This is a genomic window from Gemmobacter lutimaris, from assembly GCF_003570715.1.
GTDB classification, from domain to species: Bacteria; Pseudomonadota; Alphaproteobacteria; order Rhodobacterales; family Rhodobacteraceae; genus Gemmobacter; species Gemmobacter lutimaris.
Genome location: NZ_QXXQ01000004.1, coordinates 1 through 112,984, shown reverse-complemented (window position 1 = coordinate 112,984; position 112,984 = coordinate 1). Strand labels below are relative to the sequence as shown.

Genomic DNA, 112,984 nt, shown 5'->3' with positions numbered 1-112,984 from the left:
CAGCGGTCATGCTTGGCGATGGGCGACATCAGCATTGCCTCCACCTCGCCGCGCAGGGCAGACTGGTAATCGGGATAGCCCTTGTAGCCCAGCTTCTGGCAGAGCCGCACCACCGTGGGCGTGGAGACCTCTGCCGCCTTGGCCAGCGCGGTGATCGAGCCCAGCGCGGCGACCGGGTAGTTCTTCAGCACATGGGTGGCAAGCTGGCGTTCCGCGCGGGTCAGATCGGGCAGCGCCGCGCGCATCCGGTCCTCAATGGTGATCTGTTCGTCCATCGCGGCCCTCCGGCTGCCGGTTCGGGGCCATTCTGCACCCGTTTGGAAAAATTTGTAACAGAAATTACGCAGAAGAAAAATTCTTGACAGAACCGGGTCGGCGGTGAACCCTGAAGACAACAACAGGGATGACTCGCAGCAATGACTGCACAGCCAGACATGCAGGCCGGGGCCGTGGCTCCGGCGATTTTCGCCCCCGTGATCACCGGGCGGGCCGAGGCAGGCAGCGACCTGATCCTCGTCTGTGAACATGCCGCCAATACCTTTCCGGCGCCGTGGGGCGATCTGGGGCTGACGGCAGAACAGCGGCAGGCGCACATCGCCTGGGACCCCGGCGCGCTGGGGCTGATGCAGGCACTGGCGGCGCGGCTTGACGCAACAAGCGTTGCCGCCACGGTCAGCCGCCTGATCTATGATTGCAACCGCGCGCCTGACATGCCGGGCGCAATGCCCACGAAATCCGAGGTGCACGAGGTTCCGGGCAATGCGGCGATCACGCCGACCCAGCGCGCGGCGCGCGCGGCGGCGATCTATGTACCGTTTCACGACGCGCTGCACGGGCTGATTGCCGAACGCATCGCGCTTGGCCGCCGCCCCGTCCTTGTCACCATCCACAGCTTCACCCCGGTTTACTTCGGACAGAAGCGCGCGGTGGAATTCGGTGTGATCCATGATGCCGACGACCGGCTGGCCCGCGCCATCCTCGCCGGGGCCGAGGCGACATCGGGTCTGACTTGCGGGCTGAACGCGCCCTATTCGGCCGCCGATGACGTGACCCATACGCTGCGCCTGCATGCCACGCCCTACGGCCTTGCCAATGCCATGCTGGAAATCCGCAACGACCTGATCGCCTCGCCCGAGGCGGAACAGGCGATGGCCGACCGGCTGGCTCCGGTGATCGCCGCTGCCCTGACCGACATCAAGAAGGAGGGTTGAGCCTTGCCGCGCTGGACCGTCGCTTTCGTGCATGGCATCGAGAAGCTGAACCACGGCATCGGCCGCTTCGCCATGTATCTGCTGTTCGCGCTGATGGCGGTTCTGGCATGGTCGGCCATTTCCAAGGCCGCGTTCACGCCCTCGATGTGGACGCTGGAAATGGCGCAGTTCATCATGGTCGCTTATTATATTCTGGGCGGTCCCTATTCGATGCAGATGGGTAGCCATGTGCGCATGGATCTGGCCTATTCGCGCTGGAACGACCGCACCCGCGCCGCTGTCGATGCCTTCACCGTGCTGGCCCTGCTGTTCTATCTGGGCGTCATGGTCTGGGGCGCATGGGAAAGCCTTGCCTATTCGCTGACCCTGAAATGGCCTGACGGCGCGCTTCTGCCGCAGATCGGTCGGCTGGAGCGGTCGCCGACCGCATGGCGCCCTTATCTCTGGCCAATCAAGATCACCATGTTTCTGGGCTTCATCCTGATGTTCCTGCAATCGCTCGTCTTCCTCATCCGCGACATCGCCACCCTGCGCGGGGAGGAAATCTGATGCCGCAGGAGATGATTGCCCTTCTGATGTTCTCGACCATGCTGCTGTTGATGATGACCGGGCAGCGGGTCTTCGGCATCATCGGCTTCGTCGCCGTGGTGGCCTCGCTGGCGCTTTGGGGCACCGGCGGGCAGCAGATGGGTTTTTCGGCCGCCATGAAGCTGATGAAATGGTATCCGATGCTGACGCTGCCGATGTTCGTCTTCATGGGCTATGTCATGAGCGAGACGCGGCTGGCCGAAGATCTTTACAAGATGTTCCATGTCTGGTTCGGGCCGGTGCCGGGCGGGCTTGCCATCGGGACGATCCTGCTGATGGTGCTGATTTCCGCGATGAACGGGCTTTCGGTGGCGGGCATGGCCATCGGATCGACCATCGCCCTGCCCGAGCTTTTGCGGCGCGGATATGACAAGCGCATGGTCACCGGCGTCATTCAGGCGGGGTCGAGCCTTGGCATCCTGATCCCGCCCTCTGTCGTGCTGGTGCTTTACGCCATGATCGCCCGCGCGCCGGTCAGCCAGCTCTGGCTTGCCGGGATCGTGCCGGGGCTGCTGATGGCGGCGCTGTTCATCCTTTACATCACCCTGCGCTGCCGCCTGTCACCGCGCCTTGGCCCGGCACTGGACCCCGAGGAACGCGCCACCATAACCATGGCGGAAAAGATGCGCCTTCTGGGGGCGGGGCTGCTGCCGCTGATCATCTTCGCCGCGATGATGGTGCCTTTCGTGAAGGGCTATACTTCGCTGGTGGAAAGCTCGGTCATCGGGGTGGCGACCACCACACTGGCCGCTGTGATCAAGCGCCGCTTCACCCGTCAGGTGTTCGAAGTCGCCACCCGCAACACCTTGGGCATTTCCTGCATGTTCATGTGGATCATCCTCGCGGCGCTTTCGTTCGGTGCCGTGTTCGATGGCCTTGGCGCGGTGAATGCGATCGAAGGGTTCTTCGTGGACCGCCTGCACATGGGGCCCTGGACCATCCTCATCCTGATGCAGCTTTCGTTCCTCTTGATGGGGATGTTCCTCGACGATACCGCCATGCTGGTGATCGTGGCGCCGCTTTATGTGCCGCTGGTGGCGCAACTGGATCTGGGCCTGCCACCCGATCAGGTGCTGATCTGGTATGGTGTGCTTTACACCATCACCTGCCAGATCGCCTATCTGACGCCGCCTTTCGGCTATAACCTGTTCCTGATGCGCGCCTTCGCCCCGCGGGAAATCACCATGCTGGACATCTATCGCTCGGTCACGCCCTTCGTGGTGATGATGGCCATTGCACTGGCGCTGGTGATGATCTTCCCGCAGATCGCGCTGTGGCTGCCGCAGACAATCTATGCCCGATAACAACCCGGCGAGGGGCGGCCCAACCGCCCCCGCATCCTGACAATCCCAACGGAGGTTCACGATGACGACGAGACGGAAGTTCCTGACCACCGGCGCGCTTGGCGGCGCGGCGGCCCTTGCGGCGCCCAGCGTGGCCCGCGCGCAAGCGCCGATCAAATGGCGCATGCAGACCTATGCCGGTGCCGCCCTGGGCGAGCATGTGGTGAAACCCGCCGTGGACGCGTTCAACGAAATCGCGCAAGGCCAGATGGAGATCGAGCTTTACTATTCCGACCAGCTTGTCCCCACGGCCGAGCTGTTTCAGGCCATGCAGTCGGGCACCATCGACTGCGTGCAGTCGGATGACGATTCCATGGCCTCGCCGACCGAGGTCACGGTGTTTGGCGGCTATTTCCCGCTGGCGCTGCGCTACAGTCTCGATGTGCCGGCGCTGTTCAACAAATACGGCCTGAAGCAGATCTGGGACGAGGAATATGCCGCCGTCGGGGTCAAGCATATCTCGGCCGGGTCGTGGGACCCGTGCAACTTCTCGACCAAGAAGCCGATCAACAGCCTCGAAGACCTGAAGGGCCTGCGCATCTTCACCTTCCCGACCGCCGGGCGTTTCCTTGCGCAATTCGGCGTCGTGCCGGTCACCCTGCCGTGGGAAGACGTGGAAGTCGCGCTGCAAACCGGCGAACTGGACGGTCTGGCATGGTCTGGCATCACCGAAGTTTACACGGTGGGCTGGGCCAATGTGACCGACTACTTCCTGACCAACAACATCTCGGGCGCGTGGATCGGGCATTTCTTCGCCAATATGGACCGCTGGAATGCCGTGCCGCCGCATCTGCAAAAGCTGCTGGAAACCTGTTTCGAGCAGTCGCACTATTATCGCCAGCACTGGTATTGGGCGGGCGAAGCCGATCTGCGGATCAATGGGGGCAAGCTGAAGCTGACCACCATCCCCGATGCGGAATGGCAGACCGTGCAGGATGCCGCCGTGAAATTCTGGGACGAGATCGCAGCGGAAAGCGAAACCAAGGCCAAGGTCGTCGAGATCATCAAGAAATACAACGAGACCATGGTTCAGGCAGGCCCGCCCTACCGCTACTGATACCTGGCCAGGGGCGCCATTGCGCGCCCCTAACCGCCGATATATGATCAAATTCCGGTCCCCCTGCGCGATCCGGTGGAGGAGAGAGATGGCCTTGGCCCTGCGCCCCTGTTGCTGGCCCAGAAAGCCCGAGTTCGGCGGCGGAGCTTTCCGTACCCGCCTGAACCCCCTCCCCCTTTCCTGAGATACGAGGCCAGACATGCCCGCCAACCTTACTTTCGACGCCCTGAAAGCTGCCGTCGCCGCCGGCGAGATCGACACCGTTGCCACCTGCATCGTGGACATGCAGGGCCGCCTGATGGGCAAGCGCTTTGTCGCGCAGCATTTCATCGACGGCGCTTATGACGAGACGCATTGCTGCAACTATCTGCTCGCTACGGATATGGAGATGTATACCGTGCCGGGCTATCGCAGCACCTCCTGGGCGGCGGGCTATGGTGATTACGTCATGAAGCCCGATCTGGCGACGCTGCGCCGCCTGCCATGGGCGCCGGGCACTGCCATGGTGATGTGCGATGTTCTGGACCACCACACCCACCAGCCGGTGCCACATTCCCCCCGCGCCATCCTGAAACGGCAGGTGGAACGCGCCAAGGCCATGGGCTTTGACGCAATGATGGCGACGGAGCTTGAGTTCTTCCTGTTCGACGAGGCATTTTCCGATCTGTTCGACAGGGGCTTCCCGCTGCCCACGCCGAAGGCCCGCCACAATGTCGATTACTCGATCTGGGGCACCTCGGCAGACGAACCGATCATGCGCGACATCCGCAACGGGCTGTGGAATGCGGGCATCCCGATCGAATGTTCCAAGGGCGAGGCCGATGCCGGGCAGGAGGAGGTCAATGCGAAATATTCCGACGCGCTCGATACCTCGGACATGCACGCCATCATCAAACTGGGCGTCAAGCAGATCGCGCTGCAACATGGCGCCAGTGTCACCTTCATGGCCAAATATGACCACCGCAAGGCGGGGTCGAGCAGCCATATCCACCAGTCGCTGTGGCAGGACGGCAAGCCCGCCTTCCGCGACGAGGCCGATGCGCATGGCATGAGCGCGCTGATGAAGCAGTATATGGCCGGGCAACTGGCCCATGCGGCAGAACTGACCTATTTCCTTGCGCCCTATGTCAACAGCTACAAACGCTTTGTCGTCGGCATGTTCGCCCCGACCAAAGCGGTCTGGAGCCGCGACAACCGCACCGCCGGATTCCGCGTCTGCGGCGAGAATACCAAGGCCGTGCGGGTGGAATGTCGCATCGGCGGCGCCGATCTGAACCCCTATCTTGCCTGTGCCGCCCTGCTGGCGGCGGGCCTTGCGGGGATCGAGGGCAAGATGGAACTGGAACCTGAAATGACGGGCGACATGTATGCCGCCGACAACGTGCGCGAGATCCCGAACACGCTGGGCGCGGCGGCGGCAGCGCTGCGTGGGTCGGCCATGCTGCGCGCGGCCTTTGGCGACGAGGTGATCGACCACTATGTCCATGCCGCCGAATGGGAATTGCACGAACAGAACCGCGTGGTGACCGACTGGGAACGCCAGCGCGGCTTTGACCGGGCGTAAGAGACAACCGGCGCCTGCGGGCGCGCTTGAAGGACGACGAGGATGAAACCGATTCAACTGATCTCGCCCGTGGACGGCTCAGTCTGGCTGGAACGCCAGCCACTGTCGCGGGACGATGCCTTTGCCGCCGCCGCGCGGGCCAAGGCCGCGCAAAAGGGCTGGGCCGCGCGCCCGCTGGAGGACCGCATCGCGCTGGTCAAGGCCGGTGTCGACAAGCTGATGGAAAAGAAGGACGTTCTGGTCGAGGAACTGGCCTGGCAGATGGGCCGCCCGACCCGGTTCGGCGGTGAATGGGGCGGCGTGATCGACCGCACCAACTACATGGCCGAGATTGCGGCCAAGACCCTTGCGCCCGTGGTGGTCGAGGACAGCGACCGCTTCACCCGCTACCTCGCGCGCGAGGCGGTGGGCGTGGTCTTCATCATCGCGCCGTGGAACTACCCCTACCTCACCACCATCAACACCCTCGCCCCGGCGCTGATCGCCGGCAATACCGTGGTGCTGAAACACGCGAGCCAGACCCTGAAGGTTGGCGAGCGTCTGGCCGAGGCGTTCCATGCCGCAGGCGTGCCGGAAGATGTGTTTCAGAATGTCGTGCTGGACCACGCCACGACCGAGGCACTGATCGGCGCACGGGCCTTCAACTTCATCAACTTCACCGGCTCGGTCGGTGGTGGCGCTGCCATCGAGAAGGCGGCGGCGGGCACCTTCACCGCGACCGGGCTGGAACTGGGCGGCAAAGACCCCGGCTATGTCCGCGCCGACGCCGATCTGGATGCTGCAGTGGACAGCCTGATGGACGGCGCGATGTATAACGCCGGGCAATGCTGCTGCGGGATCGAGCGCATCTATGTCCACGAAAGCCTGTATGACGCCTTCGTGGAAAAGGCGGTGAAATGGGTCGACGGGCTGAAGCTTGGCAATCCGTTCGATGCTGCCAGCACGCTGGGCCCGATGGCGAACAAGCGCTTCGCCGCCACGGTGCGCGCACAGGTGGCCGAGGCCATCGCGGCAGGGGCCAAGCCCCTGATCGACCCGGCCGCCTTCCCCGCCGATGACGGCGGCGCCTATCTCGCGCCGCAGATCCTCGTGAACGTCGATCATTCCATGCGGGTGATGATGGAAGAAAGCTTCGGCCCCGTGGTCGGCATCATGCCGGTGAAGGACGATGCCGAGGCCATCAAACTGATGAACGATTCCCCCTATGGCCTGACCGCCTCGATCTGGACCGCCGATGCGGAAGCCGCCGCCGAGATCGGCGCGCAGATCGAAACCGGCACCATCTTCATGAACCGCTGCGACTTCCTTGACCCGGCGCTGTGCTGGACCGGCTGCAAGGATACCGGGCGCGGCGGCTCGCTGTCTTTCCTTGGCTTCTATTCGGTCACGCGGCCGAAATCCTACCATCTGAAAAAGGTGACGAAATGACCCATAATGTTCCGAACCGGAACTGGTCTTACCCGACGGCCATGAAATTCGGCGTGGGCCGGATTTCAGAACTGGCCGATCATTGCAAGGCAGCGGGCATCACCCGCCCCCTGCTGGTGACCGACCGCGCGCTGGCCAGCCTGCCGATCACCGCCGAAGCGCTTGGCATTCTCAAGGCCGCCGGTCTGGGCGAGGCTCTGTTTTCGGACGTGGACCCGAACCCGAACGAAATCAACATGGCCGCCGGGATCAAGACCTATCTCGCAGGCAACCATGACGGCGTGATCTGCTTCGGCGGCGGCTCGGCGCTGGATCTGGGCAAGATGATCGCCCTGATGGCGCATCAGGACGCGGGTCTGAGCGTCTGGGATCTGGAGGATATCGACGACTGGTATACCCGCGCCGATGCCGACAAGATCGCCCCGATCATCGCGGTGCCCACCACCGCCGGCACCGGGTCCGAGGTCGGGCGCGCGGGCGTGCTGACCAATTCGCAGACCCACAAGAAGAAGATCATCTTCCATCCGAAGCTGATGCCAGCGGTCACGATCTGCGACCCGGCCCTGACCGTGGGCATGCCGAAGTTCATCACCGCAGGCACCGGCATGGATGCGCTGGCGCATTGCCTTGAGGCCTATTGCAGCCCGTTCTACCACCCGATGTCACAGGGCATCGCGCTGGAAGGCATGCGGCTGGTGTTTGAAAACCTCGTCGAAGTCTATCAAAACCCCGGCAATCTGGACGCCCGCGCGCACATGATGAGCGCGGCGGCCATGGGCGCCGTGGCCTTCCAGAAGGGGCTTGGCGCCATCCATTCGCTGTCGCATCCGGTGGGCGCGGTCTACAACACCCATCACGGCACCACCAATGCCGTCGTCATGCCGATGGTGCTGGATTTCAACCGCAGCGCCATTGAGGACCGGATCGGGAAAGCCGCCGCCTATCTGGGGATCGCGGGCGGCTTCGATGGCTTCCGCGCCGCCGTGATGGACCTGCGCACCAAGCTCAACATCCCGGCCAACCTGACCGCAATGGGGGTCGAGGCCGCGCGTCTGGACGAGCTGACCGAAATGGCGCTGGAAGACCCGTCCTGCGGCGGCAATCCGATTGAGATGACGCGCGAGAATACCCGTGCGCTTTACGCCGCCTGCATGTAAGGGAAGCACCGGGTGACGCTTACGTCACCCGGCCATTCCGGGGCGAAGATGACCGAACATCACACGACCGACATCGCCGTTCTGGGGGCGGGCGCCATTGGCATGGCCGTGGCGCTGCAACTGGTGCAGGAGGGGCGCGAGGTCGTCATCGTCGATCCCGGTGCGCCGGGAATGGGCGCGTCTTACGGCAATGCGGGCACCATCGCCGATTACGCGGTGCAGCCTGTCGGCACACCCGATGTGCTGAAGAACCTGCCCGCGCTGCTGTTTGACCGCAATTCGCCACTGGCGATCCGCCATGCCGCACTGCCGACTCTGGCACCGTGGCTTTTGCGTTTTGCCCGGCAGAGCCTGCCCGGCGCAGCCGCGCGCAATGCGAAGGCAATTGCCGCGCTGGTGGGGTCCGCCAATACGCGCTGGCGCGATTTCGCGGCCGAGATTGGCGGCAGCGCGCTGTTGCAGCATCGTGGCTGCCTTTACCTATACGAAACCGCCGCTGCCTTCCGCGCCGCAGGTCGCGACATGACCGCCCGCCGCGCGCTGGGGATCGAGGTGGAACTGCTGCGCCCCGAGGCGTTCAGCACCATGGAGCCGGGTCTGCCGGTGGTGGAGGGGGGAGCCGCCTATTTCCCGCAGGCCACCTTCCTGTCGGACCCCGGCGAAATGATGCGGCGGCTGGCGGCTCGTCTGACCGCGCTGGGGGTGCCGCATCTGTGCCACCGGGCGGAAAACCTCTCGCGGCAATTTGACGGGGTTCTGGTGCAGGGGCCGGGCCTGCGGCTTCATGCGCGGCAGGTGGTCATCGCCGCCGGAGCCCATAGCCGGACGCTGGCCGCGCAGGCAGGCGACCGGGTGCCGCTGGATACCGAACGTGGCTATCACGTCGAATGGGACATGGAACGCCCGCGCCTGACCCGCCCCACCTGCCCCACCACGCGCGGCTTCTACCTGTGCCCGATGACGGGTCGGTTGCGGGTGGCGGGCACGGTGGAGCTTGGCGGGCTGACCGCACCGCCTTCGCCCCATCGCATCGCCCGGCTGGTGGAAGGGGCCCGCGCTATTTTCCCCGATCTGGGCGCGCCCAGCCGGGACTGGATGGGTTTCCGTCCTTCGATGCCGGACAGCCTGCCGGTGATTTCCCCCTCGCGCGCAGGCAATGACGTGATCCATGCCTATGGTCACGGCCATATCGGCTTGACTTTGGCCCCGATCACGGCACGGATCGTGGCTGATATTGCAGCGGGACGGCAGACGGATCTGGATGTAGCGTCCTATGCGGTGACGCGGTTCTGAGACGGCGGCCCCGGGGCGCTGCCCCGGACTCCGGAGTATTTGTGACAAGAAGCAGGGACAAGGCATGGCGGGCAAGGTTTTCATCACCGGATCTGCGGGGTTCATCGGCTATCATCTGTGTCAACAGCTGCTGGATGCGGGCTGGCAAGTGCTGGGCCTGGACGGGATGAGCGACTACTATGATGTGGCTCTGAAGGAACGGCGCCATGCCATGCTGCGACAGAAGCAGGGTTTTCGTGCGGTCGAGGGGCTGCTGGAAACGCCGGGGCTGGTGCGCGGGCTGGTCGAGGAGTTTCGCCCCGATGTGATCGTGCATCTCGCGGCGCAGGCTGGGGTGCGTTACTCGATCGAGGCGCCGCGATCCTATGTTGACGCCAATCTGATTGGCACGTTCGAGGTGCTGGAGGCGGCGCGGGCCTGCCCGCCGCAGCATCTGTTGCTGGCCTCGACCTCTTCGGTTTTCGGGGCGAATACCGAGATGCCCTATGCCGAGGTGCACAAGGCCGACCATCAGATGAGCTTCTACGCCGCAACGAAGAAGGCGACCGAGGCAATGGCGCACAGCTATGCCCATCTTTACGGACTGCCGACCACGATGTTCCGCTTCTTCACGGTTTACGGGCCTTGGGGCCGGCCCGACATGGCGCTGTTCAAATTCGTGAAGGCGATCCTCGCGGGCGAGGCCATTGACATCTACAACCACGGCGACATGCGCCGCGACTTCACTTATATCGACGATCTGGTGATGGGGATCGAACGCCTGATCGCGGCGGTGCCGGGGGCAGAATCGGTAGGCGATTTCGACAGCCTGTCGCCGGTGGCACCCTGGCGGGTGGTGAATATCGGCAATGGTGCGCCCGTGCAGTTGATGGATTTCGTGGCCGCCATCGAGGCGGCGACCGGGATAGAGGCGAAAAAGAACCTGATGCCGATGCAGCCCGGCGACGTGCCCGCGACCTGGGCCGATGCAAGGCTGATCGAGGCGCTGACCGGGCCGCTGCCGCGCACCGGGATCCGCGAGGGCGTGCAGCGCTTTGTCGAATGGTACCGCGGCTATTACGCCGTCTGATCGGCAATCCGCCTCAAAAGGTGATCACGAGCCGCGGTGAGATGGGCGGCCAGCAGGGCAGCGGCGCTGGCCGCCTGCCGTGCCCTCCACGCGCTGAAGATCTGGTGATGGTCGTCCAGCCAGCGCGAGGTATGATCGGCAAGCTCTTGATATTGAATGATATGCAGGGTTGTCGCATCGCGCAATTCATTGACCAGCGCAACTTGGCGGGGCCGGTTGGCTGGGGCGTAAAGCGCCATGTGGTAGGCACGATCCCCCGCTTCCCATCCCGGCCGCCCGGCTTCGAGGTCTGACCGGGCGAGCACATGCGCCGCCTCATCACGCTGCGCCGGTGTCGCCTGACGGGCAGCGCGATGAATCAGGTCACATTCCAGCAGGATGCGCAGATCATAGACCTCGGCCAATTCCTGCGGCCCGAGGCGGATCACCCGCGCGCCCTTGCCCGGCACCACGGTCACCAGCCGCTCGGCGGCGAGAGCCTGCAAGGCATCACGCACCGGGATGCGGCTGACCCCGAAGCGGGTGGCAAGTTCGGTCTGCATCAGCAGGCTGCCCGGCGGGAGCCGTCCGGCAAGGATGTCGCGGCGCAAGGTTTCGGTCAGGGTCATGGCTGTTCTTTCGTAATGTATACATGTATACACGATTCGATCAGGGAAGGAAGCGACCATGACGCATGACTATACCAGCCGCATCGTCTGGACCGGCAACCGTGGCGCGGGAACGGTCAGCTATCGCGGCTATGACCGGACATGGGATATTGCGGTGCCGGGCAAGCCGCTGGTGCATTGCTCCAACGACCCGCTGCTGGGGGGCGACCGGGGCAAGATGAACCCCGAGGATCTGCTGCTGTCCGCGCTGAGCGCCTGTCATATGCTATGGTATCTGCATTATGCGGCGGAAGCCGGGGTGGTGGTAACCGGCTATGAGGACACCCCTGTCGGGCATGGCGAGGTTGGCGCGGGCGGTGCGGGGAGGTTCGTTGCGGCCACGCTGCGCCCCCGTATCCAGGTGGCGGCCGGAACCGATCTGGCCTTGGCCGAGGCCTTGCACCATCGTATCCCCGAAGTCTGTTTCGTTGCCCGGTCGGTGAATTTTCCTGTGCATCATGCACCGGAATTCGCGGTAGAAACCTGACCCAACTACGACATTTCCTGTCGCAGACAAGGAAGGCTCCAGTCAACCGAACCGTTAATCTGCTTTGAAACGGCAGGATGACGGTGCGATGAACGACAGCGATTTTATCATCGTGGGGGCTGGATCGGCCGGTTGTGCTTTGGCCTATCGCTTGACGGAATCCGGCAAATTCCGTGTCACACTGATTGAGGCAGGTGGCAGCGACGCGCGGTTTTATGTCCAGCTTCCTTTGGGTTATGGAAAGCTCTTCTATGACCCTGCGGTCAACTGGCTTTACAAAACCGAACCTGATCCCGGCTTGGCGGGCCAGCGCGATCACTGGCCGCGGGGGCGGCTGCTGGGGGGGTCGTCCTCGATCAATGCGATGGTCTGGATCCGGGGGCATCACGCGGATTACGAAGAATGGGGCCAAGCCGCGCCGGGCTGGGGCTGGTCGGAGGCCCTGCCCGCCTATCGCGCCATCGAGGATAACGAGGCCGGGGCGGATGTGTTTCGCGGACGCGGTGGCCCGCTGTTCATCTCGGCCAACCGGACAGGCTTGCATCCGCTCGTGCACAACTATCTGGAAGCCTGCGCCGAGGCAGGGCTGCCCACCACCCCCGATTTCAACGGCCTGTCACAGGAAGGTGCCGGGGTCTATCAGATGACGATCAAGGGGGCGCGGCGCAATTCGGCGGCGCGGGCCTTCCTGCGCCCGGCCATGAAGCGGCCGAACCTGCGGGTCATCACAAAGGCGCAGGTGACGCGGGTGCTGTTCGAGGGCCGCCGCGCGGTGGGGGTGGAATACCGGCAGGGCAATGCCACCCACAGCCTGCGCACGAAGGGCGAGGTCATCCTGTCAGGCGGTGCCGTGAACTCACCGCAGCTTCTGCAACTGTCGGGCATCGGGCCGGGCGCGCTGTTGCAGGGGCTGGGCATCCCGGTCCTGCATGACAATCCGAATGTCGGCGCGCATCTGAGCGACCATCAGGGTATCAACTACACCTTCCGCATGAAGGTGCCGACCTATAACGATGAGCTGCGCCCGTGGTGGGGAAAGTTGCGGGCGGGGATGCAGTATTTCCTTGGGGGCGGCGGGCCGCTGGCGAAATCCATCAACCATGCGGGTGGGTTCTTCCGCACCAGCGCCGCAGAGCCGCGCCCCAACATGCAGCTTTACATGCAGGCGTTTTCCACGCTGCTGCCAAGGGACGGCGAGCGCCCGATCCTGACGCCCGATCCCTTCCCCGGCCTGTCACTGGGCCTGTCGAACTGCCGTCCGACCTCGCGCGGGCATATCCGGCTGAAATCGCCCGATCCGCTGGCACACCCCGAGATCGTCGCCAATGCCTTCAGCACCGATCACGATGTGGCGGAGATGCTGCTGGCGGTGAAATATCTGCGGCATCTGGCGGCACAGCCCGCCATGGCGGCAGTCATTGCCGAGGAACTGCGCCCTGGGCCGGAGGTCAGCACCGATGCGGCGCTGATCGAGGATTTCCGCAAACGCTCGGGGACCGTATATCACCCCTCCTGCACCTGCCGGATGGGCAGCGATGCAGCGACCAGCGTTCTGGACCCGCTGCTTCGGGTGCGGGGGGTAGAGGCGCTGCGGGTGATCGACGCCTCCAGCTTCCCGAACCTGATCGCAGGCAATACCAACGCGCCCGCCATCCTCATGGGCTGGCTGGGCGCGCAAAAGATCATGACGAGCGTTTGAAGGTTGCCCAGGTCGGGCGCGGCATTTCAAACGTGTCCTGGCTGCGGATATAGGTCGCGCCGAAGCCGCGGCCGACGAGGTTCAGGCCCGGCGTATCGACATGGCCCCGCGCGGCATCCTTCACGAAGGCGTCGGCGATATGGATGGCCAGCACACGGCCGACGACCAGTGCCTGATGCGGGCCGGTCACCACGGTCGAATGGTTGACGCATTCAAAGCTGACCGGGCTTTCGGCAATGCGCGGCGGCTTCACATGGGCCGAGACCGCCGGGGTGAGGCCCGCCAGTTCCAGCTCGTCCACCCCCGGCGGGGCATCAACGGCGGTCACATTCATCTGCGGCGCCAGCGCCTCGGGCACGAGGTTCACCACAAACTCCCCGGTGTCGAGGATATTGCGCGCGCTGTCCTTGAAGCCGCGCTGCGCATCGCCAAGGATCCCCAGCGCCACCACCGGCGGCTCGGTCCCCATGACGTTGAAAAAGCTGTAGGGCGCGGCGTTGATCCGGCCTTCGCGGTCCAATGTCGTAACCCAGCCGATAGGCCGGGGCACCACCGTCGCCGCCATCAGCTTGTAGGCGATGGCGGTGTCGATCTTGTCGAGGTCAAAGCGCATTCATTCCACCTTTGTCACGGCGCGTTTCGGGCGGGTATCCACCTCCAGCCGGAACACATCGGGACGGGCGTAATGGCCGGTCACGTCGAAGTCAAACTTGGCGCGCATCACTTCGGCGGTGTCGAGATTGGCGTAAAGGATGGTCTCGCCGTTGAAATCCGGCCCGGCCAGCACCTGCCCCAGCGGCCCGACGATGGCCGATCCGCCGCGCATCATCACCGTATTGGGGTCGTCGCCCAGCGCGCTTTCGTGATCCGGCCCGAAGGCGGCGCGGGTGATGTGCTGACAGGCGGTCAGCACGAAGCAGCGCCCCTCCATGGCGATGTGGCGCATGGTCGGCAGCCAGGTATCGCGGTCGTCGGCGGTGGGGGCGCAGTAAAGCGTGACGCCCTGGTCATACATATGCATCCTGAGGGCGGGCATGTAGTTTTCCCAGCAGATCACCGCACCGATGGTGCCGAAATCGGTCTTGAAGGCGGGCATGGTGGAGCCATCGCCGAAGCCCCAGACCAGCCGCTCGGCGGCGGTGGGCATCAGCTTGCGGTGCTTGCCGACAATGCCTTTGGCGCCGTCGAGGTAAACGGCGGTGCAGTAAAGCGTGGCGCCATCGCGTTCGATCACGCCGACCACGACGAAGGCGCCCGTTTCGGCACAGGCTTCGGCCAGCAGCGCCAGTTCCGGCCCGTCAAGGTCGATGGCCGCCGCATGGTAGCGGGCGAAGGCCGCGCGCCCCTCGGGTTTGCGCATCCCGATCGGGGCGCCGAAGCTGGCGCCCTTGGGGTAGCCGCCCAGATAGGCTTCGGGAAAGACGATCAGGCGGGCCCCATGACCTGCGGCCTCACGGATGGCGGCAGCGGCCTTTTCCGCGGCGTTCAGCGCCGACAGCGGATCGGAGGCAAGTTGTGCGACGGCGACTTTCAGGGTCATGCGGTGATTCCCGTTAAAAAGGCCGGGGGCTGTCTGCCCCCCGAGACCCCCCGAGGATATTTTTGAACAGATGAAAGGGGCAAGGATCAGAGGTTGGTTACGTCGATCACCGGGTGGCGCAGGGTGCCGATACCTTCGACCGTGGCCACGATGGTATCGCCGGGCTTCATCCATTCCTGTGGCGTGCGGCCCGCGCCCACACCTTCCGGCGTGCCAGTGGCGATGATGTCACCCGGCTCCAGCGTGATGCCCGCACTGATGTCGGCGATCAGTTCATCGACCTTGAACAGCATGTGCCGGGTGTTGGAGCGCTGCTTTTCCACCCCGTTGACCGTCAGCCAGAGATCAAGCATCTGCGGATCGGGGATTTCGTCGGCGGTGACGATGCAGGGGCCGAAGGGGGCGAAGCTGTCCATGCCTTTCGAGACGATCCACTGCCCGGCGCGACGGTTGTCGCGGGCAGAGACGTCGATCATCACCGAATATCCAAAGACATGCGACAGGGCATCGGCGCGCGCCACACGGGTGGCGCGGGTGCCGATGATACAGGCAAGCTCTACCTCCCAGTCAAGCTGTTGGGTCAGCTTGCCGTTGTGGCGGATCGGCTCGCCCGGCGCGATCACCGTGGTCGGCGGCTTCGAGAAGATCACCGGCTGTTTCGGCAGATCCTTCGACGTGTCCAGCGATTTCGCGCTTTCGGCGACATGTTCGACATAGTTGAGTCCGATGCCGAAGATATTCTTCTTCGGCCGCGGGATCGGCGCCAGCAGGGTCACATTCGCCAGCGGCAGCTTCGCCTGCCAGGGCGCGGCGGGGAGTGCCGCGCGCAGGGCCTCGGTGGCGGCGGGGCCGGCCTCGATGAGGCCCAGCATGCTGTCGGGCAGGCCAAGGCGGCCAGCATCCACCACGAAGGCACCGTCGATCACACCAAGCCGGGCAGCCGCCTCGACCGAGGCGCGGTAAGTCACAAGTTTCATTCTTTCCTCACAGTATCGGCTGATGGCCGCCGTTTTCGCCAAAGGCCTGTTCGCGGTAGAGACCGAGCGCCCGCATCACCGGAATGTCGGACAGGCAGAACAGGCAGGCGTCGTCCGAGGCGGAGGCATTGACATGTTCGTGCCAGGCCCAGGAAGGCACGCAGAAGATGTCGCGCTCCTGCCAGTCGAAGCGTTTGCCGTTGATGATGGAATGCCCGCGCCCCTTGGCGACGTGATACAGGTAGCTGCCGGTATGGCGATGCGCCTTGGTATGTTCGCCCGGACGCAGCATCTGCATGCTGGCGCCCATGGTCTGCATCACCGGGCCATTGGTGACCGGGTTCACATATTCCATCATCACCCCGTCAAAGGGCGAGCCATCGGTGCATTGCGCGCGTTTCAGCAGCGCCTCATAGGTCGGCGCCCATTCGTATTTGAACATGGGGCTGTAGCGCTTGGTCCAGGTCTCGCCATAGGGTGTGAGGCCCGGATTACCCCAGGTTTTCGTCATGTCGTCAACGGCATAGCCCACGGCCTGCGACAGATCGGGGTGGACCTCGTAGAAATTCGCCTCCATCGCGTTGACGAAGGGAATATCCAGCCCGTCCTGCCAGATGCAGGGGCTGCCCTCGGCCGCGACGCCATGTTCGTGCCAGGTGCCATTGGGCGTCAGCACGAAGTCATTGGCGCCCAGCGTCATCTTGTGGCCATCGACCACCGTATAGGCGCCCGCCCCTTCCATGATGAAGCGGATGGCGCTGGCGGAATGGCGATGCGCGCTGGCGACCTCGCCGGGGTGCATGACCTGAAGACCCGCGTAAAGCCAGCCGACCGCCGCCGCCACATCCGCGCGCCCCGGATTGCGCAGATAGATCACCCGGCGCCCCGCCTTTTCCGGCGTCACCAGATCGACCGAGCGCAGCACCTTGTCGCGCAGGTCGGCATAGCGCCAGACCACCGGCACCGACTGGCTTTGCGGCTCCCATGGCTCGATCTTGTTGGCCACGGTCCAGAGCGCGCCGGCGCTGAAACGGTTCAGATCGTCGTAATAGGCCAGCAGCTCCGGCGTATCCTCGACATTGGCGCGGCCTGCCACGTCCTCGCGGTGGTTTTCGTGCTTCATCGCTGGGCCCTCTTTCAAACCTGAAACAAGACTGCGGCATGAAATTTGCGATGTAAACATAAATTTTCGAAAATTTTCTTGTGGCGGCGCCAAGAGCCGCATAGCAATGTCAGACAGGAGGAAGTGATGACCCTTGCCGATACCGCCTATGACAGCCTGCGCCGCGACATCATGCGCGGTCACCTGCCGCCGGGTCAGCCCCTGCGGCTGGAGGCGCTTCGGTCCCGATACGACATGGGCTTCTCGCCCCTGCGCGAGGCGCTGAACAGGTTGCAGTCCGAACGGCTGGTGGTGTCGGCCTCGATGAAGGGCTTCATCGTGGCGCCGCTGTCGCTGCCCGAGATGTGGGAGGCGATCGAGGCGCGCGTTCTGGTGGAAACCGAAGCGCTGCGCCTGTCGATCCTGCGGGGGGATGATGTCTGGGAAGCCGGCATTGTCGCCGCGCTGCATGCGCTGGGGCGGGCAGCAGCACGCGGCGAGCCGGAGGCGCTGGAGGCGCGACATGCCGAGTTTCACCTGTCGCTGATTGCCGCCTGCGGATCGGGCTGGCTGCTGGATTTTGCGCGCAAGCTGTCCGCCGCGACAGAACGATACCGGGCGCCCGTGCTGGCAGGGGATACCGCGCCGCGGGATGTGCAAGGCGAACATGCGGCTTTGGCCGAGGCGGCACTGGCGCGACGGGCAGACGAGGCCCCCGCCCTGCTGGCTGTGCACTACCGGCGCACGGGCGAGCGGATCGCGGCACGCATGGCGGCCTGACGCCTTATTCGACGACCTCGCCAAGGTCCACGCCCCAAAGCGCCGCCTTGATCACCCAGCCCTTTTCCCCTTCGGCGCTGATCCGGCACCAGTCGGGTGTGCACTGCTGAACGCGCGCCACCACGCCGCGTTCGGCACGGGCCACCACCTCGGCCTGCGGATCGGGGCCGGCGCGGAAATCCGCAAGCTCTGCCATGATCACAACGGAACGCACGCCCGACAGCAGCGAGTAATGCACCCAGCCGCCAAAACCTTCCTGATCCTCGACCCGGCGCCAGTTTTCGTATTCCGCGGTCACCTTCAACGGCATCCCGGCGCGCTTGAACACCCAGTCGATACGATGGCTGAGCCCCGGCCCGCGCCGGGCATTGCCCTCGCCGGTCTTGAGCGTGACATAGCGCGGCAGCGGAAGGTTGGTCACCTGCCCCCGGCCCGGCTGGGCGGTCTGTTGCGGCACGGCAGTCTCAACGGGCGCGACCTCGGGTTGCGGCTCGGGTGCCACCTGTTCAGGCACCGTCTCGCTGCCCTCAACGGGCTCAAGCCCGCCCTCGGCCGAGCTTTGCGCCCAAGTCGCCTGACCCAGCATCATCCATCCGGTCATCAAAACCGCCGCCAGCCGCATGCCGCTTCCCGTTCGCATGTCCATATCCGTCCGCTTCCGCCTGCCAATTCACCCGCCGGGACCGGCACAACCGCCCCCGGAGAAATATTCTGCCCATGTTTCGCGCATATCGACGCAACATTGTTACTCGGGGCTTGTAGCCCGCCCCGTAAGGCGGCACTTTGCCAGCAAGAAGACCGATTTGGAAGTGCCGGTCTCGAAAGTCGAGGGAGGACATATGCCCGCCAAACGCCTGAGCGTCATCGTGACGCGACGACTGCCCGAGGTCGTCGAAACCCGGATGAAGGAACTGTTCGACGTCGAATTGCGCGACCCGGACATTCGGATGTCGCGCGATGAACTGGCCGATGCGATGAAACGCTGCGATGTGCTGGTGCCCTGCGTGACCGACCAGATCGACGCTGGCCTGTTGGGACAGGCGGGCGAGCGGCTGAAGCTGATCGCCAACTATGGCGCGGGGGTCGATCACATCGACGTGGCCACCGCCCGCTCGCGCGGGATTCTGGTATCGAATACACCCGGCGTCGGGGCAGAAGATACCGCCGACATGGTGATGGGGCTGATTCTGGGCGTCGTGCGCCGTATCCCCGAGGGCATGGCCGAGATGCAGGCCGGACGCTGGAGCGGCTGGTCCCCGATGGCACATCTGGGCGGCCGGATCGGCGGGCGACGTCTGGGTATCCTTGGCATGGGGCGAATCGGCCAGGCTGTCGCGCGCCGCGCGCGGGTCTTCGGCATGCAGATCCACTATCACAACCGTCGCAAGGTCCACCCTTCGATCGAGCAGGAACTGGAGGCGACCTATTGGGAAAGCCTTGACCAGATGATCGCCCGCATGGACATCATTTCGGTCAACTGCCCGCATACGCCCTCGACCTTCCATCTGCTGAATGCACGGCGTCTGAAACTGCTGAAACCCAGCGCAGTGGTGGTGAACACCTCGCGGGGCGAGGTGATCGACGAGAACGCCCTGACGCGCGGCCTGCGCGCGGGCGAGATCGCGGGCGCCGGGCTGGATGTGTTCGAGCATGGCCATGAGGTGAACCCGCGCCTGCGCGAGATGAACAATGTCGTCCTGCTGCCGCATATGGGTTCGGCCACCGTCGAGGGCCGGGTCGAGATGGGCGAGAAGGTTTTGATCAATATCAAGACCTTCGCCGATGGCCACCGCCCGCCGGATCAGGTGGTGCCGGGGATGCTGTAAGGCGTTCCCCCGGCGGTGCGCCATGCCACCGCCGGGGAATTTTGAGTATTTTTGCAAGAAGCAAAGGGGGCGGTCAGCGCCCCTTCCAGACCGGATCGCGTTTTTCGGCGAAGGCGCGCGCGCCTTCCAGTTGATCCTCGGAGGAATAGAGCCGGTCCACCGTGGCGAACTGCCGTTTGGTGATGCGGTTGAGCGCATCCTGAAAGCGCAGCGCCTCGGCCTCGCGCACCACCTCCTTGATGGCGGCATAGACCAGCGGCGGCCCGGATTCGAGCAGCCGCGCCAGATCCCAGGCTTTCGGCAGCAGATCTTCGGGCGTGGTGATCTCGCGCAGGAGCCCCCAGCGCAGCGCCTCCTCTGCGTCAAACCAGCGGCCGGTCAGCAGGAGGTCCATGGCGACGTGATAGGGGATGCGTTTCGGCAGCTTGATCGAGGCGGCATCTGCCACCGTGCCCGAGCGGATTTCGGGCAGCGCGAAGGTCGCGTTGGCCGAGGCGAGGATCAGGTCGCAGGACAGCGCAAGTTCCAGCCCGCCGCCGCAGCAGATGCCATTCACCGCCGCAATCACCGGCTTGTTGAGGTTCGGCAGTTCCTGAAGCCCGCCGAAGCCGCCGACGCCGTAATCGCCATCCACCGCATCGCCATCGGCGGCAGCCTTCAGATCCCAGCCGGGGCAGAAGAATTTCTCGCCCTCGGCGCGCAAAATCGCCACGCGCAGGCTGTCATCATCGCGGAAGGCGCGGAAGGCGAGGCCCATGATGCGGCTGGTCGCAAGGTCGATGGCATTGGCCTTCGGCCGGTCGAGCGTCACTTCGAGGATCGCACCCTCGCGCCGGGTGCGGATCGGCCCCTCGGTCAACATGGTCATTTCGGTCATTCGGCCCTCCGTATCAATGCGTCCACCGCCACCGCCCCGCTTTCGCACAGCAGCACCGGGTTGATTTCGATTTCCTCAAAGCCATCGTCGCCCGCCATAAAGGCGCCGAGGCGCAGCGCAATGTCGATGAAGGCAGCGGTATCGGGGCGCGGCCGACCGCGATAGCCGTCAAGCAACGGCCAGAGCCGCAGGCCCCGGAGCGCCGTGTCGATCTGATCGGCGGTAACCGGCCAGACCAGCGTGGCGGTATCAGCCAGCACCTCGGCGGTGACGCCGCCCATGCCCAAGGTCAGCGTCAGCCCATAAACCGGATCGCGGCGCAGGCCCAGCAGCATTTCGGCCAGAACGCCGGTCACCATTTCTTCTGCCAGATAGCCGGTGGCGCCGGGCATCTCGGCCTGGCCGTCCAGCGCGGCGAGGCCAAGGCGCACCGCCCCCGCCTCGGTCTTGTGGGCAAAGCCGAGGCCCTTCAGCGCGAAGGGAGCGGTGAGTTGGCTGGTGTCGAGATCGGCGAGCCGGGACGCGCTGACCGCGCGCGGCACCGGCACGCCCGCCTGCGCCAACAGAGCTTTGCCCGTAGCCTCGTCGAGCAGCCGGGTCTTGCGGGCGGGCAGCGCCGGAACCGGGCGCCAGCCGGGTTGACCCGGCGCAACCTGTGCCGCTTTCAGCGCCTCCAGCGCGGTATCAAGGCCCATCATTGGCACGACGCCGCGCGCCATGAAATCCGTCGCCAATGCCTCGTCGAAATTCTCGGGCAGTGAGGCGACAGCGAAGGCCGGGCGGCCGGTTGCCGCCTGTGCGGCCGCCACGGCCTCCAGCGCCGGGCGGAAACTGGCAGGATCGCAGCGGTCGGGGCGCGGCGGGTCGATGATGAAGATGCCGGCATCATAGGCAGCCAGCATCGTGGAGAAGACATCGGTGGTGCGCGGACCGTCTCCCCAGATGAAGGTGTGATAATCCAATGGGTTGGAGATGGTGACGATTGGCCCGAGGATCTCGGCCAACCGGGCGCGGGTCATTTCGGGCACAGGGGGAAAGACGATTCCCGCGGGATCGGCCAGATCGGCAACCAGCCCCGCCTCGCCGCCCGAGCAGGAGAGCGAGCAGAGCCGTTCGCCAAGTCCGGGGCCATGGATGTGTAATACCTTCAACACCTCCAGCAGCGCGGGAAGGCTGGCCACTTCGGCCACGCCGCATTGTCGCAGGAAGGCGGTCGAGGCTGCTCCCCCCCCGGCCAGAGAAGCCGTGTGCGAGGCCGCCGCCGCGCGTGACGCTTCCGTCTTGCCGGATTTCACCGCGACGATCCCCTTGCCCGCCACACGCGCCGCTTCGGCCAGTGCAGCGAAAGCCGGGGCGTCGTCGATGCCCTCGATGTAAAGGCCCAGCGCCGTGACCCGTTCATCCGCCAGCAGCGCCCCAGCCAGTTCGGCCAGCCCCACCTGCGCGGCATTGCCCAGACAGGCAACATAGGCCACCGGAAGGGCGCGCGCCTGCATCGTCAGGTTGATGACGATATTCGACGATTGGGAAAGCAGTGCGACGCCCCGCTCCACCCGCTGCCCGCCGTGCTGGTCGGGCCACAGCAGCCCGCCGTCAAGGTAATTGATGACGCCATAGCAGTTCGGCCCGAGGATCGGCATCTCCCCCGCAGCCGCCACCAGATCGGCCTGCAAACCGGCCTCCCCCGCCTCTTCCCAGCCGCTGGCGAAGCAGATGGCGCCACCGGCGCCCATGGCGGCAAGTTCGCGCACGACCTCTACCGTGGCGAAACGGTTGACGCCAATGAAGGTGGCATCGGGCGGTTCAGGCAGGTCAGCGAGCGAGGGGTAGGCTTTCAGCCCGCCGATCGTCTCGCGTTTGGGGTGCACCGGCCAGACCGGGCCATCGAACCCCATCTTGCGGCATTGCTCGATGACATTCTCGGCCCATCCGGCACCGAGAACCGCAATGGAGCGTGGGCGCAACAGGCGATGGAGGCGCGTCATATCCGCCCCTCCACCCCGTGCCCGAGGCCGGGGGCTGTCTGCCCCCGGACCCCCGAGGATATTTTTCGACAGAAAATGGAAGCACCCCGCTCGCCCTTGGCAAACGAGGTGCCATTTCCTGTCACGGCCATCGGCGTCCCCGCCTGTTCCGCAAGGCCACACTGGCCGATTCCAATGAAGAAGTGGTTAACGCGCAAGATCAGGCTCATTTTCTGTCGGAAAATATCCTCGGGGGGTGAGGCGCGCATGCGCCGAGGGGGGCAGACAGCCCCCCTGCCGTGGTCTCAGCCGCCAACCGCACGCAGGAGTTCGCGCGAAATGATGTGACGCTGGATCTCGGAGGTGCCCTCCCAGATCCGTTCGACGCGGGCGTCACGCCAGATCCGTTCCAGCGGCAATTCATCCATCAGCCCCATGCCGCCGTGAATCTGGATCGCCTCGTCGGCAATCATCGCCAGCACCTCGGTCGCCTTCAGCTTGGCCATGGACATATCGGCCTCGGTCACCGAGCCCTGATCAAACTTCCAGGCCGCTTCGCGGGTCAAGAGTTCCGCCGCCTTCAGTTCCATCGCCATATCGGCGAGCTTGAAGCTGATCCCCTGAAACTTGCCGATCTGCTGGCCGAATTGCTTGCGTTCGGCGGCATAGCTGATCGCATGTTGCAACGCCCGATCAGCGCGGCCGAGGCAGGTGGAGGCCACTTGCAGCCGCGTCGCACCCAGCCAGGTGTTCGCTACCTCGAAGCCCTTATGCACCTCGCCCAGAACTGCCGCATCCGGCAAACGGCAATTGTCGAATTCCAGCACCGAATTGGTGTAACCGCGGTGGCTGACATTGCGATAGCCGTCACGCACGGTGAAGCCCGGTGTGCCCTTATCGACGAAGAAGGCGGTGATCAGCTTCTTCTTGCCGCGCGGGGTGTCTTCCTCGCCCGAAGCCATGAAGACGATGGCGAAATCGGCCAGATCGGCGTGGCTGATGAAATGTTTGGTGCCGTTCAGAACCCAGTCGCCGCCCTCGCGCTTTGCACTGGCGGTCATGCCGCGCAGGTCCGACCCGGCACCGGGTTCGGTCATGGCAAGGCAATCCCATTTCTCGCCCCGGATACAGGGAAAGAGGTATTGCTCGCGCTGTTCGGCGCTGCCCGCCAGCAGGATGTTCGAGGGCCGCGCCACGCAGGTCCAGTGCAGGGCATAGTTCGCCCTGCCCAGTTCACGCTCGTAAAGCAGCCATGACAGCGTATCGAGACCGGCACCGCCCACCTCTTCCGGCATGTTCGCGGCATAGAGTCCGGCGGCAATAGCCTTGGCCTGAAGCTCGCGGATCAGGTCCATCCGCAGATGGCCGGTGCGTTCCACCTCGGCCTCATGCGGGTAAAGTTCGTTTTCAACGAAGGCGCGGGTCGTTTCGACGATCATGCGCTGTTCTTCGGTCAGTCCGAAATCCATCTGTTCGCCCTTCGGGTCTTGAGGAAAGAAGCGGCCGGTCAGGCCCTGCGCTGGCCGACAAAGCGCCCGGCGGCGTCGGGCCGGGGCAGCGCCTTGTGGGCCTGAGTGATGGGATCAAGCTTCGCAAGCACCTCGGGCGCGGCGGCGCAGGTCTTGTTGGCCTTCATGTCCACATGCAACAGCATCTGTTCAAGGCTTGCCACCACCTCGTCGCCGCGCTGGATACGGATGAACACATGCAGCCGCTTTTCATCGGCGCCCAGCACCTGAAGCGTGCCGGTCAGCCGGTCGCCCAGCTTGCATTCGCCCAGATGCATGATGTGCGTTTCGGCGGTGTAATAGCTGTGTCCGGCGGCAACGTAATCCATCCCCGCCCCGATCAGCCGCAGGAAGGCATCCGAGGTTTCGGAGGCCGCGAACAGATAGCGGCTTTCGGTCATGTGGCCGTTATAGTCGATCCAGCCGGGCAGTACCTGCATCTGCGCCATGACCAGCGGCGCGCCGGTCGGCGCCGCATCGTGGAAGGTCACGGCGCGGCGGGCGTCATGGTCACGCAGTACCTTGCCCGCGCCCCAGTTGCGATCCTTCAGCGCCCGCAGGAAGCCGATCAGGTTGCTGTCGCGAATCCGTTCCAGCTCGCGGATCGAATGGTGGCCGGATTGCGCGTCGGACTGGCCCGCGATCAGGTCCACAAGCTCGTCATTGAATTCCGGCACATCGGTCAGCTTGGTCCAGGGCCATTGCAGACAAGGCCCGAATTGCGCCATGAAATGCTTCATCCCGGCTTCACCGCCCGCAACGCGATAGGTTTCGAAAAGCCCCATCTGGCCCCAGCGCAGGCCAAAGCCCATGCGGATGGCCTCGTCAATCTCCTCGGTGGTGGCCACGCCATCCTTCACCAGCCACAGTGCCTCGCGCCAGACGGCCTCAAGGAAGCGGTCGGCGATATGGGCGTCGATTTCCTTGCGGACATGCAGCGGGAACATGCCGATCTCGCGCAGGATTTCCTTGGCGCGTTCAATGTCCTGGACGGCGTTCTTCGGGCTGGGCACCACCTCGGCCAGCGGCAGCAGGTAGACCGGGTTGAAGGGGTGCGCCACGAAGATTGTGCCGGGATTGGCGGCATGTTCCTGCAATTCCGAGGGTTTGAAGCCCGAGGTGGACGATCCGATCAGCGTCGCGGGCGCCGATTGCTGGATCTGGGCAAAGACGCGGTGCTTCAGGTCAAGCCGTTCAGACACCGATTCCTGAATGTATTCGGCGCCTTCCACCGCTTCGGTGATGGTGCCGGCAAAGCTCAGCTTTCCCTCGGCGGGCATCGGCACATCCGACAGTGCGGGCAGCGCGGCACGGGCATTGGCCAGAACCTCGCCGATCTTGCGTTCTGCCTGCGGATCGGGGTCGAACACCGCCACATCCCAGCCGTTCAGCAGGAAGCGTGCGGCCCAGCCGCCCCCGATCACCCCGCCACCAATGATTGCCGCCTTACGCGCCATGTTCGTCCTCGTCCTGATGGGTTCGCGTCAATCGACGCAGATGCTTTGCGGCTGGCCGGTCTCGTCCAGATAATCCCGGCAGCCGAAGGGGTTGAGATTGGGGGCACAGGTGCGGCTGGCCGACAGGCAGTCGCCCGCGCAGTCGCTGGCCCTGGTGCAGGATTTGCCGGCATCGGGCGCGCGTTTCACGCAGAACTCGCCGCCCAACAGCCCCGCAATACCGATCTGCCCACCCTTTGCGGTGCAATCGGCCTTTTCGGTCGCCGTCATCGACGGGCGCGGCGGCGCTTCGGCCTCGGGCTGGCAGGCCGCCAGCACCAGAAAGACCAGCGCCGCCAGCCGCCTCATTTCGCCACCGGCGCGCGCTTCTCCAGCTTCAGCTTCGCGCGCACCTCGGCGGGCGTCAGCACCCGCGCGCCCATGTTGGAGATGACGGTCACCGCGCGTTCTACCAGTTGTGCGTTGGTCGCCAGCACACCCTTATCGAGCCAGAGGTTATCCTCCAGCCCCACGCGCACATTGCCGCCCGCCAGGATCGAGGCTGCCACATAGGGCATCTGGTGCCGCCCCAGCGCAAAGGCCGACCAGTGCCAGTGCTTCGGCACATTGTTCACCATCGCCATGAAAGTGTTCAGGTCATCCGGCGCGCCCCACGGCACGCCCATGCAAAGCTGCACCAACACCGGATCGGGAATGATGCCCTCTTCCGCAAGTTGCTTGGCAAACCACAGATGGCCAGTGTCGAAGGCCTCGATCTCGATCCGCACGCCACTCGCCACCATGCGCGCTGCCATGTCGCGCAGCATGCCGGGGGTGTTGACCATCACATAATCGGCTTCGGCGAAGTTCATCGTGCCACAGTCGAGCGTGCAGATCTCGGGTCGGCATTCCACCACATGCGCCACACGCTCAGCCGCGCCCGCCATGTCGCTGCGTGCCGACATGCGGTTCATATTTTCCGTGCCGTCGAACAGCAGGTCACCGCCCATTCCGGCAGTCAGGTTCAACACCACATCCGTCGCGCTGTCGCGGATACGTTCAGTCACTTCGCGGTAAAGCGCCGGGTCGCGGGCGGGCTTGCCGGTTTCGGGGTCACGCACATGACAATGCACCACCGCCGCACCCGCCTTTGCCGCCGCGATGGCGCTTTCGGCGATCTGCGCCGGGCTGCGCGGCACATGGGGCGAACGGTCCTGCGTGCTGCCCGAGCCGGTCACGGCGCAGGTGATGAAGACTTCGCGGTTCATGGCCAAGGGCATGGCGTTCCTCCTGTGATCTGGGCGCGAGATTAGCGGGCTTGTCGGCGCGCGCTTTGCAGTTTACGAAATCCGCATGGCAAAACCCGCAACGATCTTCGCCGCATCGCAGCAACCGCTTTCGCTGGCTTTGCTGGTGCTGCCACATTGCTCAATCCTCGAGGTCGCCTCGACACTCGATCCGCTGCGCTCGGCCAATCGCCATCTGGGAACCGAGGCCTACCGCTGGCGTGTGGTGTCCCCCGATGGCGGGCCGGTGCCGCTGACCTGCGGGATCGAGCTGCCCTCGTCGGGCGCGCTGGCCAGCGCCGAAGGGGCCGATGTGCTGATCGTCATCGCGGGTTACCGGCAATCCGAAGTCACCACCAAACCGCTCCTGCGCGATCTGCGCCGGATCGCCCCGCGCTTTCGTGCGCTTGGCGGCATCGACGCCGGTGGCTGGGTGCTGGCGCGCGCCGGGTTGCTCAACGGCCAACGTGCCACCGTGCATTGGGAAGATCTGGAGGATTTCGCCGCCGCCTTCCCCGAAATCGAGGTGACGCCCGACCGCTTCACCCTTTCGGGGCGCTATTTCACCGCCGGCGGTGCGGCGCCCGCCGCCGACCTGATGCTGCACCTGATCCGCTCGCGTCATGGTCCGGCCACGGCGCTTCAGGTCGCGGCCAGCTTCGTCACCACCCCGCGCCCCGGCACCGAGCCGCAGATCACCGCCACCCGCCCGGACCCGAGGCTCGACGCCCGCGTCGCCCGCGCCATCGCCCGGATGGAGGCGCGGCTCGACAGCCCTGAAACAGCGGCCGAGACTGCCGCCGCGCTTGGCCTCTCCCCCCGTCGGCTGGAGCAATTGTTCCGCGAAAACCTTGGTCTCTCGCCCGCCGCCCACGCGCTTGGCCTGCGCTTGCAGGCCGCCCGGCGGCTGTTGATCGACACCCGCCACCCGTTGACCGAAATCGCATTGCGCACCGGCTTTTCCAGCGCCGCCACCCTGACGCGCGCCTTCACGCTGAAATTCGGTGCCCCGCCCAGCACCTTGCGCAAGACCCGCTGACACCTGCGCATCACCGGGTCTTGCTTCTTGCAAAAATACTCAAAAGACGACTGCTGCCCTCAGGCCACGTCCAGAAGCCCGCGCCCTTTCAGCAGCGCCTCAACCCCCGGCATCCGGCCGCGGAATTCCAGATACAGCTCCTCCGCCGGACGCGAGCCACCGGCCGAAAGAATGAATCTTTCCAGCTTCGCCGCCGTTTCGGGATCGAAGGCATCGCCGGTTTCCTCAAACGCCGCGAAAGCGTCAGCATCCATCACCTCGGACCACATGTAGCTGTAATAGCCCGAGGAATAGCCGTCGCCGGAAAACACATGCGCGAAATGCGGCGTGGCGTGGCGCATGCGGATCGCATGCGGCATGCCCAGTTCGGCCAGAACCTCGGCCTGTTTCTGCATCGGATCGGCGGGCGCTGCGCCTTCGTGAAACGCCAGATCGACCATGGCCGAGGCCACGAATTCTACCGTGGCGAAGCCCTGATCGTAGGTGCCCGCGTCCAGCAGCCGTTTCAGCATATCGGCAGGCATCGCCTCGCCGGTCTGCCAGTGCTTTGCGTGGGTTTCCAGCACTTCGGGCACTTCCAGCCAATGTTCGTAAAGCTGGCTCGGCAGTTCCACAAAATCGCGCGCCACGCTGGTGCCGCTGATGAAACCATAGGTCACATCCGACAGCATCTGGTGCAGCGCATGGCCGAATTCATGGAACAAGGTGCGCGCATCGTCATAGGACAGCAGCGCCGGGTCACCCTTGGCGAAGTTGCAGATATTCACCACGATCGGCCGCACATCCTGCCCCAGCCGTTTCTGGCTGCGCATCGCCGAACACCAGGCGCCCGAGCGTTTGGACCCGCGCGCGAAGTAATCGCCGATGAACACCGCAACGTGCTGACCCTTGCGCGTCACCTCCCACGCCCTTGCGTCCGGGTGATACATCGGCACGTCCAGCGCGTGAAACTCCAGCCCGAACAGCCGGTTGGCGCAGTCGAAACAGGCAGAAATCATCGCCTCAAGGCTCAGATAGGGTTTCAGCGCCGCCTCATCCAGATCATGTTCGGCCTTGCGGCGCTTTTCGGAATAATAGCGCCAGTCCCATGGCTCCAGCGGGCCCGCAATGCCATCGGCATGCAGCATCGCCTCCAGCACCTTGGCATCCGCCTCGGCCTTGGCGCGCGCGGGCGCCCAGACCCGCAGCAGCAGGTCGCGCACGGCGGCCGGGGTCTTGGCCATTTCCGGTTCCAGCTTGAAATCGGCAAAGCTCGCATAGCCCAGAAGATGCGCCCGCTCTTCGCGCAGCTTCAGGATTTCCGCCGCAATGGCGCGGTTGTCATGGTCATTGCCATTGGCGCCGCGCGCCACCCAGGCCTCGTAGGCCTTTTCGCGCAAGGCGCGGCGGGGAGAGAATTGCAGGAAGGGCACGATGAGCGAACGGCTGGTGGTGATGACCGGCCCCGCCACGCCCTTTTCGGCGCCCGCCGCCCGCGCTGCCGCCACGGCGAAATCGGGCAGGCCTTCCAGATCCGCCTCGGCCAGTTCCATGAACCATGTGCGCTCTTCCGCCAGAATGTTCTGGCTGAACTGCGTGCCCAGCACGGCGAGGCGCGATTTCACTACCGTCAGGCGTTCGGCCTCGGCACCGTCCAACAGCGCGCCGGAACGCACGAACATCTGGCGGTAAAGCTCCAGCACACGCGCCTGTTCGGCAGTCAGGCCCAGCGCCTCGCGCCCCTGCCACAGGGTTTCCACCTTGGAAAACAGCGCTTTGTTATTGGTGACCTCGGACGAAAACGCGCTCATCTTCGGCGCCAGATCGCGCATCAGCGCCTCGCGCGCGTCGGTGCTATCGGCTCCGGCGAGGTTGTAAAACACCCCCGCCACCCGGTCGAGCGTGCCTTCCGCCAGTTCCAGCGCCTCGATCACATTGGCAAAACTCGGGGCCTCGGCGTTCCCGGCAATTGCGGCAATCGCCGCGCGGGCCTCGGTCAGACCGGCCTCAAAAGCAGGCGCAAAATCCTCATCGCGGATCGCGTCGAACGGCGGCAGTTCAAACGGCCCCTCCCAGGGGGCAAGCAGCGGGTTGGTCATCGGCAAATCTCCTTTGGCGCAGAGCCTATCAGCCCCGCCGCCAAGGTCCAGATGCGCTCGCCCTATCGTGTATCGCGCCCGCGCAGGTGCCGCTCCAGCCGCCGCAGCGCCAGTGAGGCGCTGACGGTCAGCGTGAGATAGATCAGCGCCGCCGCATTATAGGTTTCGAAATAGCGGAAATTCCCGGCCGAGGTGACCTTGGCAAGCTGCGTCACATCGGCGACGCCCAGCACGCTGACAAGGCTTGAATCCTTCACCATGGCCACGAAATCATTGCCCAAGGGCGGCAGGATGGTGCGGAAGGCCTGCGGAAACACGATCAGGCGGAACCGCTGCCAACCGTTCAGCCCCAGTGCCATCGCGGCCTCGATCTGCCCGCGCTCAACCGAGGCCAGGCCAGCGCGGAATACTTCGGCCAGAAAGGCGGAATAGGCGATGGTCAGCGCGATCACCGCCCGCCACAGAAGCGAGACATCGCGGGCGCGGATTTCCGGCAAACCCGCCCAGTTCCATGCCGCCACCAGCGCAGGCACGGCGGCGAAGGCGACGTAGAGCAGCAAGACGATGATCGGCACACCTCGCACGATCTCGGTGTAAAGCCGCACCGCCTGCCGGATCACCAGCCGCTTCGACCCCGCCCCCACCGCCAGCAAGAGGCCCAGCACGGCGGCGGACAGGAAGGCCACCACTGTCACCATCAGGGTGATGCCGATGCCCTTCACCAGCTTCTGCATGATCTGGGCATAGACCGGGCTGGACCAGACCTCATAAAACAGCCAAAGGCCCGTCGCGCCCAGCACGACGAGCCACCAGGGAAAATCCTGCTCCGGGGTCTTTGCGGCCATCAGGGGCGCTTATTGCCCCATCTTGAAGTCAAGGAACCACTTCTTGTCCAGGGCCGACATCGTGCCATCCGCCTTCATCGCGGCAATCGCCGCATTGACCGGCGCCACGAGGTCCGAGTCCTTGGGGAAAATGAAGCCGAAATCCTCGGCCCCCAGTTTCTCGCCCACGATCTTCAGCCCGCCATCCGAGGCCGCGACATATCCATTGCCGCTGGTGCCATCGGTCAGCACCAGATCGACATCGCCCGCGCGCAGCGCCTCGACCCCGGCACCGAAGGTTTCGAACATCTTGATGCGGGGATTGGCCTCGTTGCCGTCCAGCACCTCATAGACGCCGACATAGAAAGGCGTGGTGCCCGGCTGCGCCGCCATCAGCAGATCGTCGTTCGCGGCAAACGACGCCGCATCGGTAAAGCGTGCCTCGTCGCCACGCACCATCATCACCATTTCCGACCGCATGTAGGGGTCCGAGAAATCCACCTGTTCCTTGCGGTCGTCGCGGATGGTGATGCCGGTCATGCCGATGTCATACTGCCCGCCCGAAACAGCGGGGATCATCGCGTCCCAACTGGTGTTTTCATAGGTGACGGTCATGTTCAGACGTTTGGCGATTTCCGCCATGGCGTCATATTCCCAGCCCACGGCCTGCCCGTCACCGTTAATGAACTGAAGCGGAGGATAGGCGTTTTCCGTCACCACCGTGACAGCCCGCCCGCCCAGATCGGGCAGCCCTTCTGCCAGGGCGACGGTGGCGGAAAGGGCAAGCGCAAGGCCGGCCAGAACGGCAGTCGGTTTCATCGGACAAACTCCCTGTCACAGAGCATTTGCCGGACTATGCCGCCCCCGCCCGGCAGAGGCAAGGGCGGCAGGAGAGCTCAGACCTTCGCCATCGACGGGCGGCGCAGGATCAGGGCCAGGGGCACGGCGGCCAGAGAGACCCACATCATCAGCCAGAAATCGTCGATATAGGCCACCATCGCCGCCTGCACGTTCACCAGCGCATCCATGCTCAACAGCGCGGTGGTGTTACCGCTGGCTGCCGCCGGGCTGTAGGCCCAGAGCGCGGGATTGAACGGATTGATGAAGGCGCCAAGCTCGGCATGGTTCACTTGGATATTACGGGTCAGCATGGTCGAGACGATGGAAATCCCGATGCTCGACCCGATATTGCGCACAAGGCTGAACAGGCTGGTCGCATCGGCGCGGAAGCGCGGCTCCAGCGTCGAAAAGGCGATGGTGGACAAGGGCACGAACACAAGGCCAAGGCCCAGCCCCTGCACCACGCCCGAGCGGATCACCGGGAAGGCATCCATCTGGGGGCTGAAGCCCGTCATTTCCCACAGCGAGATCGCGGTGAGGCTGAGGCCCGCGATGACCAGCAGCCGCGCATCGACATGGCGCACCAGACGACCGACCAGCAGCATGGAAATCATCGTCCCCACCCCGCGCGGGGCCATCACAAGGCCGGTGGTGATGACCGGATAGCCAAAGATCCGCGACAGCATCGGCGGCAGCAGCGCAAGGCTCGCCAGCAGGATGATGCCCACGATGAAGATGAACACGAGGCCGGTCACGAAATTGCGGTCGGCGAACATGCGGGGGTCAAGAAAGGGTTTCTCGGCATGCAGGATATGGACGACGAACATCCAGAAGGTCGCGGCCGAAACGATGGAATAGATCCAGATCTCGCCCGAGGAGAACCAGTCCACCTCGCCGCCCCGGTCAAGGATCAGTTGCAGCGACCCTATGGCCAGCGACAGCAGGGCAAAGCCCGGCATGTCGAAGGCGCGCGGACGGCGCGGCACGCGCGGCAGGTAAAGCAGGCAGCCAGCCAAAGCCAGCGCGCCAACCGGCAGGTTGACGAGAAACACCCAGCGCCAGTTGTAGCTTTCGGTCAGCCAGCCACCCAGCGTCGGCCCGATGATCGGCCCGACCATGATCCCCGCCCCCCACAGCGCCATGGCCTGCCCGGCCTTTTCGCGCGGGTTGATGTCCAGCAGAAAGGTTTGCGACAGCGGCACGATGGCGGCGCCGAACACGCCCTGCAACAGGCGGAACACCACCATGGAGGGCAGGCTCCAGGCCAGACCGCAGGCGATGGAGGTGACGACGAAGCCGACAATGGAAATCAGGAACAGCTCGCGCTTGCCCAGCCGGTCGGACAGCCAGCCTGTGACCGGCGTCATGATGGCGGCGGCGACGATATAGCTGGTCAGCACCCAGGTGATCGTATCCTGCGAGGCACCAAGGTCGCCCGTCATCGAGGGCAGCGCCACATTGGCGATAGTCGTGTCCAGCACCTGCATGATCGTCGCCAGCATGATGGCAAGCGTGATCAGCCCGCGGTGCCTGACCTCGGGATGGGTTTCAGCGGTCTGCATGGCATCACTCGCCCGCCAGCGCCGCGAACAGCGGACCGCGTTCGCGCCCGGTATCCACCGTCACCTCGGCGCTGAGCCCCGAGGACAGGCCAGCCGCCGCCTCCGGGTCATCCAGCCGGATGCGCACGGGAATGCGCTGGGTCACCTTGACCCAGTTGCCGGTGGCGTTCTGCGCGGGCAGCAACGAGAATTCCGCCCCGGTGCCCGCGCCGATCGCCTCGACCTTCCCGGCGAACTTGCGGCCCGGCGCCATATCAAAGCTGATCTCGGCCTCCTGACCGACACCGATGCCTTCCAGTTGGGTTTCCTTGAAATTCGCCTCGACCCACAAATCGCCGGTCTCGACAAGCGCGAAGACCGATTGCCCGGCCGAAACCATGGCACCGGGGCGGAACGAGGCCGCCTGATAGATCACGCCATCCGCCGGGGCGATCACCCGAGTCTGGTCAAGGTTGTAGCGGGCGCGGTCCAGCTCGGCCAGGGCCGCGCGGACGGTGGGGTGCGCGTCGGTTGCGGCATCCGGCGCCCCGCCCAGTGCCGCGCGGGCGGCAGAGACATTCACCTCGGCCACCGAAGCCTGTTCGGCGGCCTGCTTTGCGGCATGGCGGGCAGAATCCAGATCGCTTTCGCGGCTGACGCCCTTGCGCGACAGCGCCTCCTGCCGGGCGAGTTCGCTTTGCTGGAAAGCCGCGTCATCGCGGGCCAGCTTTTCCTGCGCTTCGGCCTGATCATATGCGGCCTTCAGCCGTTCCACCTGCACCCGCGCGCCATCCAGCGCCGCCTCGGCCTGCGCCAGCGCCAGCCGGTAAGGCTCCGGGTCCACCTGAAACAGCAGGTCGCCCTTGTGGACCGTCTGCAATTCGCTGACCGCCACATCGACAACCCGCCCGCCAATCACCGGCGCGATGGAGACGCGGGCCTGATGCAGGTTGGCGTTTTCGGTGGATTCGTAACGACCGCCGGTAAACCACCACGCCCCTGCCCCCCCGGCAAGTGCCAGCGGTACCGCAAACATCAGAAACATCATGCGCAGTTTGCTGCGCGGCTTCTTCACGGCAGGAGCAGCAGCCGGGGCAGCGGCCCCGGTCGGTTCTTCGACAGGCAGGTCGGTCGGCAGATCACTCATCGGTCTTCTCACATACGGCGGCGGACGACGGAGCATCCGCAGGATTTCGGTTCGGCGTGTCGATGATCGACAGAGGATTTCGGTTCAGCGTGTCGATGATCGACACGAGGGCCGCGTGCAGCGCGCGGCGGGTTTCATCGGGCAGGCCAGTCATGGCCTCTTCCGTGACCTCCTCGACGATCTGGCGCACGCCCGGCGCAATGGCCTGCGCCTTGTCGCTGGGCACCACAATGCGGCAGCGGCGGTCGTCGGGATCGGCTTCGCGCCGCACCCAGCCGGATTGTTCCATCCGGTCCACCAGCCGCGACACGCTGATCGGTTCGACATCCAGCCGATCAGCCAGCGCGGCCTGCGTCATCGGCCCGTCGCGCAGGACAGAGCCAAGCAGCCGCCATTGCGTTGCGGACAATCCGTGTTCGGTGGTGCGCGCCGCAAATTCCCGGCGCAAGGCGCGCGAGGCGTCATGCAGAAGCTGGGCGAGTCGGTCGATGCGATAGGTCATGCAGCATGCATATAATAAGCATGCTTAGCATTCAATCAAAGAAGGTAAGCATGCTTATTATATCCATGCAGGCTCAGCTGTGCAGATTTCCGCAGACCGGGCAATCGGGGCGCGGTTTGATACCGATGATCCGTGTTTCAGTATAAAGCGCATCATGGATCATCAGCCGTCCGGCCAGTGTCCGCCCCGCGCCGGTCAGATGCTTCACCGCTTCCATCGCCATGATGGAGCCGATGACGCCCGGCAGGGGTGCCGCCACGCCTGCCTCGGCGCAGGTCGGCACCATGCCGGGGGCGGGGCGTTCGGGGAAAACACATTGATAACAGGGCGCTCCGCGCGCCGGATCGTAAAGCGAGATCTGGCCTTCCCATTGCGTGATCGCCCCGGCAATCAGGGGCTTGCCCAGTTCCGCCGCCACGCGGTTCACCATGTAACGGGTGTCGAAATTGTCGGTGCCATCGAGGATCAGGTCATATTCTGCAAACAGCGTGGCGGCACTGTCCTCGTCCAGCCGGCGCTGATAGGGGCGCACCTCGATGAACGGGTTCAGCGCGCGCATGGCCTCCGCTGCGGAATGGACCTTGGGCATGCCGATGCCCTGATCGCGGTGGATGATCTGGCGTTGCAGGTTGGAGCTGTCCACCGTGTCATCATCGACGACGCCGATCACCCCGACCCCGGCGGCGGCGAGGTAAAGGCAGACCGGACTGCCAAGCCCCCCTGCCCCGATCACCAGCACCTTCGCGGCCTTCAGCCGCTTCTGCCCCGGCCCGCCGATCTCGCGCAGCAGGATGTGGCGGGCATAGCGGTTCAGCTCTGCCTCGCGGAACGTTCCCTGCGGTTTTGCCTCTTCCATCGGTTTCGCCCTTTCCCGCAGCGCGCCCAGACCCCGACGATAGGCCAGCGTCAGGCCAGCAACACCGCCCAGCACCAGCCAGAGCCGCAAATCGCCAAGACCCGCCCGCAAGCCACCTTCCGGCAGGATCAACAGCGACAGCACCACCAGTGCCCAAATGGCAGTGATCATCCCGCCCCGCGCGCGGGGCGAAGCGCCCATGAGGCCACCAATGACCCAGACCGCCACAAAAGCCGCGAGGACCGCCAGCATCAGCGCCGCCCGGTCGATCCGAAGCCGCCGGCACCGCGCGCGGTCTCGCCCAGTGCTTCAACCATCACCATGCGCACCTGCACCACCGGCGCCACGATCATCTGCGCGATGCGGTCACCATGCTGCACGGTGTAGGGGTCAGCGCCCAGATTGACCAGCGCCACCCCCAGCGGACCACGATAGTCGCTGTCGATGGTGCCGGGGGTATTGGGCAGGGTGATGCCGTGTTTCAGAGCAAGACCCGAGCGGGGGCGGATTTGCATTTCAAACCCTTCGGGGATCTCGACGCGGAGGCCGGTCGGCACGATGAGCCGCTGCATCGGTTGCAGGGTGATGCCTGTGTCCCTTTGATCCGGCGGCAGGTTGGCGCGGATGTCGGCCCCCGCCGCGCCGGGGGTTTCATAGGCGGGCAGCGGCAGGCTCCGGTCTGCCCAGTCTTCCCACATGATCCGCAGTTCCGGCGCCATCCTGTCCCTCCGTTTGCCTCCTTATGGGGCGCGGGGCGGGGCAGTGGCAAGCCACCCCGGCGTCAGGACCGGATCACGATTTCCGCCTGCGCACTGTCGCGCAGCACGCGGCGGGCATTCGGGATGTCATTCGACAGCGCCTTGTCGCGGGCCTGTTCCGCCGCGAACCCATGGTCAAGCCAACGCTGGACCAGACGACGCTCCAGCTCGGCCTCCGGCACGTCCAGCGCGACGGTCAGGTCGTAGCAGGGCCGTGCATCAGACCAGGGCGCTTCGTCCAGCAGCAGGTAATTGCCCTCGACGATCAGCAGCCGGTCGTCAGGCCGCACCACATCGCCCCCTGCGCGTGCAAGATCCAGTCTGCGGTCGAAGGTGGGAATGACCACCTCAGGTTCGGCCCGCAACCGCTGCACCAGATGCACGAAGCCCAAGGCATCAAAGCTTTCCGGGCAGCCCTTGCGCACCTGAAGCCCCCGCGCCTCCAGCACCCGGTTGTCCAGATGAAAACCATCCATCGGCACCACGCGGGCACCTTCGCCCAGCGCCGCAACCAGCGCCTCGGACAGGGTGGATTTGCCCGCCCCCGGCGGACCGGCGAGGGCGGTGATGAACCGCCCCCGCCCTGCCGCCCTGCGGCGGATCTCGTCGGCCAGCGCGGCCGGCATCATCATGCGTCCTCGCTCACGCCATCGGGCAGCTTGGCCCCGGTCATGAAGGCCACCGCATCCGACATGCTGTAATCGCCCGGCTTGATGACGCAGAGCCTGCGGCCCAGCCGGTGAATATGGATGCGATCCGCCACCTCGAACACATGCGGCATGTTGTGGCTGATCAGGATGATCGGGATACCCCGCGCGCGGACATCGCGGATCAGCTCCAGCACGCGGCGGCTTTCCTTGACGCCCAGCGCGGCGGTGGGCTCGTCAAGGATCACGACTTTCGAGCCGAAAGCCGCCGCCCGTGCCACCGCAACCCCCTGCCGCTGGCCACCCGAAAGCGTTTCGACCGGCTGGTTGATGTTCTGGATCGTCATCAACCCGAGCTCGTTCAGCTTGGCGCGGGCGAATTTTTCCATCGCAGGGCGGTCAAGCTGGCGGAACAGGCTGCCCATGAGGCCGGGTTTGCGCAATTCGCGGCCCATGAACATGTTGTCGGCGATGGACAGCGCGGGCGACATGGCCAGCGTCTGATAGACGCATTCGATGCCATGCGCGCGCGCCTCAAGCGGGCTTTCAAACCGGACGGGCTTGCCATCCAGCGTGATCTCGCCTTCGTCGGGCTGCACCGCCCCCGACAGCGCCTTGATGAGCGAGGATTTCCCCGCACCATTGTCGCCGATCACCGCCAGAATCTCGCCCGGCATCAGATCGAAGTCGCAGTTGTCGAGCGCGGTTACCTTGCCATAGCGTTTGACCAGACCACGCGCCTTGAGAAGAGGTTCTTGCGTCATGCCGATACCTTTCTGATCCACTGGTCCACGGCCACGGCGAAGATGATGAGCACGCCGATCAGGAAGAAGGTCCATTGCGGGTCGGTGCCGACAAGGCGCAGGCCCATTTCAAAGACGCCCACGATCAGCGCGCCGAAGAACATGCCGACGATGGAGCCGCGCCCGCCGAAGAGGCTGATCCCCCCGATCACCACGGCGGTGATGGACTGGATGTTGCCCAACTGCCCGGTCGAGGCGGTAGGAGAGACGGAGCCGAAGCGGCCGATCATCACCCAGCCTGCGATGGCGCAGAACAGCCCGGCCAAAGCATAGACCTGTATCAGGATGCGCTTGGTCTGCACGCCCGCCAGTTCCGCCGCATCAGGATCATCGCCCACGGCATAGACATGGCGGCCCCAGGCGGTATGGCGCAGCACATAGGCCATGATCGCCACCAGCGCGATCATCAGGAACACGGCGTAAAGCACCTTCACCCCGCCCGGCTGGATCGCATTGCCCCAGAATTGCAGCGCCGGGGCCTGCGCGGCAATGTCCGACGACCGGATGGTCTCGTTCGCCGAGAAGATGAAATTCGAGGCCAGCAGGATCTGCCAGGTGCCCAGCGTCACGATGAAGGGTGGCAGCTTCACCTTGGCCACCAGCCATCCGTTGATGAAGCCCATCGCGGTGCCGAGCGCCAGCCCGATCAGGATGGCCAGCGGCGCAGGTATCCCGTAGCGGAAAGTCATCTGGCCCATAAGGACAGAGGAAAACACCGCGATGGCGCCGACCGACAGGTCGATCCCCGCCGTCAGCACGACGATGGATTGCGCGCAGCCCAGAATGCCCACAATGGCAATCTGTTGCAGGATGGTCGAAAGCGTGGTCGGTTTGAAGAAATTGGCCGACAGGACCCCGAAGATCACCAGCGCCACCACCAGAACAATCATCGGCACGGCCGAGGGCGTCTGGTGCAGCCAGTGCTGGATGCGTTTCAGGGCGGTCTTGTCGTCGTGGAATTCGGCGACCTTTTCCGAGGCGCCTTTCAGCCCCTCTTCAAAGGTCGTCGCAGCCTTGGCGTCGGATGTCATGTCATTCCCCCTTTGCCCCGCCCGGTTTGCCCGGACGCGCTTGCGACAAGGGCGGCGCTTGGCCGCCCCTGGAGGTCAGTTTCAGGGTTTTCGGGTTTTGGATCAATGCCGGGCAATCAGCCCCAGCACAGTTCCGTGCCCTTGGCGGTGTCGATCGATTCAACGCCGTCCACCGGCTTGTCGGTCACCAGCGCCACGCCGGTATCGAAGAAGTCCTTGCCTTCGGAGGGCGCGGGCTTGGTGCCGTCTGCGGCATATTTCGCAATCGCCTCGATGCCAAGCGATGCCATCAGCAGCGGGTATTGCTGCGAGGTGGCGCCGATCACGCCATCCTTGACATTGGCAACGCCGGGGCAGCCGCCATCGACCGAAACGATCAGCACGTCCTTTTCACGCCCCACGGCCTTCAGCGCCTCATAGGCCCCGGCGGCAGAGGGTTCGTTGATCGTGTAGACGACGTTGATGTCCGGGTCTTTGGTCAGCAGCGCTTCCATGCCCTTCAGGCCGCCTTCCTCGTTCCCCGAGGTGACTTCGTTGCCGATGATGCGGGCATCGCTTTCATCGCCCCACTTGTTCGGGTCGGCAAGGTCGACGCCGAAGCCCTGCAGGAAGCCCTGATCGCGCAGCACGTCGACCGAGGGTTGCGAGATGGCGAGATCCAGCATGGCGATCTTGGCCTCGGCGGCCTTGTCGCCCAGCGTGGCCTTGGCCCATTCGCCGATCAGCAGGCCGGCACGGAAGTTGTCGGTGGCGAAGGTGGCATCGGCGGCGTCGATCGGGTCAAGCGGCGTGTCCAGCGCGATGACCAGGACGCCGGCGTCGCGGGCAGCCTTCACCGCATCGACGATGGCCTTGGTGTCCGAGGCGGTCAGCAGGATGCCCTTGGCGCCATCGGCCACGCAGGCCTCGATCGCCGCAACCTGGCTTTCATGGTCGCCGTCGATCTTGCCGGCATAGGATTTCAGCGTCACGCCCAGTTCGGCCGCCTTGGCCTCGGCGCCTTCCTTCATCTTCACAAAGAAGGGGTTGGTGTCGGTCTTGGTGATCAGGCAGGCCGAAACGCCCTCTGCCATGGCCGGAGCCGCCGACATCAGGGCAATCGCGGCTGCGCCCGCAAGGGCCTTGGTCTTGAATTTCATGTCTGTTCCTCCCAGGGACGGGGCATTGCGCCCCCTGTTGCCGAAGCGAACACAGCGCCTCTCACTCGCTGCGATGGGCATAGAAAGCCTGATTCCCGGCGGCGGGTCAAGATAAATAAATCAGTCTGATTTAATATTGACAGTCAACCTGCCTTCCCTCCACTCTGGGGATACCATTCACATTCCGCCCATGACTCGGGCAAACCGCCCCCAGGAGGGGGAAATTCCATGCTGATCGGTCTGCCCGCCCTGCTTGGGCCCGAAATGCTTTCTGCCCTACGCGCGATGGGGCATGGCGACGAGATTGCGCTGGTCGATGCCAATTACCCTGCGCAAAGCCATGCGCAGCGGCTGATCCGCGCAGACGGGCACGGAATGATTGATGTGCTGTCGGCCATTCTGGCTGTGCTGCCGCTGGACCGCGATGTCCCTGCCCCGATCCTTCGCGCCGCGCTGAACAACGACCCGGTTCAGGCGGGCGAGATCCATCACCGCATCGACGCGGCCTGCGCCGCCCTGGCACCGGGACACGCGGTGCAACCGCTGGCGGGCGCAGCGCTGTATCCGCGCATCCGCGGCGCCTATGCGATCATTGCCACCGGCGAGCCGGAGCTATACGGCAATGTGATACTGCGTAAGGGTGTGATCGGCCCGCAAACGCGCCCAGCTGCCCATCAAGGCCAGAGCGGCGGGGATCAATAGGAGACGGACGTGCCGCATGTGACCACAGCCACCGAACGGTCGTTTCCCGAGCCGGGCACGCGCGGGTCCAACCAGTCCGGCATGCGGGCCCATAACGAACGCCTTGTCCTGAGCCTGCTGCGCCAGCATGGCGCACTGGCAAAATCAGACATCGCGCGCATCACCGGCCTGTCGGCGCAAACCGTGTCGGTGATCATGCGCGCGCTGGAACAGGACGGGTTGCTGGCGCGGGGCGAGCCCGTGCGCGGCAGGATCGGCCAACCCTCGGTGCCGATGTCGCTGGCGGCGGACGGCGCCTTCTTTCTGGGTCTGAAGATCGGTCGGCGGTCGGCTGACCTGAGCCTTGTGGATTTCACCGGCAAGGTGCGCGCCACCCGGCGGCGGGTCTATCGCTATCCGACCCCCGATCAGGTGCTGGCCTTCGCCGCCGAAGCGGTGCCCGCGCTCTGCGCCACCCTGCCCGAAACCCTGCGCGACCGTGTTGCCGGAATGGGCGTCGCCATGCCCTTCCAACTGTGGAGCTGGGTTCAGTTCATTGGCGCGCCACAGGCCGAAATGGATGCCTGGCGCCGCATCGACATCGCGGCGGAACTGGCAGCGGCGACCGGCCTTCCTGCCAGCGTGCAGAACGACGCCACCGCAGCCTGCGGGGCCGAACTGGTTTTCGGCACCGGCGAAAAGCCGAACGACTTTCTGTATTTCTACTTCGGCTATTTCATTGGCGGCGGTCTGGTGATCAACGGGCAGTTGTTCACCGGGCGCAGCGGCAATGCCGCGGGCGTCGGGCCGATGCTGGTGCCGGGGCGCGACGGGCGGATGCGGCGGCTGTTGACCATCGCCTCGCTGTCGAGCCTCGCCGCCGCGATGGAGGCCGCAGGCGAGGACTCCGCCCATCTGTGGGAGAACCCCGCGCCCTGGCATGTCAGCCCCACCATTCTGGACGACTGGATGACCGAAGCCGCCGAAGGGCTGGCGGCGGCCATCATCAGCGCCTCGGCGCTGCTGGAACTGGGGGCGGTGCTGATCGACGGCTGGATGCCCCCCGAAATCCGGGCCGAGATCACCCGGCGCACCCATGCGGCACTTCATCGCATGGACCTGCAAGGCATCGACCCGCCGCAGATCCGCGAAGGCACCATTGGCCCCGAGGCCCGTGCGCTGGGTGCGGCGGCGATTCCCCTTGCACAACGCTATCTGCTCGAACAGGGTGCGGTATTGACCGAGGGCTAGGCAGACCGGCCTCGTGGGGCGATGATGGCGCAATCATGCGGAAATCCCGGCCCGTGAAACGGTTTCTGGCCCGGAAATGCTTGCTCCACCCGGTATTTGGCCCATATAGGGCCAAAGCCAGCCCGACCAGACACGACGCCCGAGAACGGCCAAAGACGGAACGCCCCCGGTATGTCACTTGCCTTGATCGCTGCGCTGCCATTTCTCGGCGCGCTCCTCCCCGGTCTCCTGATCCGTGCGGGGCGCAATGCCTGCGCCACGGTCACCGGATCAGTCACGCTTCTTGCCCTTGTGGGACTGCTTCTGCATATCCCCGCCGTCTTGCGCGGCGAGGCGATCCAGACCCGGATCGACTGGTTGCCAGCCTTGGGTCTGAACGCAACCTTCTTCCTTGACGGGCTGGGCCTGCTGTTCGCAGGTCTGATCCTCGGGATCGGGCTGCTGATCATCCTTTACGCGCGCTTCTACCTGTCGCCGCGCGATCCGATGGGGCAGTTCTACACCTATCTCATGCTGTTTCAGGGCGCGATGGTGGGGATCGTGCTGTCGGACAACATCCTGTTGCTGCTGGTCTTCTGGGAACTGACCTCGCTGTCGTCCTTTCTGCTGATCGGCTACTGGAAACACCTGCCCGAGGGGCGCCAGGGCGCGCGCATGGCGCTGACCGTCACCGGGGGCGGCGGGCTGGCGATGATTGCGGGCATGCTGATCCTTGGCAATATCGTCGGCAGCTATGACCTGACGGTGATCCTGCAACACAAGGCCGAGATTCAGGCAAGCGACTGGTATCTGCCGGCGCTGATCCTGATCCTCTTGGGCGCCTTTACCAAATCGGCGCAGTTCCCGTTCCACTTCTGGCTGCCGCATGCCATGGCCGCCCCCACCCCGGTTTCGGCCTATCTGCATTCGGCGACCATGGTGAAGGCGGGCATCTTCCTGATGGCGCGCATGTGGCCGGTGCTGGCGGGCACGCCGGAATGGTTCTGGATCGTGACATCGGCCGGGCTGTTCACCATGGTCATGGCCGCCAAGATCGCCTTCTTCAAGGATGACCTGAAGGCGTTGCTCGCGTTTTCCACCGTGTCGCATCTGGGCCTGATCACCATGCTGCTGGGCTTTGGCACCAAGGCGGCGGCAACGGTCGCGGTGTTCCACATCATCAACCACGCCACTTTCAAGGCGGCGCTGTTCATGTCGGCCGGCATCGTCGATCACGAGGCCCATACCCGCGACATCAAGCGGCTGGGCGGGCTGCGGCACCTGATGCCCGTCACCTTCACCATCGCCACGGTGGCGGGGCTGTCAATGGCGGGCATTCCGCCCTTCAACGGCTTCCTGTCCAAGGAGATGATGCTGGAGGAAGCCGCCCATACCGCCCCTTGGGTCATCCCGGCGCTGGCGGTGATCGGGGCGCTGTTCTCGGTCGCCTATTCCTTCCGGCTGATCGCCCATACCTTCCTTGGCCCGGTGCGCGACGATTATCCGCACAAGCCGCATGATCCCGGCTTCGGCATGTGGGCGGCCCCTGCCCTGCTGGCGGTTCTGGTGGTGCTGATCGGGCTGATGCCGATGACCTTCGCCGCATGGCTGGTCGATGCGGCCGCCGGCGCGGTGACAGGCGAGGGCGTGCAGGCTCATATCAAGCACTGGCACGGGCTGGAAAGCCCGGCGCTGTGGATGTCGCTGGCGGCCATCGGTGGCGGTCTGATGCTTCTGGGCCTGCATGGCGCGCTGGACCGGATCTGGCTCGCCAGCCCGCGCCCCGAGGCCAAGCGCATCTTCGACGCGATCATCGAGCCGCTGGCCCGGCTGGCCGGAATGCTGACCCGCGCCCTGCACACCGGACGGCTGGGCGACTATCTGGGGGCGGCCACCGCCACCATCGTCGCCGTCGGCGCCTATGCCTTCTTCAGCGGCAGCCACACCCCCGGCACCCGCCCGTTGATGGAGATCGAGCCGGTCGCGGCAATCGGCTGGCTGGCCCTGATGGCTGCCACGGTCGCCGTGGCCGCCCTGCACCGGCAACGCCTTCTGACGCTGGTTCTGGTGGGGGTGATCGGCCTCGTGGTCAGCGTGGGCTTCGCCTACCTTTCGGCCCCCGATCTGGCCCTGACGCAGATCTCGGTCGAGGTTGCCACGGTGATCCTGCTTCTGCTGGCGCTGAACTTCCTGCCCAAATACACCCCTTCGGAAAGCCCGACAGGCCGCAAGCTGCGCGATGCGGTGCTGGCGGGTGCGGGCGGTCTGGCGGTCGGCGGGCTGATCTACGCGCTGATGACCCGCGATTTCGCCTTTCCGACCATTGCCGATTTCCACCTTGCCAATTCCAAGACGGAAGGCGGCGGGACCAATGTGGTGAACGTGATCCTCGTGGACTTCCGGGGCTATGATACCTTTGGCGAGATTACCGTTCTGGGCATCGCCGCCACGCTGATCTATGCGCTGACCGAGGCGCTGCTGCGCCCCGGTCCGGCCAATACAAGGCTGCTGAACTGGGTCGGCGATTCCCCCGATGCGGGCGATCGTCACCCGCTGATGATGGTGGTGGCGACCCGCATGATGCTGCCCATCGCGCTGATGGTGGGGATCTATATCTTCCTGCGCGGCCATAACGTGCCCGGCGGCGGCTTCATTGCGGGCCTTGTGGTCGCCATTGCGCTGGTCATGCAATACATGGCTTCAGGCTTTGCCTGGACAGCGGCTCGCCAGAAGATCGACTATCACGGCCTGATCGGCGCGGGCGTGCTGATCGCCGCCGCCACTGGCATCGGATCGTGGTTCGCCGGTGTGCCCTTCATGACCTCGGCCTATGGCTATTTCCACCTGCCGGGACTTGAGGAGTTCGAGCTTGCCACCGCCGCACTGTTTGACCTCGGCGTGTTCCTGACCGTGTTGGGCGCGGTGATGCTGGCGCTGTCCTCGCTGTCGCGCATCGCCATCCGCGCGGGCCAGACCGTGAATGTCGAAGCCTATGACGTGCATCCTGAAGACGAGACCGCCGTAGCGGCCGAGGAGGCGAAGTAACATGGAAATCCTTGTCGCCTCCGCCGTGGGCCTGATGACCGCCGTGGGCATCTATCTGATCCTGCGCCTGCGCAGCTTCCCCGTCATCGTGGGGCTGGCGCTGCTGTCCTATGCCTGCAATGCCTTCATCTTTGCTTCGGGCCGCATCGTGACCGGGCTGCCGCCGATCCTGTCGAAAACCGCCGCGGGCTACACCGATCCGCTGCCGCAGGCGCTGGTGCTGACCGCCATCGTGATCTCGTTCGGCATGACTGCGGTGATCGTGATGATGGCGCTGGGGGCTTTCCTCGAATCCGGCGACGACCGCATCGACCTCGCGGAGGATGACAAGTGATGCACCACTGGATCATCGTTCCGGTTGTCCTGCCCGCGATCATGGGCGCCTTCACCCTGCTGGTGCTGCGCACCACGCTGGATCTGGCGCGGGTGTTTTCCACCGCCGCCACTGTGGCGCTGCTGGGCGTGTCGGTCATGCTGCTGCATGGCGCCACCGTGAACGGCCCCGAGGTTTACTTCCTTGGCGACTGGCCCGCGCCCTTCGGCATCGTGCTGGTGCTGGACCGGCTTTCGGCGCTGATGGTGGTGCTGACTGCCTTCCTTGCGCTGGTCGTGCAGCTTTATGCCATCGGCACCGGCTGGGATCGCAATGGCCGCCACTTCCACGCGCTCTGGCAGTTTCAGCTGATGGGCGTCTGTGGCGCCTTCCTGACCGGCGACGCCTTCAACCTTTTCGTGTTCTTCGAGGTGCTGCTGATCGCCAGTTACGGGCTGATGATCCACGGCGGTGGCCGTGACCGGCTGAAGGCCGGGGTGCAGTATGTGGCCTATAACCTGCTCGGTTCCACCCTGTTCCTGTTTGCCCTTGCCACGATCTATTCGGTGACCGGCACGCTGAACATGGCCGACCTTGCGGCAAAACTGCCGGGCCTGCCGGAGGGCGACTTCGCGTTGATCCGTGCGGCTGGTGTGATGCTGCTGATGGTCTTTGCCATCAAGGGTGCGCTGGTGCCGCTGCATTTCTGGCTGCCCGCCACCTATGCCGAGGCGCCGGGCCCGGTCGCCGCACTGTTTGCTGTGATGACCAAGGTCGGCGCCTATGCGGTGATCCGCTGCTATACCCTGTTCTTCCCGGAAGACCTGCCCGCAACCGGCCTGCTGTTCGCCGACCTGCTGCTGCCCGCCGCGCTGATCACGCTGTTCGTCGGCGCCTTCGGCGTGATGGGTGCGCGCAATCTGGGGCGGGTCGCGGCCTTTGCCGCCATCACCTCGATGGGCACCTTGTTCACCGCCGTCGCGCAATTCACCCCCGAGGCGACGGCTGCCGCGCTTTACTATGCCGTGCATTCGACGCTGGCAGGCGGCGCGCTGTTCCTGATTGCCGATCTGGTGATCAGCCGCCGCGGCACCGGTACGCTGACCGAGGCGCTGCCCCCCCTGCCCCAGAACGGCTTGCTGGCCGCGTTCTTCATGGCCTCGGCCATCGCCACCGCCGGGATGCCGCCGCTTTCGGGCTTCCTTGGCAAGCTGCTGATCCTCGACGCCACCCGGGGGCCGGACATGGCGATCGTCTGGGGCGCGATCCTGATGAGTTCCTTCCTTGTGATCCTCGGCTTCAGCCGCGCGGGTTCCACCTTGTTCTGGAAATCGCAGGGCACGCCCGGCGACCTGCCGACGCATCCTGCACAACCGCTGGCCTTTGCCGCCGTGGGCGGGCTGCTGGCGGCACTCGCCGTCTGGACCATCGCCGCCGGCCCCGCGACCGGCTGGCTGGAACAGACCGCCCGCATGCTGCACGACCCCGACGCCTATATCGCCGCCAACAAACTGGGAGCGGAGTAAGATGTTGCGCAAATTCCTGCCGCACCCCGGCCTCTCGGCCCTGCTGATCCTGACCTGGCTGCTGCTGGTCAATGACTTCAAATGGGGCAGCCTCGTCTTTGCCGCGATCCTGTCGGTTGCCATCCCGCTGCTGACCGCGCCTTACTGGCCCGACCGGCCCATGGTGAAGAACTGGCTTGCCGCCGCCGAATTCATGCTGATCGTGATCTATGACATTGTGAAGTCGAACATCACCGTCGCGCTGATCGTGCTGTTCAAGCCGAAGTCGCAGATCCAACCGCTGTGGGTGACCGTGCCGCTGGACCTGCGCACGCCCGAGGCAATCACGGTTCTGGCCGGTACCATCACCATGACGCCCGGCACCGTCACCGCCGATATGTCGGCCGATGGCCGCGCGCTTCTGGTGCATTGTCTTGACGCCACCGATGCAGATGCCATCCGCGATGACATCAAGTCGCGTTACGAGACACGGTTGATGAGGATTTTCGAATGATCGCAGCCGCCCTCACCTTCGCTTTCGCCTGCTACGGCATTGGTGTTCTGATCTGCCTGTGGCGTGTGATCTTCGCGCCTTCGATCCCCGACCGCGTGCTGGCGCTGGATACGATGGTCGTGAACATGATCGCGCTGATCGTGATCTACGGCATTTCGATCGGCACCGGGCTGTATTTCGAGGCTGCCATGCTTTTCGCCATGACCGGCTTTGTGTCTTCCGTCGCCTATGCGAAGTTCATCCTGCGCGGCGACATCATCGAATGAGGGGCTGACAGATGTTTGCGGAAATTCTTGTCGCGGCCCTGCTGGTCATTTCAGGTGTGTTTGCCCTTGTCGGCAGCTATGGTCTGATCAAGCTGCCCGATCTGATGACCCGGCTGCATGCGCCGACCAAGGCGTCTACGCTGGGCGTTGGTGGCGCATTGATCGCCTCGATGCTGCATGCAATTGTCTGGCGCAACGAGGTGAGCTGGCACGAACTGCTGATCACGCTGTTCCTGTTCCTCACTGCGCCGATCACCGCGAATTTCATCGCCAAGGCGCATATGGCTGACAAGCTGAAATCTGGTGATCTGCCCCCTACCGGCACCGACCGCGACTGGGCGACGCTGGACCTGAGCGAAGAGCCGGTCCAGCCGGTGATGACCCCGCCGGGGCAACCGGGGCGGCCTTCCTGATCCTCAGAACGCCTTGAAGGTCATCGTCGTCAGCGTGCGCATGATGCCCGGAATGTCGAACAGACGTTCCGACAGATAATGGCCCACATCCTCGCCCTCGGGGATGTAAACCTTTGCGATCAGATCATATTCGCCCGAAGTCGAATAAAGCTCGCTCACCACCTCGCGGTCGTAGATGGCGGTGGCGACGCTGTAGGTCTGGCCGGGGGTGCAGCGGAACTGGACGAAAACGCAGGTCATGAAGGGCTCCTTTCAGCGCGAGACTAGCGCGGGGGACGGGCAAAAGTCTTGCAAGACTTTTGCAAATTTCTTGATCAAGAAATTTGCGCTCAGCTCTCCGGGCGGAGGCTGAGCGGCGCGGCCGACTGGCCGCGAAGATCATCGACCCCAAGCGGGGCCTGCGGGCGGCCAAGGCGGTTGCGCACCACCCAGTGCAGCCGTTTTTCGGCACGGGTGATCGCCACATAGGCCAGCCGTTTCCACAGCGGAATGCCCGCCTCGGTGCGCCCGGCCTGCGCCGCCGCCCAAAGGTCGGGGGCAAAGACCTGCACCTCGGGCCATTGCGACCCCTGCGCCTTGTGGATGGTCACCGCCGCACCATGCAGAAAGGTCGCACCCATGGTGGCGGCCTGCGGGATGAAGGGTTCTTCCTCATCCGGCTTCTCGATCTTGATGATCGAGGCGGCGGACAGTTGCGGTTCCTCCGCGCCGATGACATGTAGCCGGGCAAAGCCCGACCGCGTGCCGGGGCCAAGATAGATCACCTGCGCGCCCTTGATCAGGCCCCGCGCCTCCAGATCAATGCGTTTCTTGCGGTGTTTCAAGGGCAGTTCGATGCCGTCGCAGATCAGTGGTTCGCCGGGCAGAAGTGCATCTTCCGGCGCGCCATGCACGGCGCGGAACGCGTTGATGAGACGGATGCGCGTCGCATTGCGCCAGACCAGCACCGGGCTGCGCGCCATCATCTCGCTGTCCACACGTTCCGCCCAGATCACGCGGTCATCGCTGCGGGCGGCGTTTTCAACCATGCGCTCGAACTCTTCGAAGCGCAGATCGGGGTCTGCCAGCGCATGTGCCAGATCGAGGATCGGGTTGCCCTCGGCTTGCCGGTGAATACGGCTGAGCATCAGCTTCGCATGCTCGCCCAGCGTGTCGAACACCATCTGGCCGCTTTGCCCCACCGGGGCAAGCTGCGCCGGATCACCGAACAGCACCAGCGAAGGGAAGATCTCGCGCAGGTCATCGAATTGCCGGTCGTCGAGCATCGAGCTTTCGTCGATGAACCCCACGTCCAGCGGCTCTTCCCGCCGTTTCCAACCCTTGATGAAATCGGACCCGCGCAAACCCGCCGCCGCAAGCGCGCCAGGGATTGAGGCGACCTGATCGTAGAACGCCTTCGCCCGGTCCAGCGCCTGTTCGGTCAGGCCCTCGACTTCCGGCCGTTTGGCATTTCCCGCCAGCCATTCGGCGATCAATTCGTATTGCGGGTCATAGACCGGAGTATAGAGGATACGGTGGATCGTCGTCGCCGGAACGCCACGCATCCGCAGCACCGAAGCGGCCTTGTTTGTCGGCGCCAGAATTGCCAGCGTGCGGCGGTCCTTGCGCTTTTTGCCTTCATAATCGCCCGAGACAATATCCACCCCGGCATCCTGCAAGGCCTTGTAAAGATTGGCCAGCAGCATGGTCTTGCCCGAACCGGCCTTGCCGATCACTGCCAGAACGGTGTTCTTGCCCTCGACTGGCGGGGTCAGTGTGCCGTCCGCGATGTCGATCCCCATGCCGCGCAGCCGTTCGGCCACGCGGTCCCAGGCTTCGGCCTGATCGTCGGAAAACTGAAGTGCGGGTTTCTGCATGCGGCGGACCATAGACCAGCCGCACCGCAATGGCGAGAGGGCGTCAGTTTGGCCTGCCACCGCCATTTGCCATGGCACGGCCGCGCGCTTCGTCGCCGTTTTCCGCAAGGGCCGAAATCTCGGCTTCGGCCACCTGTTGCGCTGTGTGAATCTGTGCCGCAAGGGCAGGCAGGCCGTTGGTCAGCGCGAAATTGTGCAGGTCTTCCAGGACATCGAAAATCCAGTCATCACGCATGGAACCCCCAAGTCCTGAACTTACGCTGAATCGGGAACAATCCCCAACCCAACGTGACATTATCGCCAGAGTGGTCAATAGAATGTCACCAAGGACCGGCCTGCAAAGCAAAACGCCGCCCGATGGGGCGGCGTTTGCCTTGTCTGTGACAGCCGGATCAGCGTTCGCGGCTGGCTTCCAGCGTATCCTCGAAAGTGCGCAGGCCGGTGCGCGGCGCCTGCACAAGCACAGCCATGTTGCCCGGCTTGTGCTGGTTGCGCAGCATGAGCGTATGGGCCTTCGGGATTTCGGCCCAGGGAAAGACCTCGGACATGCAGGGGTCCAGACGGCGCTCGCACATCAGGCGGTTGGCGGCGGCGGCCTGTTTCAGATGGGCAAAGTGGCTGCCTTGCAGGCGCTTCTGGTGCATCCACATATACCGCACGTCGAAGGTGCAGTTGAAGCCAGAGGTGCCGGCGCAGATCACGACCATGCCGCCCTTCTTCACCACCAGCGTCGACACCGGGAAGGTGCTTTCACCGGGATGTTCGAACACCATGTCGACGCTGACACCCTTGCCGGTGATGTCCCAGATGGCCTTGCCAAACTTGCGGGCCTCTTTCAGCCATTCGTTATATTCGGGGCTGTTGACGGTGGGCAGTTGCCCCCAGCACTTGAAGTCCTTGCGGTTGATCACGCCCTTGGCGCCAAGGCCCATGACGAAATCGCGCTTGTCCTCGTCCGAGATGACGCCGATCGCATTGGCGCCCGCGGCATTGGCCAGCTGGATCGCATAAGACCCCAGACCGCCCGAGGCGCCCCAGACCAGCACGTTCTGGCCGGGTTTCAGTTCGTGCGGGTGGTGGCCGAACAGCATCCGGTAGGCGGTGGCCAGCGTCAGCGTGTAGCAGGCGGATTCTTCCCAGGTAAGGTGCTTCGGGCGCGGCATCAGCTGCTGGGCCTGAACACGGGTGAACTGCGCGAAGGAACCATCATGCGTCTCGTAGCCCCAGATCCGCTGGGTGGGCGAGAACATCGGATCGCCGCCGTTGCATTCCTCGTCGTCACCATCGTCCTGGTTGCAGTGGATCACCACCTCATCGCCCACTTTCCAGCGGGTCACGCGGTCGCCGACCGCCCAGACAATGCCCGAGGCATCGGAGCCAGCGATGTGATAGGGTTGCTTGTGGCCGTCGAAGGGCGAGATCGGCACGCCGAGACCGGCCCAGACGCCGTTGTAGTTCACCCCGGCAGCCATCACGAGAACCAGCACCTCATGGCTGTCCAATTCCCAGGTCGGCACGACCTCAAGCTGCATCGCCTGCTCGGGCTCGCCATGACGCTCGCGGCGGATGGCCCAAGCATACATGTTCTTCGGAACATGGCCGAGCGGTGGCATTTCACCAATCTCATACAGATCTTTTTTCGGCGCGTCATAAGCGGCGATCGCGGATTGCGTATCCAGTGCCATCGGGGCCTCCTGCCAGAATGATGCCGCGCCGCAGAATCGGCGCGGGTCTGGGCACAGAAATACATTCGACGCGCAACTTTGCAACAACAATAAAGTAGGAGTTGTAATTTTATGTCCGCCGCGTCGCAGCGTTACCGTATAAGCTGTGACATAGACCCGAATAGCAAAAGGCGTGCCAGAAAGGCACGCCCGGTCGTCAGAAACGGTCTTGCAATCAGGCCGCGCGCCAGATCATGCGTTCGCGCAGGGCATGTTCAAAGCCGACGCGCAGCGATACCGCCGAAACCGGCGCGCGCAGCAGGATCGGCTCCAGCCGGTCTTCGGGGAAGCTCTGGCCGCCCTTCACCTCGGACGACAACAGGATCGCGGGAAGCCGCAGCCCACTGCCCCGCAGCAGCGACAGGGCGCGTTGGCCCGCCTCCAGCCCGCCGAAGAAATCGCAATCCATCATGACCATCCCGTAACCCGAGGGATCGTCAAGCAGTGCCGCCATGGCGGCAAACAGTTCGTGCTGTTCCTCGACCAAGCCGCCGAAACCGGCGACACGGCGGGTGATCTCTTCCGTCCGGTTCGCGCCCGGATCCGCCAGCAACAAGACCCGGACCCCCCAACCGACGAGGGCGGCGTCTTCTTCCATCGGACGAAACATCTGCATGGCAAACCTCACGGACTGGGCTTCGATCATCCTGTTGCTACAGGCGGAATATGGCGGATTTGAGGGGAAAGGATGTTCTATCCTCCCCGGACCGGCGCCTCTGGCAGGGGCGCGGCCGGTCTGCTTTCATGCGGTCAAGGCAGTGTGCAGGGAATCATCATGGCACCGAGCGATTACCAGAAGCTTATCGACGGCCCCACCTGGGCCTTCATCCGCGAAACGGAACGCTGGTATCCCCCGGATGCCGTGGGCCTGACCATCGAAGGCCAGCGCGAGGTCTATGACCGGATGTGCGCCGCCTTTCGCCAGCCGCGCCCCGAAGGCTTGACGGTTGAGGATCGCGCCATGGGCGGCGTGCCCTGCCGGATCTACACGCCGAACGGCGCGCGACAGACCATGATGTATTTCCACGGCGGCGGGTTCGTCGTCGGCGGACTCGACAGTCACGATGACGTTTGTGCCGAAATGGCGTTTGCCACCGGCTTTCGCGTGGTCAGTGCCGATTACCGGCTGTGCCCGGAACACGTGCATCCGGCGGCTTTTGACGATTGTCTCGCCGCAACGCGGGCGACGGCCGCGGATTATGGCGGGGCACTGATCCTTGCGGGTGATTCGGCGGGGGGCGCGCTGGCGGCATCGGTTGCGCACGCGCTGCGCGGGGAACTGGCTCTGAAGGGGATGTTGCTGATCTATCCGGGCCTTGGCGGCGACCGGACGACAGGCAGCTACCAGACCCATGCCGAGGCGCCGATGCTGACGCTTGCGGATACGGAATATTACGAAAAGATCCGCCACGGTGGCACGCCGCCCTCAGCCGACCCCACCGCCTCGGCCCTGCGCGACACAGATTTCAGCGGCCTGCCGCCGGTGGTGGCGTTCGCCGCAGAATGCGATCCGCTGGCCGATGACCCGTTCACCTATGCCGCGAAAGTGCGCGCCGCCGGTGGCGAGGCCGAGGCCCTGCTGGATGACGGGCTGGTGCATGGCTGGCTGCGCGGACGCCACAGCGTTCCGCGTGCCCGCGCGGCTTTCGACCGGATACTGGCGCGTCTCAAGGCACTGGCTTAACGCAGAAAGAGCGGCCCGGTCATGCTGTCCGGCACCGCCACCCCCAGTCGGCTCAGGATCGTCGGCGCCAGCGAAAGCTGATCCAGCAGCACATCCGGTGCTGGCCCCTCGGCCGCGCCGAAGTAATAAAGCGCGAAGTCGCGCTGGTCATCCGCCGCGCCACCGTGATGGCCGCGCATGTCCTGCCCGTGATCGGCAGTCACGATGACCTCATACCCCGCATCCAGCCAGCGTTGCAGGAAGGGCGCAAGCTGCGCATCCAGCGCATAACAGGCGTGATCCATCTCGTGGCAGGCATGGCCAAAACGGTGGCCCATGCTGTCAAGCGTGCAGGTGTGCAGCATGCCGTAGTCGATACCGTGGCGTTCACACAGCCTGGTCAGCGTGGCGAAAAGATCGTGGTCGGCGGGCGTGGTCTGGTTGATCAGGTTGTAGCCATACATCGTGTGGAAGCGGCCATGGCTGATCGGGCCATCGGGTTCGTCATATTCCACATCGCGCACGGCATCGAAGGGCGCGCGGTTGAAGAATTCCGACCAGAAGCTGTGCGCCACGGCCCCGGTTTTCAGCCCGGCGCGATGCGATTCGGAAAAGATGTCGGGGTGGTCGAGTCGCCGAACCGCCTCGTTCCCCCAGACACGGGTGATTTGCGGCGGCAGGCCGGTGTGGATCGAGGCATAACAGGTAGCCGAGGTCGAGGGCAGGACCGAGCGCATCTTCCACACCCGCGCGTCGCCGCGCGCGACCCAACCTTCCAGGTTGCCGAATAGCCTGCGCCAGTTGGCATAGGGCACGCCGTCGATGAGGATGAGAAGCAGCTTGGGCATCGGGTCGCTCCATCCCGGCGGGGCCGCCCGGCGATGCGGGCGGATGCCTCCGGCGGGGATATTTGGGCCAAGATGAAGGGGCAAGGTCGCGCCCTGCCCCGCCTGTTCAGTTGCCGGCGCCTTCCATCTTGCGATGGTCGAGCACCTGTTCCAGCCAACCGAGCTTCATTTCCGGCACCGAGGACAAGAGCAGATCGGTGTAATCATCGAAGGGCGGCGCCAGCACATCGGATTTCGGCCCGTAGCGCTGCACCTTGCCCTTGAACATCACCGCGATGCGGTCGGCGATGGCGCGGACGGTCGCAAGGTCATGGGTGATGAACAGGTAAGCCACGCCCTCCTGCGCCTGAAGCTCCAGCAGGAGTTTCAGGATGCCGTCGGCCACCAGCGGATCAAGCGCCGAGGTCACCTCGTCGCAGATGATCAGCTTCGGCTTTGCCGCCAGGGCGCGGGCGATGCAGACGCGCTGCTTCTGGCCACCGGAAAGCTCGGCCGGGTAACGGTCTGCAAAGCCCTTGCCCATCTCGATCTGGTCAAGCAATTCCTGCACGCGCTTGCGTTTCTCGGCGCCGCGCAGGCCGAAATAGAACTCCAGCGGGCGGCCGATGATGGTTTCCACTGTCTGCCGCGGGTTCATCGCCACATCGGCCATCTGGTAGATCATCTGCAATTCGCGCAGATCATTGCGTGATCGACCCGACAGATCGGGTGAAAGATCACGCCCGTCAAAGGTAATCCGGCCCTGCGCGGCGGGCAGAAGCCCGGTGATCACCCGCGCCAGCGTCGATTTGCCGGAGCCGCTTTCGCCGACAATGGCCAGAGTCTGCCCCGGCGGCAGATCGACGGTCACGTTCTTCAGCACATCGAAATGCGTGCCCTTGTAGCGCGCGGTGACGTTCTGGACGCTGAGCACCGGCGCGACATCGGGGTTTTTCTCGGCGTGGTCGATGGAACGGACCGAGACCAGAGCACGAGTATAGTCCTCTTGCGGGGCCTCGATGATCTGCTGGCAGGTGCCGTATTCGACAGTCTTGCCATGGCGCAGCACCATGATGTGATCGGAGACCTGCGCCACCACCGCAAGGTCATGTGTGATGTAAAGCGCGCCGACCCCGGTTTCGTGGATCGCCCGCTTGATCGCCGCCAGCACATCGATCTGGGTCGTCACGTCCAGCGCCGTGGTCGGTTCGTCGAAGATCACCAGATCCGGCTTCGGGCACAGCGCCATCGCCGTCATCACCCGCTGCAACTGCCCGCCAGACACCTGATGCGGGAAACGCTTGCCGATGGTTTCGGGGTTGGGCAGGCCAAGCTGGCGGAACAGATCGACGGCGCGGGCCTCAGCCTCGGCGCGGCCCATCATGCCGCGCGCCAACGTGGTTTCGATCACCTGTTCCATCAGCGGTTTCGCCGGGTTGAAGGCGGCGGCGGCGGATTGGGCGACATAGGTCACCTCTTTGCCGCGCAGGGCGCGCAGCCCCCCCGCCCCGCCCTTGAGGATGTCGCGGCCGTTCAGCCAGACCTCGCCCCCGGTGATACGGACCCCGCCCCGGCCATAGGCCATGGACGACAGCCCGATGGTGGATTTGCCAGCGCCGCTTTCGCCGATCAGGCCCAGCACCTTGCCCTTTTCCAGCGTGAAGGACACGCCATGCACCAGAGTCACGTCTTTGGGCGGCTCGCCCGGCGGATAGCTGGTCGCCTCGATCACGAGGCCGCGCACGTCAAGAAGCGTCTCAGGCACCGCGGCCTCCTTTCAGGCTGGAAGTGCGGTTCAGCACCCAGTCGGCCACGAGGTTCACCGAAATCGCCAGCGTCGCAATTGCGAAGGCCGGGATCAGCGCCGCGGGAATGCCGTAGACGATGCCCTCCTTGTTTTCCTTCACGATGCCGCCCCAATCCGCCATCGGCGGCTGAACGCCAAGGCCGAGGAACGAGAGGGTCGAGATGAACAGCACGGCAAAGATGAAGCGCAGCCCCATTTCGGCGACCAGCGGCGACAGCGCATTGGGCAGGATCTCGCGGAAGATGATCCAGCCCTGTTTCTCGCCCCGCAGGCGCGCGGCCTCGACGTAGTCCATAACGGCGATGTCCACCGCCACGGCGCGGGCCAGACGGAACACCCGCGTGCTGTCGAGGATCCCCATGACGAGGATCAGCACCGGGATGGTGACCGGCATGACCGACAGCACCACCAGCGCCGAGATCAGCGAGGGGATGGACATCATCAGGTCAACCAGACGCGACAGCACCTGATCGACCCAGCCGCCCTTGACCGCCGCGAAGAAGCCCAGAATCGAGCCCATGCCGAAGGACAGCAGCGTCGCGCAGGTGGCGATGAAGATCGTGGTGCGCCCGCCCCAGATCATCCGGGACATCAGGTCACGCCCGATGGAATCGGTGCCCAGCCAGAACTGGCTCGACGAGGGTTCCCAACTGTCGCCGACGATTTCGGCCATGCCGTAAGGGGCAATCCAGGGGGCGAGCAATGCGGCGGCGAAGTAGGCGCCGGTGAAGACGAGGCCGATCAGCGCGGCCAGGGGCAGTCGCGTCATTTCGGGTGCCTCAGTCGCGGATTTGCAAGGATGGAAACGAGGTCGGCAATCAGGTTCAGCCCGATATAGACCCCGGCGAAGACAAGCCCGCAGGCCTGTACCACCGGCACGTCACGTTTGGAAACGTGATCGACCAGATATTGCCCCATGCCGGGATAGACGAAGACCACCTCGACCACCACAACGCCCACCACCAGATAGGCGAGGTTGATCATCACCACGTTGACCACCGGCGCGACGGCATTGGGAAGGGCATGGCGCGCGATGATGGCGAAGGGACGCAGCCCCTTCAACTCGGCCGTTTCGATATAGGCCGATTGCATCACGTTCAGGATGGCGGCGCGGGTCATCCGCATCATGTGGCCCAGCACGGCCAGCACCAGCACGATCACCGGCAGGCCGATGGCGTAAAGCCGGTCGCCGAAGCCCATTCCATCATAGACGGTCGAGAGCGAGGGCAGCAGCCGGTATTGCACTGCAAGGAAGAAGATCACGATATATCCCAGCAGGAACTCGGGCACCGAAATGGTGGCGAGCGTCACCGCCGAAATCAGCTTGTCGGGCCAGCGGTTGCGATAGCGCACCGACACCAGCCCCAGAATGATGGCCAAGGGCACCGCGATGACAGCGGCGCAGGCGGCAAGGAACAATGTGTTCAGCAGGCGTTTGCCAAGCGCGGGCGCGATAGGCTGGCCATTGGTCAGCGCATTGCCAAGATCGCCATGCAACACCCCGCCGAGCCACGAAAAATAGCGCGTCAGCGCCGGTTCGTTCAGCCCCAGTTCCTGACGCAGGTTGGCCAGCGTCTCAGGCGTGGCCGACTGACCGAGGATCGATTGCGCGACATCGCCGGGCAGAATCTGCGTTCCCACGAAAATCAGCACCGAAGCTGCAAGCAGCAACAGGAGGCCCAGCGCAATGCGCTGGGCAACCAGTTTGATCACCGGATGGACCATCGGTTACGCGAACCAGGTCTTGGCGGTGGCGAAGCCGTTCATAAGTTCAAGGTTGGAATCCTCGATCCAGCCGGCGACGGCTTCGGCGTGGGCGTCGATGAAATCATTGAACATCGGGCAGATCACGCCGCCCTGCTCCCACAGGATATGCGCGCATTTGCTGTAGATTTCCTTGCGCTTTTCCTGATCGGTTTCCGCGCGGCCCGCCAGAACCAGATCGTCAAACTCCTTGTTGAAGAACTTGGTGTCGTTCCAGTCGGCGGTCGAAAGGTAAGCCGTGGAATACATCTGGTCCTGCACCGGGCGGCCGCCCCAATAGCTTGCGCAGAAGGGTTTGACGTTCCACACATCCGACCAGTAGCCGTCATCCGGCACACGCTTGATTTCCAGCGGGATGCCCGCCTGTTTCGCCGTCGCCTGGAACAGCGCCGCGGCATCCACTGCTCCGGGGAAAGCGCCGTCGGCCACGATCAGCTCGATCGGGCTGCCGTCATGGCCGGAAGCCTTGTAATGCTCTGCCGCCTTCTCGATGGAAAACTCGCGCTGCGGCAGGCTTTCGTCGAACAGCGGATAGGATTTGTTGATCGGGATGTCGTTGCCGACCGAACCGTAGCCGTCGAGGATCTTGTCCACCATCTCCTGCCGGTTGATCGCATATTTCAGCGCCAAACGCAGGTCATTGTTGTCGAAGGGCGCGGTGTTGCAGTGCATGATGAACACATAATGCCCACGGCCCGAGGCATTGGTGACCACCACCCCCGGCGCCCGCGACAGAAGCTTCGCCACCTTCGGATCGACCCGGTTGATCATATGCACCTGCCCCGATTGCAGCGCGGCGGTGCGGGCGGTGGTGTCGTTGATCACGAGGAACTCGACGCTGTCATAGTGACCGCGGGTCGTATCCCAGTCATCGGCATTCTTTTCAAAGACATAGCGGACCCCCGGCTCGGCAGAGGCGATCTTGTAGGGGCCGGTGCCAATGCCTTTGTTCGGGTCATCCACGCCACCACCCGGCTGCACCACAAGGTGATAATCGGCCAGCAGATAGGGAAGGTCGGCATTGCCCGAGGTCATGGTCATCACGACATTGTCGCCATCGACCTTGATGTCGGAAATGCCCTGCATGATGCCATAGGCGCCGGATTTGGCATTCTGGTCAGAATGGCGCTTGAAGGTCGCGGCCACGTCCTCGGGCGTCATCTCGCTGCCGTCATGGAACTTCACGCCCTTGCGGATCTTGAAGGTCCAGACCGTCGAATCCTCATTGCTTTCAAAGCTTTCGGCCAGACGCGGCTCGACCGACATGTCGGGTGCGACATTGACGATCGTATCGCCCCACTGGCGGTTGACGTTGAACGACACCGGCCCATCGGCCAGACCCGGATCAATGGCATCGGTGCTTTCGCCGCCGCCCAGACCCAGCTTGAGAACGCCGCCCTTCTTGGGCTCGTCCGCACGCGCCGCGCCGGGCAGCAGCGAGGTGCCAAGCGCGGCAGTCAGGCCGAAGGCCGCCGTGCGCCCAAGGAAGGCGCGGCGGTTCAGCCCGCCGTTGTCGATAAGCTCGATCAGCTTGGCGAGATCGTCTTTCATTTAGGGACTCCCTGACAGTCTTGTTGTGTTTTCCCGAGCATGATGCACAAGGCGGCCCGGCGTAAATTGTTTTCTGACCTGAAAACCTGTCGGTTTTGTATCAGAGGTGGTCGCGTTTGACAAATTCACGGAAATCGCGGGCGAAGACCTCTGCCTCCCCCTCCCAGGCTTGCAACCTGGCGGTGAACACAAGATGCCCGCTTTCCGAGGTCAGATTCGTCTCGGCAAGGGTGCGAACCGACCATTCGCCGCGTGACAGGCGCTGTTCATAGGTGATGGCCACACGCGCGGACAACGGATCGTCGGGATGAATGGTCCAGACCTCGCGCATCGTATCGCCGCTGATCAGCCCGTGATCGAGGTTTTCGGCATCGCCGCTGTCCTCTGCCACCACAAGCGACACCTCGCCGGTGATCAGATCGCGCTCGATCCTCCGGGCGGCGCTGCCTTCGCGCAGCACCCGGTGGCGCCATGCAGGTGCGGCTTCCGGTGGGGGCGGCGTCCATTCGTCGCCGGTGCTGCCGGAATGACGCGGCAGTTCAAGGCTGCCCTCCTGCAAGGTCAGTGTCGCCGCCTCGGCCGACGGCCAGGCGAAAGGCCAATAGGTCGTCGAAAGCGCCAGCCGCAGCCGGTGGCCGGGGGCAAGCCGATAGCCCATCTCGTCCAGCGCCAGTTCGATGCCGAAAGCCTCGCCCACCGGCACCGGCGTCGGGTTTTCCATGCTGTCGCGGTGGCGCAGGTTCAACATGCCGTGGCAGATACGAACCGAGCTTCCATCGGGCGCCACATCGCACAGCCGGGCGAAGATCTGGGCGAAGGGCTTGTCACAGGTCAGCCGCAACCGCAGCACCGCGCGGCCCAGAAGATCCATCCCCCCGGCCAGCGGCGCGCTGTCAAAGCAGACCGACATCGCATCATCCTCGCGCTGGTCACCGGGCATTTCGGCATTCAGCCCCATCGGGAAATATTCGCCGGTATGCAGGCCCAGATGCTGCGGCGTGTTCACCCCCACATCCAGCGGCTCCCCCTCGCCGCCCAGACGCCCCGGCGCCAGAGGCCAGACCTCGGGCGTGACGCGCGGGCTGGGCCATGCGGTTTCCGTCACCCAATGGCCTTTGCGAAAGGCGGGCGCGGCCGAAGGCTGTTCGGAATGCAGCATATAGGCCCGATAGGCCGGATCGGCCTCCGCCCCGTTTGCAATTCCCTTCAGCCAGCGATCCCACCAGCGGATCGCCACTTGCAGGAAACCGATCTGCGGCCCCGGCACGGCGGTATGCGGGTATTGATGCACCCAGGGCCCCATCAGCCCCTGCACCAGCGACTGCTGCTTGCCCATCAGATGCCCGACGGTATTCATGTAATTGTCGGCCCATCCACCCACGCTCAGCACCGGCACCTGAATGGCAGCCCAGTCCTCACAGACCGAGCCATGCTGCCAATAGGCATCGCGGTTTTGGTGGCTGGCCCAGCGTGGGGCAAGATAGGGCTCGGCCTCCAACCGCCGCAGCCAGTCGGCCCGCCAGTCAGGCCGCAACGCCGGGTCGGCAGGACGCGAGCTGAAGGACAGCATCACAGCCCCCCAGCCCGGATTTTCGCCCAGCATGCAGCCGCCCTTGAAATGCACGTCATCGGCAAAGCGATCGGTGGTAGAGCAGACCGAGATCACCGCTTTCAGCGCAGCTGGCCGCAGATAGGCGGTTTGCAGGCAGTTGAACCCACCCCAGCTTTTGCCCATCATCCCGACCGCACCGCTGCACCAGGGCTGTTCCGCCAGCCAGGCGATGACGGCAAGCGCATCATCCATTTCCTGCTGCGTGTATTCGTCGGTCATCAGCCCTTCGCTGTCGCCGTTGCCGCGCATGTCCACCCGGACCGACGCATAGCCATGGCCTGCGACATGGGGGTGCATCAACTCGTCTCGCGGCAAGGTTCCGTCGCGCTTGCGATAGGGGATGTATTCCAGCACCGCCGGAACCGGCTGCGCCTCCGATCCGGCGGGTCGCCAGATCCGCGCCGAAAGCCGGGTGCCATCGGGCATGACAATCCCGACATCAGGATCGTCGATCAGCTTGTGCGGAAATTCCGAAACGGTGGTGAGCGCGGTCATGGCAACTCCGGGGTCTGTTGGGTGCTGCGGCAGGCTGATCCTGACAGCCCGCCGCGTCATGCCGAAATTCGACATTATTTTGTCGCTTATGAACCATGCCTTACTTCCGAACGCAACCAATCTGCCAAAGCGGCCTGAGCCGCCGTGGCAGCCCCACGCGTTTCCACCCAATAACCGCTCTCTGCCCGCAGGATCTCGGGCCCCAGTGGCGCCAGCGCACCGGAGGCCAGATGCGGCGCGATCAGGGGCAGCCACCCCAGCGCCACCCCCTGCCCTGCCAACGCGGCCTGCACAACGAAATCATAGGTATTCATGCCCAATTCGCCACTCCGGCGTGGTCGGGCGATCCCCTGATCGGCAAACCAGCCTGCCCAGGTGAACCAGCGCGCCTCCGCCGGTGCATCCAGATGCAGCAACACTGCCTGCGCCAACAGCGCGGGTGTATCCAGCGGCCCCTGCGCATCCAGAAACTCCGGCGCGCAAACAGGAACCACCCGTTCCGGCATCAGCAGCCACGCCCCTTCAGCCAGATCCCCCTGCTGCGCAAAGCGGATCGCCACCTCCCCCACCTGCGGCGCGCGGTTTTCCTGCGAGGCGGTGATCTGCACCTCGATCCCCGGATGCAGGCTGCGAAACCGCGCCAGACGGGGCATCAGCCACAACCCTGCAAAGCCAAAATCGGTGAGGATGCGCAGCGCGGGCGCCCGCGCCAGCCCCGACACCTCGGCCAGCGCGGCGTCGATCTGCGCCAGCGCCGGCAGCAGAGCGCGCAACAGCACGTCCCCTGCCGGGGTCGGCAGACAGCCGCCCCGCCCCCGCGTGAACAGCGCCACGCCCAGATGATCTTCCGCCCGGCGCAGCTGATAGCTGATCGCCGGCTGGCTGAGCCCCAGCGCCGCCCCGGCCCGCGTCAAAGACCCGTGCCGCGCCACCGCCTCGATCACCCGAAGGGCTGCCGGGTCAAGTTGCATAAATCATCTTTATGCAAAACATCGAAAACTCCTGTCTTTCTTGTTCACAACATATGGTGTTTCAATATGAACGGAAGCAAAAGGCGCAGATCATGGCGGACAGGCCCAATATTCTTATCCTGATGGTCGATCAGCTGACGGGAACGCTGTTCCCGGATGGCCCCGCCGACTGGCTGCATGCACCCAACCTGAAACGGCTGGCCGAAGGCGCAGTCCGCTTCACCAATGCCTATACCGCCTCGCCGCTCTGCGCCCCGGCGCGGGCCAGTTTCATGTCCGGGCAACTGCCACGCCGGACACGGGTTTACGACAATGCGGCCGAGTTCACCTCGGACATCCCGACCTTCGCCCATCATCTGCGCCGCGCCGGATACCAGACAGCCCTTTCCGGCAAGATGCACTTCGTCGGCCCCGACCAGCTTCATGGGTTCGAACAACGCCTGACAACCGACATCTACCCCGCCGATTTCGGCTGGACCCCGGATTACCGCAAACCGGACGAGCGGATCGACTGGTGGTATCACAATCTCGGCTCGGTCACCGGGGCAGGCGTGGCCGAGATCACCAACCAGCTGGAATATGACGACGACGTGTGTTTCCAGGCGGTGCAGAAGCTTTACGACCTGTCCCGCGGCCTGGATGCCCGCCCCTGGACGCTGTGCGCCAGCTTCACCCACCCGCATGATCCTTTCGTCGCGCGTCGCAAATACTGGGATCTCTATAACGACTGCCAGCACCTCGATCCGCCCGAGGCGATCCCCTACGAGGACATGGACCCCCATTCGCAGCGCCTGATGGATGCCTGCGACTGGCGCGGGCTGGAAGTTACGCCCGACCATATCCGCCGCGCCCGGCAGGGCTACTTCGCCAATATCTCTTACGTCGATGACAAGATCGGCGAAATTCTCGCGGCATTGGAGGCGACGCGGCAAGAGGCGATCATCGTCTTCGTCTCGGATCACGGCGAGATGCTGGGCCGCCGCGGTCTGTGGTTCAAGATGAACTTCTTCGAAGGCGCGGCCCGCGTGCCCCTGATGATCGCCGCTCCCGGACTGGCCCCCGGCCGGGTGGAAACCCCGGTCTGCACCATCGACGTGACCCCCACACTCTGCGATCTGGCGGGCATCTCGATGGACGAGGTCATGCCCTGGACCGACGGCGAAAGCCTCGTGCCGCTGGCGAAAGGCTTCGACCGCACCAGTCCCGTAGCGATGGAATATGCCGCCGAGGGCAGCATCACACCGCTGGTCGCGCTGCGCGAAGGCCGCTGGAAATATGTGCGCTGCCTCGCAGACCCCGAAATGCTGTTCGACCTCGATACCGATGTCGAGGAACGCATCAACCTCGCACAAGACCCGGCACATGCCGAAACCCTCGCCCATTTCCGCGCCATGGCCGACACCCGCTGGGATCTGAAACGCTACGACGCCGAGGTCCGCGAAAGTCAGGCCCGCCGCTGGGTGGTCTATGAAGCCCTGCGCAACGGCAGCTATTTCCCCTGGGATTACCAACCTCTGCGCGCAGCGTCGGAACGCTACATGCGCAACCATATGGACCTGAATGTGCTGGAAGAAAGCAAACGCTTCCCACGTGGGGAATGACTCTTCTTATATAGCGCGCCTGCGGCGCAAGCCTTTCGTCTCGGCCCCGGCTGCGCCGGTGGCCTCGGACGTGCCTCCGGCGGGAGTATTTGGACAAGAAGCAAGGCGGCTTTGCTTCTTGCATAAATACTCACCTGTCACCGGTTCAGAAAAGCAAAGGCCCGACCCTTGCGACCGGGCCGAGCCTTGCGTGGCAACGCCTTCGACGGGGGCTCGATGCCCCCGGTGAAGGCCCCGTTTTTGGGTCAGATCGCCTTTTTCAGCGCCTCGACCAGATCGGTCTTTTCCCAGCTGAAGCCGCCATCCGCGTCGGGCGCGCGGCCGAAATGGCCATAGGCTGCCGTGCGGGCGTAGATCGGGCGGTTCAGTTGCAGCGCCTCGCGGATGCCGCGCGGGGTCAGGTCCATGACCTCTGCCACAGCTTTTTCGATCACGGCCTCATCCACCTGGCCGGTGCCATGGGTATCGACATAAATCGACAGCGGTTTCGCCACGCCGATGGCATAGCTGACCTGAAGCGTGCAGCGGTCGGCGAGACCCGCAGCCACGACGTTCTTCGCCAGATAGCGGGCGGCATAGGCCGCAGAACGGTCCACCTTGGTCGGGTCTTTGCCCGAAAATGCGCCGCCGCCATGCGGGGCCGCGCCGCCGTAGGTATCGACGATGATCTTGCGCCCGGTCAGGCCCGCGTCACCATCCGGCCCGCCGATCACGAAAGTCCCGGTCGGGTTGACCCACCATTCGGTTTTCTCGGTGATCCAGCCCGAGGGCAGCACTTCCCGGATATAGGGTTCGACAATCGCGCGAATGTCGTCCGAGGTCTGGCTTTCGCTTTCATGCTGGGTCGAGAGCACGATCGAGGTCACTTCGACCGGCTTGCCCCCCTCGTAGCGCAGCGAGAGTTGCGATTTGGCATCGGGGCGCAGCGTCGGTTCCTGCCCGGATTTGCGCACCTCGGCCAGCCGGCGCAGGATGGCATGGGCGTATTGAATCGGCGCCGGCATCAGTTCCGGCGTTTCGCGACAGGCATAGCCGAACATGATGCCCTGATCGCCCGCGCCGTCGCGGTCCACGCCCTGCGCGATATGGGCCGACTGCTTGTGCAGGTGGTTTTTCACCTTCAGCGTGGCCCAGTGAAATTCGTCCTGTTCGTAGCCGATGTCCTTGACGCAATCGCGGACAATCTGTTCGACACCGTCCAGCATCTCTTTCAATTTTTTGCGGTCGGACAGGCCGACTTCGCCGCCGACGACGACGCGATTGGTGGTGGCGAAGGTTTCGCAGGCCACGCGTGCATTCGGCTCTTCGGTCAGGAAGGCATCCAGAACCGCATCGGAAATCCGGTCGCACACCTTGTCGGGGTGCCCCTCGGAAACCGATTCCGAGGTAAAGACGTAATCAAGTCTGCTCATGGGGAAGTGCTCCGTTGATATATCCCCGTCACGCCAGGAAGCCGTTGTGACGGTTCGATGACCCCGGAGTTATGCCCCGACCGCCCCACAGTCAAGCGGAAGGGTGTGAACGGTGTAACAGCAGCGCGAGGCCGAGCCCGCCCAGCAACAGAAGGAAGGGCAGTGCGCCGTAGCGTGCAAAAAGTGTAGGCGGCAAGGCGGCCGGAAGCGCCGCATCCAGATAGCCGGGGCTGCCGAACCGCAGTTCGGCGGTGACCCGGCCCTTCGCATCCACCATCTGCGTCACGCCGGTGTTGGCCACACGCACCAGCGGCAATCCCTGTTCCACAGCCCGCAGCCGGGCCTGCGCGGCATGTTGAAACGGGCCAGTCAGCGTGCCGAACCAGGCGTCATTGGTGATCTGCAACAACCAGCCGGGACGTTCGGGGGCGGCATTCACCTCGGCAGGAAAGACCGCCTCATAGCAGATCAGGGGCAACGCCTTGCCAAGCCGCCCAAGGTCGAGCACGCGCGGCCCCGGCCCGGCGGCATAGCCATAGCCCTGCCGCGCCGCGAACGCCGAGATGCCAAAAAGCCGCCACGCCAGATCGCCAAAGGGTAGGTATTCGCCAAAGGGCACCAGATGCGCCTTGTCGTAAATGGCGATCTGATAGCCATCCGGGCCCAGCACTGCGAGGCTGTTATAGGCCGCGGCGCCCTCCACCCGCTGCACACCCATGGCAACCGGCACGCCGCGCGCAGCCTCGGCCACGCCCTGCGCCGCATCGCCGCCGGCATCATAAAGGTAGGGCAGCGCGGTTTCCGGCCAGATCACCAGATCGGGGCGCGGCTCTGCTGCCGTGTAGCCGGTTTGCAGCCGGTAAAGCCGTTCGGCCTGTGACGGATCCCATTTCAGGCTTTGCTCGGCAGCCGGTTGCACCAGCCGGAAGGTCAGACCTGGCGCCACCGGGTCAGGCTGCGCCAGTCGCCAGGCACCGCCGCCCCAGACCGCGACCAGAGCCAGCGCCGCCAGCGCGGCCCCCCAGCCCCCCACCATGACCGGCAGCGCCGCCAGAACCAGCGTCAGCAGCGTCAGGCCGTCCGCCCCGAACAGCGCAGCCAGTTGCGCAACTGGCGTGTCGATCCAGATATGCCCCGGCTGCGCCCAGGGAAAGCCGGTGAACACCACGCCACGCAGCGCCTCGGCCGTCGTGAGGCACAGGGCGAAAGCAAAGGCGCGACGGCCGAGGTTAGGGGTCAGCCGGGCCGAGACCGCTGCTGCCGCGCCCCAGAACAGCGCAAGTCCGCCAGCCATCAGCACCAGAGCGAAGGGCGCCATCCAGCCATAGGTTTCGGGTTCCACGAAGAAGGGCTGCACGATCCAGTTGAGCGCGGCAGCAAAATAGCCGGTTCCCGCCGCCCACCCGCGCAAGGCAGGGCGCCCCGCTACAACCTGCCAGATGATTGCCGCAAAAGCGGGCAAGGCAACATGCCACGCGCCGAATGGCGCCTGACCCGCAGCGGCCAGCACACCAAGCCCGAAAGCGGGCGCAAGGTCACGCCAGCGCGGCAAGCCCATCAGGCACCGTCAACCGGAGCCGGAACCTCGGGCAGACGCAGGCGCAGGCGCTTGATGCGGCGGGGGTCGGCATCAACCACCTCGAACTGCACCCCGGTTTCATGGGTCACGATCTCGCCCCGTGCGGGAACCCGGCCGGTGCGCAGGAAGACCAGACCGCCCAGCGTGTCGATCTCGCCATCGTCCTCGCCGGTGCGCAGACCCATGCCGATCTCGGCCTCCACCTCGTCCAGCGGCGCGGTGGATTGCATCAGCCAGACGCCGGGCTTTTCCTGTTTCCACAGCGTGCCCTCGGCCTCGTCATGTTCATCCTCGATCTCGCCGATAACGGTTTCGATCAGGTCTTCAATGGTCACCAGACCGTCCACGCCGCCGTATTCGTCGATCACCAACGCCATATGGACGCGCTCTTTCTGCATCTTCTGCAACAGAACATGCAGCGGCATCGAGGGCGGCGCATAAAGGATCGGCCGCAGGAGTTTCTTCAGGCTGAACCGCCCGCCCGCGCCAAAGCCGTGCTGGAGCGCCATATCCTTCAGCATCACCAGACCCTGCGGATGGTCCAGCGTGCCCTTGTAGACCGGCAGCCGCGAAAAGCCTTGTTGGCGAAACACCTCGACCAGTTCATCCTTGCCGATGTCCAGCGGCACCGCCGCGATTTCGACTTTCGGAATGGCCACGTCATCGACGCGCAGCTTGCGCAGGTTTGCAAGACCGGGAAGCTGCACCGGCGCAGGATTCGTCGTCATCGCGGGGCCGTCAGGCTCTGCCGCGTCCTGCGGCGAAAAGGCCGAAAGCAGCCTACCGAAAAAGCCTTTCTGGGCAGGATCGGGCCGAGACTCGCCCTCTTCGCCGGATGATCCCTCGGAAGGTGCCTGCTGCGGCACCGCGGTCGATCCTTCGTAACTACTGCCCATCTGTCCTTTTACCCGAATATCCCGCGTCGCAGCGCCCATCCTAATATGGGTCTGCAATGCCAAGCGAGGCAAGTATCTGCCGCTCGGTCTCTTCCATCAAATCCGCATCATCATCGTCGATGTGATCATAACCCAGCAGGTGCAGCACCGCATGAACCAGCAGATGCGTGACATGATCATGAATGTCCTTGCCCTGCTCGGCGGCTTCGCGGGTGCAGGTTTCATAGGCAATGGCAATATCGCCCAACGAGGCCGGTTCTTCCACCGTTCCCGGTTCGGGCCGCTCCGGCGCCTCACCCGCGAATTCGCTGCCGCGTTCTTCGGAAGGCCAGCTGAGCACATTGGTGGGCTTTGCCTTGTCGCGGAACTCGCCGTTCAGACCGGCGATACGGGCATCATCGCAGCCCATGACCACAAGGCCGAACAGATCCGGCGCCAGCCCGAGATGCGTCAGCGTTGCGCTGGCCGCACGACCGGCCGCAACCTCCAGCCCGAAGGCCGACCAACGCTCATCCTCGATCACGATTTCGACGCATGCACTCATGCGCGCCTCATAGGGCCACGGCGGGCAATGCGCAAACGGCTTTCATCCCGTGTGACGGGCCCTGTGGCGGGAAAGCCCGATCCGGCAAACCGGATCGGGAATCGTTCAGCCCTGCCCCTCTTCGCGGTCATAGGCTTCGATGATCCGCGCCACCAGCGGATGCCGCACCACATCCTTTGCGGTGAAGTAGTTGAAGCTGACGCCTTTCACCCCTTTCAGGATGCGTTCGGCGTCCTGCAAACCCGAAGCCACGCCGCGCGGCAGATCGACCTGCGTGCGGTCGCCGGTGATCACCATGCGCGAGCCTTCGCCCAAGCGGGTGAGGAACATCTTCATCTGCATGGTGGTGGCGTTCTGCGCCTCGTCCAGCACCACAAAGGCGTTGGAGAGGGTGCGCCCGCGCATAAAGGCCAGCGGCGCAATCTCGATCCGCTTTTCCTCCATCAACTTCTGAACCTGCTTGGCCGGAAGGAAGTCATTCAGCGCGTCATAAAGCGGCTGCATGTAGGGATCGACCTTTTCCTTCATATCGCCCGGCAGGAAGCCAAGGCGTTCGCCCGCTTCCACCGCCGGACGGGAGAGGATGATCTTTTCCACCGCGCCTGAGATGAACATGGTCACGCCGACAGCGACCGCCAGGTAAGTCTTGCCGGTGCCCGCCGGGCCGATGCCGAAGCCCAGTTCATTGGCGAACAGATTGGCGACATAGGCTTTCTGCGCCTCGGTGCGCGGCTCGATCGGCTTCTTGCGGGTGCGCAACTCGATCGAACCCGCTCCGAACATCTCGATCTGTTCGGAGCCTTCGCGCGGGGTTTCGGGCATCGGTCGCCCCATGCGGATGGCCCCTTCGATGTCGCCCGCCGTCACACCACGACCGGCTTCCAGACGCGCATACAGCGACTGAAGCACCGCCGCCGCCTGTTCCCTTGCGCCCTTTTCCCCGATCACGGCCAGCCGGTTGCCACGTCGGAGGATATGCACCCCCACTTCATGTTCGATCTGCGCCAGATTGCGGTCATATTCGCCACACAGATCGATCAGCAGCCGATTGTCGGGAAATTCCAGAGCCATTTCAACGACATCTTCGGCACGGGGCGGGGGGGTCAGCGCGCTGATGCCCAAATCATCATCCTTTGCGGTTCGAGGGCTTCCTGATTCAAAATCTGCGCCTCGAAGGTCACGGAAACAAGACAAAGCTGTTCAAACTTTCACCACCTGCCCGCAAAATTGCAGATGTTGCACATTTCCGCCACACCACCCCTAGGGATTGTAGGTCCCGCGACGAAAAATGTAGCAACCGACAAACGAAAAGGGCCGCGGCGTAGCGCGGCCCTTCCGACATGCGATTTCTGACGGGATCAGTTCCGGCGGCCTGCGGAAGGCACATAATCGCGCAAGCCCGCATCCGGGGTCTGGTAGTTGCGAACCACCGTGCCCGGCGGATAGTGGTTGTTGCAGATCGGAAGACCCGAAACCGGGTCGAAACGGCGCCCCGAATACCCCTCGACGCCGTCGTCGATGATCCAGCCTTGGCAACCGTCGGGGTCATAGGCAATGGCCCCGCCCCCCGGCGCCAGCGCGACATTGTCGCGGCCACGGTCGGCATTGGTGGCGATCACGGTATCGGGGCTCTGGCGATAGGGGGTCACCCCTTCGACACAACCGGCGAGCGTGGTGATGGCAAGAAGGGCAAGGCCCGGAACGATAAGTTTGGTCATCCTGATCACCACCGATAGCAAACGACTTCGACGCGACGGTTCTTCTGCATCCCCGCCGCCGTGCTGTTCGACGCGACGGGCTGGCGTTCGCCAAAGCCGATTTCGCGCTCTACCATGGCCCCGACCGAACGGGCCACATCGGCCACGGCCTTGGCGCGACGCTGCGACAGACCCATGTTGTATTCGTCAGAAGCGCGGCTGTCGGTATGGCCATAGACGGCGTAACCGAAGGCCCCGGCCTGCTGGAAGAACTGTTGCAGATAGCTGCGACCCGAGGCGGTGAGTTTTGCGCTGTCGGTGGCGAACAGTGTATCTGTGTTCTGCACCAGACAGGTATTGCGTTTCAGGCAGACGGGCTTGCCGGTCTTGGGGTTCACGCGGTCAAGCATATAGCCTTCGACCCCGCCATCTGCCCACCAGTGCATGCAACCGTCGTCATCGACCCAGACGCCCCAGTTGATCTTGCCGGAAATCTCGGGCGCCTGCTGCGCCTGAGCGGCACCGGCCAAGCCGATGGCGAGTGCAACGCCCCCTACGATCATCCGCACTGCTTTGGAAATCGGTTCCACGTCGCAGCTCCCCTAATTCACACATAACTTATTTAGTATTAAACCCAGAAATGCCGTTACTCCATTCTGAAGTAAAGCAAAATCTATGGCGTAACGGGGTGATCGCACACCAATTGTTGCGTGACTGCGCGACAAGACAGAACGAATCGTGATATTGACGCCATCGCGGAAACCGCGCCTCAGCCGCGCAGCGGCTCTCCGGCCAGCGAGTTGGGCGCCGAGGCGGTGATGCGCACCCGAACCAGATCGCCCGGCTTGCCAAGGGAATCGGCCACATGCACCGCATGCAGGTGATCGGACTTGCCTACCATCTGCCCCGGCAGGCGGCCGGGCTTTTCGTAAAGCACACCCACCTCGCGGCCCACCATCGCCACCTGCACCGCGCGCTGCTGTTCGGTGATCAGCGCCTGAAGCGCCTGAAGCCGCGCATCGCAGAGCTCGGCGGGAAGCTCCGGCTTTTCCGCCGCAGGTGTGCCGGGCCGGGCGGAGTATTTGAAACTGAACGCCGCGCCAAAGCCGACAGCCCGGATCAGATCCATCGTCGCCTCGAAATCGGCATCGGTTTCGCCGGGGAAACCCACGATGAAATCCGAGCTGAGCAGGATGTCGGGGCGCGCAGCCCGGATGCGCTCGATCAGTCGCAGATACTGCTCGGCTGTATGCTTGCGGTTCATGGCCTTGAGGATACGGTCGCTGCCCGATTGCACCGGCAGATGCAGGTAAGGCATCAGCTGGGGCACCTCGGCATGGGCGGCGATCAGGTCGTCATCCATGTCGTTGGGGTGGCTGGTGGTATAGCGCAGCCGGTCCAGCCCGTCGATCGCGGCCATCTCGCGGATCAGGCGACCCAGCCCCCAGGTGCCGCCGTCTCCCGCGCCGTGATAGCCGTTGACGTTCTGGCCCAGCAGGGTGATCTCGCGCACCCCGCGCGACACCAGATCGCGAGCCTCGGCCAGAAGCCGCGCCGCCGGGCGGCTGACCTCGGCGCCACGGGTATAGGGCACCACGCAGAACGCACAGAACTTGTCGCAGCCTTCCTGCACGGTCAGGAAAGCGGTTGGTCCGCGCAGGGCCTTGCGCTTTGGAAGGTGGTCGAACTTGTCCTCTTCCGGGAAATCGGTGTCGATGACCTTGCCCTTAGCCTCCACCATCTCGGGCAGGCGGTGATAGCTTTGCGGCCCGACCACCAGATCGACCAGCGGCATGCGGCGCAGGATTTCCTCGCCCTCGGCCTGGGCAACGCAACCCGCCACGCCGATCTTCAGATCGGGTTTCGCCTGTTTCAGCGGACGCAGCCGCCCGAGGTCTGAATAAACCTTTTCCGCCGCCTTCTCGCGGATGTGGCAAGTGTTCAGCAGAACCATGTCCGCTTCTTCCGCCACCTCGGTCGTGACATAGCCTTTCGCGCCCAGCGCTTCGGCCATGCGCTCGCTGTCATAGACATTCATCTGACAGCCATAGGTCTTGATGAACAGCTTCTTGGGCGCCTCCGTCCCTTCGGCGGGTGCGTCGGTGGCAATCTCGGTCGGCTGTTCGGTCATCGGCGGCCCCCTTCGGCTAGGCGGTTCTTCTAGCGAAAACCGTCCGGCCGCGCAACAAAGGGGCAAAGGCTTGCAAAGACGCCGTTCTTCGCCGAATCTGCCCCCGGTTCGCGGCAACAGCGGAAAGAGTATCGGAATGCGTTACGGCAATCTGGCGGAATTCAGGGCGACAGGCGACAAGGCGCTGGCCAAGGGGCCTGTCGCCCTGATCTTTGCCGAGGATACCGTCGAGGTGGATACTACGATCCGCCACCACCTCAACAGCGGCTTTCGTCAGGTGCTGCTGTTCGCGCATCCCGAAATTCCACTGCCCGCCGATCTGGAGGAACGGGTTCACCGCATCGACCATGACGTTCACGCCGATGACGCCGTGCCCGATGCGGTCAACGCCATCAACGAGGCGGCGCCACCGGGAACCTGGCTATATTACTGTTTCAATGCGGAATACCTGTTCTTCCCCTTCTGCGAAAGCCGGACTGTGCGCGATCTGCTGACCTTCCAGACGGAAGAACGGCGCGATTCCATGCTGACCTATGTGATCGACCTCTATGCCGGCGATCTGGACCGTTATCCCAATGCCGTGTCGCTGGAGGACGCGCATCTGGACAGGTCTGGGTATTACGCGCTCGGCCGAAAAGACCCGGAAAAGAACTGGCAGGCCAAGGACCGTCAGCTTGATTTCTTCGGTGGTCTGCGCTGGCGGTTCGAGGAATATGTGACCTGGACCAAGCGCAAGATCGACCGGGTCTCGCTGTTCCGGTCACGGCCCGGATTGAAACTGAGCTGGGATTTCACCTTCAATGACGAGGAATATAACACCTATTCCTGCCCGTGGCACCACAACCTGACCGCCGCTGTCTGTTCCTTCCGCACCGCCAAGGCACTGAAGACCAATCCCGGCTCGCGCTTTTCGATCCCCGATTTCCGCTGGCGCAACTCGACCGAATTCCAGTGGCACAGCCAGCAATTGATGGATCTGGGGCTGATGGAACCGGGTCAGTGGTTCTGAAGCGGCGGTTCTGAACCGCCCTGCCCCGTCAGTGATCGCGCAGGAAGGATTCCTCTTCCGCGCTGACGTCAATGCCCATGGCCTCCAGACCGGCTTCAAGGTTTTCGGCAAGATGCGGCATGCCCATCAGGTATTTGTCCGTCGGCACCGCGCGTTCGCGGTAGGCAGTGGCCAGCGCCTCGGCGTAATCGTCGGCCTCATAGACGCCGCGCCCCACCCAGGCGATTGCCACAAGATGCGCCTGTTCATCCTCGTTCAGCCCCCGGATGAAGGCATGAAGCTCGCGGTCGGCCATATCGCCTTCCCGCGACTGATAGATGACATGCACCACCTTGGCAGGGCTGATCTCGATCATGGGAACCTCCTGTTGCATCATGCTGCGCCTGCGTCCGGACGAATGCAAGGGGCGGCATGATCGCGCGGGCACCACCCCCCGCGATCTGCTGCCGAATTTCCGGCTTTTCCCTGCAAAGGGGCTGGAAATGGCGCGCGCGAATGATCACCTTTGCAGCGCGCCAACGATGGACCCTCATGCAGCTTTTCCACACCCTTCACACCGAAGCCGATTATCTTCTGTCCCGCCTGACCGGACGCAAGGCCCGCGCCCGGCGCGCCGCTTTCGAGGCGTTCGAAACCGCCCTGTCCCGGCTTGGCCCCGGTGCACTGGCGATTGATCTTGGCGCCAATGTCGGGGTGTATACGGAACGGCTGGCCGAAACCGGGGCGGATGTCATCGCTTTCGAACCTGATCCGCATGCTTTCTCGCTGTTGCAGGCGCGGGTCGGAACACGGCCGAACGTGCGGCTGATCCCCGCCGCCGCCGGGGTGGCGGATGGAAAGATCAACCTTTATCGCCGCACGGATTTCGATGCTGCCCCCGACCGGCGGACCAGTTCCTCCTCCATCTTTTCTGACAAGCACAAGATGGACCCCGGTCGCCCGCATGAGGTGGAGATGATCGGCTTTCCAGATTTCCTCGGCCGCCTGAACCGCGAGGTTGCGGTGCTGAAGATCGACATCGAGGGCGCGGAAGTGCCGCTGATCGAGGCGCTGCTGCAAAGCCCGGATTTCGCACGCGTCGATCAGGTCTTCATCGAATCGCATGAACGGGTGGTGCGCGCGCTCGCCGCCCGCACCCGCGCCCTGAAGGCCCGGACCCGCTGCCTGACACGACCGAGGGTGAACTGGGACTGGCATTGACCCCGCAAGCCATGGACGGCGGCGGCCCGAGCCCTTAGGTTAGCCTCGCAGACGAAGGGAACCCCATGTCCGAAACCGCCGCGCAGGGCTATCAGGTTCTGGCCCGCAAATACCGCCCCGCCACTTTCGCCGACCTGATCGGGCAAGAGGCGATGGTGCGCACGCTGAAGAACGCCTTCGCGGCGGATCGTATCGCCCATGCCTTCGTGATGACCGGGGTGCGCGGTGTCGGCAAGACCACCACCGCCCGCATCATCGCCAAGGGGCTGAACTGCATCGGCCCCGATGGTCAGGGCGGCCCGACGATCGAACCCTGCGGGATCTGCGACCAGTGTCGCGCTATCGCTGAAGGCCGCCATGTCGATGTGATGGAGATGGACGCCGCATCGCGCACCGGGGTGGGCGACATTCGTGAAATCATCGAAAGCGTGCACTATCGCGCCGCCTCGGCCCGCTATAAAATCTACATCATCGACGAAGTTCACATGCTGTCGAACAGCGCCTTCAACGCGCTGCTCAAGACGCTGGAAGAACCGCCGCCGCATGTGAAATTTATCTTCGCTACCACCGAAATCCGCAAGGTGCCGGTGACCGTGCTCAGCCGCTGCCAGCGGTTCGATCTGAAACGGATCGAACCCGAGGTGATGATGGCGCATCTGGCGAAGGTGGCAGAAAAGGAAGGCGCGAAGCTCGCCCCCGACGCGCTGGCGCTGATTACCCGCGCCGCTGAAGGGTCCGTCCGCGACGCGATGAGCCTCATGGATCAGGCCATTGCCCACGGCGCCGGGGAAACCACCGCCGATCAGGTGCGCGCCATGCTGGGGCTGGCCGATCGCGGCCGCACGCTCGATCTCTTTGACATGGTGATGCGGGGCGACGCGCCCGCCGCGCTGGCCGAACTCTCGGCGCAATATTCCGATGGCGCCGATCCGATGGCGGTGCTGCGCGATCTGGCCGAGATCACGCACTGGATTTCGGTCATCAAGATCACGCCCGAAGCGGCGGATGACCCGACCGTGCCGCCCGACGAACGCGCCCGTGGCCTTGACATGAGCCAGCGCCTGCCGATGCGGGTGCTGTCACGGATGTGGCAGATGCTGCTCAAGGCCATCGAGGAAGTCGGGCTGGCGCCGAACGCCATGATGGCCGCCGAAATGGCGGTGATCCGGCTGACCCATGTGGCCGATCTTCCCGATCCCGAGGCGCTGATCCGTCGCCTGCAATCCGGCCCGCCGCCCGCGCCGGGGCCAGGCGGCGGCGCCCCTGCCGGCGGCGGTGGTGGTGGCATGGTCCATGCCCCGGCCCGCATGATGGCGCCCGCGCGCGGCCCCGCCATGGGGCCGACCATGCAGGGCGGCGCCGCGCTGGCGGTGGCCGAGGATCGGCTCAAGGTCTATGCCACCTTCGATCATGTGTTGGACCTGATCCGCGACAAGCGCGACATGACGCTGCTTCTGTCGGTGGAACGTCATGTGCGGCTGGCGAAATACGCCCCCGGCCGGATCGAGTTCGAACCGACGCCCGACGCGCCTTCGGACCTTGCCGCCACGCTGTCGCAGCGGCTGCAAGGCTGGACCGGCGCGCGCTGGGGCGTATCGGTCGTCTCGACCGGCGGGGCGGCCACCGTCGCGGAAACCCGTGATGCGGACCGCCGTGCGGCCGAGGCCGAGGCACTGGAGAACCCGCTGGTGCAGGCGGTGCTGACCAGCTTTCCCGGCGCCAGGATCACCGATATCCGCACGCCCGAGGCCATGGCGCAGGAAGCCGCCGTTCAGGCCCTGCCCGAGGTCGAGGATGAATGGGATCCCTTCGAAGAGGATTGAGCCCGCCCCGGCGGCGCCCTATCTTCCACAGACAGAACAATGAGGATGCGATGCTGAAAGGTTTGGGCGGGCTTGGCGACATGGCCAAGATGATGAAAGCCGCGCAGGACATGCAGGCCAAAATGGCCGAAATGCAGGAAACGCTCGCCAACAGCGTGGTCATCGGCGAGGCCGGGGCCGGGCTGGTCAAGGCGCGCTGCACGGCGAAGGGCGACATCACCGGGCTGGACATCGACCCGGCGATCCTCGTGCCCTCCGAAAAGGAAGTGGTGGAGGATCTGATCGTCGCCGCGATCAAGGACGCGCAGGCCAAGGCGGCCCAACGCGGCCAGCAGGAAATGGCCAAGATGACCGAAGGTCTGGGCCTGCCGCCCGATTTCAAATTGCCGTTCTGATGACCGCCCCCTCGGACATCGAGGATCTGATCGGGCTGATGGCCCGGCTGCCGGGGCTTGGTCCCCGCTCGGCCCGGCGCGCGGTGCTGATGCTTCTGAAGAAGCGCGGCCCGCTGATGGCGCCGCTGGCGCAGGCCATGGCCCATGTTGCGCTGACCGCGCGCGATTGCACCACCTGCGGCAATATCGGCACCTCCGATCTGTGCCCGATCTGCGCCGACCCGAAACGCCAGACCGGCGAAATCTGTGTGGTGGCCGATGTGGCCGACCTCTGGGCGATGGAACGCGCAGGGGTGTTTCGCGGGCGCTATCATGTGCTGGGTGGCACTCTGTCGGCACTGGATGGCACCGGCCCGGATGAACTGCGCATCCCCGCGCTGGTCGCCCGCGTGCGGGACGAGGCAACGGCCGAGGTGATCCTTGCGCTCAATGCCACGGTCGATGGCCAGACCACGGCGCATTACATCGCCGATGCGCTGGAGCCGATCGGCGTGCGTCTCACCTCGCTGGCGCAGGGCGTGCCGGTGGGCGGTGAGCTTGACTATCTCGACGATGGCACGATCGGCGCGGCCCTGCGCGCCCGCAGACAGGTTTAGAGGCCCCACATGGCAGACATCGACCGCATCGCCACCAGCCTGACCGGGCAGGACGACCTTTACGCCGCCCTGCGCCGCGCCGGAACCGGCCTGCCCCCGGCCGAGGTCGAGGTGCTGCTGCCCGCCCTGCTGGCCGCTCTTGGCGACGCACCCGAGGCGGCACGGCTGGCTTGCGTCGATCAGGGGCTTCTCCGCGCCGTGCTGCGCGCGGGCGCGGGCCTGCCCGCCACGCGCAATGCTGCCGCCGTGCGCGACTGGCTGACACAGGCGGAGGTGGCGCCCATCTTCCGCCCGGACATCGCCGCCCGCCGCCATATCGCCCTGCTGACCGGCGGCCAGATGCCCGACATGCCCGCCTACTCCGACCCGGCTTTCGACCCTTGGTTCGCGGCAACCGGCGCGGATTACGGCCTCGGCCCCTATGGCGAGAAACGCAGCGTCTATACCGCCGCGCAATTCGCCGATGCCGCCAGCGCCGAACGGCGGATGATCCATATGGGCATCGACGTCTTCGCCCCGGCCGGCACCCCGGTCCACGCTCCCCTGCCCGGCCGCGTGCTGCACGTTACCTACAACGCCGACCCGCTGGATTACGGCCATACGCTGATTCTGGAACACGAGGCCGGCGAGACCCGGTTCTTCACGCTTTACGGCCATCTGGGCGCGAGCCTGCCCGGTCTTTGCAAGCCTGGCCAGAGCGTCGCCGCCGGTCAGATCATCGCCCATCTCGGCGACTGGCCCGAAAACGGCGGCTGGGCGCCGCATCTGCATTTCCAGATCATGACCGACATGCTGGAACAGACAGGCGGCAATTTCTTCGGCGTCGGGCACGAAAGCCTGTGGGATGTCTGGCAGGACATCTGCCCCGAGCCGAACCTGATCCTGCGGCTGCCGGAAGGCGCCTTTGCCCGCTGACCGCGCGGGGCGCCCCGGCCGGGGATTTTGAGTATTTTTACAAGAAGCAAGGGGCTAAGCGCGCGCCCTGCCCCTTGCTTCTTGCCCAAATACTCAAAATCCGACAGCGCCACCCGGCGTGGCGCCGGGGGTCAGACCGTATGCAGGTAGAGGTCGAAATCCACCTCTGACACGGTGCGCGCGACGCGGGCATATTCGGCGGCCTTGATCGCGGTGAAGGTGCGGTGCATGTCCTCGCCCAGCGCCTCTTTCAGGAAGGCCGAGCCCTTTGCCGCCTCGATGGCCGAGCGCCAGTCCACCGGGATCGGCGGCGCGTCCTGCCCGCCCTCGTAGCCATTGCCAGTGGTTTCCGGGCCGGGGTCGATCCTTTCGGCCATCCCCTTGCGGATGCCAGCCAGCACGGTGGCGGCGACCAGATAGGGGTTGGCGTCCACCCCGGCGGGGCGGTGTTCAATCCTTCGCGCACGGATGTCGCCGGCCGGGATGCGCAGCGCGACCGAGCGGTTGTTTACCCCCCATGTCGGGCTGACCGGCGCATAGCTTTGCGCGGCAAAGCGGCGCCAGCTATTCGCATGGGGCGCGAAGACCAGCATGCTTTCGCCCATGGTCGCCCGCAGTCCCCCCAGCGCGTGCAGGATGGTATCGGACCACTGACCCTCGGCTTCCTCGACAAAGACATTGCGGCCTTCGTCATCCTGCATCGAGACGTGGAAATGCATGCCGGAGCCTGCATAATCCTCGTTGGGCTTGGCCATGAAACAGGCGGTCACGCCATGTGCCCGCGCTTGCGCCCGGACGATGCGTTTCAGGCGCATCAGATCATCCGCTGCCTGCATCACATCCTCGCGGTAATGCAGCGTCAACTCGTATTGGCCGGGGGCATATTCAGAAATCATGGTTTCCGCCGTGATCCCCGACTTGCCCGCCGCCGCATAGATGTCGGAAAACAGCGGCAGCATCCCGTGCAGGTGATCGACCGAATAGACCTCGGTCTTGGAAGACGGACGGCCATCCAGCACGTCGCGCGCCGGGACCATCTTGCCATTGGCGTCGCGTTCATTCGCCAGAAGAAAGAACTCCAGCTCGAACGCGCCCGCCGGATGCAGCCCCTCTGCCGCCAGTGCATCGACCTGCCGTTGCAGGGCATGGCGCGGGTCCGAGGTCATCTTGTTACCGTCGAGGTCATACATCGACATGAAGACCTCGCCACGCGGGGGCGTGGTGTTGTGCAGCGGCTTCAACGTGCCGGGGATCGGCCAGGCGCGCAGGTCGCCGTCGCCCTGGTCCCAGATCAGCCCGGTTTCGTGCACATCCTCGCCGCAGATGTCGAGGCCCAGAATCGAGATCGGCAGATGCCGCCCGCCCTTGTAGAAGGACAGCAGTTCGTGACGGCGGATGATCTTGCCGCGCCCGATGCCATTGGCGTCGTGCAGCACGATGTCGAAGGCTTCGATTTCCGGATGGGCGTCAAGGAAGGCTTCGGCCTCGGCAAGCGTCGAGCCCGAGGGGCTGTGCAGTTGGGTCATGTCTCAGAACAGTTCGGTAAGGATTTCGTCGAAGGCAGCGATCAGACGGTCGATCTGACGTTTTCTGGTGACCGGGCTGACCAACATCATGTTGTGGAAAGGGGCGATCAGGCTGCCACGATTAAGCAGCGCGGTATGAATCGCCGCTTCCAGTGCCGGTTGATGCGCGCTGGCAGCCTCGGCGCCGTTCTTCAGCGGGCCGGGGGCGCAGATGAATTCCACCCGCGCGCCCACCCGCACCACATGCCAGGGCGCGCCATGCGCCTCGATCACGCGGCGCAGACCGGCCGAAAGGCGTTCGGCGCCCTTTTCCATATGGGCATAAGCCTCGGGTGTCATTACCTCGGCCAGATTGGCCTTGAGGCAGGCGAATTGCATCGGGTTGGCCGAAAGCGTGGTGCCCATGCCGGAATGGCCCGAAGGGCGCCGTGCGTCATATTCTGCAAAGCGCGCGGCCACCTCGTCCGTCATCCCCCAGACGGCGGTGGGCATACCGCCCGCCACGCATTTGCCGACGACGAAAAGATCGGGTGACAGCGAATGCACCCGACTGTAACCGCCAAGACCCGAGGAAATCGTATGCGTTTCGTCGATGATCAACAGGGCGCCATAACGGCGGCTGAGCGTGCGCAGCCCGTCATGGAACCCCGCCTGCGGCAGCACCATGCAGGAATTGGTCATCACCGGCTCGGTCAGGATGGCAGCAATGTCGCCCTTGGCCAGCGCGACCTCCACGGCGGAAAGATCATTGAACTCCACCACTTCGGCGACCAGCGACAGATCCTCGACCTGACCGACCAGTCCCTGCCGGGCGCGTGTATGACCGTCGTGCAGCTCGACCATCGTGTCGTCCACGGTGCCATGATAGCAGCCGTTGAACACCAGCACCTTCGGCCGCCCCGTCACCGCCCGCGCCACGCGCAGGGCAAAGCGGTTGGCATCGGTGGCGGTGGTGGCGATCTGCCAGCGGTAGGTGCCGAAGCGGCGGTTCAGCAGCGCGCCCGCCTCTAGCGCGGCCTCGGTGGGCAGCATGTAGGTCAGGCCGCGCCGCGCCTGACGGCGGATGGCGCGTGCCACCGGCGCCGGGGAATGGCCGAACATCGAGCCGGTATCCCCCAGACAGAAATCGTCGATGCGGAAGCCGTCGATGTCAGTCAGCCGCGCGCCCTCGGCCCGTTTCACCAGCATGGGGAAGGGCATCGGCCAGTCCCGCATCCAGTGCATCGGAACATCGCCCAGATAGGCCCCTGCCCCGGCTTCCAGCGCCGCGCGGGTCTTCGGACGGGCAGCCGCGAAGCGCTTCGCCTCGCGCGCGGCAAGGGAGGACAGACAGGCCAGATCGACGCCTGCAACAAGCGAGTCGGATGGGACGGACATGGGGCTACCTCCGGTTCATCGCCTTATGTCACAGATTTGATCAAATTCAAGGGCCTTTACGGGAAAACGAAAACGGCCGGGCTGACCCGGCCGTTTCTTCGGGTGGCCGGGCGGATTATTGGCCCAGCTTGCGAATACGCCCTTCAACCTTGGGCGCGACATTGCCCATCTTCTCGATATAGGCCATCACGTCATTGGCTACGAGCGCCCCGGTCACCCCTTCAGTCACGATCCGGCCACCGCCCAGCGCAGCATAGCCGTCACCACCGCCAAGGATGTAATCGTTGACAGCCACGGTATAGAGCTTGTCCGCATCCAGCGGCACATCGCCCACCATGATCTCGGACACCCGCTTGCCCGGCTCGGCCGCGGCATCATAGGCAAAGGTCAGGCCGGACACCTGCGCGAACCGGCCCGCCCCCTTCTCGACCTGGCTCACCGCGTTTTCGAGTGCCCCGAGGACTTGCGAACCCGGAATCTCGGTCACCACGGTGACATTGCCAAAGGGCAGCTCGCTCAGAATGTCGCGGCGGGTCAGTTTCGCGCCGGCGTCATAGGTGCGATCGGCACGGATGCCGCCGCCATTCATCAGGGCGATGTCGGCGCCGGTCTGGGCCCGCATCGCATCGGCGATCAGGTTGCCCATGGTCGATTCCTCACCCCGCACCACGTTGCGGCGGCTGTCGAGTGCGGTTTCGGTGGTGCCGATCTCAACTCCCAGCGTTTCATCCAGTCCCGCCGCCAGCTTGTCCACCATGGCTTGCGTTTCCGGGTCCGGCTGCACGTCGGCCGTGTCGATGAACCGGAACTCCGGTGTCCATTTGATGACGCGTTTGCCGTCCTTTTCGGAAATGTCGATCTTCAGATCGACCGGATTCAGGAACTGCCCATCGACCGAGGTTTCCACATAGGCCGTCACCCCGTCATAGGCGGTGGCATAGGAATGATCGTCCCCCGACAGGATCACGTCGAAAGCATGGCTGGCCAGCAGCGCACGGTCGTTGACCATGTCAGTCTGCACGACACCCACCACCAGATCGGCGCCGTCCTCGATGGCCTGTTCGGCGGCGGCAATGGCGGTCTTGACCGTCGGCAGGAACTTCAGATCGCCGGTCGAGGACACCTGCGGCGAGGTATCCTGCGCCACAGGGATCAGCGCGACCTTCAGCCCGGCCACCTCTTTCATCATCACCCCGCCCAGCCCTTCAATGGCCGAGCCGTCGGCATTGGTGATGTTGATGGCGGCCCAGGGGTATTTCGACGCCTTCATCTTCTCGAAGAAATTCTCGGGGCCGAAGTCGAATTCATGGTTGCCCGGCACGGCAAGATCGAAGGGCACGATATTCGTCAGGTCGATGGTGTTCTGGCCCTTGTCGAAGCCCGACATCAGCGACGGCGACAGCATGTCACCGTCGAAGAGGTAAAGCGTATTCGGATTGGCAGCACGTTCCGCCCGTGCCACGGCATTCAGCCGTGCGAAACCGCCCCGCCCGTCCTCTTCCTCGAAATTGTAAACATCGCCGACACCGAGAAGGGTGATGGTGACCTGCTCGGCCAGCGCAGCGCCCGTGCCCAGCCCGAGAACCGCCGCCGAAAGAAGGAATCGTGCGAACATGCTGAAACTCCGTTTCTGGTTGATCCTGCCAGACTGCGGCGACAGGCGGCCGCGAGTCAAAGCCTTCCGTTCCAGATGCCGAAGGAAGGTGACAACCCCATGATCGGGGCACCGGCACGAAACACACGGATTGCCACGCGCCGCGCAGGCCAGCAATTTTCCGCGCAAGCCGGTCAGGCATTGACCAAAAGCCTTGCAAGGTGCAATCAGGCCACATGCTGATCTACAAGATCTTCCGTCGCCCCGAATGGGATGCGTTCCGCACCGTCGGCCAGACCGCCGGCGCCCCCGTCGATCTGGCGGATGGTTTCATCCATTTCTCGACCGCCGCTCAGGTGGTGGAAACCGCAGCCAAATGGTTTGCGGCGGAAAGCGATCTTGTACTTGTCGCCGTGAACGGTGACAGCCTCGGCCCCGATCTGAAATGGGAACCCTCGCGCGGAGGTGCGCTGTTCCCGCATCTTTACCGGCCGTTGCGCCTTGCCGATGTGGTGTGGGACAAATCCCTGCCGCTGGGCATTTCCGGCCATATCTTCCCCGAGGGCGTGATTTGAGCCTGATCGAAACACTGGGTCTTGCCGCCCTGCACCGCTGCGATCCCGAGCGCGCGCATGGCCTGTCGCTGACCGCCCTGCGCAGTGGTCTGGTGCCGCTGCCGGGTGTCGTGACCTCGCCGCGGCTGGCGACGGATCTGGCCGGGATGAAACTGCCCAACCCGGTCGGGCTTGCCGCCGGTTTCGACAAGAATGCCGTGGCGCTGGCGCCGCTGATGCGGTCGGGCTTCGGGTTTCTTGAGGTGGGCGCCGCCACGCCGCGCCCGCAGCCCGGCAACCCGAAACCGCGCCTGTTCCGCCTTGGCGAGGATCGCGCGGCGATCAACCGCTTCGGTTTCAACAATGAAGGCGCCTGCGCCATTTCAGCCCGTCTTGCGCTGCGCCCGAAAGGGCCGGTGCCAGTGGGGCTGAACCTCGGTGCCAATAAGGATTCGGCCGACCGCGCCGCCGATTTCGGCGTGGTTCTGGCCACCTGCGGCCCGCATATCGACTTTGCCACGGTGAACGTCAGTTCCCCCAACACCGAAAAACTGCGCGATCTTCAGGGGCGTGCCGCGCTGGCCGCACTGCTGGCCGGTGTGATGGAAGTGCGCGCCGGTCTGGCCCGGCCGGTGCCGGTTTTCCTGAAGATCGCCCCCGACCTGTCGGCGGCAGAACTGGAAGACGTGGCCGGTGTCGCGCTGGAATCGGGGATAAGCGGCATCATTGCCACCAATACCACCCTGTCACGCGACGGCCTCGCCTCGCCCCACCGCGAGCAGGCGGGCGGGCTGTCCGGTGCGCCGCTGTTCGAGAAATCGACCCGCGTCCTTGCCCGCCTCTCTGCTCTGACCGAAGGTCGCCTGCCGCTGATCGGCGTTGGCGGCGTCTCGACCCCGGAACAGGCATGGGAAAAGATCCGCGCAGGAGCCACGGCCGTGCAGGTCTATACCGCGATGGTCTATGAAGGTATCTCGCTCGCCGCCCGCATCGCGCGCGGGCTGGACATGATCGCGGCCCGCGAAGGCTTTGCCACACTTGCCGAAGCTGTCGGAACCGGACGCGACCGCTGGCTCTGAGCCAAATTCCCTACAGGAAAATGCGCCGGAGTTTTAACGAAAGTTCCAGTTTCGCACGGGTGGATCAGGCGCGCCCGGCAGCGGGCGACAGGACCAGCGGGTCGATCCCCATGGCTTTCAGCGCCGCCGACCATTTGCCCGCATCATCTGCTGCAAAGATCAGCCCCGGAGGCGGCTCTGTCGTCAACCAGTCGTTACGCGCGATTTCCGCCTCAAGCTGTCCCGGCCCCCAGCCGGCATAGCCAAGGGCCAGAAGCGCATCGCGCGGCCCGCCGCCCTGCGCCAGTTCCTGAAGGATGTCCAGTGTCGCGGTCATCGCATAGCCGCCCGCAACTTCCATCGTGCCGCCAACCGCCCGGTAATCCGCAGAATGCAGCACAAATCCGCGTCCCATTTCCACCGGCCCGCCGAAATGCACACGGATGTCGCGCCCCTCGGGGGCGGCAGAAATTTCCAGATGCTCCAGAAGTCCCGCGAAATCCAGCTCTTGCGAGGGTTTGTTGACGATCAGACCCATCGCGCCCTCATCGCTGTGCGCACAGATCAGAATGACGCTTTTCTCAAAGCGCGGATCGCCCAGGGCGGGCATCGAGATAAGCAGGGCTCCGGCGAGGTCCATGGCGATCTCCCTTCGCCCTATCATATGGCGCGAAGCCCGGCGGGCCTCAAGCCCCCGGTTCCCGACATCGGCGCCGGGCAGCGCGCCACAACCTGCGACATGCAGGACACGCACACGAAGCTGTCGCCGGAATGTGATTTCGCATTCCGCCCCCGATGCCTATCTTGGCGCCATGATGATGCGCCCCTTCCTTGCTCCCCTGCTCGCCCTGACCGCCCTGCCTGCCCTGGCAGAGGTGCCGACCCAGGCCGACATCCTGCAAGCCGAGTTGCGCCCCGGCTGGCGCGAGGCAGACGGACGCCATTTCGCAGCCCTGCATCTGCGCCTTGCACCGCACTGGAAGACCTATTGGCGCAGCCCCGGCGATGCCGGTGTGCCGCCGGTGTTTGACTGGGCGGGCTCCAGCAATCTGGGATCGGTCAAGGTGCATTGGCCGCGCCCCGAAGTGTTCGATTTTCTCGGGATGCAAACCATCGGCTACCGCGATGAGGTCGTGCTTCCGGTCGAGGTCACCCCCGCCGATCCAAGCAAGCCGGTGTCCCTGCGCGCAGATATGGATCTCGGGGTCTGCAACGACATCTGCATGCCCGCCACACTGGAACTCGGGGCCGAACTGACGGGTCCGGGGGCGCCCGATGGGTTGATCACCGCCGCGCTGGACGCACAACCCCGCCCCGCCACCGAGGCCGGGCTGACGGCGCTGCATTGTGAATTCACCCCCACAGAGGACGGCCTTCGGGTAACAGCCCGGTTGCACCTTCCCGCGGCCACGTCGCCGGAAACCGTGGTGATGGAACCGGGGGGAAGCCTCTGGGTTTCGGATACCGAGGTGCGTCGGGAAGGCGCTGAATTGGTTGCCGTTGCGGAAATGGAACCCCCGCGCGGCACACCGCTGACCTTTGATCCGGCGACGCTGCGCCTCACCGTGCTGTCTGCCACCGAAGCGGTCGAGGTCACCGGCTGCCCGGTAGACTGATCAACCCAGCGCCGCCGCAATACGCGCCGCCAACTGCCGTGCCACCGCATCCTTGCCCATGCGCGGCCATGCCTCGGCTCCCGCGTCAGTGATCAGGACCACCGCATTCTCGGCCCCGCCCATGATGCCGGTCGCAGGGCTGACATCATTGGCCACGATCCAGTCACACCCCTTGCGCGCCCGCTTGGCCGTCGCATGGTCCACGACGGTTTCCGTCTCCGCCGCAAAGCCCACGACCAGCCGCGGGCGCCCCTCGGCCAGCCGGGACACCGTCGCCAGAATGTCGGGATTTTCCGCAAACTCCAGCGCAGGTGCCCGGCCCGAGCCATCCTTCTTCATTTTCTGCACCCCGGCATTGGCCACGCGCCAGTCGGCCACCGCCGCTGCAAAGATCGCCGCCTCAGCCGGCAACGCCGCCTCGACCGCCGCCAGCATCTCGCGCGCGGTTTCCACCCGCACCACCCGCACCCCTGCGGGCGGCGGCACGCTGGCGGGGCCGGTGACAAAGGTCACATCCGCCCCCAGATCACGCAGGGCCGCCGCCAAGGCCGTGCCCTGCGCCCCGGACGAGCGGTTGGCGATATAGCGCACCGGATCAATCGGCTCATGCGTCGGCCCCGAAGTGACCAGCACATGCCGCCCCGCCAACGGCCCACCGCCCAGCGTGGCCTCGACCGCCGCAACAATCTCCAGAGGCTCGGCCATGCGCCCTTCGCCCGCTTCGCCCGCCTCGGCCATCTCGCCCCGGTTCGGCCCGACGAACAGAACCCCGTCCCCGGCCAGAACCGCCCGATTACGCCGGGTCGCCGGATGCGCCCACATGCGCGGGTTCATCGCGGGCGCCAGCAGCACCGGCCTGTCCGTCGCCAGCAGGACGGCGGACGCCAGATCATTGGCATGGCCATGCGCAAGCTTCGCCATCAGATCGGCTGTCGCGGGCGCCACCACCACCAGATCGGCCTCGCGCGCCAGCCGGATGTGCCCCACATCCTGTTCGTCCTGCCGGTCAAACAGATCGGTGAACACATGATCCGCCGTCAACGCCCCCACCGACAGCGGCGTCACGAATTCCTGCGCCGCCGCCGTCATCACCGCCCGAACGCTTGCACCCCGCTCGCGCAGCCGCCGGATCAGATCCAGCGCCTTGTAAGCCGCGATCCCGCCGCCGACGATCAGAAGAATACGTTTTCCTGCCAGCATCGCGCCTCTCCAACCCGTTACCGAAGGTGTAGGGGGCAAAACCCGGAAACTCAACCGGGCGCCTCTGCACGGCCGAAATCGGAACGGCAATGTCGCATGAGTATTTGGACAAGAAGCAAGGCCCTTTGCTTCTTGCAAAAATACTCCCGCCGGAGGCATCCCGGCGCAGCCGGAAAATGAAAAGGCTTGCGCGGCCCCGCAGGGCCGCGCTCCGCCTGACTGGCGTCTCAGGCGTGACGGGCGCGGTGGCCGATCTGGTAGTAATGGCCGGTCCGGGTGTCCAGATAGGGTTTCAGCGGAATGTCCTCCTGCTTCAGGAAGCCTTGTTGCGGCAGGGCGCCGCCGCGCACCATCTCGATCACCGCCACCACCGAGGCCGAGGTGGTCCAGGCGATCGCGGTGCGGGACTTGCCGCCGATCTCGACCGGATAGTAGCTGCGCACGAATTCCTTGCGCCGCATCTGGCCATCCACCCGACCCTCGGCCGCGACGTGGACATAGACCACATCCTCGTCCACCGGCGGTTTCGCATTGGTCAGGATGCGGCCCGCCTCGGCCCGGTTCTCGCGCATCAGCAGTTCATGGAAGAAAAAGTTCATCAACTGCACATGGCCGGGATAGCGCATGGTCTTGTAATCAAGGTTCTCGATCTTGCCGAGATAGGTCTCGCACATGGTGCCAAGGCCGCCCGAGGTGGTGAAGGCTTCAAGCTGCATCCCGTCGATATAGATGGCTTCCGTCCATTCCATCGCCGAGACGGTTTTCAGCACGCCTTCCTCGATCACCTCGCAATCATTGAGGTATTCATTCACCACGCCTTCGGGCGACCAGTTGAAGGCATAGCCCAACAGGCCCGTCGGGTTCTGCGGCAGCGCGCCGACACGCAGCTTGATGGAACGCACGCTGTCGAACTGGTTCGCCAGATCGGCGGCCACGATCCCGACGAAGCCCGGCGCAAGGCCACATTGCGGCGCCATCAGACCCTTGGAGGTCTTGGCGAGTTCGCGGATGTGTTTCGTCGTCGGCACATCCTCGGTCAGGTCGAAGTAATGCAGACCCAGCCCATGCGCGACGGTCGAGACGCCGATGTTCAGGTGGTAAGGCAGGCAGGACAGCACCGCCTCCTGCCCTTCCAGCGCGGCTTTCAGCGCAGCGGTGTCCGACAGGTCCACGGTTTTCGTGGCGAAGGGCGCGCGGGTTTCGCGGGCGTCGATGCCAGTGACGGTGAAGCCGCTTTCCACCAGCAGCTCGGCCGCCAGATGGCCGACCTTGCCAAGCCCCAGAACAGCGATCTTGTTGAAAGACATTGTATTTCCCTCGTTCCTGCCCCGCCTTTGCGGAGGCGCATATTTGGCAGAATGACCGAGGGGAGTGCCGAATGCGCCCGGCATAGCGCCCAAAGTGAAGCGTTTCTTCGGCAGAATGCCGGGCGGGCCGTCGAAATGACAGCCCGCCCGAAGTGATCAGAAGTCGAACTTCACGCCCTGCGCCAGCGGCAGGGTGGCGCCGTAGTTGATGGTATTGGTCTGGCGCCGCATATAGCCCTTCCAGGCATCCGAGCCACTTTCGCGTCCGCCGCCGGTTTCCTTTTCGCCGCCGAAGGCGCCGCCGATTTCTGCGCCCGAGGGGCCGATATTGACATTGGCAATGCCGCAATCCGAGCCGGCGGCCGACAGGAAGGTTTCCGCCTCGCGCATGTTCAGCGTGAAGATGCAGGAGGACAGGCCCTGCGGCACGTCGTTCTGGATCGCCAGCGCCTCGTCCAGCGTGTCATAGCCCATGACATAGAGGATCGGGGCAAAGGTTTCCTCGCGCACGGTGTCGGTCTGCTGCGGCATCTCGATCAGCGCAGGGCTGATATAGGCGCCGCCCTGCGGCACGCCGTCGGTCACGGTCTGGCCGCCATGGACGGTGCCACCCTCGGCGCGGGCCTTCTCGATCTGCGCCAGCATGCGGTCGCGGCTGGCGTGATCGACCAGCGGGCCGATCAGTGTGGTCGCGCGGCGCGGGTCGCCGATGGGCAGGCTGGCATAGGCCTTGGTCAGGCGCTCCACCAGTTCGGCACGGACCGAGTTATGCGCGATCAGGCGGCGCAGCGTCGTGCAGCGCTGGCCCGCAGTTCCGACTGCCGAAAAGGCAATGGCGCGCACCGCCATATCGAGATCCGCTGAAGGCGCCACGATCATCGCATTGTTGCCGCCAAGTTCGAGGATTGGGCGCCCCCAGCGGGCGGCAACTTTCGGGCCGACGATGCTGCCCATGCGGGTCGAGCCGGTGGCCGACAGGATCGGCACGTCTTTCGACGCAACAAGCGCCTCGCCCACCGCCGGGCCGCCGATCACCAGTTGCACCAGTCCCTCGGGTGCATCGCCAAACCGCGCCAGCGCGCGTTCCATGATCTTCATGCTGGCCATGGCGGTCAGCGGGGTTTTCTCGGACGGTTTCCAGATCACGGGATCGCCGCAGACCAGCGCCAGCGCCGCGTTCCACGACCACACGGCCACGGGGAAGTTGAAGGCCGAGATGATGCCGCAAGGCCCCATCGGGTGCCAGGTTTCCATCATCCGGTGCGAGGGGCGTTCCGAGGCGATGGTCAGGCCATAGATCTGCCGCGACAGGCCGACGGCGAAATCGCAAATGTCGATCATCTCCTGCACTTCGCCCAGACCCTCGGAGGTGATCTTGCCCGCCTCCAGCGTCACCAGCGCGCCCAGCGCCTCTTTGCTGGCGCGCAGTTCCTCGCCCAGGAGGCGGACGAGTTCGCCGCGGCGCGGGGCCGGAACGGTGCGCCAGGCACGGAAGGCTTCCTGCGATTTGGCAATGATTGCGGGCATGTCACCCGCGTCGGTTTCGTGGACATGGGCCACCACCTCGCCGTCGATGGGCGAACGCACGGCCAGCGTGCCGCCGGTCAGTTCGGCTTGGCTCAGGCCATTGGCCTTCAGGATTTCGGCATGGGTCATATCAGTCTCCCTTGGTGACCTGACGGCGTTGATCCTCCATCCCCATGGAAACCAGAAGGGGATCGGCGGATTGCCGCGATTGGAAATCGGATTTGCTGCGCATCCCGCGCCAGTCGGCGAGGATGAGCGATTGCGCCACCGCCCCGCCCAATGTGGTGCCGGGGCCGGTGACGATGAAGAGGTCGGGCGCGAATTCGCGCGCCGCATGGGTAATGGCACGGGTGAAGTCGTAGGGCTCCACCACCTGATGCCCCAGCGTGTAATCCCAGAGCGCATGCAGATCGCAGGCACCGGGCCACCAGATATGGCCGCGCCCGTCGATCATCGGGATCGTCGGTTGCCCGAACAGGCCCGGCGCCAGACGCGCGCGCCCCGCCTCGGCCACCGGGGCCTGCATGGCGGTATGGAAGCCCGCGTGATTGGCGAGCCGCATCGGAAAGCGGCCCTGCACCGGCGGCACGGCGCCCTCGAACGCCTTCAGCCCGGCCTCGTTCCCCGCCAGCACCAGCATGCCGCCAAGGTCGATCGACAGGCCAAGAACATGATCCGGGCGGGCGCCGATACCTGCGACGATGGCCATGATCTCGGCTTTGCGGGTCGGGTCGGGCAGCCAGTCCTCGCCCATGAAGGGATAGATGATCTGGCCACCGATCAGCCGTTCCTGCATCAGCGTGCCCATGGTGTTGACCACCTCGAACCCGCCTTCTGTCGTCAGCGCGCCACCGCAGGCCAGCGCCGAATACCAGCCCATCGAGTTGCCGGTGACGGCGACCACCTCTACGCCTTCAATCGCGCGAAAATCGGCCAGCGTCGCGGCATAGATCAGCGCGCTGGCATTGTCGCCCCGCGTGTGCTTCGCCACCGAATAGCTGGCAGCGCCATCCAGCGCCGACAAGGTTTCCTGCCCCAGCGCAGCGCGGCGGGCGTCGAAATTCGCCAGCAGCGCCTTGTCGTGGAAATGCCGACCCAGCACGCCCAGTTCAGTCTTGGTATACGTGCCCCTGCCGGGGCAGATCACGACCGCGGTTTTCATTTCATCATCTCCTGCGCCGCCGCCACGACCTGCGCGGTGGAGGGCATGGTGGCCGCATAGGCCGGGCCGGTAGCGATGAAACTGTCCTCGGCGGTCAGACGCGAAAGCGGCGTGCCGGGGCAAGCCTCGTGGAAATGCGCCATCAGGGCTTCGGCAAAACCGCCGGTGTGACGGGTCTCATCGACGATCAGGATGCGTTTCGCGCCCTTCACGGCCTCGGTCAGCGCCTCTTTCGGCAGCGGCGACAGCCAGCGCGTGTCCACGATCCGGGTCTTGATCCCGGCCGCCGCCAGCACGGGTTCGGCCTGACGGGAAAGGTAAACCCCGTTCCCGAAGGTGACGATGGCCAGATCCTCGCCCGCGCCATGCGTGCCCACCTGCCCGAAGGGGATGATCTCGGACGGGTCGGGATAGTGGCACATCCAGCCGCCATCCTTGTCGCCATGCAGATCGCGCATCGGATAGAGCGCGATGGGTTCCAGAAACACCACCAGCCGCTGTTCCTCGCGTGCCAGCCGCACGCATTCGCGCAGCATCCGCGCGGCATCGGCGCCGTTCGACGGACAGGCAAGGATCAGCCCCGGAATGTCACGCAGCACGGCGAAGGAGTTGTCGTTGTGGAAATGCCCGCCAAAGCCCTTCTGATAGCCCAGCCCCGCGATGCGCAGCACCATCGGGTTGGTATATTGGCCGTTCGAGAAGAAGGGCAGCGTCGCCGCCTCGCCGCGCAACTGATCCTCGGCATTGTGCAGATAGGCGAGGAACTGGATTTCCGGCATGGGAATGAAGCCGTTCTGCGCCATGCCGATGGCAAGGCCCAGAATGCTTTGTTCATCCAGCAGCGTGTCGATCATCCGGTCCGGGCCGAAACGCTGTTGCAGCTTCTGCGTCACGCCATAGACGCCACCCTTACGGCCGACATCCTCGCCCATCATCACGATTTCCCGATGCGCCAGCATCAGGTCGGTCAGCGCCCAGTTGATGAGTCGCGACATGATCTGCGGCTCGGCCATCTGCTTCATGTCGCTACCGAAGGCCGCCGCGCGCGCCTCGGACGCGGGGCCGTTGGTCGGCGCGCAATCGCGCTTCGGCGGGATCAGCGAGGCCATGACGCCCGCCGCATCGCGCAGGCGCGGGCGGGTCACTGCCTCGGCGGCGATGCGGGCCACTCGGGCGTTGGTGTCGTTATAGACCTGCAAGGCAGCCTCGGCCGTCATCGCGCCCATCTGGTCCAGCCCGCGCACCATATGCAGCAGCGGGTCCTGCGCCTCTTCGGCCTCCACCTCCTCGCGCGGCATGTAGGTCGTGGGCATGTCGGCCCCGGCATGGCCGTAAAGACGGATGGTGCGGATATGCAGGAAGGCGGGCTTGCGCCGGGTCCGCACATAATGCGCCGCCTCCTGCGCCGTGGCGAAAGTGTCAAAGATATCGAGCCCGTCACAGGCGAAATACTTCAGGCCGGGCCGGTTCTGGAAGCTCGCCCCGATCCAGCCTTTCGGCGTCTTGGTGGAAATGCCGATACCGTTGTCCTCGCAGGCAAACAGCAGTGGCAGCGGGATCGACTGATACGAGGTCCATTGCGCGGTGTTGAAAGCGCCCTGCGCGGTGGAATGGTTGGCCGAGGCATCGCCGAAGCTGCAATAGACGATGGCATCTTCGGGCAGTTCGGCGTGCTCGGGCCGGTGCCGCCGTGCCGCACCGATTGCATAGGCCGCGCCCACGGCCTTGGGCAGATGCGAGGCGATGGTCGATGTCTGCGGCGGAATGCTCAGCGCCTTAGACCCCAGCACCTTGTGCCGCCCGCCGGAAATCGGGTCTTCGCTGGAGGCCGCGAAGGACAACAGCATGTCCCATGCAATGCTTTGCCCCGGCACCTGCGCGCTGCGACCGATCTGGAAAGCGGCATCGCGGTAATGCAGGAAGGCCATGTCGGTCGGGCGCAGCGCGGCAGCCACCGCCGCCAGCCCCTCATGCCCCGATGATCCGATGGTATAGAACCCCTGCCCGGCCCGCTGCATCACCCGGCTTTGCCGGTCCAGCGCACGGCTGAGACAGGCGGCGCGGTAAATCTCCACCGCCTGAAACGCCGAAAGCGCCCCCGAAGGAGCGCGGCCATGCGGAAAGTCCCGCGACGCGATGCGGCGCAGGAAATTGTCGTGAACGATATCGGCGCGATCCATGCCGGCCCCTGTTGTTGATCATTGGTCGGGGCGCGCGCCGCGGATCGGCGCGCGCCCCGACGTCGTCTCAGAAGAACGCTTGCAGGCCGGTGATAGCGCGACCCAGGATCAGGGCATGCACGTCATGGGTGCCTTCGTAGGTGTTCACCGTTTCCAGGTTCACCATATGGCGGATGACCTGGAATTCCTGCTGGATGCCGTTGCCACCGTGCATGTCGCGGGCCCAGCGGGCGATGTCCAGCGCCTTGCCGCAGTTGTTGCGCTTGACGATGGAAATCATCTCGGGCGCGGCATTGGCCTCGTCCAGCAGACGGCCGACACGCAGCGAGGCTTGCAGGCCAAGGCTGATCTCGGTCAGCATGTTCGCCAGTTTCAGCTGGTAAAGCTGCGTGCCGGCGATGGGCTTGTTGAACTGCTTGCGGTCAAGGCCATACTGGCGGGCCGCCGACAGGCAGAACTCGGCCGCGCCCAAGACGCCCCACGAGATGCCATAGCGGGCGCGGTTCAGACAGCCGAACGGCCCTTTCAGCCCCTCGACGCCCGGCAGCAGCGCATCTTCGCCGACTTCGACATCCTTCATCACGATCTCGCCGGTCACCGAAGCGCGGAGGGAGAGCTTTCCACCAATCTTCGGCGCCGAGAGACCTTTCATGCCTTTCTCAAGCACGAAACCCCGGATCTTGCCGCCATGCGCCTCGGATTTCGCCCAGACGACAAAGACATCGGCGATGGGCGCGTTGGAGATCCACATCTTCGCGCCGTTCAGGACATAGCCATTGGCGGTCTTGCGGGCGACGGTCTTCATGCCGGCCGGATCGGAACCGGCATCGGGTTCGGTCAGACCGAAGCAGCCGATATATTCGCCCGAGGCGAGCTTCGGCAGGTATTTCATGCGCTGCTCTTCCGAGCCGTAAGCGTAGATCGGATACATCACCAGCGACGACTGCACCGACATCATCGAACGGTAGCCCGAATCGACGCGCTCCACTTCACGCGCCACCAGCCCGTAAGAGACGTAAGAGGCGCCAAGTCCGCCGTATTCTTCCGGCACGGTCACGCCCAGAAGACCCATTTCGCCCATCTCGCGGAAGATGGCCGGATCGGTCTCTTCATCGGCGAAGGCCTTGATCACACGGGATTGCAGCTTGTCCTGCGCATAGGCGCGGGCAGCATCGCGCAGCATGCGCTCGTCTTCGGTCAGCTGGTCTTCCAGACGGAAAGCATCTTCCCAGTCGAAGCGGCCGAGGTCGGGGGCGTCTTTCGGTTTCAGGGCCATGTCTTTGCCTTTCGGGTGAAGCGGTTGGATATGTCTATAAGGGATTGTTCATCGACAGAATAACGATAGATTGACGTTATCCTATGCATGGAAAGCATACATGGCCACTCCTCGCCGCCTTTTACCCTCGATCTCGCTTCTGATGGCCTTCGAATCTGTCATCCGCACCGGATCGACCCTTGCCGCCGCCAATGACCTTGCACTGACACAGGGCGCGGTCAGCCGGCTGGTGCAGAACCTTGAGGCACAGCTTGGCGTGCAACTGTTCCGGCGCGAGGGGCGGCGACTGGTGCCCACCGAAAATGCGCTGGCCTATGCGCGCGACGTGGCAAAGGCGATGGACCTGATCAGCCGCGCCTCGATGCGGGTGCGATCGACCACCGGAGGCGGCACGCTGGCGCTGTCGATCCTGCCCACGTTCGGCACGCGCTGGCTGGCGCCGCGGCTGCCGCGCTTTCTGGCCGCCCATCCGGGGGTGACGATCAACCTTGGCACCCGGCTGCGGCCCTTCGATTTCGCGGAAGAGGGCTTTGACGCCGCCATCCATTTCGGGGATCGCACATGGCCCGAGGCGGGTTTTGCGAAACTCTTCGACGAAAGGATGATCGCCTGCGCCGCGCCGGGCTTTCTGGCAAGCCACCCCATCGACAGCCCGCGCGACCTGATCGGCCTGCCGCTCTTGCAACTGGAAACCCGGCCGAATGCCTGGGCCAGTTGGTTCTCGTTCCACGGCGTATCTGCCTCTATCCCGCTGGGGATGCTGTTCGACCAGTTCGCCCCGATGATCCAGTCGGCCATCTACGGCATGGGCGTGGCCCTGCTGCCCGAGTTTCTGGCCAAGGCCGAACTGGCCGATGGTCGCCTGGTTGAAGCCTGGGGCGGGCCGGTACCCAGTGTCGGCAGCTACTACCTCGTCTGGCCGGGGATCGGAGAGAACTATCCCCCGCTCGTCGCCTTCCGCGAGTGGCTGCTGCAAGAGGTCTCGGGCCGAGCGGCGGAGGAACTTCTGGCGTGGTGAACGCGCCACGGCGGCACGCGATTGACAAGGCTTCGGTTTCCTTTCCCTGAAGAACAGAAGATACTCGCACAGGTTGCAGTGGACGATTTCCATGGACGCAGAAGAGTATCTGACCAAGATCGGGGCACCCGCCTGGCTTCTGCCGGATCGACCGGGGGGGCCCGGTCGCGCCAATACGCCCGCAAGGCTGATGTTTCCCGCACTGACCAATGCCAGCGCAGACGAAATCATCGCCGCAGTCAGCAGCCGTCTTGCCGTAACCTGCTGGAGCCTGCCGCTGCACCTTGACGGGCAGGAGCGCACCATCCTCGTGGCGCAATGCGGCCATGAAAACCGTGCGGATATTGCCCTGCGCGCGTCGGGACATGTGATGTTCGACTGGGACATGTCGAACGGTCGGCTGGACTGGTTCGCCAGCGCCGAGAACACGATGGGCTATGATACGACCGAATTTCCCGGTACCGTCCTGCGCTGGCTTGACCGCATCCACCCCGAGGACAGGCCCCGCATCGCGGCCGCCGTGCTGTCGCCCGTGCCGGGCGATCTGGACACATGGCAAGAGGCCTACCGTTTCCTGCGCGCCGATGGCACGGTGGCGCATGTGATCGACCGGGGCTTCTTGCTGCGCGACGAAGGCGGGCAGGCGCGGCGCATGATCGGCACGATGATGGACGTGAGCGCGGTGCACGAGGTCGAAGCCCGGTTTCAGCTTGCTACCTCGGCCTCGACCGACGTGTTGTTCATCCACGATCTCGTCGCAGACAATATCTGGTGGAGCGACGCGCTGTTCCGGCAATACGGCCATGCGGATGTGCCCGGCGTCGAAACGACAGACTGGTGGATGTCGCGGGTGCACCCCGAGGATGCGCCACGCCTGCGCGAACGCTTTAACGCGGCGCGTGCAGGAAGCGATGACCAGTGGACCGAGGAATACCGCTTCGCCCGCGCCGATGGCAGTTATGTCTGGGTACTGGACCGCGCGCGGTTCCAGCGTGACGCCAGCGGGCGCGCCTTGCGGAGTGTGGGATCTATGGTCGATATGACCGCTTTGCGCGAGGGACAGGAACGCTTTCGCCTCGCAGCCGAGGCCTCGCAGGATGTGATCTATTCATGGGAACCGGAAACAGGTCGCACATGGCGCAGTGAAAGCTACAGCCGCACCTTCGGGCTGGACCCCACCGCACCGGCCTCCGGTCCGGGCAGTTGGCGCGCGGCGATCCATCCCGACGACCTGCCCCGCATCCTGCATCTGCGCGATACTGCCATCACGCGCGGGGAGGACCGTTGGGAATATACCTATCGGGTGATCCGCGGGGACGGTTCGGTCGCCCATGTGATCGACCGCGCGCTGGCACAGCGCCACCCGGACGGACGGTTGCACAGGCTCATCGGCTCCATCGTCGATGTGACCCGCCTGCGGGAAGAAGAGGAACGTCTGCGCGCGGTGCTGCGGCTTGCCTCGGATGTGGTCTATGAAATCGACCTGCGCGCGGGCAATGTGCTTTACAGCGAGGGCGCAGTGGCGATCTTCGGCGCGGCATGGGCTGGCGAGCAACCCTCGCCCGGCATCTGGACGCAATCGCTTCATCCCGAGGATGCAGGACAGGTGCAGCGGCGGTTCCGCACCTTCATCGCAGGGCGGCGCGAGGACTGGCGCGCGGAATATCGCCTGCGCCGCGCCGATGGCAGCTATGCCCATGTGCGCGACCGGGCGCTGGCCCTGCGCGACGACGAAGGCGAGGCATTCCGCATCGTCGGCGCGATAGAAGACATCACCGACGAGGTGGAACTGGCCGCCAAGCTGCAACAGTCGCAACGGCTGGAGGCTCTGGGCAAACTGACGGGCGGTGTCGCGCATGATTTCAACAACCTGCTGTCCGTGATCCTGGGCAATGCCGAACTGCTGGCAGATGGCTCTGCCGGAGAGACCGCGCGGCGACCCGCGGCGCAGGTGGTGCAGGCCGCCGAACGCGGGGCTGAACTGGTGCGCAGCCTTTTGTCCTTTGCCCGCCGTCAGCCACTGGCGCCGCGTGCGCTGGACAGTGCCGCCGTCCTGACCGAATTGCGCGGCATGCTGGGCCGCACCCTGCCCGCCTATATCCGCCTTGCCATTCACGCGCCTGATGACCTTTGGCCCGTCGAGGCCGATCCTGCGCAGTTGCAGACGGCGCTTCTGAACCTTGTGGTCAATGCAGGGGACGCGATGCCCGAAGGGGGCGATCTGCTGATCGAGGCCGAAAATTGCATTCTGGACGGCAGCTATGCCGCCGCCAACCCCGATGCCCGGCCGGGCGAGTTTCTGCGACTGTCCATCACCGATAGCGGCACCGGCATGGCGGCCGAGGTGACCGCTCGCGCCTTCGACCCGTTCTTCACCACCAAGCCGGTCGGGCGCGGCTCGGGCCTCGGCCTGTCGATGGTGCATGGCTTCGTCAGCCAGTCGGGGGGGCATGTCACGCTTTACAGCGAACCGGGACAGGGAACCACGGTCCGGCTTTACCTGCCCCGCAGCCGACAGGGCAGCGGGGCGGCACTGGCTGTGATCACCGAAGATGGTCCCTTGCCCACGGGTGCGGGAGAGCATGTGGTGGTGGCCGAGGACGACCCGGCCCTGCGCCCGCATGTGGCGCGGCTGGTCGAAAGCCTTGGCTACCGCGTTACAGCCGTCGCGGACGGGGCTGCGGCGCTGGGGACGATCCGCGAGGCGAGGGATGTGCGGCTGCTGTTTACAGATGTGGTCATGCCAGGCGAGATGAATGGGCTAATGCTTGCAGAACATGCGCTGGCAGAATTTCCGTCGCTGCGGGTGCTGTTCACCTCGGGCTATTCGGAAACCGCGATCCTGCGGCGGGGTAATTTCGCCGCGGGGATGCGTCTGTTGTCAAAGCCCTATCGGCGCCGCGATCTTGCCCTGCGTCTGCACGAGGCACTGCACGGCGATGCAGTGCCCCGCGCCTGAACGGTTCACCCCTTGCGGGCGGTGTAATGCATCGGCCCGCCACGCCAGCGCGGAAAGCCGTAGCCATGGATTTCCACAAGGTCGATGTCGGACGGGCTGAGCGCGATGCCTTCCGCAAGGATCGCCTCCCCCTCAGCGGCCATTTCGCCGACAAGCCGTTCGGCAATGGCCGCACGGTCCAGCGCCGGTCCGGCGGTGATGACGGCGGCCAGCACCTCGGCCACTCTGGCCGATGCCTGCGGCTTGCGGTCACCCGGCGCATAGTCATACCAGCCGCCGCCGGTTTTCTGGCCCTTGCGACCAGCCCGCACCAGCAGGTCGCCCAGCGTTTCCGGCACCTCCTGCCCTGCCGCCCGCGCGCCCTCGCGTTGCAGGAAGGCAATGTCTAGCCCGCCCAGATCCTGCGCCTCGAACGGCCCCATGGCAAAGCCGAAGCCGCGCATGGCGGCGTCAACCTCGGCAATCGCCACGCCTTGCCGCACCAGCGCTTCGGCGGCAGCACGATAGCGTTTCAGGATGCGGTTGCCGATGAAGCCCTCGCAAATCCCGGCCTGCACCGGGATCTTGCCCAGCGCGCGCGCCAGCGCGAAGCCGGTGGCCAGCGTTTCCGGCGCGGTCTCGGGTGTCGGCACGATTTCCAGCAACTTCATCACATTGGCCGGGCTGAAGAAATGCAGCCCGATGAAGCGACCGGGGTTCGCAAGCCCCTCGGCAATGGCGCGCGGATCGAGGTAAGAGGTATTGGTGGCCAGCACCGCATCTGCCCGGCAATGGCGGGCGAGTTCGGCAAAGACGGCGCGTTTCACCCCGATTTCCTCGAATACCGCCTCGATCACCAGATCGGTGTCGGCCAGAGCCGCGTAATCGGTGGAGCCGCTGACGCCCGCCATACGCGCCGCCGCCTGTTCGGGGGTCAGCTTGCCGCGCTTCACCCCGCCGTCGAAGATGGCTTGCAGGTTGGCGAGCCCCCGTGCCAGCGCCTCGGCATCGCGTTCGATCAATACGACCGGCAGACCCGCATCGCGCAGTGCTGCGGCGATACCCGCGCCCATGGTGCCGCCGCCGATCACCCCGGCAGTGCGCAGGGCCAAGAGTTTGGCATCCCCCAGATGCGCCGGGCGCGGGGCGGCACGTTCAGCGAAGAACACATGGCGCAGCGCGGCAGCCTGATCGGAGCCGCGCAGGTCAAGAAAGGTCGCGCGTTCAAAGGCCAGCGCTTCGGCAAAGGGCGCCTGAACCGCCTTTTGCACACAAGCGAGCGCGCGCAACGGGGCGGCCTCGCCCTTCGCCCGCTTGGCCACTGCCGTCTGCTGTTCGGCCCAGAAGTCGGCCCCCGGATCGGCGACAGGGCGTTCTGACGCGGGCAGCGGCAACGGTGCCCCCAGCGCGGCACGGGCGAAGGCCACCGCGCCGGCCCGCAGATCGCCGGTCATAACCGCATCGACCAGACCCATGGCCTGCGCCTTCGCAGCCTTCACCGGCTTGCCGGTCGTCACCAGATCCACCGCGGCCGCAGCCCCCGCCACGCGGGGCGTGCGCACCGTGCCCGAGGCGCCGGGCACGATGCCCAGACCCACTTCGGGCAGACCGACCGAGGCACCATCCAGCGCCACCCGGAAGCGACAGCCCAAAGCCACCTCGAACCCGCCGCCCAGCGCGCTGCCATGAATGGCGGCGACCCAGGGTTTCACCGCGCCCTCGATCCGGTTGACCACATCGGGCAGATGCGGCTCGACCGGCGGCTTGCCGAATTCGCGCACATCGGCCCCGGCGATGAAGGTGCGGCCCGCGCAGATCAGCACCACCGCCCGCACATCCGGATCAGCGTCCAGCGTGGCCACCGCATCCCACAGCCCTTGCCGCAGCGCCTGTCCCAGCGCGTTGACCGGCGGGTTGTCCACGGTGACGACGGCGACTTCGCCCTCGCGTTCGATGCTTACAACGCTCATCTCAGATCCCCAGATAGGCTTCGCGGATGCGCGGATCGGCGATCAGCTCGGCCGCCGTCCCGCTCATGGTGATATGCCCTGTTTCCATCACATAGCCCCGATCCGCAATCTTCAAGGCACCGAAGGCATTCTGTTCGACCAGAAGGACGGTGACGTTCAGCGCCTTCAGACCCTTCACCACGTCGAAGATCTGCTGCACGACAATGGGCGCCAGACCCATCGACGGCTCGTCCAGAAGCAGGCAGGACGGCCGCCCCATCAGCGCCCGCGCCATGGCAAGCATCTGCTGCTGGCCACCCGACAGGCCACCCGCCGCCAGATTGCGCTTTTCCTTCAGGATCGGGAACATCTGGAAGGCATCTTCCATGTCCTTTTCCACCCGGTCATCCGAGAACAGGAAGGCGCCAAGCCGCAGGTTTTCCTCGACCGTCAGGTTGGTGAAGATCTGCCGCCCCTCGGGCGATTGCGCGAGACCGCGTTTCAGCCGCTTGTAGGCGGGCACCGGGGTCAGTGCTTCACCCCGGAAGGTGATGCTGCCGCCCGTGACCGGCTGCACGCCGGACAGACAGCGCAGAAGCGTCGTCTTGCCCGCGCCATTGGCGCCGACCACGGTGACGATCTCGCCGCTGTCCACATGCAGGTCGATGCCATGCAGCACCTCGATGCGCCCATAGCGCGAGCGCAGCCCCTCAACCGTCAGCATTCTCGGCCTCCGTTCCCAGATAGGCCGCGATCACCGCCGGGTCGCGGCTGACCGTGGCCGGGTCGCCCTCGGCGATCTTCTCGCCATGGTCCAGCACCACGATGTGACTGGAAATCCGCATGACCATCTTCATGTCATGCTCCACCAGCAGGATCGCCACGCCGGATTTGGCGACCTCGGCGATCAGGTGGTCGATTTCCTCGGTTTCCACGGCGTTGCAGCCGGCGGCGGGTTCGTCCAGCAACAGAACCTTGGGGTTCAGCGCCAGCGCGCGCGCAATCTCCAGCCGTTTCAGCGCGCCGTAAGACAGGTTCCCCGCCTCGCGTTCGGCGGCGCGTTCCAGCCCCACCCGCGCCAGCAAAGCGCGCGCGCCTTCCTCGGCCGCCTTCGAGCGCCGCCGCGACGAAGGCAGGCCCAGAAGATCGGCCAGCACCGGCCCGCGTTCCTGCAGATGATAGCCGGAAATCGCATTTTCCAGCACCGTCATGCTTTGAAAGATTTGCAGGTTCTGGAAGGTCCGGCTCATGCCGCGCCGGGCCAGAAGGTCGGGGCGCATGCCCGTCACATCCTCGCCGTTCAGCACCACCTGCCCCGCGCCGGGCAGATAGATGCCCGAAATCATGTTGAACAGCGTGGTCTTCCCCGCCCCGTTCGGCCCGATGACCGAGACGATTTCACCGGGACTGACCGAAAAGCTGACCTCGTTCACCGCGCGCAGGCCGCCGAAGGTAATGCCAAGGCCCTTGATGTCGAGAAGGCTCATTCCCCGGTCCCCCGCAGCTTGCGCAGGATTGAGGGCAGAAGCCCCTCCCGCAGGAAGATCATCACCAGCATCATCACCAGACCCAGCACCATCTGTTCGTATTCGGCAAAGACGGTCAGAACCTGCGGCAGTAGCGTCAGGATGCCCGCGCCGAAGATCGCGCCCAGCACCGAACCCGCACCGCCCAGAACCGCCATGGTCACCATTTCGATCGAGTGCATGAAGCCCGCGACATCGGGGGTGATGAACTTGTTTTGCAGGGCCAGCAGCGAGCCGGAAACGGAGGCATAGACCGCCGAGATGACGAAGGCCTGAAGCTTCAGGCGGCTGACATCGACGCCCACGGTGCGGGCTGCGATTTCAGACCCGTGCAGCGCGCGCAGGGCGCGGCCGGTCGGGCTTTGATGCAGGTTCAGCGCGGCCCATGCGCCGAGGATCATCACGATGCCGCTGAAGAAATACCAGAACTCGCCATTCGACAGGTTCAGGCCCCAGTCTTTCAGCACGCCGCGCAGGCCGAGGTCGGGCACGTCGATCCCGTCAGGGCCGCGCGTCAGCCAGCGTTCGTTGTTCAGCACCATGGAAATCAGGATGCCCATGCCCAGCGAGGCAACGCCAAGGTAATAGCCTTTCAGCCGCAGGATCGGGCGCCCGACCAGCCAGGCCAGCGCGGCAGAGATCGCGGCCCCCAGCACCACGGCCAGAACGGGCGGCAGGCCCAGATGCACCGGCGCCAGCGCACAGGCATAGCCGCCGATCCCGGCGAACCCGGCGTGGCCAAGGCTCACCTGCCCGGCATAGCCGGTCAGGATCACGATGCCGGTCACGGCAAGGCCATTGACGAAGATCAGGGCGCCCACGCGGTAGTAATAGCCTGAAGGGAAGAAGAACGGGGTGATCGCCACAAGCGCGGCCAGCACCAGAAGGGTTGCGGTTTTCGGGGTCAGTTTCATGGCGTCACACCCGATCCGTGGATTTGCGGCCGAACAGGCCCTGCGGCATCAGGAACAGCACCGCGAGGATGACGACGAAAGCCGCCGCATCCTTGTATTGCGAACTCAGGTAACCCGCCGTCATCGCCTCCAGGAGGCCCAGCAGCAGCCCGCCCGCCAGCGCGCCCTTGGGGTTGCCCATGCCGCCCAGCATGGCGGCGGCAAAGCCCTTCAGGGCCAGCGTCAGGCCGACGTCATACGAGGTCAGCGTGATCGGGGTGACCAGCACACCGGCCAAGGCCCCGATGCCCGCCGACAGCGCGAAGGAAAGCGTCATCACGAAATTGGTGTTGATGCCCACCAGTTGCGCCGCCAGCCGGTTGTTCGAGGTCGCCAGCACCGCCCGCCCCAGAAGCGTCCGGGTGAAGAACAGCCAGAGCGCCACGAAAACCAGCACAGCACCTGCGATGACCCACAGGCTCTGTGGCAGGATCGTCGCGCCGAGGATGCGGATGGGATCGTCACCCGAAAAGGCCGGGAAAGTATGGATCTGCTTGTCGAACACCAGTTGCGCCGCGCCGCGAATGAAGATCGAGGCCCCGATGGTGATGATGATCAGCGACACGACCGGCGCACCGCGCGCGGGTTCGATGGCCAGCCGGTTCAGCGCCACACCCACGGCGGCGGTGCCTATGATGGCGGCCAGCGCCGCCAGCGGAAGCGGCAGCCCTGCGGCATGGGCAAAGACAGTGGCCATGCCACCCAGCATGACAAACTCGCCCTGGGCGAAGTTAACGACATCCGAGGCGTTGTAGATGATCGTGAAGCCCAGCGCGACAAGCGCATAGACCGCGCCGACCGTCACCCCGGAAAAGAGGAATTGCAAAAGTTCCGACATGCAGGAGGCTCTCTGGCTGGCAGGGATCGCGGGGCGGCCAAAGACCGCCCCGTCCCGTCAATGAAAGTCAGTCGAGGAATGCCCGACGCTGGATCACTCCACTATGGTCCAGTCGCCGTTCTTGATTTCCAGCATCTTGAACGCGGTCAGGTCCAGCCCGAGGTGATCCTCGGCCGTCATGTTGACGATACCGCCGGTGCCGACATAGCCGGTGGTGCCTTCGATGGCGTCACGGATCGCGGCAGGCTCGGCCCCCGCCTTTTCCAGCGCGCCTTTCAGGATCATGAACGCGTCATAGGCGTGGCCGCCGAAGGTCGAAACCGGGGTGCCGGTCTTCTTCTCGAACCCGTCGCGATAGGCGGTCACGACCGCTTTCTGCGGGTCGCTGTCGGGCAGGATGTCGGCCACCAGAAGTGCGGCGGCAGGCAGGCGCACGCCTTCAGCCGCTTCCACGCCCGCGAGGTCGATGAAGCCTTTCGAGGCCACACCATGCGACTGATACAGCGGCAGGCCGACGGCAAGCTGCTTGTAGTTGCGCGTCACGATGGACGGGCCCTGACCGAAGCCGGGGTTCAGCACGGCCTGAATGCCAGCGGTGTTCTTGATGTTGGTCAGTTGTGGCGTCATGTCGGCGTCTTTGGGATCGTAGGTTTCATCCGCCACGATCTCGATGCCGTAATCCGCCACCACGCCCTTGCACTGTGCCTGCATCGAGGCGCCGAAGCCGTCGGTGCCCGAGATCATGCCGATCTTGGTCACGCCGCGCTTCTGCATGTCCTCAAAGATTTTCTGGCAGGCCATGCGGTCGGTATGCGGGGTCTTGAACACCCAGGCTTTCACCGGGTCGATGATGTCCACCGCACCTGCCAGCGAGATGAAGGGGATTTCCGCATCTTCCGCCACCGGGATGATCGACATGGTGGCGCCGGTGGTGGTGCCGCCGATGATGGCCACGACCTCGTCATCCTCGACCAGGCGGGTGGCGAAGGTACGCGCCTTGTTCGGGTCGCCGCCGTCGTCATACATCACCAGTTCCAGCATCTCGCCATTGATGCCGCCTGCGGCATTCACTTCCTCGACGAGCATTTCCAGAGTCTTGGCTTCCGGATCGCCCAGGAAAGAGGCCGGGCCTGTAGCGGACAGCGTGGCGCCGATCTTGATTTCGGCCTGCGCCGCCGGAGCAAGGCCCAGCGCCATCAGGGTGGCGATTGCGGTGGTGGTCAGTCTGTTCATGGGGTTCCTCCTCCCAAAGAAACGAGAAAACGGTCAGGTCGCCTGCCGCAGGGGGCGGCGCCACATCACGCGGGTGAAGCGGCTGGCGACAAAGGCGGTGTCGGTCAGGCTGGCATTGCCGGCCGGATTGCCGCCGGTGACATGGAAGTCACTGAAAGCAGCGGACTGGTTGACGAAGATATTGCCGGTCAGGTTGATCGACAGGTTGACACCCGCGCCTGCGAAAGCCCGGATCGCACGGGCGATGCGCGGCTCGTCGGTGTCGTAAAGCGCGGCTGTGATGGCGCCCTTGCGGCGGGCGATCTCCGCCGCCGCCGTGATGCCCGCATCGGTATCCGCGACCGCGATCAGGAAGGCAACGGGGCCGAAGCATTCGCCGTCCTGCGGGCCGGGCTTGTCGCCTTCAACCGCCAGCAGCAGGGGCGAGCGCAGGAGGCCTTCGCCTGTGCTGTCGCGCACCACCCTGCCCTGCCCACGCACCGCTTCCAGCCGGGCGGCAGTGGCCGGATTGGCCAGCGCGCCAGAAACACCCGCCGCGCGGGCCGGATCGGCCAACAGATCGTCAATGGCCCCGGCCAGCGCCACTGCCACCGCGTCAAAGCTTTTGTGCCCCTCGTCGGTGTTGATGCCGCCCTTGGGGATGTAGATGTTCTGCGGCGCGGTGCACATCTGCCCCGAATACAGCGCCAGCGAGAAGGCGAGGTTGGCGCACATGCCCGCGAAATCATCCGTCGCGGCAAGGGTGATGCTGTTAACCCCGGTTTCCTCGGTGAACAGTTGCGCCTGTCGGGCGTGTTCGCGCAGCCAGCCGCCGAAAGTGGCGGAGCCGGTGTAGTCGATCAGCCGGATCGTCGGATCGCTGGCCAATGCCTTCGTGACCTCGGCCCCCGGCTCGTCCACCGCAAGAAGCACGGCGTCGGCAGGCAGACCGGCCTCGGCCAGCACCTCGCGCGCCACCCGCACGGTCAGCGCCAGCGGCAGGATGGCGCCGGGATGCGGCTTCACGATCACCGGATTGCCGGTGGCGAGGCTGGCGAAGATGCCGGGATAGGAATTCCACGTCGGAAAGGTATTACAGCCGATGGTCAGCGCCAGCCCGCGCGGCACCAGCGTCCAGTGCTTTTCCAGCACCAAGGGCGCGGCCTTGCCCTGCGGTTTTTCCCAGATCGCGTCACGGGCAAAGCGCGTCATCTCGGCCCAGGCGACAGCGACCGCCTCCAGCCCGCGATCCTGCGCATGGGGGCCGCCGGCCTGAAACGCCATGGCGAAAGCCTGCCCGGTGGTGTGCATCGTGGCATTGCCCAGAACAAAGCTGATGCGGTTCAGCCGGGTCAGGATTTCCAGACAGACGCCCACCCGCGCCTCCGGCCCCGCCTCAGCCAGCGCCGGGGCGGCAGCTTCGGCGGCAGCGATCAGCGCAGGCACATCCGCCGCCGGATAGGTGATTCCCAAGGCGCCACCAAAGGGCGAAACCTCAGCCCCGGCCCGACGCGATTCGGGATGACCGGGCAGCGCGAAGGGCTGCCCCAGCAACGCCACATAGGCGGCTTCACCGTCGGATTTTGCGGATTCCCCATAGATTTTACCGCTGGGCACCTCGGGGAACGGGGTCCAGAAGGCACGGCTCTGGACGGCCTTCACGGCATCGTCCAGCATCTCGCGGTGGCGATCGAACAGGGCGGTCATGGCATCCTCCTCCCAGGCTGCGCTTTATCATTGACCGGCCGGTCGGTTTATGCAACATGAATTTTCGAGGGCCCCACGATTTCGGGGCAAGGGAGAGAGCGATGACCCAATCCGATACCGTTCTGGCCACACTGGCCGACGGCGTGCTGACGCTGACGCTGAACCGCCCCGACAAGCTGAACTCGTTCAACGAAGAGATGCACCTTGCGCTGCGCGCGGGTTTCCAGCGGGCGCATGACGATGCGGACGTCCGGGCCGTTCTGCTGACCGGCGCCGGGCGCGGTTTCTGCGCCGGGCAGGATCTGGGCAACCGCGATCCGCGCAAGGGCGGCCCCGCCCCCGATCTGGGCTATACGCTGGACACTTTCTACAACCCGAATCTGCGCCTGATCCGCAGCCTTGAAAAGCCGGTGGTCTGCGCGGTGAACGGCGTCGCCGCCGGGGCTGGCGCCAATATCGCCTTCGCCTGCGACATCGTGCTGGCGGCGAAATCCGCTAAATTCATCCAGGCTTTTGCCAGGATCGGCCTCGTCCCAGATGCCGGCGGCACATGGAGCCTGACCCGCCTTCTGGGCGAGGCGCGTGCGAAGGCGCTGGCGCTGACGGCGGAACCGCTGATGGCGGAAAAGGCCGCCGACTGGGGCCTGATCTGGAAAGCGGTGGAGGACGCCGATCTGCTCGCCGAGGCGACCGCACTGGCGCAATCGCTTGCCGCCGGGCCGACGCTGGGCCTTGGCATGACCAAGCGGCTGATACAGGCTGCGGGCAGCAACAGCCTTGACGAACAACTGGACATGGAGCGCGATTGCCAGCAAATCGCGGGCCGCAGCGCCGATTATGCCGAGGGCGTGACCGCCTTCCTCGAAAAGCGCAAGCCGGAGTTCAAGGGGGAATGAAGGACATGGCCGAAATGACCGCGCAGGAAATCGCGCGCGCCTGCGCCGATGCGATGTGGAACAACGACAGCACCTCGCAGCGGCTTGGGATGGAATTGGAACACATCGCCCCCGGCGAGGCGCGGCTGGCGATGACCGTGACCGATGCCATGTCGAACGGCCACGGCAATTGCCACGGCGGCTTCATCTTCACGCTGGGCGACAGCGCCTTTGCCTTCGCCTGCAACAGCCACAATCAGGTGGTGGTCGGCCAGCACTGCTCGATCACCTATATCGCCCCCGCCCGCATCGGCGACCGCCTTGTCGCCACGGCGACCGAGCTGTCACGTCAGGGCCGGTCGGGCATCTATGACATCCGCATCACCAACCAGCACGGCCAGCATATCGCGGAATTCCGCGGTCATTCGCGTGTCGTGAAGGGCAGCCATCTGCCGGTCGAAGCCTGACCGGACCCGCATTTCCAAGGGAGGACACCATGGAAGACCTGACGCCGCGCAAGCAGGATCTGGACCCGATCGAATACGCCTCGCGCGATGAAATCGAGGCGCTGCAATTCCACCGCATGAAGCGGTCGCTGAAGCACGCCTATGAAAACTCGCCCTTCTACCGCAACCGCTTCATTGAACATGACGTCCACCCCGAGGAGCTGAAGTCGCTGAAGGACTTGGCGAAGTTCCCCTTCACCACCAAGCAGGATCTACGCGACACCTATCCCTTCGGCATGTTTGCCGTGCCGCAGACGAAACTGGTGCGCATCCATGGTTCGTCCGGCACCACCGGCAAGCCGACCGTGGTGGGCTACACGGCGGCCGACATCGACCATTGGGCGAACCTCATCGCGCGGTCCATCCGCGCGGCGGGCGGGCGTCCGGGTGACATCCTGCACAACGCCTATGGCTACGGGTTGTTCACCGGCGGTCTGGGCGCGCATTACGGCGCGGAACGGCTGGGCTGCACCGTGGTGCCGATTTCCGGCGGGATGACGGAACGGCAGGTCACGCTGATCCACGACTTCAAGCCGCGCATCATCATGGTGACGCCGAGCTACATGCTGTCGATCCTTGATGAGTTCCGCCGTCAGGGCCTCGACCCCCGCGAATCCTCGCTGAAGGTCGGCATCTTCGGCGCCGAACCGTGGACCAATGCCATGCGCGAGGAAATCGAGCAGGCTTTTGACATGCACGCAGTGGACATCTACGGCCTGTCCGAGGTCATGGGTCCGGGTGTCGCGCAGGAATGCGTGGAAACCAAGGACGGGCTGCACATCTGGGAAGACCATTTCTACCCGGAAATCATCGACCCGGTGACGGGAGAGGTGCTGCCCGACGGCGAGATGGGCGAACTGGTCTTCACCACGCTGACCAAGGAAGGTCTGCCGATGGTGCGTTACCGCACCCGCGACCTGACCCGCCTGCTGCCCGGCACCGCCCGTTCCATGCGCCGGATCGAAAAGATCACCGGCCGCAGCGACGACATGATCATCCTGCGCGGCGTCAACGTCTTCCCAACCCAGATCGAAGAGCAGATCCTGAAGTGCAAGGGCCTCGCCCCGCATTTCCAGATCGAACTGACCCGCTCGGGCCGGATGGACAACATGACCGTGCACGTCGAATGCACCCCCGACATGACGGCCGAGGACGCCCGCGTGAAGTCGGCCAAGGAACTGGCGCATCACATCAAGTCGGTCGTCGGCGTCTCGACCAAAATCGAGGTGCGCGATCCGAATGCGGTGGCCCGGTCGGAAGGCAAGGCCAAACGCGTGATCGACAACCGTCCGAAGGAATGACGGCGAATTTCTGCGGCCGGGGTGACTCGGCCGCGACTTGCCGCTAAAGCAGAAACGGGGGCCCTGCCCCCTTTTTTCGGCCGAATGGCAGGAAAGCGAGAGAATGGCTCGGACCAGAGCGACAGATTTCGAAGAAAAGCAGCGCGGCATTCTGGAAAATGCCGCCGCCGTCTTTGCCGAACAGGGGATGGAGAAAGCCTCCATGTCCCAGATCGCCGCGCATGCGCAGGTGTCGAAGGCGCTGCTGTATCATTACTACCCCAGCAAGGATGCGCTGATCTTCGCGATCATCATGACGCATCTGGAGGGGCTGGAGGCCGCAACGGAAGAGGCCGACGACCCCGCCCTGCCCCCGGCCGACCGGCTGCGGCAACTGGTGGGGGCCGTGCTGGAAAACTATCGCGGTGCCGACAACCAGCACAAGGTGCAGCTCAATGCCTCTGCCGCCCTGTCGGACGAACAGAAGGCCGAGATCACCGGCGTCGAGCGCCGTATCGTCAAGCGCTTTTCCACCGTGCTGCGCCAGATCAACCCGGACCTCGACAGCAGTGACCGCCCGCTCTTGATGCCGGTCACCATGTCGCTGTTCGGCATGATGAACTGGGTCTACATGTGGTTCAAGGAAGGCGGCCGCATCAGCCGCGACGATTATGCCGATGTGGCGACGACACTGATCCTTGAGGGGATCAAGGCGGTGCGCTGAACACCCGTCCGGCCCCGCCCTCACGCGATGAAAGTTCCGCGCGCCGGGCGAAGCTTCAAAACGCGTGAAACGGCTAGCGGCTTCGGTCGCCGCTGGATGAAAGTTCAGTGGCGAGTCAGATGGTCAAAGCACAAATTCAGAGGCTGTCAGGACAAAATTGCCGCTAAGGGTCAGGCTGAGGTCCTCGCGTCCGTCCCCATCTACGTCGCCCAGAATTGTCGTGGAAGCGGTATCGCGGAGGTCAATCCGAAGCTCGCCACGGCGATTGGAAAACTCGGCCGCCCCGATGAAGACAAACGCATTGTTACCCGGAGCCCGGGACTTTGCGTCAATCGCCGAAAGGTCGATCCGGTCGCCTTCAGCAATCGAGAAGTCGGTGATCAGATCGACTCCGGCCTCGTTTGAACTGTCGGTCAGCGCCACCAACACAAACCTGTCAGCACCTGCATCGCCGGTGAGGTCATCCGCACCACGGCCGCTGATGAGACGATCATCACCGGCGCCACCATCAAGAATGTCATCGCCGTCCCCGCCGCGCAGAACATCTTTGCCACCACCGCCGGCAAGATGATCCTGGCCAGCCCCGCCATCAAGCGCGTCGTTTCCCTGACCGCCGTTCAACGTGTCATTGCCGGACTGTCCGCCGAGACGATCCTTTCCACTTTCGCCGTCAAGCGTGTCGTCTCCGCTGCCGCCAAACAGGTCGTCGTTTCCGCTTCCCCCCCGGGCGCGGTCGTCGCCGTTGTCACCGAACAACTGGTCCTTTCCGGCTTGCCCCGAAATTGTATCGTTGCCGCCGTTTCCCCTTATGGCGTCGTTACCCCGCAGTCCGCGCAGAATATCCTCACCCACGTCGCCACGGATCAGGTCGTCGCCGTCGTCACCATCAATCCTGTCGTCGCCCGCCCCGCCGAGAAGGGTATCGTCGCCCCCCGCCCCCAGCAGCAGGTCATTGCCGCCGCTCCCCGCGATCTGATCATTGCGTCCGAGCCCGAGGAGCACGTCGTCGCGGAACGTGCCCGTTACATCGATGCGTGGCGAGAACTGGAACACCTCTCCGAGCATCGTCTTGTTGCCAGGCCCAAACGGCGCGTCTGTCCAACTCGTCAGCAGCCGCACACCGTCATCATGCGGGCGCGCGAGGTCCAGAAGGCCGATCGTGTCGAAGACGCTGAAGAAGTTTGCTCCCACGGCATCGGCGACCGTCCGGCGTGCAAGGATGTCGCCGTCAAAGTCCATGAGGACGATTTCCGCGTCCGTGCTGATTGTCACGCCACCCGACAGATCGGCGTAGACAATGAACGTCGCGAAGCCGATGCCCTTGACTTCCGTCGTGGCGACCGCTGTCGTCGTGTTGGGCTGCGCAAGCTCCACGGTGACGGGATCTCGTGCATCGTCCGGGCGCACGATGGTGAATTCCGGCCGCGACACGCCCCGATCGGCGATGTCAACCGATTGCAGGACAAGAAGATTTCCTGCCGCAATCAGGTCGAACTGGCCGCGCCCGAGCGACACCGGAAGCTCCGGGAAGGCAAAGGATGGAACATCCCCTGCCGGGCCGACGACTCCGACGTCCAGCGTCGCGCCCTGGGCAAGGAAATCACCGGAAAGCGCCTGGATCAGCGTGCCGTCGTCCAGCGGGAGAACGGACCCGATCTGTGAGAGGTCGATGGCCTCCGACAGTCGCCCGATTGCCCCTGTCAACGGATCGACGCGACGAAGTGTTGCCCGGAACGGATCAAAGACGGCGTAATTCACATCGCCCGGCAGCACACCCAGATCAATCAGGTTGCCTGCGAGCGCAGAGGCGCTCAGCTGGGTGATCTGGTCCTCCTCGATGCCCAGTTCATCGAACAGGCGGATTTCGACTGTCGGTGCCGCGCCGTCTGGATCGAGGTCGGGAAACGTGGACTGGTAAGCGGCAAACTCACCATTCCGCAATGGAATGACTGTTGGCGGAAAGACGGTCAGACCGTCGGCAAGCGAAAAGACGAATTGGTCGCCGCCCAGCTGCTCTGGCTGATCCGGCCCCGCATCCTCGAAGACGGTCAAGACATAGCGGAACCGCTCTTCGGTCGAGAATTCGTCGATTGTCCGAACATCAATTGTCTCTGCCAGCGCCACGAAGCCCCCCGTCGATGTGGGAACCACAGCGAGAGGGCGATTCTGAAAGTTCGCAGGTGTCGAATGTATCTGAAATGCGGTCACGTCGCACCATCGGGTTGAAAATAAGAACCAAGCCGGACCTTTCCTGAGCCTATCCGAACACGGCAGTCTGGCAACAGGTATTTTGCAGACCCTGGACGCGCCGCCATCCGTCGCTAGAGTCAGGATCCATTGATCCTCCGGCGCGGTCGTGCCTCAGGCTTCGTCAGGAGACTTGATCAATGAGCAATCTATACTGGCTAACTGGAGCCCAGATAGAACGGCTACGGCCCTTCTTTCCCAAGAGCCATGGCAAGCTGCGGGTCGATGACCGTCGCTTGCTGAGGCGGATTTTCCATCGGGAAGTGAGCCACCTGTGACTATGGATTTTGCGTGCCATTGTGGTCAAGACATTGTTTAAATTATTAATTTTTTGGATTCTACGGCTGAACTTGCGTTGAAGCGCAAGGTATTTTTTCCGGTTTCCAAGATGTAGCAGCGGTGGGGGAAGGTGGAGCAAGGCCCTGATCATCCAGGCATCGCCAAAGACGGTGATCCTTCAGCTGCTTCTCGTATTGCTCGCGGATGTCGAGCGGGTTCGCCCGCAGGGATGAACCGCGCCGGGTTTGCCGGAGGCTCCAACTTCTGAGTAGGATGGAGCATCATGAGCAAGACCACGAACAAGTTTTCTCCCGAAGTGCGCGAGCGTGCAGTGCGCTTGGTTCTGGACTGTTGATTTTCACCCAGAAGTGAGCCGGTTTTTTCGCCGAGAAGTGAGCCACCTCTAATTATGGATTTCGGTTCATGCTGGGGTCAAGGGCGGGTTTGTCTCCTTCTTTTTTCGGGCCGCGGCGGCT

General features: G+C 64.6%; 103 protein-coding genes, 1 pseudogene and 1 riboswitch (1 of these 105 cut by a window edge). Of the genes and pseudogenes, 40 read left to right on the top strand and 64 right to left on the bottom strand.

Annotation, left to right across the window (positions count from 1 at the left end; translation table 11 throughout):
* Positions 1 to 275: the 5' portion of a MurR/RpiR family transcriptional regulator gene (locus D2N39_RS08980; RefSeq protein ID WP_119134454.1), read on the bottom strand. The gene continues 595 nt to the left of window position 1, outside the view; the window shows 275 of its 870 coding nt (coding positions 1-275); the start codon lies at positions 273 to 275; the stop codon falls past the left edge of the window.
* Between the two features lie 141 nt (positions 276 to 416).
* Between D2N39_RS08980 and D2N39_RS08975 the strand changes: the two genes are divergently transcribed.
* From D2N39_RS08975 to D2N39_RS08935, 9 genes are all read left to right on the top strand, one after another.
* Positions 417 to 1,211 (top strand): N-formylglutamate amidohydrolase, encoded by a 795-nt coding sequence (locus D2N39_RS08975; protein WP_233557098.1) that lies wholly within the window; start codon positions 417 to 419, stop codon positions 1,209 to 1,211.
* A gap of 3 nt (positions 1,212 to 1,214) precedes the next feature.
* Positions 1,215 to 1,760: a TRAP transporter small permease subunit gene (locus D2N39_RS08970; protein WP_119134452.1), complete on the top strand. Its 546-nt coding sequence runs from the start codon at positions 1,215 to 1,217 to the stop codon at positions 1,758 to 1,760.
* Positions 1,760 to 3,103: a TRAP transporter large permease gene (locus D2N39_RS08965; RefSeq protein WP_119134451.1), complete on the top strand. Its 1,344-nt coding sequence runs from the start codon at positions 1,760 to 1,762 to the stop codon at positions 3,101 to 3,103. The genes D2N39_RS08970 and D2N39_RS08965 overlap by 1 nt, the downstream gene beginning before the upstream one ends.
* 61 nt (positions 3,104 to 3,164) lie before the next feature.
* Positions 3,165 to 4,199, top strand: a complete 1,035-nt coding sequence (locus D2N39_RS08960) for a TRAP transporter substrate-binding protein (RefSeq protein WP_119134450.1) — start codon at positions 3,165 to 3,167, stop codon at positions 4,197 to 4,199.
* A gap of 199 nt (positions 4,200 to 4,398) precedes the next feature.
* Positions 4,399 to 5,763: a glutamine synthetase family protein gene (locus D2N39_RS08955; protein ID WP_119134449.1), complete on the top strand. Its 1,365-nt coding sequence runs from the start codon at positions 4,399 to 4,401 to the stop codon at positions 5,761 to 5,763.
* A gap of 42 nt (positions 5,764 to 5,805) precedes the next feature.
* Positions 5,806 to 7,191, top strand: a complete 1,386-nt coding sequence (locus D2N39_RS08950; RefSeq protein ID WP_119134448.1) for an aldehyde dehydrogenase family protein — start codon at positions 5,806 to 5,808, stop codon at positions 7,189 to 7,191.
* Positions 7,188 to 8,348, top strand: a complete 1,161-nt coding sequence (locus D2N39_RS08945) for an iron-containing alcohol dehydrogenase (RefSeq protein WP_119134447.1) — start codon at positions 7,188 to 7,190, stop codon at positions 8,346 to 8,348. The genes D2N39_RS08950 and D2N39_RS08945 overlap by 4 nt, the downstream gene beginning before the upstream one ends.
* A 48-nt stretch (positions 8,349 to 8,396) precedes the next feature.
* Positions 8,397 to 9,641, top strand: coding sequence for an NAD(P)/FAD-dependent oxidoreductase (locus D2N39_RS08940; RefSeq protein ID WP_119134446.1), 1,245 nt, complete (start codon positions 8,397 to 8,399; stop codon positions 9,639 to 9,641).
* Positions 9,642 to 9,705: 64 nt separating this feature from the next.
* Positions 9,706 to 10,710, top strand: coding sequence for an NAD-dependent epimerase/dehydratase family protein (locus D2N39_RS08935; protein WP_119134445.1), 1,005 nt, complete (start codon positions 9,706 to 9,708; stop codon positions 10,708 to 10,710).
* Here the strand turns inward: D2N39_RS08935 and D2N39_RS08930 are convergent.
* Positions 10,698 to 11,318, bottom strand: coding sequence for a GntR family transcriptional regulator (locus D2N39_RS08930; protein WP_119134444.1), 621 nt, complete (start codon positions 11,316 to 11,318; stop codon positions 10,698 to 10,700). The genes D2N39_RS08935 and D2N39_RS08930 overlap by 13 nt on opposite strands.
* A gap of 58 nt (positions 11,319 to 11,376) precedes the next feature.
* On the opposite strand from D2N39_RS08930, the gene D2N39_RS08925 reads away from it, so the two are divergent.
* Both D2N39_RS08925 and D2N39_RS08920 read left to right on the top strand, forming a co-directional pair.
* Positions 11,377 to 11,844: an OsmC family protein gene (locus D2N39_RS08925; RefSeq protein ID WP_119134443.1), complete on the top strand. Its 468-nt coding sequence runs from the start codon at positions 11,377 to 11,379 to the stop codon at positions 11,842 to 11,844.
* A gap of 88 nt (positions 11,845 to 11,932) precedes the next feature.
* Positions 11,933 to 13,543 (top strand): GMC family oxidoreductase, encoded by a 1,611-nt coding sequence (locus D2N39_RS08920; RefSeq protein WP_119134442.1) that lies wholly within the window; start codon positions 11,933 to 11,935, stop codon positions 13,541 to 13,543.
* On the opposite strand, the gene D2N39_RS08915 is transcribed toward D2N39_RS08920, so the two are convergent.
* The 4 genes from D2N39_RS08915 to D2N39_RS08900 form a co-directional block, all read right to left on the bottom strand.
* Positions 13,527 to 14,156 carry a flavin reductase family protein gene (locus tag D2N39_RS08915; protein ID WP_119134441.1) on the bottom strand — a complete coding sequence of 210 codons (630 nt, stop codon included), beginning with the start codon at positions 14,154 to 14,156 and terminating at the stop codon, positions 13,527 to 13,529. The two genes, D2N39_RS08920 and D2N39_RS08915, sit on opposite strands and share 17 nt — an antisense overlap.
* A complete protein-coding gene (locus tag D2N39_RS08910) occupies positions 14,157 to 15,083 on the bottom strand; it encodes a carbon-nitrogen hydrolase family protein (RefSeq protein WP_119134440.1) in 927 nt (308 codons plus the stop codon). It lies immediately after the preceding gene.
* Between the two features lie 86 nt (positions 15,084 to 15,169).
* Entirely contained in the window at positions 15,170 to 16,060 is an 891-nt protein-coding gene (locus D2N39_RS08905) for a fumarylacetoacetate hydrolase family protein (protein WP_119134439.1), read from the bottom strand.
* 7 nt (positions 16,061 to 16,067) lie between these two features.
* Complete coding sequence (locus D2N39_RS08900) at positions 16,068 to 17,183, bottom strand: cupin domain-containing protein (protein ID WP_119134438.1); 1,116 nt, start codon at positions 17,181 to 17,183, stop codon at positions 16,068 to 16,070.
* A 126-nt stretch (positions 17,184 to 17,309) separates the two neighbouring features.
* Between D2N39_RS08900 and D2N39_RS08895 the strand changes: the two genes are divergently transcribed.
* Complete coding sequence (locus tag D2N39_RS08895; protein ID WP_119134437.1) at positions 17,310 to 17,942, top strand: GntR family transcriptional regulator; 633 nt, start codon at positions 17,310 to 17,312, stop codon at positions 17,940 to 17,942.
* Between the two features lie 4 nt (positions 17,943 to 17,946).
* On the opposite strand, the gene D2N39_RS08890 is transcribed toward D2N39_RS08895, so the two are convergent.
* Positions 17,947 to 18,582 carry an SH3 domain-containing protein gene (locus D2N39_RS08890; protein ID WP_233557097.1) on the bottom strand — a complete coding sequence of 212 codons (636 nt, stop codon included), beginning with the start codon at positions 18,580 to 18,582 and terminating at the stop codon, positions 17,947 to 17,949.
* A gap of 199 nt (positions 18,583 to 18,781) precedes the next feature.
* Here D2N39_RS08890 and D2N39_RS08885 point away from each other — a divergent pair, with 199 nt between their 5' ends.
* Positions 18,782 to 19,768, top strand: coding sequence for a 2-hydroxyacid dehydrogenase (locus tag D2N39_RS08885; protein ID WP_119134436.1), 987 nt, complete (start codon positions 18,782 to 18,784; stop codon positions 19,766 to 19,768).
* Positions 19,769 to 19,841: 73 nt separating this feature from the next.
* On the opposite strand, the gene D2N39_RS08880 is transcribed toward D2N39_RS08885, so the two are convergent.
* From D2N39_RS08880 to D2N39_RS08850, 6 genes are all read right to left on the bottom strand, one after another.
* A complete protein-coding gene (locus D2N39_RS08880; protein ID WP_407645554.1) occupies positions 19,842 to 20,636 on the bottom strand; it encodes a carnitinyl-CoA dehydratase in 795 nt (264 codons plus the stop codon).
* Positions 20,637 to 20,641: 5 nt separating this feature from the next.
* Positions 20,642 to 22,630, bottom strand: coding sequence for an acetate--CoA ligase family protein (locus D2N39_RS08875; protein ID WP_119134434.1), 1,989 nt, complete (start codon positions 22,628 to 22,630; stop codon positions 20,642 to 20,644).
* Between the two features lie 284 nt (positions 22,631 to 22,914).
* Positions 22,915 to 24,078 carry an acyl-CoA dehydrogenase family protein gene (locus D2N39_RS08865; RefSeq protein WP_119134432.1) on the bottom strand — a complete coding sequence of 388 codons (1,164 nt, stop codon included), beginning with the start codon at positions 24,076 to 24,078 and terminating at the stop codon, positions 22,915 to 22,917.
* 38 nt (positions 24,079 to 24,116) lie between these two features.
* Positions 24,117 to 25,574, bottom strand: coding sequence for a carnitine 3-dehydrogenase (locus D2N39_RS08860; RefSeq protein ID WP_119134431.1), 1,458 nt, complete (start codon positions 25,572 to 25,574; stop codon positions 24,117 to 24,119).
* A gap of 27 nt (positions 25,575 to 25,601) precedes the next feature.
* Positions 25,602 to 25,922, bottom strand: a complete 321-nt coding sequence (locus D2N39_RS08855) for a hypothetical protein (protein ID WP_119134430.1) — start codon at positions 25,920 to 25,922, stop codon at positions 25,602 to 25,604.
* A complete protein-coding gene (locus D2N39_RS08850) occupies positions 25,919 to 26,833 on the bottom strand; it encodes a BKACE family enzyme (RefSeq protein WP_119134429.1) in 915 nt (304 codons plus the stop codon). The genes D2N39_RS08855 and D2N39_RS08850 overlap by 4 nt, the downstream gene beginning before the upstream one ends.
* A 73-nt stretch (positions 26,834 to 26,906) precedes the next feature.
* Between D2N39_RS08850 and D2N39_RS08845 the strand changes: the two genes are divergently transcribed.
* The gene (locus D2N39_RS08845) at positions 26,907 to 27,878 is read left to right on the top strand and encodes a GlxA family transcriptional regulator (RefSeq protein ID WP_119134428.1); all 972 of its coding nucleotides are present in this window, start codon (positions 26,907 to 26,909) and stop codon (positions 27,876 to 27,878) included.
* 59 nt (positions 27,879 to 27,937) lie between these two features.
* Here the strand turns inward: D2N39_RS08845 and D2N39_RS08840 are convergent, their stop codons facing one another.
* The 12 genes from D2N39_RS08840 to D2N39_RS08785 form a co-directional block, all read right to left on the bottom strand.
* Entirely contained in the window at positions 27,938 to 29,956 is a 2,019-nt protein-coding gene (locus tag D2N39_RS08840; RefSeq protein ID WP_119134427.1) for a M3 family metallopeptidase, read from the bottom strand.
* Positions 29,957 to 30,018: 62 nt separating this feature from the next.
* Entirely contained in the window at positions 30,019 to 30,801 is a 783-nt protein-coding gene (locus tag D2N39_RS08835; protein ID WP_119134426.1) for an amino acid ABC transporter permease, read from the bottom strand.
* Positions 30,802 to 30,810: 9 nt separating this feature from the next.
* Positions 30,811 to 31,599 (bottom strand): transporter substrate-binding domain-containing protein, encoded by a 789-nt coding sequence (locus D2N39_RS08830; RefSeq protein ID WP_119134425.1) that lies wholly within the window; start codon positions 31,597 to 31,599, stop codon positions 30,811 to 30,813.
* Between the two features lie 77 nt (positions 31,600 to 31,676).
* Positions 31,677 to 33,182 carry a DHA2 family efflux MFS transporter permease subunit gene (locus D2N39_RS08825; RefSeq protein ID WP_119134424.1) on the bottom strand — a complete coding sequence of 502 codons (1,506 nt, stop codon included), beginning with the start codon at positions 33,180 to 33,182 and terminating at the stop codon, positions 31,677 to 31,679.
* 4 nt (positions 33,183 to 33,186) lie between these two features.
* Positions 33,187 to 34,308 carry an HlyD family secretion protein gene (locus tag D2N39_RS08820; protein WP_119134423.1) on the bottom strand — a complete coding sequence of 374 codons (1,122 nt, stop codon included), beginning with the start codon at positions 34,306 to 34,308 and terminating at the stop codon, positions 33,187 to 33,189.
* Complete coding sequence (locus tag D2N39_RS08815) at positions 34,301 to 34,810, bottom strand: MarR family winged helix-turn-helix transcriptional regulator (protein WP_119134422.1); 510 nt, start codon at positions 34,808 to 34,810, stop codon at positions 34,301 to 34,303. Before D2N39_RS08815 ends, D2N39_RS08820 begins: the two co-directional genes overlap by 8 nt.
* A gap of 73 nt (positions 34,811 to 34,883) precedes the next feature.
* Positions 34,884 to 35,918 (bottom strand): HesA/MoeB/ThiF family protein, encoded by a 1,035-nt coding sequence (locus tag D2N39_RS08810; RefSeq protein ID WP_119134421.1) that lies wholly within the window; start codon positions 35,916 to 35,918, stop codon positions 34,884 to 34,886.
* A complete protein-coding gene (dut, locus tag D2N39_RS08805) occupies positions 35,918 to 36,385 on the bottom strand; it encodes a dUTP diphosphatase (protein WP_119134420.1) in 468 nt (155 codons plus the stop codon). The genes D2N39_RS08810 and dut overlap by 1 nt, the downstream gene beginning before the upstream one ends.
* A gap of 62 nt (positions 36,386 to 36,447) precedes the next feature.
* On the bottom strand, positions 36,448 to 37,053 hold the full coding sequence (locus D2N39_RS08800; protein ID WP_119134419.1) for a nucleoside/nucleotide kinase family protein: 606 nt from the start codon (positions 37,051 to 37,053) through the stop codon (positions 36,448 to 36,450).
* The gene (locus D2N39_RS08795; RefSeq protein ID WP_119134418.1) at positions 37,053 to 37,835 is read right to left on the bottom strand and encodes an ATP-binding cassette domain-containing protein; all 783 of its coding nucleotides are present in this window, start codon (positions 37,833 to 37,835) and stop codon (positions 37,053 to 37,055) included. The genes D2N39_RS08800 and D2N39_RS08795 overlap by 1 nt, the downstream gene beginning before the upstream one ends.
* Complete coding sequence (locus D2N39_RS08790) at positions 37,832 to 38,905, bottom strand: ABC transporter permease (RefSeq protein WP_119134417.1); 1,074 nt, start codon at positions 38,903 to 38,905, stop codon at positions 37,832 to 37,834. Before D2N39_RS08790 ends, D2N39_RS08795 begins: the two co-directional genes overlap by 4 nt.
* A gap of 116 nt (positions 38,906 to 39,021) precedes the next feature.
* The gene (locus tag D2N39_RS08785; RefSeq protein ID WP_233557109.1) at positions 39,022 to 39,996 is read right to left on the bottom strand and encodes a sugar ABC transporter substrate-binding protein; all 975 of its coding nucleotides are present in this window, start codon (positions 39,994 to 39,996) and stop codon (positions 39,022 to 39,024) included.
* A gap of 276 nt (positions 39,997 to 40,272) precedes the next feature.
* Between D2N39_RS08785 and D2N39_RS08780 the strand changes: the two genes are divergently transcribed.
* The 8 genes from D2N39_RS08780 to D2N39_RS08745 all read left to right on the top strand — a co-directional run bounded on the left by D2N39_RS08780 (position 40,273) and on the right by D2N39_RS08745 (position 48,011).
* Positions 40,273 to 40,746 (top strand): RbsD/FucU family protein, encoded by a 474-nt coding sequence (locus D2N39_RS08780; protein ID WP_119134415.1) that lies wholly within the window; start codon positions 40,273 to 40,275, stop codon positions 40,744 to 40,746.
* A gap of 81 nt (positions 40,747 to 40,827) precedes the next feature.
* Positions 40,828 to 41,976 (top strand): ROK family transcriptional regulator, encoded by a 1,149-nt coding sequence (locus D2N39_RS08775; protein WP_119134676.1) that lies wholly within the window; start codon positions 40,828 to 40,830, stop codon positions 41,974 to 41,976.
* Positions 41,977 to 42,147: 171 nt separating this feature from the next.
* On the top strand, positions 42,148 to 45,000 hold the full coding sequence (locus D2N39_RS08770; RefSeq protein ID WP_119134414.1) for a monovalent cation/H+ antiporter subunit A: 2,853 nt from the start codon (positions 42,148 to 42,150) through the stop codon (positions 44,998 to 45,000).
* A gap of 1 nt (position 45,001) precedes the next feature.
* Complete coding sequence (locus tag D2N39_RS08765) at positions 45,002 to 45,334, top strand: Na+/H+ antiporter subunit C (RefSeq protein WP_054302662.1); 333 nt, start codon at positions 45,002 to 45,004, stop codon at positions 45,332 to 45,334.
* A complete protein-coding gene (locus tag D2N39_RS08760; RefSeq protein WP_119134413.1) occupies positions 45,334 to 46,839 on the top strand; it encodes a monovalent cation/H+ antiporter subunit D in 1,506 nt (501 codons plus the stop codon). Before D2N39_RS08765 ends, D2N39_RS08760 begins: the two co-directional genes overlap by 1 nt.
* Position 46,840: 1 nt before the next feature.
* Complete coding sequence (locus D2N39_RS08755) at positions 46,841 to 47,332, top strand: Na+/H+ antiporter subunit E (RefSeq protein WP_119134412.1); 492 nt, start codon at positions 46,841 to 46,843, stop codon at positions 47,330 to 47,332.
* On the top strand, positions 47,329 to 47,598 hold the full coding sequence (locus D2N39_RS08750; RefSeq protein ID WP_119134411.1) for a K+/H+ antiporter subunit F: 270 nt from the start codon (positions 47,329 to 47,331) through the stop codon (positions 47,596 to 47,598). Before D2N39_RS08755 ends, D2N39_RS08750 begins: the two co-directional genes overlap by 4 nt.
* A gap of 11 nt (positions 47,599 to 47,609) precedes the next feature.
* The gene (locus tag D2N39_RS08745; RefSeq protein ID WP_119134410.1) at positions 47,610 to 48,011 is read left to right on the top strand and encodes a Na+/H+ antiporter subunit G; all 402 of its coding nucleotides are present in this window, start codon (positions 47,610 to 47,612) and stop codon (positions 48,009 to 48,011) included.
* 3 nt (positions 48,012 to 48,014) lie between these two features.
* Here the strand turns inward: D2N39_RS08745 and D2N39_RS08740 are convergent, their stop codons facing one another.
* The 5 genes from D2N39_RS08740 to D2N39_RS08720 all read right to left on the bottom strand — a co-directional run bounded on the left by D2N39_RS08740 (position 48,015) and on the right by D2N39_RS08720 (position 52,207).
* Positions 48,015 to 48,251 (bottom strand): Lrp/AsnC ligand binding domain-containing protein, encoded by a 237-nt coding sequence (locus tag D2N39_RS08740; RefSeq protein WP_119134409.1) that lies wholly within the window; start codon positions 48,249 to 48,251, stop codon positions 48,015 to 48,017.
* 89 nt (positions 48,252 to 48,340) lie between these two features.
* On the bottom strand, positions 48,341 to 49,867 hold the full coding sequence (locus tag D2N39_RS08735; RefSeq protein ID WP_119134675.1) for an ATP-dependent DNA helicase: 1,527 nt from the start codon (positions 49,865 to 49,867) through the stop codon (positions 48,341 to 48,343).
* 43 nt (positions 49,868 to 49,910) lie between these two features.
* Positions 49,911 to 50,102, bottom strand: a complete 192-nt coding sequence (locus D2N39_RS08730) for a hypothetical protein (protein ID WP_119134408.1) — start codon at positions 50,100 to 50,102, stop codon at positions 49,911 to 49,913.
* A gap of 157 nt (positions 50,103 to 50,259) precedes the next feature.
* Entirely contained in the window at positions 50,260 to 51,552 is a 1,293-nt protein-coding gene (gene ccrA, locus D2N39_RS08725; protein ID WP_119134407.1) for a crotonyl-CoA carboxylase/reductase, read from the bottom strand.
* A gap of 214 nt (positions 51,553 to 51,766) precedes the next feature.
* A complete protein-coding gene (locus tag D2N39_RS08720) occupies positions 51,767 to 52,207 on the bottom strand; it encodes a hypothetical protein (RefSeq protein ID WP_119134406.1) in 441 nt (146 codons plus the stop codon).
* A gap of 159 nt (positions 52,208 to 52,366) precedes the next feature.
* On the opposite strand from D2N39_RS08720, the gene D2N39_RS08715 reads away from it, so the two are divergent.
* The gene (locus D2N39_RS08715) at positions 52,367 to 53,275 is read left to right on the top strand and encodes an alpha/beta hydrolase (RefSeq protein ID WP_119134405.1); all 909 of its coding nucleotides are present in this window, start codon (positions 52,367 to 52,369) and stop codon (positions 53,273 to 53,275) included.
* On the opposite strand, the gene D2N39_RS08710 is transcribed toward D2N39_RS08715, so the two are convergent.
* From D2N39_RS08710 to D2N39_RS08680, 7 genes are all read right to left on the bottom strand, one after another.
* Entirely contained in the window at positions 53,272 to 54,102 is an 831-nt protein-coding gene (locus tag D2N39_RS08710) for an alkaline phosphatase family protein (RefSeq protein WP_119134404.1), read from the bottom strand. The genes D2N39_RS08715 and D2N39_RS08710 overlap by 4 nt on opposite strands.
* A gap of 106 nt (positions 54,103 to 54,208) precedes the next feature.
* The gene (locus D2N39_RS08705; protein ID WP_119134403.1) at positions 54,209 to 55,846 is read right to left on the bottom strand and encodes an ABC transporter ATP-binding protein; all 1,638 of its coding nucleotides are present in this window, start codon (positions 55,844 to 55,846) and stop codon (positions 54,209 to 54,211) included.
* Positions 55,839 to 56,657 (bottom strand): ABC transporter permease, encoded by an 819-nt coding sequence (locus tag D2N39_RS08700; RefSeq protein ID WP_119134402.1) that lies wholly within the window; start codon positions 56,655 to 56,657, stop codon positions 55,839 to 55,841. Before D2N39_RS08700 ends, D2N39_RS08705 begins: the two co-directional genes overlap by 8 nt.
* Entirely contained in the window at positions 56,654 to 57,613 is a 960-nt protein-coding gene (locus D2N39_RS08695) for an ABC transporter permease (RefSeq protein ID WP_119134401.1), read from the bottom strand. The genes D2N39_RS08700 and D2N39_RS08695 overlap by 4 nt, the downstream gene beginning before the upstream one ends.
* A 3-nt stretch (positions 57,614 to 57,616) precedes the next feature.
* Entirely contained in the window at positions 57,617 to 59,203 is a 1,587-nt protein-coding gene (locus tag D2N39_RS08690) for an ABC transporter substrate-binding protein (RefSeq protein WP_119134400.1), read from the bottom strand.
* Positions 59,204 to 59,303: 100 nt separating this feature from the next.
* Entirely contained in the window at positions 59,304 to 61,310 is a 2,007-nt protein-coding gene (locus D2N39_RS08685; protein WP_119134399.1) for a CocE/NonD family hydrolase, read from the bottom strand.
* A gap of 86 nt (positions 61,311 to 61,396) precedes the next feature.
* On the bottom strand, positions 61,397 to 62,281 hold the full coding sequence (locus tag D2N39_RS08680; protein ID WP_119134398.1) for a LysR substrate-binding domain-containing protein: 885 nt from the start codon (positions 62,279 to 62,281) through the stop codon (positions 61,397 to 61,399).
* A gap of 92 nt (positions 62,282 to 62,373) precedes the next feature.
* Between D2N39_RS08680 and betC the strand changes: the two genes are divergently transcribed.
* Positions 62,374 to 63,882, top strand: a complete 1,509-nt coding sequence (gene betC, locus D2N39_RS08675) for a choline-sulfatase (RefSeq protein ID WP_119134674.1) — start codon at positions 62,374 to 62,376, stop codon at positions 63,880 to 63,882.
* Between the two features lie 245 nt (positions 63,883 to 64,127).
* Here the strand turns inward: betC and metK are convergent, their stop codons facing one another.
* From metK to miaB, 8 genes are all read right to left on the bottom strand, one after another.
* Positions 64,128 to 65,294, bottom strand: coding sequence for a methionine adenosyltransferase (metK, locus tag D2N39_RS08670; protein WP_119134397.1), 1,167 nt, complete (start codon positions 65,292 to 65,294; stop codon positions 64,128 to 64,130).
* A gap of 7 nt (positions 65,295 to 65,301) precedes the next feature.
* Positions 65,302 to 65,350: riboswitch (SAM-SAH riboswitch) on the bottom strand.
* A gap of 35 nt (positions 65,351 to 65,385) precedes the next feature.
* Positions 65,386 to 66,852 carry an apolipoprotein N-acyltransferase gene (lnt, locus tag D2N39_RS08665; protein ID WP_119134396.1) on the bottom strand — a complete coding sequence of 489 codons (1,467 nt, stop codon included), beginning with the start codon at positions 66,850 to 66,852 and terminating at the stop codon, positions 65,386 to 65,388.
* Positions 66,852 to 67,769: a transporter associated domain-containing protein gene (locus tag D2N39_RS08660; RefSeq protein ID WP_119134395.1), complete on the bottom strand. Its 918-nt coding sequence runs from the start codon at positions 67,767 to 67,769 to the stop codon at positions 66,852 to 66,854. The genes lnt and D2N39_RS08660 overlap by 1 nt, the downstream gene beginning before the upstream one ends.
* Positions 67,770 to 67,809: 40 nt before the next feature.
* Positions 67,810 to 68,313 carry an rRNA maturation RNase YbeY gene (gene ybeY / locus D2N39_RS08655; protein ID WP_119134394.1) on the bottom strand — a complete coding sequence of 168 codons (504 nt, stop codon included), beginning with the start codon at positions 68,311 to 68,313 and terminating at the stop codon, positions 67,810 to 67,812.
* Positions 68,314 to 68,418: 105 nt separating this feature from the next.
* Entirely contained in the window at positions 68,419 to 69,435 is a 1,017-nt protein-coding gene (locus tag D2N39_RS08650) for a PhoH family protein (RefSeq protein ID WP_407645542.1), read from the bottom strand.
* A gap of 236 nt (positions 69,436 to 69,671) precedes the next feature.
* On the bottom strand, positions 69,672 to 70,031 hold the full coding sequence (locus tag D2N39_RS08645; protein ID WP_147373461.1) for a hypothetical protein: 360 nt from the start codon (positions 70,029 to 70,031) through the stop codon (positions 69,672 to 69,674).
* 5 nt (positions 70,032 to 70,036) lie between these two features.
* Positions 70,037 to 70,600, bottom strand: a complete 564-nt coding sequence (locus D2N39_RS08640; RefSeq protein WP_233557096.1) for an OmpA family protein — start codon at positions 70,598 to 70,600, stop codon at positions 70,037 to 70,039.
* Between the two features lie 179 nt (positions 70,601 to 70,779).
* Positions 70,780 to 72,141 carry a tRNA (N6-isopentenyl adenosine(37)-C2)-methylthiotransferase MiaB gene (gene miaB / locus D2N39_RS08635; protein ID WP_119134391.1) on the bottom strand — a complete coding sequence of 454 codons (1,362 nt, stop codon included), beginning with the start codon at positions 72,139 to 72,141 and terminating at the stop codon, positions 70,780 to 70,782.
* Between the two features lie 136 nt (positions 72,142 to 72,277).
* Here miaB and D2N39_RS08630 point away from each other — a divergent pair, with 136 nt between their 5' ends.
* Positions 72,278 to 73,150, top strand: coding sequence for a glycosyltransferase family 2 protein (locus D2N39_RS08630; protein ID WP_119134390.1), 873 nt, complete (start codon positions 72,278 to 72,280; stop codon positions 73,148 to 73,150).
* Between the two features lie 28 nt (positions 73,151 to 73,178).
* Here the strand turns inward: D2N39_RS08630 and D2N39_RS08625 are convergent, their stop codons facing one another.
* Complete coding sequence (locus D2N39_RS08625) at positions 73,179 to 73,505, bottom strand: DUF3775 domain-containing protein (RefSeq protein WP_119134389.1); 327 nt, start codon at positions 73,503 to 73,505, stop codon at positions 73,179 to 73,181.
* Between the two features lie 176 nt (positions 73,506 to 73,681).
* Here D2N39_RS08625 and D2N39_RS08620 point away from each other — a divergent pair, with 176 nt between their 5' ends.
* The 5 genes from D2N39_RS08620 to D2N39_RS08600 all read left to right on the top strand — a co-directional run bounded on the left by D2N39_RS08620 (position 73,682) and on the right by D2N39_RS08600 (position 78,079).
* Positions 73,682 to 74,350 (top strand): FkbM family methyltransferase, encoded by a 669-nt coding sequence (locus D2N39_RS08620; protein WP_158589795.1) that lies wholly within the window; start codon positions 73,682 to 73,684, stop codon positions 74,348 to 74,350.
* Positions 74,351 to 74,415: 65 nt separating this feature from the next.
* Positions 74,416 to 76,173, top strand: a complete 1,758-nt coding sequence (locus D2N39_RS08615) for a DNA polymerase III subunit gamma/tau (protein ID WP_119134387.1) — start codon at positions 74,416 to 74,418, stop codon at positions 76,171 to 76,173.
* A 50-nt stretch (positions 76,174 to 76,223) separates the two neighbouring features.
* Entirely contained in the window at positions 76,224 to 76,568 is a 345-nt protein-coding gene (locus D2N39_RS08610) for a YbaB/EbfC family nucleoid-associated protein (protein ID WP_119134386.1), read from the top strand.
* Entirely contained in the window at positions 76,565 to 77,164 is a 600-nt protein-coding gene (gene recR / locus D2N39_RS08605) for a recombination mediator RecR (protein WP_119134385.1), read from the top strand. Before D2N39_RS08610 ends, recR begins: the two co-directional genes overlap by 4 nt.
* 9 nt (positions 77,165 to 77,173) lie before the next feature.
* Positions 77,174 to 78,079: a peptidoglycan DD-metalloendopeptidase family protein gene (locus D2N39_RS08600; RefSeq protein WP_119134384.1), complete on the top strand. Its 906-nt coding sequence runs from the start codon at positions 77,174 to 77,176 to the stop codon at positions 78,077 to 78,079.
* A 131-nt stretch (positions 78,080 to 78,210) separates the two neighbouring features.
* Here the strand turns inward: D2N39_RS08600 and D2N39_RS08595 are convergent, their stop codons facing one another.
* The 3 genes from D2N39_RS08595 to D2N39_RS08585 all read right to left on the bottom strand — a co-directional run bounded on the left by D2N39_RS08595 (position 78,211) and on the right by D2N39_RS08585 (position 82,597).
* On the bottom strand, positions 78,211 to 79,605 hold the full coding sequence (locus tag D2N39_RS08595; protein WP_119134383.1) for a glutamine synthetase family protein: 1,395 nt from the start codon (positions 79,603 to 79,605) through the stop codon (positions 78,211 to 78,213).
* Positions 79,606 to 79,608: 3 nt separating this feature from the next.
* Positions 79,609 to 80,982: an aspartate aminotransferase family protein gene (locus tag D2N39_RS08590; RefSeq protein WP_119134382.1), complete on the bottom strand. Its 1,374-nt coding sequence runs from the start codon at positions 80,980 to 80,982 to the stop codon at positions 79,609 to 79,611.
* Between the two features lie 115 nt (positions 80,983 to 81,097).
* A complete protein-coding gene (locus tag D2N39_RS08585) occupies positions 81,098 to 82,597 on the bottom strand; it encodes a bifunctional metallophosphatase/5'-nucleotidase (RefSeq protein WP_119134381.1) in 1,500 nt (499 codons plus the stop codon).
* 215 nt (positions 82,598 to 82,812) lie between these two features.
* Between D2N39_RS08585 and D2N39_RS08580 the strand changes: the two genes are divergently transcribed.
* Entirely contained in the window at positions 82,813 to 83,151 is a 339-nt protein-coding gene (locus D2N39_RS08580) for a DUF952 domain-containing protein (protein WP_119134380.1), read from the top strand.
* Complete coding sequence (locus D2N39_RS08575; protein WP_119134379.1) at positions 83,148 to 84,209, top strand: quinone-dependent dihydroorotate dehydrogenase; 1,062 nt, start codon at positions 83,148 to 83,150, stop codon at positions 84,207 to 84,209. The genes D2N39_RS08580 and D2N39_RS08575 overlap by 4 nt, the downstream gene beginning before the upstream one ends.
* Positions 84,210 to 84,273: 64 nt before the next feature.
* Here the strand turns inward: D2N39_RS08575 and D2N39_RS08570 are convergent, their stop codons facing one another.
* Positions 84,274 to 84,828 (bottom strand): YqgE/AlgH family protein, encoded by a 555-nt coding sequence (locus D2N39_RS08570; RefSeq protein WP_119134378.1) that lies wholly within the window; start codon positions 84,826 to 84,828, stop codon positions 84,274 to 84,276.
* Positions 84,829 to 84,961: 133 nt separating this feature from the next.
* Here D2N39_RS08570 and D2N39_RS08565 point away from each other — a divergent pair, with 133 nt between their 5' ends.
* Positions 84,962 to 85,804: a protein-disulfide reductase DsbD domain-containing protein gene (locus tag D2N39_RS08565; protein ID WP_233557095.1), complete on the top strand. Its 843-nt coding sequence runs from the start codon at positions 84,962 to 84,964 to the stop codon at positions 85,802 to 85,804.
* Here the strand turns inward: D2N39_RS08565 and coaBC are convergent, their stop codons facing one another.
* The 6 genes from coaBC to D2N39_RS08535 all read right to left on the bottom strand — a co-directional run bounded on the left by coaBC (position 85,805) and on the right by D2N39_RS08535 (position 94,456).
* On the bottom strand, positions 85,805 to 87,004 hold the full coding sequence (gene coaBC / locus D2N39_RS08560; protein WP_119134377.1) for a bifunctional phosphopantothenoylcysteine decarboxylase/phosphopantothenate--cysteine ligase CoaBC: 1,200 nt from the start codon (positions 87,002 to 87,004) through the stop codon (positions 85,805 to 85,807).
* 227 nt (positions 87,005 to 87,231) lie between these two features.
* Complete coding sequence (locus D2N39_RS08555; RefSeq protein WP_119134376.1) at positions 87,232 to 88,311, bottom strand: saccharopine dehydrogenase family protein; 1,080 nt, start codon at positions 88,309 to 88,311, stop codon at positions 87,232 to 87,234.
* 156 nt (positions 88,312 to 88,467) lie between these two features.
* On the bottom strand, positions 88,468 to 89,967 hold the full coding sequence (amaB, locus tag D2N39_RS08550) for an L-piperidine-6-carboxylate dehydrogenase (protein WP_119134375.1): 1,500 nt from the start codon (positions 89,965 to 89,967) through the stop codon (positions 88,468 to 88,470).
* Between the two features lies 1 nt (position 89,968).
* Positions 89,969 to 91,000 (bottom strand): ACP S-malonyltransferase, encoded by a 1,032-nt coding sequence (locus D2N39_RS08545; RefSeq protein WP_119134374.1) that lies wholly within the window; start codon positions 90,998 to 91,000, stop codon positions 89,969 to 89,971.
* Entirely contained in the window at positions 90,997 to 93,180 is a 2,184-nt protein-coding gene (locus D2N39_RS08540; RefSeq protein WP_119134373.1) for a dehydrogenase E1 component subunit alpha/beta, read from the bottom strand. Before D2N39_RS08540 ends, D2N39_RS08545 begins: the two co-directional genes overlap by 4 nt.
* Before the next feature lie 67 nt (positions 93,181 to 93,247).
* Positions 93,248 to 94,456, bottom strand: coding sequence for an acyl-CoA dehydrogenase (locus D2N39_RS08535; RefSeq protein WP_119134372.1), 1,209 nt, complete (start codon positions 94,454 to 94,456; stop codon positions 93,248 to 93,250).
* A gap of 100 nt (positions 94,457 to 94,556) precedes the next feature.
* Here D2N39_RS08535 and D2N39_RS08530 point away from each other — a divergent pair, with 100 nt between their 5' ends.
* Together D2N39_RS08530 and D2N39_RS08525 are read left to right on the top strand one after the other, a co-directional pair.
* Positions 94,557 to 95,474 (top strand): LysR family transcriptional regulator, encoded by a 918-nt coding sequence (locus D2N39_RS08530; RefSeq protein ID WP_119134371.1) that lies wholly within the window; start codon positions 94,557 to 94,559, stop codon positions 95,472 to 95,474.
* A 91-nt stretch (positions 95,475 to 95,565) separates the two neighbouring features.
* Positions 95,566 to 98,433: a PAS domain-containing hybrid sensor histidine kinase/response regulator gene (locus D2N39_RS08525; RefSeq protein ID WP_119134370.1), complete on the top strand. Its 2,868-nt coding sequence runs from the start codon at positions 95,566 to 95,568 to the stop codon at positions 98,431 to 98,433.
* Between the two features lie 5 nt (positions 98,434 to 98,438).
* Here D2N39_RS08525 and D2N39_RS08520 read toward each other — a convergent pair whose 3' ends face one another.
* From D2N39_RS08520 to paaN, 7 genes are all read right to left on the bottom strand, one after another.
* The gene (locus D2N39_RS08520; protein ID WP_119134369.1) at positions 98,439 to 100,382 is read right to left on the bottom strand and encodes a 3-hydroxyacyl-CoA dehydrogenase NAD-binding domain-containing protein; all 1,944 of its coding nucleotides are present in this window, start codon (positions 100,380 to 100,382) and stop codon (positions 98,439 to 98,441) included.
* Position 100,383: 1 nt separating this feature from the next.
* Entirely contained in the window at positions 100,384 to 101,085 is a 702-nt protein-coding gene (locus D2N39_RS08515; protein WP_119134368.1) for an ABC transporter ATP-binding protein, read from the bottom strand.
* Complete coding sequence (locus tag D2N39_RS08510) at positions 101,072 to 101,848, bottom strand: ABC transporter ATP-binding protein (protein WP_119134367.1); 777 nt, start codon at positions 101,846 to 101,848, stop codon at positions 101,072 to 101,074. The genes D2N39_RS08515 and D2N39_RS08510 overlap by 14 nt, the downstream gene beginning before the upstream one ends.
* The gene (locus tag D2N39_RS08505) at positions 101,845 to 102,801 is read right to left on the bottom strand and encodes a branched-chain amino acid ABC transporter permease (RefSeq protein ID WP_119134366.1); all 957 of its coding nucleotides are present in this window, start codon (positions 102,799 to 102,801) and stop codon (positions 101,845 to 101,847) included. Before D2N39_RS08505 ends, D2N39_RS08510 begins: the two co-directional genes overlap by 4 nt.
* A gap of 4 nt (positions 102,802 to 102,805) precedes the next feature.
* Positions 102,806 to 103,678 (bottom strand): branched-chain amino acid ABC transporter permease, encoded by an 873-nt coding sequence (locus tag D2N39_RS08500; RefSeq protein WP_119134365.1) that lies wholly within the window; start codon positions 103,676 to 103,678, stop codon positions 102,806 to 102,808.
* Between the two features lie 93 nt (positions 103,679 to 103,771).
* Positions 103,772 to 104,911: an ABC transporter substrate-binding protein gene (locus tag D2N39_RS08495; protein ID WP_119134364.1), complete on the bottom strand. Its 1,140-nt coding sequence runs from the start codon at positions 104,909 to 104,911 to the stop codon at positions 103,772 to 103,774.
* Positions 104,912 to 104,944: 33 nt separating this feature from the next.
* Positions 104,945 to 106,597: a phenylacetic acid degradation protein PaaN gene (paaN, locus tag D2N39_RS08490; protein WP_119134363.1), complete on the bottom strand. Its 1,653-nt coding sequence runs from the start codon at positions 106,595 to 106,597 to the stop codon at positions 104,945 to 104,947.
* 101 nt (positions 106,598 to 106,698) lie between these two features.
* On the opposite strand from paaN, the gene paaG reads away from it, so the two are divergent.
* The 4 genes from paaG (at position 106,699) to D2N39_RS08470 (ending at position 109,982) form a co-directional block, all read left to right on the top strand.
* Entirely contained in the window at positions 106,699 to 107,493 is a 795-nt protein-coding gene (gene paaG, locus D2N39_RS08485; protein ID WP_119134362.1) for a 2-(1,2-epoxy-1,2-dihydrophenyl)acetyl-CoA isomerase PaaG, read from the top strand.
* A gap of 14 nt (positions 107,494 to 107,507) precedes the next feature.
* Positions 107,508 to 107,939, top strand: coding sequence for a hydroxyphenylacetyl-CoA thioesterase PaaI (gene paaI, locus D2N39_RS08480; protein WP_199725229.1), 432 nt, complete (start codon positions 107,508 to 107,510; stop codon positions 107,937 to 107,939).
* Between the two features lie 29 nt (positions 107,940 to 107,968).
* Positions 107,969 to 109,279: a phenylacetate--CoA ligase PaaK gene (gene paaK / locus D2N39_RS08475; RefSeq protein ID WP_119134360.1), complete on the top strand. Its 1,311-nt coding sequence runs from the start codon at positions 107,969 to 107,971 to the stop codon at positions 109,277 to 109,279.
* A 103-nt stretch (positions 109,280 to 109,382) separates the two neighbouring features.
* Positions 109,383 to 109,982 carry a TetR/AcrR family transcriptional regulator gene (locus D2N39_RS08470; protein ID WP_119134359.1) on the top strand — a complete coding sequence of 200 codons (600 nt, stop codon included), beginning with the start codon at positions 109,383 to 109,385 and terminating at the stop codon, positions 109,980 to 109,982.
* 123 nt (positions 109,983 to 110,105) lie between these two features.
* Here the strand turns inward: D2N39_RS08470 and D2N39_RS08465 are convergent, their stop codons facing one another.
* Positions 110,106 to 112,106: a calcium-binding protein gene (locus D2N39_RS08465; protein WP_147373460.1), complete on the bottom strand. Its 2,001-nt coding sequence runs from the start codon at positions 112,104 to 112,106 to the stop codon at positions 110,106 to 110,108.
* Between the two features lie 263 nt (positions 112,107 to 112,369).
* Between D2N39_RS08465 and D2N39_RS08460 the strand changes: the two are divergent.
* A pseudogene (locus D2N39_RS08460) lies at positions 112,370 to 112,480 on the top strand (IS5/IS1182 family transposase); the annotation flags it as partial.
* Between the last annotated feature and the right edge of the window lie 504 nt (positions 112,481 to 112,984).

What these genes read in the sequence shown, in the direction of transcription:
- D2N39_RS08975 (WP_233557098.1), top strand. Translation starts at nt 417, where the DNA reads ATGACTGCACAGCCAGACATGCAGGCCGGGGCCGTGGCTCCGGCGATT.
- D2N39_RS08965 (WP_119134451.1), top strand. Translation starts at nt 1,760, where the DNA reads ATGCCGCAGGAGATGATTGCCCTTCTGATGTTCTCGACCATGCTGCTG.
- D2N39_RS08960 (WP_119134450.1), top strand. Translation starts at nt 3,165, where the DNA reads ATGACGACGAGACGGAAGTTCCTGACCACCGGCGCGCTTGGCGGCGCG.
- D2N39_RS08955 (WP_119134449.1), top strand. Translation starts at nt 4,399, where the DNA reads ATGCCCGCCAACCTTACTTTCGACGCCCTGAAAGCTGCCGTCGCCGCC.
- D2N39_RS08950 (WP_119134448.1), top strand. Translation starts at nt 5,806, where the DNA reads ATGAAACCGATTCAACTGATCTCGCCCGTGGACGGCTCAGTCTGGCTG.
- D2N39_RS08945 (WP_119134447.1), top strand. Translation starts at nt 7,188, where the DNA reads ATGACCCATAATGTTCCGAACCGGAACTGGTCTTACCCGACGGCCATG.
- D2N39_RS08940 (WP_119134446.1), top strand. Translation starts at nt 8,397, where the DNA reads ATGACCGAACATCACACGACCGACATCGCCGTTCTGGGGGCGGGCGCC.
- D2N39_RS08935 (WP_119134445.1), top strand. Translation starts at nt 9,706, where the DNA reads ATGGCGGGCAAGGTTTTCATCACCGGATCTGCGGGGTTCATCGGCTAT.
- D2N39_RS08930 (WP_119134444.1), bottom strand. Translation starts at nt 11,318, where the DNA reads ATGACCCTGACCGAAACCTTGCGCCGCGACATCCTTGCCGGACGGCTC.
- D2N39_RS08925 (WP_119134443.1), top strand. Translation starts at nt 11,377, where the DNA reads ATGACGCATGACTATACCAGCCGCATCGTCTGGACCGGCAACCGTGGC.
- D2N39_RS08920 (WP_119134442.1), top strand. Translation starts at nt 11,933, where the DNA reads ATGAACGACAGCGATTTTATCATCGTGGGGGCTGGATCGGCCGGTTGT.
- D2N39_RS08915 (WP_119134441.1), bottom strand. Translation starts at nt 14,156, where the DNA reads ATGCGCTTTGACCTCGACAAGATCGACACCGCCATCGCCTACAAGCTG.
- D2N39_RS08910 (WP_119134440.1), bottom strand. Translation starts at nt 15,083, where the DNA reads ATGACCCTGAAAGTCGCCGTCGCACAACTTGCCTCCGATCCGCTGTCG.
- D2N39_RS08905 (WP_119134439.1), bottom strand. Translation starts at nt 16,060, where the DNA reads ATGAAACTTGTGACTTACCGCGCCTCGGTCGAGGCGGCTGCCCGGCTT.
- D2N39_RS08900 (WP_119134438.1), bottom strand. Translation starts at nt 17,183, where the DNA reads ATGAAGCACGAAAACCACCGCGAGGACGTGGCAGGCCGCGCCAATGTC.
- D2N39_RS08895 (WP_119134437.1), top strand. Translation starts at nt 17,310, where the DNA reads ATGACCCTTGCCGATACCGCCTATGACAGCCTGCGCCGCGACATCATG.
- D2N39_RS08890 (WP_233557097.1), bottom strand. Translation starts at nt 18,582, where the DNA reads ATGCGAACGGGAAGCGGCATGCGGCTGGCGGCGGTTTTGATGACCGGA.
- D2N39_RS08885 (WP_119134436.1), top strand. Translation starts at nt 18,782, where the DNA reads ATGCCCGCCAAACGCCTGAGCGTCATCGTGACGCGACGACTGCCCGAG.
- D2N39_RS08880 (WP_407645554.1), bottom strand. Translation starts at nt 20,636, where the DNA reads ATGACCATGTTGACCGAGGGGCCGATCCGCACCCGGCGCGAGGGTGCG.
- D2N39_RS08875 (WP_119134434.1), bottom strand. Translation starts at nt 22,630, where the DNA reads ATGACGCGCCTCCATCGCCTGTTGCGCCCACGCTCCATTGCGGTTCTC.
- D2N39_RS08865 (WP_119134432.1), bottom strand. Translation starts at nt 24,078, where the DNA reads ATGGATTTCGGACTGACCGAAGAACAGCGCATGATCGTCGAAACGACC.
- D2N39_RS08860 (WP_119134431.1), bottom strand. Translation starts at nt 25,574, where the DNA reads ATGGCGCGTAAGGCGGCAATCATTGGTGGCGGGGTGATCGGGGGCGGC.
- D2N39_RS08855 (WP_119134430.1), bottom strand. Translation starts at nt 25,922, where the DNA reads ATGAGGCGGCTGGCGGCGCTGGTCTTTCTGGTGCTGGCGGCCTGCCAG.
- D2N39_RS08850 (WP_119134429.1), bottom strand. Translation starts at nt 26,833, where the DNA reads ATGCCCTTGGCCATGAACCGCGAAGTCTTCATCACCTGCGCCGTGACC.
- D2N39_RS08845 (WP_119134428.1), top strand. Translation starts at nt 26,907, where the DNA reads ATGGCAAAACCCGCAACGATCTTCGCCGCATCGCAGCAACCGCTTTCG.
- D2N39_RS08840 (WP_119134427.1), bottom strand. Translation starts at nt 29,956, where the DNA reads ATGACCAACCCGCTGCTTGCCCCCTGGGAGGGGCCGTTTGAACTGCCG.
- D2N39_RS08835 (WP_119134426.1), bottom strand. Translation starts at nt 30,801, where the DNA reads ATGGCCGCAAAGACCCCGGAGCAGGATTTTCCCTGGTGGCTCGTCGTG.
- D2N39_RS08830 (WP_119134425.1), bottom strand. Translation starts at nt 31,599, where the DNA reads ATGAAACCGACTGCCGTTCTGGCCGGCCTTGCGCTTGCCCTTTCCGCC.
- D2N39_RS08825 (WP_119134424.1), bottom strand. Translation starts at nt 33,182, where the DNA reads ATGCAGACCGCTGAAACCCATCCCGAGGTCAGGCACCGCGGGCTGATC.
- D2N39_RS08820 (WP_119134423.1), bottom strand. Translation starts at nt 34,308, where the DNA reads ATGAGTGATCTGCCGACCGACCTGCCTGTCGAAGAACCGACCGGGGCC.
- D2N39_RS08815 (WP_119134422.1), bottom strand. Translation starts at nt 34,810, where the DNA reads ATGACCTATCGCATCGACCGACTCGCCCAGCTTCTGCATGACGCCTCG.
- D2N39_RS08810 (WP_119134421.1), bottom strand. Translation starts at nt 35,918, where the DNA reads ATGCTGGCGGTCCTCGCGGCTTTTGTGGCGGTCTGGGTCATTGGTGGC.
- dut (WP_119134420.1), bottom strand. Translation starts at nt 36,385, where the DNA reads ATGGCGCCGGAACTGCGGATCATGTGGGAAGACTGGGCAGACCGGAGC.
- D2N39_RS08800 (WP_119134419.1), bottom strand. Translation starts at nt 37,053, where the DNA reads ATGATGCCGGCCGCGCTGGCCGACGAGATCCGCCGCAGGGCGGCAGGG.
- D2N39_RS08795 (WP_119134418.1), bottom strand. Translation starts at nt 37,835, where the DNA reads ATGACGCAAGAACCTCTTCTCAAGGCGCGTGGTCTGGTCAAACGCTAT.
- D2N39_RS08790 (WP_119134417.1), bottom strand. Translation starts at nt 38,905, where the DNA reads ATGACATCCGACGCCAAGGCTGCGACGACCTTTGAAGAGGGGCTGAAA.
- D2N39_RS08785 (WP_233557109.1), bottom strand. Translation starts at nt 39,996, where the DNA reads ATGTCGGCGGCTCCGGCCATGGCAGAGGGCGTTTCGGCCTGCCTGATC.
- D2N39_RS08780 (WP_119134415.1), top strand. Translation starts at nt 40,273, where the DNA reads ATGCTGATCGGTCTGCCCGCCCTGCTTGGGCCCGAAATGCTTTCTGCC.
- D2N39_RS08775 (WP_119134676.1), top strand. Translation starts at nt 40,828, where the DNA reads ATGCGGGCCCATAACGAACGCCTTGTCCTGAGCCTGCTGCGCCAGCAT.
- D2N39_RS08770 (WP_119134414.1), top strand. Translation starts at nt 42,148, where the DNA reads ATGTCACTTGCCTTGATCGCTGCGCTGCCATTTCTCGGCGCGCTCCTC.
- D2N39_RS08765 (WP_054302662.1), top strand. Translation starts at nt 45,002, where the DNA reads ATGGAAATCCTTGTCGCCTCCGCCGTGGGCCTGATGACCGCCGTGGGC.
- D2N39_RS08760 (WP_119134413.1), top strand. Translation starts at nt 45,334, where the DNA reads ATGCACCACTGGATCATCGTTCCGGTTGTCCTGCCCGCGATCATGGGC.
- D2N39_RS08755 (WP_119134412.1), top strand. Translation starts at nt 46,841, where the DNA reads ATGTTGCGCAAATTCCTGCCGCACCCCGGCCTCTCGGCCCTGCTGATC.
- D2N39_RS08750 (WP_119134411.1), top strand. Translation starts at nt 47,329, where the DNA reads ATGATCGCAGCCGCCCTCACCTTCGCTTTCGCCTGCTACGGCATTGGT.
- D2N39_RS08745 (WP_119134410.1), top strand. Translation starts at nt 47,610, where the DNA reads ATGTTTGCGGAAATTCTTGTCGCGGCCCTGCTGGTCATTTCAGGTGTG.
- D2N39_RS08740 (WP_119134409.1), bottom strand. Translation starts at nt 48,251, where the DNA reads ATGACCTGCGTTTTCGTCCAGTTCCGCTGCACCCCCGGCCAGACCTAC.
- D2N39_RS08735 (WP_119134675.1), bottom strand. Translation starts at nt 49,867, where the DNA reads ATGCAGAAACCCGCACTTCAGTTTTCCGACGATCAGGCCGAAGCCTGG.
- D2N39_RS08730 (WP_119134408.1), bottom strand. Translation starts at nt 50,102, where the DNA reads ATGCGTGATGACTGGATTTTCGATGTCCTGGAAGACCTGCACAATTTC.
- ccrA (WP_119134407.1), bottom strand. Translation starts at nt 51,552, where the DNA reads ATGGCACTGGATACGCAATCCGCGATCGCCGCTTATGACGCGCCGAAA.
- D2N39_RS08720 (WP_119134406.1), bottom strand. Translation starts at nt 52,207, where the DNA reads ATGCAGATGTTTCGTCCGATGGAAGAAGACGCCGCCCTCGTCGGTTGG.
- D2N39_RS08715 (WP_119134405.1), top strand. Translation starts at nt 52,367, where the DNA reads ATGGCACCGAGCGATTACCAGAAGCTTATCGACGGCCCCACCTGGGCC.
- D2N39_RS08710 (WP_119134404.1), bottom strand. Translation starts at nt 54,102, where the DNA reads ATGCCCAAGCTGCTTCTCATCCTCATCGACGGCGTGCCCTATGCCAAC.
- D2N39_RS08700 (WP_119134402.1), bottom strand. Translation starts at nt 56,657, where the DNA reads ATGACGCGACTGCCCCTGGCCGCGCTGATCGGCCTCGTCTTCACCGGC.
- D2N39_RS08695 (WP_119134401.1), bottom strand. Translation starts at nt 57,613, where the DNA reads ATGGTCCATCCGGTGATCAAACTGGTTGCCCAGCGCATTGCGCTGGGC.
- D2N39_RS08690 (WP_119134400.1), bottom strand. Translation starts at nt 59,203, where the DNA reads ATGAAAGACGATCTCGCCAAGCTGATCGAGCTTATCGACAACGGCGGG.
- D2N39_RS08685 (WP_119134399.1), bottom strand. Translation starts at nt 61,310, where the DNA reads ATGACCGCGCTCACCACCGTTTCGGAATTTCCGCACAAGCTGATCGAC.
- D2N39_RS08680 (WP_119134398.1), bottom strand. Translation starts at nt 62,281, where the DNA reads ATGCAACTTGACCCGGCAGCCCTTCGGGTGATCGAGGCGGTGGCGCGG.
- betC (WP_119134674.1), top strand. Translation starts at nt 62,374, where the DNA reads ATGGCGGACAGGCCCAATATTCTTATCCTGATGGTCGATCAGCTGACG.
- metK (WP_119134397.1), bottom strand. Translation starts at nt 65,294, where the DNA reads ATGAGCAGACTTGATTACGTCTTTACCTCGGAATCGGTTTCCGAGGGG.
- lnt (WP_119134396.1), bottom strand. Translation starts at nt 66,852, where the DNA reads ATGGGCTTGCCGCGCTGGCGTGACCTTGCGCCCGCTTTCGGGCTTGGT.
- D2N39_RS08660 (WP_119134395.1), bottom strand. Translation starts at nt 67,769, where the DNA reads ATGGGCAGTAGTTACGAAGGATCGACCGCGGTGCCGCAGCAGGCACCT.
- ybeY (WP_119134394.1), bottom strand. Translation starts at nt 68,313, where the DNA reads ATGAGTGCATGCGTCGAAATCGTGATCGAGGATGAGCGTTGGTCGGCC.
- D2N39_RS08645 (WP_147373461.1), bottom strand. Translation starts at nt 70,031, where the DNA reads ATGACCAAACTTATCGTTCCGGGCCTTGCCCTTCTTGCCATCACCACG.
- miaB (WP_119134391.1), bottom strand. Translation starts at nt 72,141, where the DNA reads ATGACCGAACAGCCGACCGAGATTGCCACCGACGCACCCGCCGAAGGG.
- D2N39_RS08630 (WP_119134390.1), top strand. Translation starts at nt 72,278, where the DNA reads ATGCGTTACGGCAATCTGGCGGAATTCAGGGCGACAGGCGACAAGGCG.
- D2N39_RS08625 (WP_119134389.1), bottom strand. Translation starts at nt 73,505, where the DNA reads ATGATCGAGATCAGCCCTGCCAAGGTGGTGCATGTCATCTATCAGTCG.
- D2N39_RS08620 (WP_158589795.1), top strand. Translation starts at nt 73,682, where the DNA reads ATGCAGCTTTTCCACACCCTTCACACCGAAGCCGATTATCTTCTGTCC.
- D2N39_RS08615 (WP_119134387.1), top strand. Translation starts at nt 74,416, where the DNA reads ATGTCCGAAACCGCCGCGCAGGGCTATCAGGTTCTGGCCCGCAAATAC.
- D2N39_RS08610 (WP_119134386.1), top strand. Translation starts at nt 76,224, where the DNA reads ATGCTGAAAGGTTTGGGCGGGCTTGGCGACATGGCCAAGATGATGAAA.
- D2N39_RS08600 (WP_119134384.1), top strand. Translation starts at nt 77,174, where the DNA reads ATGGCAGACATCGACCGCATCGCCACCAGCCTGACCGGGCAGGACGAC.
- D2N39_RS08595 (WP_119134383.1), bottom strand. Translation starts at nt 79,605, where the DNA reads ATGACCCAACTGCACAGCCCCTCGGGCTCGACGCTTGCCGAGGCCGAA.
- D2N39_RS08590 (WP_119134382.1), bottom strand. Translation starts at nt 80,982, where the DNA reads ATGTCCGTCCCATCCGACTCGCTTGTTGCAGGCGTCGATCTGGCCTGT.
- D2N39_RS08585 (WP_119134381.1), bottom strand. Translation starts at nt 82,597, where the DNA reads ATGTTCGCACGATTCCTTCTTTCGGCGGCGGTTCTCGGGCTGGGCACG.
- D2N39_RS08580 (WP_119134380.1), top strand. Translation starts at nt 82,813, where the DNA reads ATGCTGATCTACAAGATCTTCCGTCGCCCCGAATGGGATGCGTTCCGC.
- D2N39_RS08570 (WP_119134378.1), bottom strand. Translation starts at nt 84,828, where the DNA reads ATGGACCTCGCCGGAGCCCTGCTTATCTCGATGCCCGCCCTGGGCGAT.
- coaBC (WP_119134377.1), bottom strand. Translation starts at nt 87,004, where the DNA reads ATGCTGGCAGGAAAACGTATTCTTCTGATCGTCGGCGGCGGGATCGCG.
- D2N39_RS08555 (WP_119134376.1), bottom strand. Translation starts at nt 88,311, where the DNA reads ATGTCTTTCAACAAGATCGCTGTTCTGGGGCTTGGCAAGGTCGGCCAT.
- amaB (WP_119134375.1), bottom strand. Translation starts at nt 89,967, where the DNA reads ATGACCCATGCCGAAATCCTGAAGGCCAATGGCCTGAGCCAAGCCGAA.
- D2N39_RS08545 (WP_119134374.1), bottom strand. Translation starts at nt 91,000, where the DNA reads ATGAAAACCGCGGTCGTGATCTGCCCCGGCAGGGGCACGTATACCAAG.
- D2N39_RS08540 (WP_119134373.1), bottom strand. Translation starts at nt 93,180, where the DNA reads ATGGATCGCGCCGATATCGTTCACGACAATTTCCTGCGCCGCATCGCG.
- D2N39_RS08535 (WP_119134372.1), bottom strand. Translation starts at nt 94,456, where the DNA reads ATGGCCCTGAAACCGAAAGACGCCCCCGACCTCGGCCGCTTCGACTGG.
- D2N39_RS08530 (WP_119134371.1), top strand. Translation starts at nt 94,557, where the DNA reads ATGGCCACTCCTCGCCGCCTTTTACCCTCGATCTCGCTTCTGATGGCC.
- D2N39_RS08525 (WP_119134370.1), top strand. Translation starts at nt 95,566, where the DNA reads ATGGACGCAGAAGAGTATCTGACCAAGATCGGGGCACCCGCCTGGCTT.
- D2N39_RS08520 (WP_119134369.1), bottom strand. Translation starts at nt 100,382, where the DNA reads ATGAGCGTTGTAAGCATCGAACGCGAGGGCGAAGTCGCCGTCGTCACC.
- D2N39_RS08515 (WP_119134368.1), bottom strand. Translation starts at nt 101,085, where the DNA reads ATGCTGACGGTTGAGGGGCTGCGCTCGCGCTATGGGCGCATCGAGGTG.
- D2N39_RS08510 (WP_119134367.1), bottom strand. Translation starts at nt 101,848, where the DNA reads ATGAGCCTTCTCGACATCAAGGGCCTTGGCATTACCTTCGGCGGCCTG.
- D2N39_RS08505 (WP_119134366.1), bottom strand. Translation starts at nt 102,801, where the DNA reads ATGAAACTGACCCCGAAAACCGCAACCCTTCTGGTGCTGGCCGCGCTT.
- D2N39_RS08500 (WP_119134365.1), bottom strand. Translation starts at nt 103,678, where the DNA reads ATGTCGGAACTTTTGCAATTCCTCTTTTCCGGGGTGACGGTCGGCGCG.
- D2N39_RS08495 (WP_119134364.1), bottom strand. Translation starts at nt 104,911, where the DNA reads ATGAACAGACTGACCACCACCGCAATCGCCACCCTGATGGCGCTGGGC.
- paaN (WP_119134363.1), bottom strand. Translation starts at nt 106,597, where the DNA reads ATGACCGCCCTGTTCGATCGCCACCGCGAGATGCTGGACGATGCCGTG.
- paaG (WP_119134362.1), top strand. Translation starts at nt 106,699, where the DNA reads ATGACCCAATCCGATACCGTTCTGGCCACACTGGCCGACGGCGTGCTG.
- paaI (WP_199725229.1), top strand. Translation starts at nt 107,508, where the DNA reads ATGACCGCGCAGGAAATCGCGCGCGCCTGCGCCGATGCGATGTGGAAC.
- paaK (WP_119134360.1), top strand. Translation starts at nt 107,969, where the DNA reads ATGGAAGACCTGACGCCGCGCAAGCAGGATCTGGACCCGATCGAATAC.
- D2N39_RS08470 (WP_119134359.1), top strand. Translation starts at nt 109,383, where the DNA reads ATGGCTCGGACCAGAGCGACAGATTTCGAAGAAAAGCAGCGCGGCATT.